Origin of the sequence: Rhodococcus sp. APC 3903 (assembly GCF_030407755.1) — a bacterium.
Taxonomy (GTDB): Bacteria; Actinomycetota; Actinomycetes; order Mycobacteriales; family Mycobacteriaceae; genus Rhodococcus_F; species Rhodococcus_F erythropolis.
The window spans coordinates 1-83,195 of the sequence record NZ_JASDCV010000026.1 but is presented as its reverse complement, the minus strand read 5'-3'; the positions used below and the strand labels follow the sequence as shown (position 1 = coordinate 83,195).

75 protein-coding genes and 1 pseudogene are annotated in these 83,195 nt (G+C 61.4%); 44 read left to right on the top strand and 32 right to left on the bottom strand.

Annotation, left to right across the window (positions count from 1 at the left end; all coding sequences use genetic code 11):
• Nucleotides 1–113: 113 nt before the first annotated feature.
• The 6 genes from QMA15_RS27745 to QMA15_RS27720 all read left to right on the top strand — a co-directional run bounded on the left by QMA15_RS27745 (nt 114) and on the right by QMA15_RS27720 (nt 5,986).
• Nucleotides 114–656 carry a GNAT family protein gene (locus QMA15_RS27745; protein ID WP_279163052.1) on the top strand — a complete coding sequence of 181 codons (543 nt, stop codon included), beginning with the start codon at nt 114–116 and terminating at the stop codon, nt 654–656.
• Between the two features lie 54 nt (nt 657–710).
• A complete protein-coding gene (locus QMA15_RS27740; protein WP_290287540.1) occupies nt 711–1,712 on the top strand; it encodes an AraC family transcriptional regulator in 1,002 nt (333 codons plus the stop codon).
• Between the two features lie 134 nt (nt 1,713–1,846).
• Nucleotides 1,847–2,257 (top strand): VOC family protein, encoded by a 411-nt coding sequence (locus QMA15_RS27735; RefSeq protein ID WP_003945857.1) that lies wholly within the window; start codon nt 1,847–1,849, stop codon nt 2,255–2,257.
• Between the two features lie 180 nt (nt 2,258–2,437).
• The gene (locus tag QMA15_RS27730; RefSeq protein WP_279163210.1) at nt 2,438–3,577 is read left to right on the top strand and encodes a serine hydrolase domain-containing protein; all 1,140 of its coding nucleotides are present in this window, start codon (nt 2,438–2,440) and stop codon (nt 3,575–3,577) included.
• A 103-nt stretch (nt 3,578–3,680) separates the two neighbouring features.
• Nucleotides 3,681–4,529 (top strand): mycofactocin-coupled SDR family oxidoreductase, encoded by an 849-nt coding sequence (locus tag QMA15_RS27725; RefSeq protein ID WP_003945658.1) that lies wholly within the window; start codon nt 3,681–3,683, stop codon nt 4,527–4,529.
• Nucleotides 4,526–5,986 (top strand): MFS transporter, encoded by a 1,461-nt coding sequence (locus QMA15_RS27720; RefSeq protein WP_021342838.1) that lies wholly within the window; start codon nt 4,526–4,528, stop codon nt 5,984–5,986. Before QMA15_RS27725 ends, QMA15_RS27720 begins: the two co-directional genes overlap by 4 nt.
• A gap of 30 nt (nt 5,987–6,016) precedes the next feature.
• On the opposite strand, the gene QMA15_RS27715 is transcribed toward QMA15_RS27720, so the two are convergent.
• Nucleotides 6,017–7,510 (bottom strand): glycoside hydrolase family 71 protein, encoded by a 1,494-nt coding sequence (locus QMA15_RS27715; RefSeq protein ID WP_279163054.1) that lies wholly within the window; start codon nt 7,508–7,510, stop codon nt 6,017–6,019.
• Between the two features lie 326 nt (nt 7,511–7,836).
• Between QMA15_RS27715 and QMA15_RS27710 the strand changes: the two genes are divergently transcribed.
• The 3 genes from QMA15_RS27710 to QMA15_RS27700 are packed head-to-tail and all read left to right on the top strand — an operon-like array spanning nt 7,837 to nt 10,250.
• Nucleotides 7,837–8,793, top strand: coding sequence for a daunorubicin resistance protein DrrA family ABC transporter ATP-binding protein (locus QMA15_RS27710; protein WP_003945489.1), 957 nt, complete (start codon nt 7,837–7,839; stop codon nt 8,791–8,793).
• Nucleotides 8,790–9,590 carry an ABC transporter permease gene (locus QMA15_RS27705; RefSeq protein ID WP_003945537.1) on the top strand — a complete coding sequence of 267 codons (801 nt, stop codon included), beginning with the start codon at nt 8,790–8,792 and terminating at the stop codon, nt 9,588–9,590. The genes QMA15_RS27710 and QMA15_RS27705 overlap by 4 nt, the downstream gene beginning before the upstream one ends.
• A gap of 30 nt (nt 9,591–9,620) precedes the next feature.
• Nucleotides 9,621–10,250, top strand: a complete 630-nt coding sequence (locus tag QMA15_RS27700; RefSeq protein ID WP_279163055.1) for a TetR/AcrR family transcriptional regulator — start codon at nt 9,621–9,623, stop codon at nt 10,248–10,250.
• Here QMA15_RS27700 and QMA15_RS27695 read toward each other — a convergent pair.
• On the bottom strand, nt 10,241–11,035 hold the full coding sequence (locus QMA15_RS27695) for a putative protein N(5)-glutamine methyltransferase (protein WP_097387890.1): 795 nt from the start codon (nt 11,033–11,035) through the stop codon (nt 10,241–10,243). The genes QMA15_RS27700 and QMA15_RS27695 overlap by 10 nt on opposite strands.
• A gap of 207 nt (nt 11,036–11,242) precedes the next feature.
• Here QMA15_RS27695 and QMA15_RS27690 point away from each other — a divergent pair, with 207 nt between their 5' ends.
• Nucleotides 11,243–12,403, top strand: coding sequence for a lipase family protein (locus tag QMA15_RS27690; protein WP_046377918.1), 1,161 nt, complete (start codon nt 11,243–11,245; stop codon nt 12,401–12,403).
• Between the two features lie 10 nt (nt 12,404–12,413).
• On the opposite strand, the gene QMA15_RS27685 is transcribed toward QMA15_RS27690, so the two are convergent.
• Complete coding sequence (locus tag QMA15_RS27685; RefSeq protein WP_279163056.1) at nt 12,414–12,980, bottom strand: TetR family transcriptional regulator; 567 nt, start codon at nt 12,978–12,980, stop codon at nt 12,414–12,416.
• Nucleotides 12,981–13,107: 127 nt separating this feature from the next.
• Between QMA15_RS27685 and zapE the strand changes: the two genes are divergently transcribed.
• A complete protein-coding gene (gene zapE, locus QMA15_RS27680) occupies nt 13,108–14,055 on the top strand; it encodes a cell division protein ZapE (RefSeq protein WP_279163057.1) in 948 nt (315 codons plus the stop codon).
• A gap of 9 nt (nt 14,056–14,064) precedes the next feature.
• Here zapE and QMA15_RS27675 read toward each other — a convergent pair whose 3' ends face one another.
• Nucleotides 14,065–14,814 (bottom strand): AraC family transcriptional regulator, encoded by a 750-nt coding sequence (locus QMA15_RS27675; protein ID WP_279163058.1) that lies wholly within the window; start codon nt 14,812–14,814, stop codon nt 14,065–14,067.
• On the opposite strand from QMA15_RS27675, the gene QMA15_RS27670 reads away from it, so the two are divergent.
• Nucleotides 14,789–15,634, top strand: a complete 846-nt coding sequence (locus tag QMA15_RS27670) for an ABC transporter ATP-binding protein (protein WP_133727713.1) — start codon at nt 14,789–14,791, stop codon at nt 15,632–15,634. The two genes, QMA15_RS27675 and QMA15_RS27670, sit on opposite strands and share 26 nt — an antisense overlap.
• Complete coding sequence (locus QMA15_RS27665) at nt 15,631–16,938, top strand: FtsX-like permease family protein (protein WP_279163059.1); 1,308 nt, start codon at nt 15,631–15,633, stop codon at nt 16,936–16,938. Before QMA15_RS27670 ends, QMA15_RS27665 begins: the two co-directional genes overlap by 4 nt.
• Nucleotides 16,939–16,956: 18 nt before the next feature.
• Here the strand turns inward: QMA15_RS27665 and QMA15_RS27660 are convergent, their stop codons facing one another.
• The 5 genes from QMA15_RS27660 to QMA15_RS27640 all read right to left on the bottom strand — a co-directional run bounded on the left by QMA15_RS27660 (nt 16,957) and on the right by QMA15_RS27640 (nt 23,677).
• Entirely contained in the window at nt 16,957–17,805 is an 849-nt protein-coding gene (locus QMA15_RS27660) for a sterol desaturase family protein (protein WP_290287528.1), read from the bottom strand.
• Between the two features lie 292 nt (nt 17,806–18,097).
• A complete protein-coding gene (locus QMA15_RS27655; protein ID WP_019746876.1) occupies nt 18,098–19,477 on the bottom strand; it encodes a glutamate decarboxylase in 1,380 nt (459 codons plus the stop codon).
• Between the two features lie 90 nt (nt 19,478–19,567).
• Nucleotides 19,568–21,553 carry a YhgE/Pip domain-containing protein gene (locus QMA15_RS27650; RefSeq protein WP_141487785.1) on the bottom strand — a complete coding sequence of 662 codons (1,986 nt, stop codon included), beginning with the start codon at nt 21,551–21,553 and terminating at the stop codon, nt 19,568–19,570.
• Between the two features lie 3 nt (nt 21,554–21,556).
• Nucleotides 21,557–22,294, bottom strand: a complete 738-nt coding sequence (locus QMA15_RS27645) for a hypothetical protein (RefSeq protein ID WP_225989416.1) — start codon at nt 22,292–22,294, stop codon at nt 21,557–21,559.
• Nucleotides 22,295–22,396: 102 nt separating this feature from the next.
• Nucleotides 22,397–23,677: an amidohydrolase family protein gene (locus QMA15_RS27640; RefSeq protein WP_019746879.1), complete on the bottom strand. Its 1,281-nt coding sequence runs from the start codon at nt 23,675–23,677 to the stop codon at nt 22,397–22,399.
• Nucleotides 23,678–23,847: 170 nt separating this feature from the next.
• Here QMA15_RS27640 and QMA15_RS27635 point away from each other — a divergent pair, with 170 nt between their 5' ends.
• From QMA15_RS27635 to QMA15_RS27610, 6 genes and pseudogenes are all read left to right on the top strand, one after another.
• Complete coding sequence (locus QMA15_RS27635; protein WP_019746880.1) at nt 23,848–24,489, top strand: hypothetical protein; 642 nt, start codon at nt 23,848–23,850, stop codon at nt 24,487–24,489.
• 1,112 nt (nt 24,490–25,601) lie between these two features.
• A complete protein-coding gene (locus tag QMA15_RS27630) occupies nt 25,602–25,754 on the top strand; it encodes a DUF1049 domain-containing protein (protein WP_225989417.1) in 153 nt (50 codons plus the stop codon).
• A 17-nt stretch (nt 25,755–25,771) separates the two neighbouring features.
• Nucleotides 25,772–25,882, top strand: a pseudogene (locus tag QMA15_RS27625) (3-hydroxyacyl-CoA dehydrogenase); the annotation flags it as partial.
• A gap of 312 nt (nt 25,883–26,194) precedes the next feature.
• Nucleotides 26,195–27,961 carry an oleate hydratase gene (locus tag QMA15_RS27620; RefSeq protein WP_029537529.1) on the top strand — a complete coding sequence of 589 codons (1,767 nt, stop codon included), beginning with the start codon at nt 26,195–26,197 and terminating at the stop codon, nt 27,959–27,961.
• Nucleotides 27,962–28,120: 159 nt separating this feature from the next.
• On the top strand, nt 28,121–29,110 hold the full coding sequence (locus QMA15_RS27615) for a linear amide C-N hydrolase (protein WP_019746884.1): 990 nt from the start codon (nt 28,121–28,123) through the stop codon (nt 29,108–29,110).
• A gap of 116 nt (nt 29,111–29,226) precedes the next feature.
• Nucleotides 29,227–30,861 (top strand): MFS transporter, encoded by a 1,635-nt coding sequence (locus QMA15_RS27610; protein WP_080572269.1) that lies wholly within the window; start codon nt 29,227–29,229, stop codon nt 30,859–30,861.
• Between the two features lie 230 nt (nt 30,862–31,091).
• On the opposite strand, the gene QMA15_RS27605 is transcribed toward QMA15_RS27610, so the two are convergent.
• The 3 genes from QMA15_RS27605 to QMA15_RS27595 all read right to left on the bottom strand — a co-directional run bounded on the left by QMA15_RS27605 (nt 31,092) and on the right by QMA15_RS27595 (nt 33,709).
• Nucleotides 31,092–31,901 (bottom strand): PE-PPE domain-containing protein, encoded by an 810-nt coding sequence (locus tag QMA15_RS27605; protein ID WP_020968420.1) that lies wholly within the window; start codon nt 31,899–31,901, stop codon nt 31,092–31,094.
• A 188-nt stretch (nt 31,902–32,089) separates the two neighbouring features.
• The gene (locus tag QMA15_RS27600) at nt 32,090–33,277 is read right to left on the bottom strand and encodes a serine hydrolase domain-containing protein (RefSeq protein WP_279163063.1); all 1,188 of its coding nucleotides are present in this window, start codon (nt 33,275–33,277) and stop codon (nt 32,090–32,092) included.
• Between the two features lie 144 nt (nt 33,278–33,421).
• Nucleotides 33,422–33,709, bottom strand: coding sequence for a MerR family transcriptional regulator (locus QMA15_RS27595; protein ID WP_020906139.1), 288 nt, complete (start codon nt 33,707–33,709; stop codon nt 33,422–33,424).
• 484 nt (nt 33,710–34,193) lie between these two features.
• Here QMA15_RS27595 and QMA15_RS27590 point away from each other — a divergent pair, with 484 nt between their 5' ends.
• A complete protein-coding gene (locus QMA15_RS27590) occupies nt 34,194–34,430 on the top strand; it encodes a hypothetical protein (protein ID WP_279163064.1) in 237 nt (78 codons plus the stop codon).
• A 135-nt stretch (nt 34,431–34,565) separates the two neighbouring features.
• Here QMA15_RS27590 and QMA15_RS27585 read toward each other — a convergent pair whose 3' ends face one another.
• From QMA15_RS27585 to kstD, 3 genes are all read right to left on the bottom strand, one after another.
• Nucleotides 34,566–36,329 carry a cholesterol oxidase substrate-binding domain-containing protein gene (locus QMA15_RS27585; RefSeq protein ID WP_020906140.1) on the bottom strand — a complete coding sequence of 588 codons (1,764 nt, stop codon included), beginning with the start codon at nt 36,327–36,329 and terminating at the stop codon, nt 34,566–34,568.
• A 69-nt stretch (nt 36,330–36,398) separates the two neighbouring features.
• Nucleotides 36,399–37,256, bottom strand: a complete 858-nt coding sequence (locus tag QMA15_RS27580) for a MaoC/PaaZ C-terminal domain-containing protein (protein ID WP_003945880.1) — start codon at nt 37,254–37,256, stop codon at nt 36,399–36,401.
• Nucleotides 37,246–38,970 (bottom strand): 3-oxosteroid 1-dehydrogenase, encoded by a 1,725-nt coding sequence (gene kstD, locus QMA15_RS27575; RefSeq protein ID WP_175413857.1) that lies wholly within the window; start codon nt 38,968–38,970, stop codon nt 37,246–37,248. Before kstD ends, QMA15_RS27580 begins: the two co-directional genes overlap by 11 nt.
• 115 nt (nt 38,971–39,085) lie before the next feature.
• Between kstD and QMA15_RS27570 the strand changes: the two genes are divergently transcribed.
• From QMA15_RS27570 to QMA15_RS27545, 6 genes are read left to right on the top strand one after another with little or no spacing between them, the layout of a single operon-like run.
• Complete coding sequence (locus QMA15_RS27570; RefSeq protein WP_042950817.1) at nt 39,086–40,684, top strand: FAD-binding protein; 1,599 nt, start codon at nt 39,086–39,088, stop codon at nt 40,682–40,684.
• 3 nt (nt 40,685–40,687) lie between these two features.
• Nucleotides 40,688–41,473, top strand: a complete 786-nt coding sequence (locus QMA15_RS27565) for a 2-keto-4-pentenoate hydratase (protein WP_003945480.1) — start codon at nt 40,688–40,690, stop codon at nt 41,471–41,473.
• 8 nt (nt 41,474–41,481) lie between these two features.
• Complete coding sequence (locus QMA15_RS27560; protein ID WP_019746894.1) at nt 41,482–42,384, top strand: acetaldehyde dehydrogenase (acetylating); 903 nt, start codon at nt 41,482–41,484, stop codon at nt 42,382–42,384.
• Nucleotides 42,381–43,424 carry a 4-hydroxy-2-oxovalerate aldolase gene (dmpG, locus tag QMA15_RS27555; protein ID WP_020906144.1) on the top strand — a complete coding sequence of 348 codons (1,044 nt, stop codon included), beginning with the start codon at nt 42,381–42,383 and terminating at the stop codon, nt 43,422–43,424. Before QMA15_RS27560 ends, dmpG begins: the two co-directional genes overlap by 4 nt.
• 3 nt (nt 43,425–43,427) lie before the next feature.
• A complete protein-coding gene (locus QMA15_RS27550) occupies nt 43,428–44,180 on the top strand; it encodes an SDR family oxidoreductase (protein ID WP_197941162.1) in 753 nt (250 codons plus the stop codon).
• Complete coding sequence (locus QMA15_RS27545; RefSeq protein WP_020906146.1) at nt 44,177–44,665, top strand: VOC family protein; 489 nt, start codon at nt 44,177–44,179, stop codon at nt 44,663–44,665. Before QMA15_RS27550 ends, QMA15_RS27545 begins: the two co-directional genes overlap by 4 nt.
• Here the strand turns inward: QMA15_RS27545 and QMA15_RS27540 are convergent.
• Nucleotides 44,652–46,259 carry an FAD-dependent monooxygenase gene (locus QMA15_RS27540; RefSeq protein ID WP_041814648.1) on the bottom strand — a complete coding sequence of 536 codons (1,608 nt, stop codon included), beginning with the start codon at nt 46,257–46,259 and terminating at the stop codon, nt 44,652–44,654. The two genes, QMA15_RS27545 and QMA15_RS27540, sit on opposite strands and share 14 nt — an antisense overlap.
• A gap of 140 nt (nt 46,260–46,399) precedes the next feature.
• Nucleotides 46,400–46,690, bottom strand: a complete 291-nt coding sequence (locus tag QMA15_RS27535; RefSeq protein WP_290287509.1) for a hypothetical protein — start codon at nt 46,688–46,690, stop codon at nt 46,400–46,402.
• 383 nt (nt 46,691–47,073) lie between these two features.
• Here QMA15_RS27535 and QMA15_RS27530 point away from each other — a divergent pair, with 383 nt between their 5' ends.
• The 6 genes from QMA15_RS27530 to QMA15_RS27505 all read left to right on the top strand — a co-directional run bounded on the left by QMA15_RS27530 (nt 47,074) and on the right by QMA15_RS27505 (nt 51,623).
• Nucleotides 47,074–48,249, top strand: a complete 1,176-nt coding sequence (locus QMA15_RS27530; protein WP_153213506.1) for an alkane 1-monooxygenase — start codon at nt 47,074–47,076, stop codon at nt 48,247–48,249.
• Entirely contained in the window at nt 48,246–48,416 is a 171-nt protein-coding gene (locus tag QMA15_RS27525) for a rubredoxin (protein ID WP_279163066.1), read from the top strand. Before QMA15_RS27530 ends, QMA15_RS27525 begins: the two co-directional genes overlap by 4 nt.
• A 30-nt stretch (nt 48,417–48,446) precedes the next feature.
• Nucleotides 48,447–48,638, top strand: coding sequence for a rubredoxin (locus QMA15_RS27520; RefSeq protein WP_007734094.1), 192 nt, complete (start codon nt 48,447–48,449; stop codon nt 48,636–48,638).
• The gene (locus QMA15_RS27515) at nt 48,638–49,894 is read left to right on the top strand and encodes an FAD-dependent oxidoreductase (protein WP_030534760.1); all 1,257 of its coding nucleotides are present in this window, start codon (nt 48,638–48,640) and stop codon (nt 49,892–49,894) included. The genes QMA15_RS27520 and QMA15_RS27515 overlap by 1 nt, the downstream gene beginning before the upstream one ends.
• A 74-nt stretch (nt 49,895–49,968) precedes the next feature.
• Complete coding sequence (locus QMA15_RS27510; RefSeq protein ID WP_019746903.1) at nt 49,969–50,595, top strand: TetR/AcrR family transcriptional regulator; 627 nt, start codon at nt 49,969–49,971, stop codon at nt 50,593–50,595.
• A 221-nt stretch (nt 50,596–50,816) separates the two neighbouring features.
• Nucleotides 50,817–51,623 carry a hypothetical protein gene (locus QMA15_RS27505; protein ID WP_241064904.1) on the top strand — a complete coding sequence of 269 codons (807 nt, stop codon included), beginning with the start codon at nt 50,817–50,819 and terminating at the stop codon, nt 51,621–51,623.
• A gap of 73 nt (nt 51,624–51,696) precedes the next feature.
• On the opposite strand, the gene QMA15_RS27500 is transcribed toward QMA15_RS27505, so the two are convergent.
• The gene (locus QMA15_RS27500) at nt 51,697–52,068 is read right to left on the bottom strand and encodes a hypothetical protein (RefSeq protein ID WP_007734099.1); all 372 of its coding nucleotides are present in this window, start codon (nt 52,066–52,068) and stop codon (nt 51,697–51,699) included.
• 2 nt (nt 52,069–52,070) lie between these two features.
• Entirely contained in the window at nt 52,071–53,231 is a 1,161-nt protein-coding gene (locus QMA15_RS27495; protein WP_003945847.1) for a Rieske 2Fe-2S domain-containing protein, read from the bottom strand.
• 195 nt (nt 53,232–53,426) lie between these two features.
• Between QMA15_RS27495 and hsaA the strand changes: the two genes are divergently transcribed.
• From hsaA to hsaB, 4 genes are read left to right on the top strand one after another with little or no spacing between them, the layout of a single operon-like run.
• Nucleotides 53,427–54,602, top strand: coding sequence for a 3-hydroxy-9,10-secoandrosta-1,3,5(10)-triene-9,17-dione monooxygenase oxygenase subunit (gene hsaA / locus QMA15_RS27490; RefSeq protein ID WP_029537542.1), 1,176 nt, complete (start codon nt 53,427–53,429; stop codon nt 54,600–54,602).
• A 10-nt stretch (nt 54,603–54,612) separates the two neighbouring features.
• Entirely contained in the window at nt 54,613–55,491 is an 879-nt protein-coding gene (gene hsaD, locus QMA15_RS27485) for a 4,5:9,10-diseco-3-hydroxy-5,9,17-trioxoandrosta-1(10),2-diene-4-oate hydrolase (protein WP_019746906.1), read from the top strand.
• Nucleotides 55,491–56,393 (top strand): iron-dependent extradiol dioxygenase HsaC, encoded by a 903-nt coding sequence (hsaC, locus tag QMA15_RS27480; protein WP_020906158.1) that lies wholly within the window; start codon nt 55,491–55,493, stop codon nt 56,391–56,393. Before hsaD ends, hsaC begins: the two co-directional genes overlap by 1 nt.
• Entirely contained in the window at nt 56,390–56,974 is a 585-nt protein-coding gene (gene hsaB, locus QMA15_RS27475) for a 3-hydroxy-9,10-secoandrosta-1,3,5(10)-triene-9,17-dione monooxygenase reductase subunit (protein ID WP_003945677.1), read from the top strand. Before hsaC ends, hsaB begins: the two co-directional genes overlap by 4 nt.
• Nucleotides 56,975–57,037: 63 nt before the next feature.
• Here the strand turns inward: hsaB and QMA15_RS27470 are convergent, their stop codons facing one another.
• Nucleotides 57,038–57,862 carry an Abi-alpha family protein gene (locus tag QMA15_RS27470; protein WP_279163067.1) on the bottom strand — a complete coding sequence of 275 codons (825 nt, stop codon included), beginning with the start codon at nt 57,860–57,862 and terminating at the stop codon, nt 57,038–57,040.
• A 14-nt stretch (nt 57,863–57,876) separates the two neighbouring features.
• Nucleotides 57,877–59,151 carry a hypothetical protein gene (locus tag QMA15_RS27465; protein ID WP_019746908.1) on the bottom strand — a complete coding sequence of 425 codons (1,275 nt, stop codon included), beginning with the start codon at nt 59,149–59,151 and terminating at the stop codon, nt 57,877–57,879.
• A 330-nt stretch (nt 59,152–59,481) separates the two neighbouring features.
• On the opposite strand from QMA15_RS27465, the gene thrS reads away from it, so the two are divergent.
• Nucleotides 59,482–60,702, top strand: coding sequence for a threonine--tRNA ligase (gene thrS, locus QMA15_RS27460; protein WP_279163068.1), 1,221 nt, complete (start codon nt 59,482–59,484; stop codon nt 60,700–60,702).
• Here the strand turns inward: thrS and QMA15_RS27455 are convergent.
• The gene (locus QMA15_RS27455; protein ID WP_003945852.1) at nt 60,699–61,145 is read right to left on the bottom strand and encodes a MarR family transcriptional regulator; all 447 of its coding nucleotides are present in this window, start codon (nt 61,143–61,145) and stop codon (nt 60,699–60,701) included. The two genes, thrS and QMA15_RS27455, sit on opposite strands and share 4 nt — an antisense overlap.
• Before the next feature lie 143 nt (nt 61,146–61,288).
• On the opposite strand from QMA15_RS27455, the gene QMA15_RS27450 reads away from it, so the two are divergent.
• On the top strand, nt 61,289–62,485 hold the full coding sequence (locus tag QMA15_RS27450) for an MFS transporter (protein WP_279163069.1): 1,197 nt from the start codon (nt 61,289–61,291) through the stop codon (nt 62,483–62,485).
• Nucleotides 62,486–62,566: 81 nt separating this feature from the next.
• Here QMA15_RS27450 and QMA15_RS27445 read toward each other — a convergent pair whose 3' ends face one another.
• The 3 genes from QMA15_RS27445 to QMA15_RS27435 all read right to left on the bottom strand — a co-directional run bounded on the left by QMA15_RS27445 (nt 62,567) and on the right by QMA15_RS27435 (nt 66,299).
• A complete protein-coding gene (locus QMA15_RS27445) occupies nt 62,567–64,618 on the bottom strand; it encodes a neutral/alkaline ceramidase (protein WP_279163070.1) in 2,052 nt (683 codons plus the stop codon).
• Nucleotides 64,619–64,713: 95 nt separating this feature from the next.
• Nucleotides 64,714–65,442 carry an acetoacetate decarboxylase family protein gene (locus tag QMA15_RS27440; RefSeq protein WP_007734116.1) on the bottom strand — a complete coding sequence of 243 codons (729 nt, stop codon included), beginning with the start codon at nt 65,440–65,442 and terminating at the stop codon, nt 64,714–64,716.
• Nucleotides 65,439–66,299: an SDR family oxidoreductase gene (locus QMA15_RS27435; RefSeq protein ID WP_019746912.1), complete on the bottom strand. Its 861-nt coding sequence runs from the start codon at nt 66,297–66,299 to the stop codon at nt 65,439–65,441. Before QMA15_RS27435 ends, QMA15_RS27440 begins: the two co-directional genes overlap by 4 nt.
• Before the next feature lie 139 nt (nt 66,300–66,438).
• Here QMA15_RS27435 and QMA15_RS27430 point away from each other — a divergent pair, with 139 nt between their 5' ends.
• On the top strand, nt 66,439–67,644 hold the full coding sequence (locus QMA15_RS27430) for a cytochrome P450 (RefSeq protein WP_047890335.1): 1,206 nt from the start codon (nt 66,439–66,441) through the stop codon (nt 67,642–67,644).
• On the opposite strand, the gene QMA15_RS27425 is transcribed toward QMA15_RS27430, so the two are convergent.
• Complete coding sequence (locus QMA15_RS27425; RefSeq protein ID WP_003945598.1) at nt 67,633–68,067, bottom strand: cupin; 435 nt, start codon at nt 68,065–68,067, stop codon at nt 67,633–67,635. The genes QMA15_RS27430 and QMA15_RS27425 overlap by 12 nt on opposite strands.
• 125 nt (nt 68,068–68,192) lie before the next feature.
• Between QMA15_RS27425 and QMA15_RS27420 the strand changes: the two genes are divergently transcribed.
• Nucleotides 68,193–68,549, top strand: coding sequence for a hypothetical protein (locus QMA15_RS27420; RefSeq protein WP_279163071.1), 357 nt, complete (start codon nt 68,193–68,195; stop codon nt 68,547–68,549).
• Between the two features lie 17 nt (nt 68,550–68,566).
• Here the strand turns inward: QMA15_RS27420 and QMA15_RS27415 are convergent, their stop codons facing one another.
• Entirely contained in the window at nt 68,567–69,511 is a 945-nt protein-coding gene (locus tag QMA15_RS27415; RefSeq protein WP_279163072.1) for an alpha/beta fold hydrolase, read from the bottom strand.
• 118 nt (nt 69,512–69,629) lie between these two features.
• On the opposite strand from QMA15_RS27415, the gene QMA15_RS27410 reads away from it, so the two are divergent.
• Nucleotides 69,630–70,229 (top strand): TetR/AcrR family transcriptional regulator, encoded by a 600-nt coding sequence (locus QMA15_RS27410; protein WP_279163073.1) that lies wholly within the window; start codon nt 69,630–69,632, stop codon nt 70,227–70,229.
• 12 nt (nt 70,230–70,241) lie between these two features.
• On the opposite strand, the gene QMA15_RS27405 is transcribed toward QMA15_RS27410, so the two are convergent.
• The 4 genes from QMA15_RS27405 to QMA15_RS27390 form a co-directional block, all read right to left on the bottom strand.
• Nucleotides 70,242–71,324, bottom strand: coding sequence for an ABC transporter substrate-binding protein (locus tag QMA15_RS27405; RefSeq protein WP_020968444.1), 1,083 nt, complete (start codon nt 71,322–71,324; stop codon nt 70,242–70,244).
• 78 nt (nt 71,325–71,402) lie between these two features.
• A complete protein-coding gene (locus QMA15_RS27400; RefSeq protein WP_003945590.1) occupies nt 71,403–72,200 on the bottom strand; it encodes an ABC transporter permease subunit in 798 nt (265 codons plus the stop codon).
• Nucleotides 72,197–73,027, bottom strand: a complete 831-nt coding sequence (locus tag QMA15_RS27395; protein WP_003945560.1) for an ABC transporter permease subunit — start codon at nt 73,025–73,027, stop codon at nt 72,197–72,199. The genes QMA15_RS27400 and QMA15_RS27395 overlap by 4 nt, the downstream gene beginning before the upstream one ends.
• On the bottom strand, nt 73,024–73,857 hold the full coding sequence (locus tag QMA15_RS27390) for an ABC transporter ATP-binding protein (protein WP_020906250.1): 834 nt from the start codon (nt 73,855–73,857) through the stop codon (nt 73,024–73,026). The genes QMA15_RS27395 and QMA15_RS27390 overlap by 4 nt, the downstream gene beginning before the upstream one ends.
• 97 nt (nt 73,858–73,954) lie before the next feature.
• Between QMA15_RS27390 and recC the strand changes: the two genes are divergently transcribed.
• The 3 genes from recC to recD are packed head-to-tail and all read left to right on the top strand — an operon-like array spanning nt 73,955 to nt 82,422.
• Nucleotides 73,955–77,236 (top strand): exodeoxyribonuclease V subunit gamma, encoded by a 3,282-nt coding sequence (recC, locus tag QMA15_RS27385; protein WP_290287479.1) that lies wholly within the window; start codon nt 73,955–73,957, stop codon nt 77,234–77,236.
• 3 nt (nt 77,237–77,239) lie between these two features.
• Entirely contained in the window at nt 77,240–80,557 is a 3,318-nt protein-coding gene (locus QMA15_RS27380) for a UvrD-helicase domain-containing protein (RefSeq protein WP_046377940.1), read from the top strand.
• Entirely contained in the window at nt 80,554–82,422 is a 1,869-nt protein-coding gene (recD, locus tag QMA15_RS27375; protein WP_142006513.1) for an exodeoxyribonuclease V subunit alpha, read from the top strand. The genes QMA15_RS27380 and recD overlap by 4 nt, the downstream gene beginning before the upstream one ends.
• A gap of 26 nt (nt 82,423–82,448) precedes the next feature.
• On the opposite strand, the gene QMA15_RS27370 is transcribed toward recD, so the two are convergent.
• Nucleotides 82,449–82,817 (bottom strand): cupin domain-containing protein, encoded by a 369-nt coding sequence (locus QMA15_RS27370; protein WP_019746921.1) that lies wholly within the window; start codon nt 82,815–82,817, stop codon nt 82,449–82,451.
• Nucleotides 82,818–83,195: the final 378 nt, after the last annotated feature.

Genomic DNA, 83,195 nt, shown 5'->3' with positions numbered 1-83,195 from the left:
ACACCACATCCGACAACAGAACACTCATTGAATCCCCCGATCCCCTCCCCAAATCATACTCGAACATGCGTTCGAGTCAAGAGGTGCTTTCGGGCTCGCTCTAGGATCGCTGGATGTTCACGTTGACTACGGAACGCCTTGTTCTTCGAGATTTCACTGTCGCGGATGAAGATGCCGTCCATCAGTACGCGTCCGACCCTGCCGTCTGTAGATATGTTGATTGGGGGCCGAACACCCCTGCGATGACCAGGGCATTCCTGGCTGACACGGCACTCGAAGCTGCGCTCGTCGAACGTCGCACGTTCACCCTGGCCATCACGTCGAAGGCTGATGGAACGGTCATCGGTTCGGTAGCTGTGTGGGAAGTGTCCGCCGCGCACCGGCGGGCGGAACTCGGTTTTGTCGTGAACCCGAAGTCCCAAGGACGAGGTTATGCATCCGAGGCAGGGAGTGCGGTCCTGGGACTCGCCTTCGCTCGCCTTGGAGCACAGCGGGTGCAGGCAACGTGTCGTCCGGAGAACTCGGCGTCGGCGTCGGTGCTCACCAAAATCGGAATGGTGGAGGAGGGGCGGATGAGGGCACACATGGTGATCCGGGGGACCGCGGTGGATTCACTGCTTTTTGCTGCAACACGATCTGCCGCCGTACAGCCATAGACCGCGTCAGCACACTTTCGTGACCTTCCCGGGCCCTGGTGCGATACTCGAACCATGTTCGAGGATGCCTTGCTCATCGACGCGGCCGGCCGGCCCACTATGCAGCATCACCAGGCCTTTTCTCGGGACTGGGACCGCATCAAGGAATGGTCCGACAACATCTACATGCCGTATACGGTCACGCCGATCGGAAGTCGGTTGAAGCCGGCTTCGGACATGTACTCGGCGGCGGTGGGCAAGATCGACGTCACCCGATTCTGCTACGGCATTCCGGTCTCTGTCGGTGAATGTTCTCCTGAGGCCGGAAACATTCTGGTTCTGACGACGATCAGAGGCAACGGCCGACATGCCCTTGGCCGGGGAGCTGCGGCAAATACTGCCGTGGGGGAGACCTTTGTCGCGGACTGTAGTCGGACCGACTATTTCGTCGAATTCGACGAGGATCATCTGCAGCTGAATCTCACTGTGCCGCATCAGCTTGTCGCCGACCACGCCCGGCAGTGGTACGGGGCGGTTCCCGACGATCGTCTGTGGCGGCACAAGTGCACCATCGGCGGGCGGGGTTCGAGTTGGCTGGCATTGATGGACTATGTCGTTCGCGCAATTGCAGAGTCACCTGACGCGATGTCGGGTGAAAGGCTGGGCGCCAGAGTTCAAGAACTCATCACGGCTCAGCTTCTCGACGAGTGGGCGACGCAGGCCGGGTTGCAACTCGGTGTCGACGTCGCCTCCGCCGAACCGGCCTATGTGCGATCGGCGGAGGAGTACATCGACACGTTTGCGCGCTCGGTGCCGACGGCGTCCGAGATCGCCGCTGCGGTGGGTGTCAGCGTCCGGGCGCTCACTGCGGGATTTCGACGGTACCGAGACACCACGCCGGGGCAACGATTGCGCGCGCGTCGGCTGGAGGGGGTGCGCAGCGAACTGTTGCGTTCCGATGGGAGAACCGTCTCCGAAATCGCCAACGCCTGGGGCTACGTCAATCTGGGCATGTTTGCGGCCGCCTACCGGAAACGGTTCGGAGAGTTGCCTTCCGAGACTCGGAACCCACTCTGAGGACAGTTGTTTGAACGGTCATGACGATCGGTTTACGCACTCGATGAACTGCGATGATCCGTTGTTTCGTGTCGGAGCGTTCTGCAAGGATTGAAATCGAACGTGACAGCAATCCCACGAGCTAGGAGTACGTCATGGCAACTCGACTCAATCCGTACATCAGTTTCAACGGTAACGCGCGTGAAGCGTTGGAGTTCTACAAAGGCATTTTCGGTGGCACGCTGGCGCTGAGCACGTTCGGTGAATTCGGCAATCCCGGCGAAGGCGGGGACAAGATCATGCACGGAATGCTCGAAACCGATCAGGGATACACCCTGATGGGTGCCGACACTCCGCCCGGCATGCCGTACAACCCCGGCGACAACATCACGGTGAGCCTCAGCGGCGACGACGGCGATGTGCTGCGCGGGTACTGGGAGCAACTGTCGGGAACGGGTACGGTCAGCGTTCCGCTCGAGAAGCAGATGTGGGGCGACGAATTCGGCGCCTGTACAGACAAATTCGGCATTTCCTGGCTGGTGAATATCGGAGCGCCCCAGAGCTGACTCCAGACTCTGCCCGGTTCTGCCGAAACGAGACAGTTTTCCTGCCGTTTCGAGGCAGAGCCAGGTGTGTGATCGCCGTTACATTCTGTTCGACAAGACAAGTTGCAAGTCGGATGGAGAAATGCAGTGACGATCGAAGATATTGCGCGGAAGCCCCTTTCGAAGCAGCGCCTCGACGACGTGCTGGCGCGAGCAACTCAGGGGGCTGATCGCGTCCCGGGTGTGGTCGCGATGATCACGGATCGAGAAGGCAACATCTACGAGGGTGCTGCGGGTGAGCGGACTCTCGGTTCCGGCGTTCCGATGACCTTCGATACAACCTTTGCGCTCTTCTCCACCACCAAGGCGATCACCGGTACCGCTGTCTTGCAATGTGTGGAGGAGGGGTTGCTCGATCTCGATGCACCTGCAGCGACCTATGTTCCCGACATCGGTGAGCTGAAGGTCCTGGACGGTTTCGACGCCGGTGGAAACCCCGTTCTTCGGGAACCCAAGCGCGACATCACCACTCGCATGCTGCTCCTTCACACTGCAGGGTTCGGCTACGACTTCTTCAACGAGTCGTACAACCGGCTCTCGCAGGAACATGGGCAGCCCAGCGTGATCACGTGTAGCAAAGCGGCGCTCACGACACCGCTGCTCTTCGACCCGGGTGAGAATTGGGAGTACGGCACCAACATCGACTGGGCCGGACAGGTCGTCGAGTCGATTAGAGGTCAGCGACTCGGCGATGTCATGCGTGAGCGCATCTTCGAACCTCTCGAGATGGCCGATACGGCATTCACGATGAGCCCGTCGATGAAGGATCGACTTGCGCCGATCCATCAGCGTGATAGCGACGGAAGCCTCACTCCGCTCATCGGATTCGAGCTCCCGGCCGAACCCGAGGTGCACATGGGTGGTCACGGTTTGCACGGCACTGTCGGCGACTACATGAAGTTCATTCGTATGTGGCTCAACGACGGCGCGGGCACTTCGGGTCGCGTATTGTCGCCGGAGACGGTAGCTGCAGCCGTTCAGAACGGGCTCGAAGGCCAGCACGTGGGGTTGTTGCCCGGAGTTCTCCCGACGCTGTCCAACGATGCGGAATTCTTCCCCGGTGTACCCAAGGGATGGGCATACTCCTTCATGACAAATGAAGAGGTGGCACCCACCGGTAGGCCGGCCGGATCGCTGGCTTGGGCGGGTCTTGCCAACCTCTATTACTGGATCGACCGGCAGACCGGCGTCGGCGGGTTCTGGGCAACGCAGATTCTGCCGTTCGCGGACGCTGGATCCATCAACGGATACCTGGAATTCGAGACCGCCGTTTACCAGTGATCGGCTGGATTCCCGCTGTCCGGGATCGACTGTTTCTTTCGGGCGGGTTCGGAGTACGCATGCAGTACAGCGCACGCTTGCATACGACGAACTAGGAGACGGCATGAACAGCCTCGAAGGCAGCTTCGAAGGAAAAGTTGCACTGATCACCGGCGCCGCACGCGGTCAGGGGCGCGCCCACGCTGTTGCATTCGCGGAGCGTGGCGCGGACATCGTGATCTGCGACCGGTGCGAGAACAGTGATGTCGTCGCCTACCCCCTCGCAAACGAGGAGGATCTGAAGGAAACTGTTCGTTTGGTGGAAGCCACCGGTCGTCGGTGCATTGCCGTCAAGGCAGACACTGCTGATCGCGACGCAATGGACGCGCTCGTTGCCCGCGCTGAAGCCGAGTTCGGCCGTGTCGACATCGCCGTCGCGAATGCCGGTGTGTCCGTGCCCGCTCCGATCACGTCGATGACGTCGGCACAGTGGAACGAAGTCATCTCGTCGAACCTGACTGGTGTGTTCAACACCGTTGCGGCCGTGTCAGGTGGAATGGCGGAACGTGGTTACGGTCGCATCATCACGATTTCCTCGATGATGGGTCGATCCGGTGGCACCCAGATGGCGGCGTACGGCGCCTCCAAATGGGGCGTCATCGGTTTGACGAAGAGTGTGTCGCTCGAACTGGCCAACTCGGGTGTGACCGTGAATGCTATTGCGCCGGGGAATATCTCGACGCCGATGATTCACAACGACATGATGTACGCAATGATGCGGCCTGACCTCGAATCGCCGACGGCAGACGACGTCGAACCCGTGTACGCGACTCTGCATGCGCAGCCGGTCGGTTGGCTGGATCCCTTCGAGATCACGCGAGTAGTCCTGTTCCTCGCCGCCGACGCGAGTGCCCACATGAGTGGCATCGTGGTTCCTGTCGACGCCGGAGTAGCCGCTCGCTCGAACGCTTGACGGACAAGACTGTTCGCGCGAAAGCGCGGACCGGGTGGGTCGTCGGCGTCCTGAGTCTGAGCGGTGTGGTGGTCGCGCTGCAACAGACCTTGGTGGTGCCGGTCCTGCCTGCGTTCGCGACGGCATCGGGAGTATCGTCGTCCACCGCTTCCTGGCTGGTGACCTCGACGTTGCTGACCGGTGCCGTCGCAACCCCTCTCATCGGCAGACTCGCCGACATGTTCGGCAAGCGCGCGATGATGCTCGTCTGTCTTGCCGTGATGATCGTCGGCTGCATGGTTGCTGCGCTCAGCCAGAGTTTCTGGTTACTGATCCTCGGGCGCTCGTTGCAGGGGTTCGCGACGGCACTTCTGCCCGTCGGAATCAGTATCATGCGCGATGTCCTTCCTCCGGAAAAGCTCAGTGGTGCAGTAGCTCTCATGAGTGCGACGTTGGGGATCGGTGGCATGTTCGGTATGCCGATGGCTGGGGTGATCTCGGCGCACTGGGGACTACCCGCGCTTTTCTGGGTCACCGGTGGATTTGGGGTAGTACTGATAGTCGTCTTGCCGCTGGTGGTGCCGGAATCGGCGGTGAAGAGTCGCGGACGCTTCGACTTTCTGGGGGCCACGGTCCTCACACTCGCTATGACTGCACTGCTGCTGGCCGTTTCGAAAGGAACCGAATGGGGCTGGGCAAGCCCCGAGGTTCTGGTTCTGATCGCGTCCGGCGTGGTCTTGCTCTGTGGATGGATTCCGTGGGAACTGCACACGCCGGCACCGCTGGTCGATCTGCGGACTTCCCTTCGCGCTCCGATTCTGGTTTCGAACGTCTGCGCAGTATTACTCGGTTTTGCCATGTTCATCAGCGCGTTGGCGGCAACGCAGGAACTTCAGTTGCCCCTGGCGTCGGCGGACGGTCTCGGACTCTCGGCTGCCGAAGCCGGACTGGCGATGATGCCGGGCGGAGTCCTGATGATCGGATTGGCGCCGGTGTCGTCGAAAGTGACGAGGCGATGGGGAGCGAAGGCTACGTTGGCGTCGGGTGCGATCGTCATTGCAATCGGATATGTCTTGCGTGTGCTGTTGGCGCCGACGTTGGTCAATATCGTGATCGGCGCTGCCGTGGTATCGGCCGGTGTGGCATTTTCCCTGGCAGCCATGCCGACTCTGATCACCGAATCTGCGCCGATCCATCAGACTGCCTCGGCCAACGGATTCAACAGCCTGCTCCGTTCGGTCGGTACCTCCACCGGAAGCGCCGTTGCGGCAGCGGTATTGGCCAGTTCAACGGTGGTGATCGGTGCGAGCGCTGTGCCGACCCTGCATTCGTTCGCGGTTTTGTACTGGATCGGAGCGGGCGTATCAGCACTGGCCGCCGCGGTGACGTTGGCAGTGAAGGTGGAGCGGACGGGGGCGGTATCGCTGCCCGAGTTACCAATTGCAGCCGAAACCGATGGCGCAACGAAGATCGGGTGAGTTGTCGGACTCACCCGATCTTCGTCACCGTTATCTCCGACTGGAATCAACCAGGTACTCAAGATTCTGGTTGTACGGGGTGGCCGTTACCGCAGCGTGCGAACTCACCCGGGACACCTCGGTAGTGCCGCGAACGACAGAAGCCTTGATGGAACCTACTTTCAACGGGGCGATGCAGCTGCTCATCCCGGCCGGGGCATTGCAGGTGGTTGTCGTGGTTCCCACCGTCACTTTGACGACTGCGGGAGCGGTCAAGAAGGTGAGAACCTCGACGGTGTCGCGAGCGGGGGATGACCATTGGCGCAGTGACATCGGGGGTGTCGAAGGGTTGGCAGGCACTGCGGATACTTTCTGCGTTCGATAACTCAAATAGGCAGTATCGCGGACGATCGTCGGCATTACCCCTGACCGGAACCAGTACAGACCGTAGGCGTTGATGTCCAGCAGGGAGCGTCCGTGCCCGGCGCTGGGAGCGAAGGAAGTCCCCTCGCTGTAATCGTTCCAGGTTGTCAGTTGGACCCATTCGCTGCCTGAATCGAGCGCGATCTGCCAGGTATTGCGAAGATTCTGTGTGTTTTCCGCTTCGTCGTAGATGGCCTGGTTCGGTCTGACGTCTTGGAAGGAGACCGATTGCATCCAGATCTTTCCCAACGCATGAGCCGCGGCAGCCAAATCAAGCGGAGTATTTGGGCTGTTGACCACTGGGTTTCCCGCCGGATTCCGGTTTCCCCAACTCGACATGCCATAGCTGATGGAGGCAAACGCATTGCGGTTTGCCGCTGCGTCTAAAAACACCGGAACTAATGCGACATTTATCCCATAGGACTGACTCATCAGGGTGATGAACTGCGACCACCATGTTGGACTTTTGGCTTCTGCAAGAAATGGGGAAATAACGAGGCGTCCGTCCGCAAGTTTGAATACGGACGGTTTTGTCGCATATGGTGCCATTTCTGCGGCGAGCTCTGCAGGCGTCATGTTATTGAAAGAAGCGCTCATATCGGGCGTGAGCATTACTTTGAAATTCGGATCTACTGTGGCTGCGGCTTGCATGAGCGCGCCGGGAATGATTGAACCCCACCAACTGGTGTCCGTTGCCTTGGCCATGATGTCGACAGAGAACCCGTCGAGCCCAGCAGCGACCGCCTGACGAACTTCAGTTTCGAGATCTCTCTGACGCCACTGGGGATCTGTGATCGGAGGGCGTGAAGCAGGCCGATCGCGGATGAATCCAGCTGAGTTGACGTGTGCATTGTTCTCTCCATGCACTGTCATGTACTGAGTTGTGTAGAAGTCGCTGTTCGGGGTCGCGTTGTCGATAGATACGGGGTACGGCGGAAAATAATGTCCGAATACCTTCCGTCCGTTCAGCGTTGCCCGGTCCGGAATGTCGAAGGGGAGAGCAGCAGATTCCGGATTGGCAGAAAGAGCAGTGGGAGCAAACGTAGGTGATTCTGTGTGCCCTTGCCCCTGATAGGAATAGGCAAATGTGAGCGATAGTGCGATTGCCGTCGAGAGGCACATGAGACGGATTGTTTTCGGTAGGATTGCGTACCGTCGCATAGGGATGAAACGCATGGGAGTTATCCTCCAGGTCAGATTCTTCGGCTGTAGAGAAATTTGTTTGGAGTGCATTCTGAGGCACGAACTTTGCGACGCTAACATGAATTGAAATCCGGGGCACTCTCGTCCACTTGAATACGCGAGCGAGCCGAATCGTGAGGAGTCACGACGGTTGGGTCCTGTCGGGGCCCGTTTGCAGGACTGCTGCGTGAAATCCTGGAATGTGTCGGCCTCCTGGGTCACACTGGGGAACGGACTACCGACGGATTACCGATGCGGGAGGGCTCATGACCGAAGCGATTGTGGCCGAGGGGCTGGTCAAGAAGTACGGCGACGTCACGGCATTGGACGGCATCGACCTGGAAGTGCGCGAGGGTTCGGTGATGGCCCTGTTGGGCCCCAACGGCGCCGGAAAAACCACTGCGGTAAGGATATTCACGACGCTGCTCATTCCGGACGGTGGACGCGCCAAGGTTGCCGGGCTGGACGTGGTCGAGGATGCGCGGGCGTTGCGGTCCAAGATCGGTGCTTCGGGTCAGTATGCCGCGGTCGACGAGTACCTGACGGGCTATGAGAACTTGGACATGGTCGGGAGGCTGTATCACCTCGGCGCCCGAAGCAGTAAGGCACGAGCGCGTGAATTGCTCGAGCAGTTCGATCTCGTCGAGGCTGGCGATCGGCCGGTCAAGGGCTATTCCGGCGGAATGCGCCGCCGTCTCGATCTGGCCGGCGCATTGGTTGCTCGGCCGCAGGTGTTGTTTCTGGACGAGCCGACCACCGGCCTCGATCCTCGTGCGCGACTCGGTCTCTGGGATGTCATCGAAGGGCTGGTGGCGCAGGGGACAACACTGTTGCTCACGACGCAATACATGGAGGAAGCCGAGAGGTTGGCCGACCAGATCGCCGTCATCGACCGCGGCTCGGTCATCGCGCGCGGTACTGCAGATCAGCTGAAGGCGCGGGTCGGGGGTGAGCGCATCGAACTGAGTGTGCACGAGGTCGAACATCTCGACATCGTCCGAGAAGAATTGCGCTCGCTTGCCGTGGGGGACATTCAGGTTCAAGAGAATGTCCGTCGCGTCACCGTTCCTGTCGACGACGGTACCGATGCGTTGGTCGCAGCGCTGAATCTCCTGTCGGCACGAGGCATTCGGGTGTTCGACGTCGGTCTGCGCCGGCCCACTCTCGACGATGTCTTTCTCACACTGACCGGGCACCAGGCTGAACTGGAGGATCAGAAATGACCGTGCAGATGGCGCTCGAAGACGGTTTGACCATCGCCAGGCGAAACTTGATCAAGATCAAGCGCGTTCCGGATCTGCTGGTGTTCACCACTTTGTCGCCGATCATGTTCGTGCTCTTGTTCGCATACGTGTTCGGCAGCGCGATCTCCGTCCCGGGCACGTCGTATCGAGAGTTCCTGATCGCCGGAATCTTCACGCAGACGGTCATATTCGGTGCTACCTGGACTGGTTTGGGGATGGTCGAAGACATTCAGAAAGGAATCATCGACAGATTTCGATCGCTGCCCATGGCTCCGTCTGCCGTGCTGACCGGCCGAACATCGAGTGACGTGTTGATCAACGTCATCAGCTTGGTGGTCATGTCGTTGACCGGTCTTCTGGTGGGGTGGCGCATCCATTCCAGCTTCCTCGAAGCGGTGGCCGGTTATGCGCTGCTTCTGTTCTTCGCGTACGCATTGTCATGGGTCATGGCTGTTGTCGGGCTTTGGATCCGCACGCCGGAGGTGTTCAACAACGCGAGTTTCATCGTCATCTTTCCGCTGTCGTTCATCGCGAACACTTTTGTCGAGACCACCAATCTTCCCGGCCCGCTCAAAGTGATCGCCGAGTGGAATCCTGTGTCGGCGGTGACTCAGGCGGTGCGTGAACTGTTCGGCAATACCAATCCTGCGATGACGGTTCCGGATGCGTGGCCACTGCAGAATCCGGTCATCGCGTCGTTGTTGTGGACTTTCGGTTTGCTGATCGTCTTCGTGCCGTTCGCTATTCGTCGGTATCAGAAGGCAGTCAGCCGCTGACCTGGTGATTCCGGCCGGTAGGGTGGGTATGTGCCGGAGCCCGAACGCATCGACAAACGCAGCCTGAGATACGCCGGGCGGCGTGAGGAGTTGCTCGACGCGCTGACCCGCTATGTCATCGACAACGGTGTCGGGGAACTGACGGTGAGGCAGCTCGCCAAGGCCGTAGGTGTGTCGCATGCGTCGTTGCTCAACCATTTCGAGAGCAAGGAGAACCTGCTCTCCGAGGTCATCGAGAACATGCGTGGTGAGTCCATTCCGATTGCGGTTCCGATGAAACCGGGGGTCGATCCGGCGGCAGTGCTGACCGCGTGGTGGACCGAACGTACGACGCCGGAGGTCCTGCCGCGGTTCCGAGTGATGGTCGAGATTTACGCCCTCGCGCTCGGCGACCGCGAACGCTACGGACGGTTCCTGGACCGTTTTGTAGGCGATTGGATCGAGGCACTGGAAGCCGGTCTACGACAAGCGGGTTGCCCCGAGGACGATGTTGCCTCTGTCGCTACTCTGTTGCTCTCGCAAATGCGGGGTCTGTCGATGGATCTTCTGGCCACTGGGGACCGGGCCCGCGTCGATCGTGCGTTCGGGCTTTTTGTCGACGGCTTTGCCGCCCGCGCTCGGGAGTGGTCCACGCCAGGATCCGATCGCATTCAACACTGACCGATCACCACGGTCGACGCGGTCTCACTGTAGGTTGCCACTCGAGTGAGAAAACCTCCCCGAGTGAATGTTTCAACAGTCATTTCGACCTGCTCCGTACTCGTCTCGACGAGAAGACAGCCACCCGGTCGTAGCCACGGCGCAGCGTCCGCGATGATGCGTCGCTGCAGGTCCAGTCCGTCGGTGCCGCCGTCCAACGAGACCAGCGGTTCGTGAAGACGGGCTTCGGGCGGCATCAGCCTGATCGAATCGGTGGGGACATAAGGTGCATTGGCAACGACGACATCCACGCGACCGAGTAATTCCGTTGGTAGTGGTTCGAAGAGATCGCCTTCGAGTACGCGCTCGGGCGGTGTGATGTTTCGGCGAGCGCACCGCACCGCGGCTGGTTCCACATCTACCGCGTACAAATCGACGGCATCGAGCGTCGACTGCAGGACGGTACCGACAGCTCCTGAGCCACAACACATGTCGACGACGACGCTTCCCGAGACGACGAGTGAGCGGGCCTGCCGGGCGAGGAACTCGGTGCGCCGGCGTGGGACGAAGACTCCAGAGTCGATGTGAATACGCAAGCCGCAGAACTCGACCCATCCGAGGACAGGTTCGAGTGGTTCGCCGGCAACTCGTCGGTCGACCATCGCGTCGAGTTCATCGAGAGAGCGTGCGGTGTGAAGAAGTAGGCGAGCCTCGTCTTCGGCGAATACGCAACCTGCTGCTCGGAGAATCGCGGCCACCGACTTCTGCTGCGAAGCAGGGAAGGTCGGGAGATCAGGTGCTGACATGAGAGAGCCTTTCGGCCTCCTGATCTCGCTGGGACCTGCACGTATCGAACACCGCCACCCTACCCGAGCAGGCGTGTCACGACGGTAGATGCGGAATGGAAATCTAGGTTGACCAATTGGTAAGGCTGTTCTATGGTCTGAACTCGATCGGCTGATGTGGGGCCGATCACCACAGATGCACCGTCACCGCAATCGTAGGAGAAGTACGTGAGTAAGCGACTGGGTAGGACGCTCGTCGGGCTGAGTGCGAGTGCTTTGGTGGCGTTGACAGTTGCGGCGCCGGCCGGAGCGGAACCGAATGATGCTCCGGGTGCTGTCGTGAGTCGGGAGTTACTCGGTCCCGACCGGGTGATCCCGGGTGCCGTGAGCGCAACAAAGGTGACGTACTGGTCGACGGGCCCGAAGGACGCGCCGATGACGAGCACCGGTGTGGTGTATCGCCCAGAGGGAGCTCCGCCCGAGGGTGGTTGGCCGGTCATCTCCTATGCGCACGGAACGGTGGGTGTGGCGGATCAGTGTGCGCCGAGCAGCAGTGTTCCGCTCGAACGGACCGCGACGCATCTGGGTCACTGGCTGGAGCAGGGATACGCGGTGGTGACGACCGACTACGTGGGGCTCGGAACACCTGGTGTTCACCCGTATCTCGACGGTCGTTCCGCTGCACACAGCGTTGTGGACATGGTGCGCGCCGCTCGTGCGGTCGACGACGACCTGTCGAGCGAATGGGTTGCGATGGGACAGTCGCAGGGCGGGCAGGCGACTATGTTCACCGCTTCGCTTGCCACTGATTACGCGCCGGAGCTGGACTACCGCGGCGCTGTCGCCACTGGTGTCCCCTCGAACATCGAAAATCTTCTACCGCTCGGTGGTCCGGCTTTCCCGGCGCTTCCGCTCAAGGGTACGACGGTCTACATCGCGAACGTTCTTGACGGACTGCGTGCTTCGCGGCCGGACATCGACATCGACTCGTATCTGACCCCGCTCGGCAAGACCATCCTCGACGACGTCGAGAACAACATGTGCTACACCGAGGCGCGCACGAAGTACGGAACCGTCACACTCGGGCAGGTGCTGACGAAGTCGCTGGACAATCCAGTATTCATGGAGGCTGCGCGTGAACTGCTCACTGTGCCGACCGCAGGATACGACCGCCCGTTCTTCATCGGTCAGGGGTTGTCGGACATCGATGTTCCGGCACCGCTGACACTGAAGTTCGCGGCTGACCTCGCTGCCAACGGTGTGGACTTTGCATTCCATACCTATCCCACTGATCATCTGGGGACCGTCCCGGCTTCGGTTCCAGACAGCACTCCCTTTGTCGCGGCGCTGTTCTCTGGTCGACAACCTTGTACCGGAAGCCTCTGCTGACCAAGGTTTTTCAGAGGACCCCCACTCCGTGAAGGTGGATGTCGATCGGGATCCGAAGTTGCCGAACGGTTTCGCTGGAGTGAGGGTCCCGGCTACGTGATCCCAGGCAATAGTCGAAGATCAAGCCCTCCAGTAGGCTCAGGAAATTTGCGGCAGAGACATCAGGGTCGTCAACGCCAACGGTTTCGAAGACGGGTCTTGCCTTCTCCAACGAAAACAGACTGCCTTCGAGGAGTTGGTGCAATGCCGAATCGCGGGGAGTTTCCAGGAGCAGTGCATAGCGCGCGATCAATTCGTGTCTGCGGTGCGAGAGAAGATCGTCGAGATACTCGGCCGTCAGGGCAGCAGGATCGCTGGGCCTCTCGCGGAGTTCGTCGAAAGTCGAACGTGACCGGTGCACGATGTGCAATGCGGTTGCTTCGAGAAGTGCCTCGCGAGTGCGGAAATAGTACGACGTCGAACCGGCAGGAAGTTCCAGGGACTGATCAATCGCCCGGTGGGTGAGTGCACGCGGGCCCTGCTCGGCGATGATCGTGACGGCGGACGCCGCAATGAGGGCTCTGCGATCGGGCTTCATGTCGTTCCTTGCTGTCGATGTTGCATGCTGCCGGAGTTGCATGCTGCAGATGGCGCGTCGTGAGGGTCACATTGACTCGATTTGCCTTCGGTCACTAGCCTCGACTCTACAGATGTAGAGGAGCCTCATGTTACTGGACGAAGAGCAGTTGGCGGCACGTGAAGCTCTCGATGCCCTGCGAGCCCGGATATCCGACGGTGAGGTCGGCGGAGGGATCTACCTCTGGGGTAGCGTCGGCCGCGGTAAGACGATGCTCATGGACGAGTTCTACGAGAGCATCCGAGTCGGCAAGCGGCGCATTCACTTTCATCGGTTCTTTGCAGATCTGCACTCTCGGGCGCACGAACTCGGGTCGATGGGCGCGGCACTGGGCCACGTCGTCGACGGAATCCGCGTGCTCTGTTTCGACGAGTTCCACATCGACGACGTCGCCGACGCCATGTTCATGGCAAGGGTTCTCGACACAATCGTCGCGAAAGGTGTGACTGTTGTTGTCACGTCCAATGTCCCGCCGACCGATCTTCTTCCGAATCCGCTTTTTCACGAGCAGTTCGTTCCGTCGATCGAGTTGATCGAGCGGACTCTCGAGGTGATCGAATTGGGTGGCTCCGTCGACTATCGGACGGCGGGTCAGCCAGGTGCCGGGGACTACCGTTTTGCGACAGGGGAATTCCTCGTCGGCTCGGGAATCACGTGGCCTTCGGGCGAAAGTGTCGAATTGGCGATAGGCACGCGCACATTGGAGTGCTCGGCGATTCGAGACGGTGTTGTCTGGTTCGACTTCGAGGTGCTGTGCGCTGGTTCGACCTCGGCTGCCGACTATCTCGAGCTCGCCTCCCGCTTCGACGACTGGGTGATCTTCGGAGTACCGGTGCTCGCCGAAGCTTCGGAATTTGCCCTTCGCCGTTTCGGAAATGTCGTCGATGTTCTCTACGACGTCGATGCGCGACTGACGGTGTATGCCGCTGCCGGTGTGGAGGTAGTAGCAGGCAGCCTCCGGGACGTGCCCGGATTGGCGCGCCTCTACAGTCGTCTGTCGTTACTGGCGAGAACGGCGATGGACAGCGTCAGTTGAGGAGTAGCGTCAATTCCAGGTGAGGCCGCCGGTCGCGGCGCTGGGCGTGAGCCCGAACATACTGTGGCAGATACGGTTGAGATGGGCGCTGTCGGTGAAACCGGCCTCGTGTGCACTGGTTGTCAGAGTTGCGCCACTGCTCATCACTTCCATGGCACATCGTAACCGTAACCAGCGGATGTAGGTCGAAAAGCTCATCTGCAGTTGATCGTTGAAGATTCTTCCCAGCCGTCCGGGCGAGATGGAGACCAGGGCGGCGATGTCCGTCAGTGTGACCTGCCCCGAGATTCTCTCGGGAAGTAGCGTCAGGGCATGCTCGAGGGCCGGGTGAAGAACGCCTAAGTTCGACGCCTTTTCGTGTTCGGATAGTGAATCGATCAGCCTCGCTGCGTATTCCAGATCCGAATCAGCGCCGCGGTCCGTCATCGCTACTGCGGTCTGCCCACGGTCAGACCAGTCGGCCACACCACCGCGGCCCGGCTCCGGTGGCCTGATGCGCAGACCCATCCCGGTGGTGGAGTCAACGTAGATCGCCCGTCCCCACGCACCCTCGGAGGCGGACAACGCGTGGACCGCCCCGGATGGAATGACCACGGACCGCACGACTTCACTGTGGCCGTCCCCGTCCGTGACCGTGACGTCCCCGTCGTCGATGATCATGATCTGAACAGCGGCGTGCGAATGCATGTGCGCGGATCCCACTGCGCCGGTGAACATGAGAATTCCGGGCTGCATGTGGACGGCGCCGGACCAGGTCATGTCGGAAATCATAGTGACGACCCTGACAGAGCTCGGGGTCCGGTCATCCTCCGGTAGGACCGAGCTCAGTCCGAAGATCGTGCGCTGGGCCGATGTGTTCGCGAAGGGTTCACGAGAAGGTGGAATCATGAACAACGCACAAGCACCCGCAGTCCTGTCGGTCCACGCGCTGGGCAAGTCGTACGGCGACGTTCCGGTGCTCCGAGGTGTATCGCTGGAAGTGCGCGCCGGCACTGCCACGGCCATCATGGGTCCTTCAGGATCGGGGAAGTCGACACTGCTGCATTGCATGTCAGGAATCGTCAAGCCCGACTCGGGAGCAATCTTGCTGAGCGGCCGGCATATCGAGAACCTCGGTGAGAACGACCGCAGCCGGCTCCGACGGGAGTCGTACGGGTTCGTTTTTCAATCGGGCCAACTGTTGCCGGAGCTTCCGGCGATCGAGAATGTCGCGCTGCCTCTCGTACTCAACGGGTTGCCCATCGCAGAAGCCAAGCGGACGGCGCACGGCTTCTTCGCGCCCTTGGGGCTGGATGGGCTGCAGGATCGTCGCCCGGGTCAGATGTCGGGTGGGCAGTCGCAACGTGTCGCGATTGCGCGAGCGTTGGTGACCAAACCCGCCGTTCTCTTCGCGGACGAGCCGACCGGTGCCCTCGACGCGCAGACGAGTTGGGAAGTGATGAGGGTGTTGCGTGATTCGGCTCAACAGATCGGTTCTGCGTTGGTCGTCGTCACTCACGATGCCGAAGTCGCTCGGTGGTGTGATCGCACGATGATGATGCAGGCCGGTTCGCTCGTCGGGACACAGGTGGCGGCATGAAGGCCACAGCGCGCGTTGCATTGATGACGGTGCGCGGTGAAGGGCGAAAGGCCTTGAGTACCTTCGCGCTCCCAGTGTCCGCATTTGCCGCCTCGACGACGTTGTTGCTGACGGTGCTCGGCGGCTACGGTGCATTCGCGGGCAGATCGAGCGAACCCGAAGCCGAGGCGTACCTAGCACTCGCAGGGGTTGCTTCGGTGTTGATGATCGTTCCAGCCATCACTCTCGGTCTGGCGGCGGCCCGCTTGGGCGCCCGTCGTCGCGACGAACGACTTGCCTCGCTGCGACTCATCGGATCCACCCCTCGCCAGATCGTTGCGCTGTGCGCTGCGGAATCGGGTATCCAGGGCTTGGCCGGTGCGTTGATCGGTGTGGTGGGATACCTCCTCGCGTTGCCGCTCGTAGCTCTCTTGAGATTTCAAGGTCGGACATTCGAGTGGAGTGAGCTTTGGGTAGGCGCACTTCCGCTGGTGGGCATCGTATTCGGAATGACCATCCTGGCTGCTTTGACGTCGATGCTCGGGATGCGCCAGGTGTTCGTGAGCCCGTTGGGCGTCACGGCGGGCAATCCCAGCGCCGCACCGAAGATGATCTTCGCTGTGGCTGGGGTGGGGGTTCTTGTGGGATGGAGTGCATTCGGGGGCTCCGCGGCAAGCATCGCGGCAATCCTGGTGGGCCTTGGTCTCTGCTTCGGCGTTGTTGCGTTGGTCGGTCCGTTCGTCATTTCGCTGCTTGGACGGATCATGCTCAAATGCGCCAAAGACGGTGCTTCACTGATTGCGGCGCGTCGGGTCCTGGATAATCCGAAGGCTGTGTGGCGCACGGTCAGCGGTGTGACGATGGCCAGCTTCGTTGCCGCAGGCACATCTCTCCTCGCCGCGATAGGCAACGGGGAGGGACAGGATTTGGAACCAGGGCAGGAGTTCCTGTTCGCGGACATGAGAACCGGGGTGTTGTTCACTCTCGGAGCAACATTCACGTTGGCGGCCATCTCGTCTGCGCTCACCCAGGTATCCGGGATCCTCGACAACCGTGAGCTGTATCGGAGTCTCACTTTGGCCGGCACACCTGTCGAGGTGATGGACAGCGCCCGCATGAGGCACGTTCGCACTCCCGTGGTGGTGATGGCACTGGCCGGCGCCGGCGCTGCACTGCTGTTCCTCTTCCCGCTGGCAGGGGCAGCCGTATTGACCACTCCGATGGCGCTGGTTCAGTTGGGCGTCACCCTGGCTGTGGGGATCGCGTTGGTGTTGGCCAGTGCGTTTGCAGCCAAGCCCGTCATGCGACGGGTACTCGCGGGCTGAATCTCCACCGATCGTCCGTCAGTTCTGTTTCCGGAACGGTTCGGCCAACTGGCCGAGGTAGTCGTCCGGGTAGTCGGGTTTGGCCGCCATTCCGAGATCGTCACTGCTGAAGCGCTTTTCCGGATCGAAAGAATAAGTGCGGAAAAGGTGATCCCAGATCAGAGTGAACAAACCGAAATTGACGTCACCGATTCCCGCCCACTTCAGGTGATGGAATCGGTGGCCGGCGGTGAGGGCGAGTATCGGACGCAGGGGGCCGATGCGGTAATCGGCATTCGAATGCTGAAGCAGGAGTTGGACAGCGACACAAACCGCGAGCGCCGAGGCAACCGGGACGGGCATCCCGAGGAGGATCAGTGGCAGGACGCCACCGGCGGTTTCGAAAGTCTGATGCACGGGGTGCTTCATCAGTCCGTTCATACCGTAGAACCGTTCGAGGCTGTGATGAACCGCGTGGAAACGCCACAACCATCCAACCTTGTGGCTGATCAAATGCACCACGGTGATGCCGAAATCGGCAACCAACACTGCGAAGACGACCTGAAGGACAAACGGAAGACCGCTCGGCCACAGCCCGTCGAACGGAATCACCGCGGCCATCAACGGGATTACCGCGACGCTGACCAAGATGAGGGATTCGTTGACAAACGCATGGACAGCGTCGCGAAACCTGTCCGGTCCCGGGGCATTCCACGAAGATTCGTAGGGAAGCGCCCGTTCGGCCGCGAAAGAGCAGGCCACTGCGAAGAGAATCAATGCCACCAGTGACCATTTCGGCGCGCCGGATGCCGCCAGCGCGATTGCGGCTCCATTGATTCCCAAGAGCATGAACGGGACGTACCCGTATCTGACGATGAAGGTGAGCATGTGATCGATGGTGCTTGATAGCGGTTGCTCTCGACTTGTACGAATCGGTCGACTTTCAGTCAGTCGAAACTGCCAGACGTACGTTTGACATGCACATCTGCCGCAGTGCGTTATTCGCGGTGAGCGCACACGCACCGTGGTTCCGGTCGATCCGTACGAACGGCGTGCACTGACCGGGCTAGCAGGCGGAGTCGATCTTTGCCTGTTGCAAAGTGTTCGTTGGTGCAGCTGGTCGTCCAGAATTAGAAGCTTGTTGAGGGGAAGCGGTTCTGAGGCTGCCCCTCAACAGCAGTTAGTGGGCGAAAGCAGTCCTTTGGGGTCGATCGGCGTTGCTCTTACGAAGTTGCTCGACGACTTCGTTGAGGGCGGTGGCGAGTTTGTACGCGAGATCTTGGCTGAAACCTTCTCGTAGCACGATCCGCAGGACGGCGACATCTTCGGCGTCGGCGGGCATGGTGTACGCGGGCACTTGGAATCCGCGTGCCCGGAGTTCGTGGGAGATGTCGAAGACAGTGAAGCCTGGGTCGTCGACGACTTCGAAGGACAAGACCGGTATAGCGGTGCCGTCGGTGATGATCGCCATGTTGTCGATCTTGGAGATTGCGGCGGAAAGCATAAGCGCGGTGTCGCGCAGCGATTCCATGATCTGGGTGTATCCGGCGACGCCGAGGCGGATGAAGTTGTAGTACTGCCCGACGACCTGGTTGCCAGATCGAGAGAAGTTGAGGGTGAAGGTCGGCATGTCGCCGCCGAGATAGTTGACCCGGAACACCAAGTCTTCCGGTAGGTGTTCTTTCGAGCGCCAGACGACGAAACCGATGCCAGGATATGTCATGCCGTACTTGTGGCCACTGACGTTGATCGAGACCACACGCGGAACCTTGAAGTCCCACATCAGCTCGGGGTGCAGGAACGGGACGACGAAACCTCCACTGGCAGCGTCGACGTGGAGGGGGACGTCGGGACCACCGTTTGAGGCGATCTCGTCGAGGGCTTCGGCGATCTCGGCGACGGGTTCGAGCTCGCCGGTGAATGTAGTGCCCAGGATGGCGACCACGCCGATGGTGTTCTCGTCGACGGCGTCACGGACCTGTTCGGGAGTGATGACGTAGCGGCCCCTTTCCATGGGGAGGTATTTTGGTTCGACGTCGAAGTAGCGGCAGAACTTTTCCCAGACGACCTGGACGTTGCTGCCGAGGATGAGATTGGGCTTCGTGGTGTCTTTACCTTCTTGTTCGCGGCGCTGGCGCCAGCGCCATTTGAGTGCGAGGCCGCCGAGCATCACAGCTTCGGAGGACCCTACCGTTGAGACCCCCGTTGCGGACGCAGGGTCGGAGGTCAGCCCTTCTGCGTGGAAGAGGTCGGCAACCATGTTGACGCAACGAGTTTCGATCTCCGCTGTCGCGGGATACTCGTCTTTGTCGATCATGTTCTTGTCGAATGTCTCGGCCATCAGCTTGTCTGCCTGAGGATCCATCCAAGTGGTGACGAAGGTTGCCAGGTTCAGTCGGGAACTGCCGTCGAGCATCAGTTCGTCGTGGATGAATCGGTACGCCGCTTCGGGATCCGACTCGGCCTTGGGCATTTTCAGAGCTGGAATCGGATCGGTGCCGAGCCGTCCTGTGTACGCCGGTGCGAGGGTTTCGGTGGGAGCTGCGAAGCTGTCTGACATTTTTTTCTCCTCCAGTATGCGAGCGTGCGGGGTACGACTTGGACGGTGATTCAAATGTGGTCGACTGTGAAGATGTTGCTGTGCAGTGCTTTACACCTCGATGGACGGGTACAGGCGTTCCATGGTGTAACGCCGGTTGCGGCGCACGGAGAGTGCGCTGATAGTCATCGAGACGAGCAGAATGCCGGTCAGGACGGCGATTGCTGTCCAGAGTCGAGAGTCGACGTGTTCGGCGGTGATGAGTTGCCGGAGGCCATTGACGGTGTATGTCATCGGGTCGAACGGATGAATGTATTGGAAGGGCGTCGCTGTCGTGGGCACTGGGTAGATGCCGCCGGCGGAGACCAGTTGCAGCATCAGGAAGGCCAATGTCACCACTCGGCCGACTGCGACGCCGAAGAGAGCATTGAACATCTGGATCATCGCCAAATACGTCGCCGAGACCAGCATCAGGAACAGGATAGTTCCGGGAACGTGTTTGACGTCCAGGCCGACCCCGATGTGGACCACGGCGTACATCGTGATCACTTGGAGGATGCCGATGAGCAGTGCCGGCCAGTAGGAAGCCAGAACTGTGCGATAGAGGCCGAGGTTACTGACAGTTGCGCGGGATTGTAGCGGGGTCAGCAGCATCCAGGTGATGATGCAGCCGACGAACAGGGCCAAGGAGAGGAAGAACGGCGCGAATCCGGTACCGAATGTGGGTGCCTCGTTGGTGTAGTCCTGCTTGAGTGCGACTGGGGTGGACAGGGTGTCCGCGGTAGCGTTGCGTTGCGCGTCGGTCCAGCTGGGTACTTGCCCAGCGCCCTGTGCGAGTGCGTCTGCCAGTTCGCCTGAGCCTGATTGCAGCTCGACCATCCCCGAAGCTAACTGATCGGCTCCGCTCGCGAGCTGGGTGCTGCCGTCGGTCAACTGGATCAGTCCGGAGTTCAAAGTCGTGGCTCCGGAACTGAGCTGGTCGGCGCCGTCGCGTAGTTGCCGGACGTCGGAGGCGAGCCCGCCGTTTTGCAGCAGCGCGAGTCCGGATTGCAGGGGACTGGATGGATCCGTCAACTGGTATTCGAGCGCGCGCGCATCACCGCTGAGGCGCGCTATCTCCGCTTGTAGTGCAGCAGTGTCACTTTGGGGTTGTGCTGCCACGAGAGGTGTGAGAGCTGCAACGGCCTGTTGTGCGAGCGGATCGGTGCTGGGTCCGAGAAGGTCGAGCACCCGCTGGATTGCCGGGGAGACGGTAACCTGTGGCGGCTTGGGGAGGCGATCCCCGAGGGTGGTGAGGGATTGCCGCAGTTGCGCAGCTTGCGCACCGACGTCGGAGACGGCAGTGGAGTCGAGGGCGTTGAGCAGTGGGTCGGCGACGCCGTCGATGGCTGTGGCGAGTTGCCCGGCGCCGGCTGCGAGCTGCGCGGAACCATCGCGTGCGGTGACCATGTTGGTGGCGAGTTCGCCTGCACCGGAGCTCAGTTGATCGGCCCCACCTTTGGCGGTGTCGATCCCGGCCGCGAGGGTCTTCGCTCCGTCGGCAGCCTGGCCCAGGCCCGAACCGGCGGTCTGTAGGCCCGTCAGGACTTGGCCGACGCCTTGGGCGCCGATGGTCGAGTTGACCTGATTGATGACCTGTTCGGACGCGTCCTGCCCGATGATGGTGGCTAGATAATTATTGGCGTCGTTGAAGGTGAAGGTGAGATCGGCCTTCTCGGGGTTGTCACCGTTGGGTGACTCGACAGCGTCGCTGAAGTTCTCCGGCAAGGTGATGGTGAAATAGTACTTGCCGCTCGAGAGTCCGGCTTGGGCTTCTTGATCCGAGACCTCCGCCAAATCAAGTTGCCCGGAGGCGATGAGCGACTTGACGACCTGATCGCCGGCATCGACTTGTTGGCCTGTCGATGTTCGCCCCGAGTCGTTATTGACAATCGCTGCGGGGATCTTGTTCACCTCGCCGAACGGGTTCCAGAAAGCCCACAAGTACATGGCGCCGTAGAGCAACGGCAACAAGATGATGGTGACGATCGCGATTCGTGGCAGGGTGCCGCGGGAGTAGCGTTTGATATCACTGCCCAGAGATATACCTGCGAGCATCGCTCACCGTCCTTCGGTCATGACGCCGATGTCACCGGCGCCCAGCAGGCCGTGCATGTTCACCACGGCATGGACGCCGCTGTCCGGCGGAAGGTCGTTGACATCGGCGGTGATCACCGACTGGTGCTCTCCCAATGCGACCAGTCGGCGTAACAACATTGTCCGCTCGTCGTCGTCGGCGATCTTGTCGACTCGACCCACCACCAGTAGCGGTGGTCTTTTGGTGTTCGCGACGGCGATCCGCAGCAACAGTTGTTGGATCTCCGGGAGATCGTCGACGAAGGCATTGAGCGGGGGGAGGTCTACGCCGCCAAATGTGTACGCACACATATCTGCTACTTGATCTTCGCTCACCCGGGGCACGAACTTGTACCACGGTGAATTCCATCGCAACTGTTCGGTCACCATGTCCCGCACCGTCACCGATGGGCGAACTTCGTCGAGTTCGTTCAGACATGCGATCGCCGAGACAGCCAGAATTCTCGAGGGTTTCTCGTAGCCCAGCACAGTCAATGACCCGGACGACAATCGCATCCGTCCGCATAGTGCCATCAGCAGGGCTGTGCGCGCGGCACCCGATTGCGCGGCCAGGACGGTCACACCGCCAGCCTCGATGTCGATGTCGAGTGGACCGAACACATGCCCCCACGGCCCGTGGAGCTCGATACCGCGGGCGGACACCAACGACCCTTCGACTCGGTCCTCAGGTAATTCCCAACGCTCGAAACGTGTTTCAACCAACTTGGACTCCCGACTCGGTGGAGCACGAGGACACATCGACCCGCTCAGGTGTTCAGCTTGAATTGGCTGCACGTCAGACGGATCAACGCGATGAAGACGTTGTCACAGTATGTTTTTGACGACCTGACCATTTTTGACAATGACGGAGAGATGTTTGGCCGGATCGGCGAGCAGGCTCAGATCCTCGAGTGGATTGCCGTCGACGAGAAGAACATCTGCCCACGCATCCTTGGCGATCACTCCGAGTGGTGCTTGCCGGTACGGATCGCGTTCGCCGGCAAGACGGAAGAGTTCGGCATTTCCCGACGTGAGCATCCGAAGTGCTTCGGCATTGCTGTAGTGATCACCGAGTCGCGCCGCCATTTCACTCTGCCGCGGCGCAAGCTGCGGCTCGAGCAAAAGATCCGTACCCCACGCTGTTTTGACACCGTGCTTGCGTGCCCAGCTGTACACATCGTCAGTGCCGGTGCAGATTTCGCGATCCTTTTCTGCGCGGCCCGGATCCGGATAGTGGTGATCGCCCAGCGCGAAGGGCTGCATCGAAAGCCAGATGTCCTTCTCAGCCATCAGAGCGATCGTCGCCTCGTCAGCGAGATGACCGTGCTCGATGGATTTCACGCCAGCTTCGATGGCGCGGCGAATGCCGGTGACGTTGTAAACGTGGGTGGCGACGTAGGTGCCGTAGTCGGTGGCCGCGTGCACTGCTGCACGAAGCTCGGGATCGGTGAACTGGACCGTGTAGAGCGGGTCGTACATCGACGCAGCGCCGCCGCCGACCATCATCTTGATCTGAGATGCGCCCTTCTTCAGCTGTTCGCGAACAGCTGCCAGTACCCGGTCAGGGCCATCTGCGACGCGCATGAAACCAATTTCTTCGGCGCGAGACTGCTTGCCTCCCAACGCGGTCGGGCATTCGTAGACAAACCCGAAGTCGCCGTGTCCGCTGGTTTGGGAGATGGCAGCCTGGGAAGGGTAGATGCGCGGCCCCTCGAACAGGCCTCGATCGATCACGGACTTGATGCTGCTTGTGTCACCCGCCATGTCCCGGACCGTGGTGAACCCGCGGTGCAGCATGTTCTTTGCTTCAGCGAGGCCGTTGAGTGCGATGTGCGCTTCACTGCCGGTCACCATGTCGACGTATGAATTCGCGTTACCGACCAGGTGAACGTGGGCATCGCTCATGCCGGGCATGAGTACTCGATTACCACCGTCCACGACAGTGGTCTCGCGGCTCGGATCATCCCCGACAGGCGACTCCGACACCGCGGCGATCGTGGTGCCGTCGATCAGAACGTCCCCGGCAACAAGGGTCGAGGAGGTGCCGTCGAAAACACGGACATTGCGAAACAGCAAACGATTTCCAGCTGGAGGAGTGGCTGTCATAAATCGGACATTAGCACCCAAAGTGGAGTCATGCTTCGGTAAAGTAAAAAACAAGCAGATGGTTTTAATTTGTTTCCGCGTACCCGCGGCGGGCGGATCGAAATCAGTGCCTGATGACCAAGGTCCCGAATGGAGGACTTTTCATATCGAGTCCAAGTACACTGCAGCGCATGCTGATTCACCCGACCATTCGAATGCAGTCGTGGGGATTCGTGATCGGATCCGCACTCTTCGCGCTCGGGTCGGCACCCTTCCTGTCGGTCTTCTTCGGTGCCGCACTCGCCAACAGCTTCTTCTTCGCGGGCTCCTGGTTCTTTACCTGCGCGGCTTTCGTTCAGTTGGTGCTGGCCGGGCCAGCAACCACAACCGACTCGGGGCGTCCCGCGATCCGGGCCGTCTGGCTGTCTGCTGCCGTGCAGTTACTCGGGACGATCTTGTTCAACGTCAGCACCGGGGCTGCGCTGCACGCGCTTACGCTACGAGGCGAGATGCACTTGGTCTGGAATCCGAACGCGGAGGGCTCGATAGCCTTCCTCGTCTCGAGCGGACTGGCTGTCCTCATCCTGCTGAGGGAAGGCGCTTACTGGGCACCGCAATCGAAGGAATGGCAAAGCGTGTGGCTGAATACCTTGGGATCCATCGCATTCGGAGTCTCCGCGATCGGATCGTTCGTCTTGCGAGACGGGAACACGTTGGACCCGAACATGGCCAATATCGGAACCTTTGTCGGCGCAATATTCTTCCTGCTGGCATCCGCAGTATTCCTCGGAAGGAGCAGCCGTCCGGCTACTTCTATGGCCGAAGCAGTCTGAACGCGCCACGTCGCGCCCGCAATATCGAGGAATTCGCTGAGGTGGGGGAGATCGCCGACCTGCGCTGCTACGCCCACTCGATCAAGTTCTCAAACTATTGCGGGATGGTTTCGTAAAAGTTCGGCAACGGTATGGGATGTGTTCACTCTGGGATCGATGTTTTGCTTCCATCCTTCTGTGAAGCGCGCGTAGCCGTCGTGAACAGTTCGTTTTCGAGAGGGAAGCAGACCCGTATTTCAGGACAAGAGCCGAACCGTTCGATGATAGTTTCCCGGCGAGATTATCCTCTGATGAAAGGGTCAACGATCGGATACTAAATTGCTATTTTCACTTGCTTTATCGTATTTGACGAGGTGACAAGCGGTCATTCGCCGCTCTGGGGAGTCCGTGTTTCGAACATGCTGTCGATGCGTCAGGAATCTATTTCGGGCAAGCGTTCGCCGGGAGTCGATTTCACCGGTCGTACGCCGCTTCAACAGCGCGCGAACTGCACCTCATTGACACCACGATCCGAGAGTCAGGAGCAGGGCAACGATGAGCGCGGTAGCCGCCGGCAACTACCAGTCGATCCGCTTTCCATCGCTGACCAGCGCACGGATCTCCCGACCTTCCGTATGGCTCAGGCGATGAGAACGTCGAGTCCATATCCGGTGACGAGGCAGATGCCGGTGTCTACTCTAGGCAGGTTCCGCACGCACAGTAACGCATCTGGACTGAATAGAAAGCCTCAGGTTCAAGCGAAATGCCAGAGAGACAGTGTGTGAAGGCGAATTGCTTACGCAATCTAAAGCCGACATTTCGGCGCCACTCGTGTTATGTTTCGATTAGCCACGTAATCCCAGTTGGTTCCGCTCCAGATTTCAGCCATTACCGGGATCTCGGGTAGGAAACCTCGGCACGCCGAGACACAAAATCTCAGATCCTCGCCGCCAGACGTGAACAGAACTGGATCGGTACGGGAGAGTCCGGTATCTCCTTCGAAAAAGCATTCGATCGATATCACTCGACATAGAATGGGGTACCTCCCATGAGTTCGGAAACCCGGCAGGCATCCGCCCGATCAGTACTCGCATCACGTAACACCCTCGCCTTTGCTGTTGGTGGTGCAGGCGGTGACCTTTATCCTCCAGAACCGGGCCGCGACCACGATCCAACTGTTTTGGGTCTCAGTGCAGTCCCCACTCTGGCTCACCCTCGTCGTGATACTCGTCCTCGGATGGATCGCCGGCTTGCTGACCAACCGCCGTGCGAAAACTGCCGACTGAACCCCGAGGACGAAATAATGATCGCAATCCGGAAAACCAAAGTCCTCGGTACATGCGTTCGGGGATCACCGATCGCGTTCCAGACGGCCTTCAAGGGGTTCGACGTCACGGCGTACGGCATCAGCGAGACGCCATTCGCCGCATGTAGACGGGATTTCGAGTCATCGGAGACGTCCAAACGCGACGTCTCCGAGCGGCTGACAGCTCGGTCGCCGTCGTATCCGAAAGATTCTAGTTTACAGCAGATCTCGCTGTCGCTGTCGCGACGTTCTCCTGTCGTCGAGGCGGCCGCTGTATTCCCTACAACATCTTGGCTCCCGGTGTCGCTGTAATGCAAATACTTTCGGCGTGGCCGAAGGAAAACTACATCACCAAGAGAAAACTCGGCATCCATTCCGTGAAGGGTCCTGTCGCCAAACCTCTAAATGAGATGGGGAACAATGTATTACAGCAGTGGAAACTACGAAGCGTTCGCGCGGCCACGCAAGCCTGACGGGGTGGACGGCAAGACTGCATGGTTCGTCGGTTCGGGGCTTGCATCGCTTGCCGGTGCGGCATTCATGATCCGCGACGGCCAGATGGCAGGAAACAACATCACCGTCCTGGAGCGGTTGAAATTGCCCGGCGGTGCACTCGACGGAATCAAGGAACCGGAGAAGGGCTTCGTCATTCGCGGTGGCCGCGAGATGGAAGATCACTTCGAATGTCTCTGGGACCTGTTCCGCTCTGTCCCCTCGATCGAGGTCGAAGACGCCAGCGTGCTCGACGAATTCTACTGGCTCAACAAAGACGACCCGAACTATTCGCTGCAGCGCGTCACCGAACGTCAGGGTGAGGACGCGCACACAGACTTCAAGTTCAATCTGAACTCGAAGGCGCAGAAGGACATCATGAAGGTCTTTCTCACTCCGCGTAGCGAACTCGAGAACAAGCGCATCAACGAGGTGTTCGGCAAGGAATTCCTCGCAAGCAATTTCTGGCTGTACTGGCGCACAATGTTCGCGTTCGAGGAATGGCACAGTGCTCTCGAAATCAAGCTGTACCTGCATCGATTCATCCATCACATCAAAGGCCTGCCGGACCTGAGTACCCTCAAGTTCACCAAATACAACCAGTACGAGTCTCTCGTGCTGCCGCTGTACACGTGGCTGCTCGATCAGGGAGTGAATTTTCGGTTCGATACCGAAGTCACCGACATTGACTTCGATATCACGGGTGAAGTCAAGCGGGCCAAACGCATTCACTGGAAATCCGAGGGTGTTTTGGGTGGGGTCGACCTCGATGACGGCGACCTGGTGTTGACTACCATCGGCTCGCTCACCGAGAACTCGAACAACGGAGACCATCACACGCCGGCGAAACTCGACGAGGGCCCCGCTCCAGCGTGGGATTTGTGGCGTCGTATAGCAACAAAAGACCCCGCATTCGGACGACCAGACGTCTTCGGTGGGCACGTCGCAGAAACCAAGTGGGAATCAGCGACAGTGACCACGTTGGATGCCCGAATCCCAGAATACATCGAAAAGATATGCAAGCGTGACCCATTCAGTGGACGAGTAGTCACCGGCGGCATCGTGACAGCACGAGATTCGAAGTGGTTGATGAGCTGGACCGTAAACCGGCAACCGCACTTCAAACAACAACCCAAGGATCAGATCGTCGTCTGGGTCTACTCACTATTCGTCGACGTCCCCGGTGACTACGTCGACAAGCCGATGCAGGAATGCACCGGCGAGGAAATCACCCAAGAGTGGCTCTATCACATGGGCGTTCCAGTCGAGGACATCCCGGAACTCGCGGCCAATGCGGCGAAGACCGTTCCAGTGATGATGCCCTATGTCACTTCCTTTTTCATGCCCCGTCAGGCCGGTGACCGGCCTGCGGTTGTACCGGATGGTGCCGTCAACTTCGCCTTCCTCGGCCAGTTCGCGGAAACAACACGCGACTGCATCTTCACGACGGAGTACTCGGTCCGCACCGGGATGGAGGCCGCGTACAGCCTGCTCGGGATCGAACGCGGAGTGCCGGAAGTTTTCGGCTCCACCTACGACATCCGCAAACTTCTCCAAGCAACCTACTTCCTCAATGACAAGAAGGAGGAGAGCGTGCCGTTGCCGAAGCTACTTCGCCGCAGACTGGACAAGAAGCTCGACGAGAACGAGATCGGACAGCTGCTGCACCAATACCACATTCTCCCCCGAGAATGACGCTGGTTTCTGAATGTCTTTGTCAATGAGGGCTTCTGAGAGAAAATGCCCGTTCGGCTGTGGTCGAAGGGGCGTCTCGTAGCTGAATCTCGGTCTGGACCTCGGGGCTGAACATCGGGCAATTATGAAGTTCTCGAAGAACTACGGAAGGCAAAATCAATGTGTACCAGGGTGATGTGGCCTGATGCGGCCGGATCTGTTCTTGTCGGACGAAATATGGATTACCATCGGGACACCGGTACGAACCTGTGGTCGCTTCCGCGTGGGATCAAACGCGACGACGGCGTAGGCGGTTCTCTGAGTTGGACTGCCGAGTACGGCAGTGTCGTGGCCGGCGCTTTCGACATGATGTCGGTCGACGGTATGAACGAAGCGGGATTAGCAGGTCATGTTCTGTGGCTAGCGGAATCGGATTACGGTACTCACGACACGTCGAGACCGGCTCTGAGCATGGCGGTCTGGCTGCAGTACTTCCTGGACAACTTCTCCACCGTTGCCGATGCCGCCGCGTGGATCAGCGACGTCGACGTTCAGGTTGTCCCACTGGGCGATCCGGCGACCGGCGAAGTGCCTGCAGTTCATCTCGCGTTGGACGATGCGACCGGTGATTCGGCGATCATCGAATACCTGGATGGCAAGGCCACCGTCTGGCACAGCCGCGAACACCTAGTGATGACCAATTCCCCGGCCTACGACAAGCAGATCGAACTTCTCAAAGAGGTCGACGGCTTCGGGGGCGCCAATCCTCTGCCCGGCACCACACTCGCAGCCGACCGGTTCGCCCGCGCCGCATACTACGTAGGCCGACTGCCTCAACCTAAGAGTGAAGTCGAGGCTGTCGCGGGAATGTTCAGTGTGATCCGCAATGCGGCGCAACCTTTCCGCATCCCCGACCCGGACAAACCCTATGCATCGCAGACGATCTGGCAGACGGTGGCAGACTTGACCAACAAGCGGTACGTCTTCGACTCGACCACGCGACCTAATGTCGTCTGGGTGGATCTGGACAAGTTGAACTTCGATGAAGGTGCGCCTGCGGGCAAACTCGATCTGATGGGCGATACATCCCTCGAAGGAGGGCTTGCCGGCAACGTCTCTCGCCGATTCGAGAAGACAGCCGCGATGAAATTCCTGACCCTGCCGACCTGATCGAAGCCAGCAGTTCGCAGGGAGGGGGCCACCCAGTCAGGTGGCCGCCCTCGGCGTCGCTGCTCGTGACCGATATGCCACCGTCGAGACAACTCCGATCCTGCTAGGGGCGCATCATGGATACCGCGGACCCGTTGCCTTCCTCTCCCGTTACAAAAGCGCTTACGAGTGACGCCCACCCGAGGGTGAGTTGGCTACCGCTGGTACTAGTGTGTTTCACAGGGTTGGTATCTGTGTTCAACGTGACGGCGCTGCCGATGGCGATCAGCGGCATCGTCGACGGCCTGGACACCACCATCTCGAACGTGCAATTGGCGATCGTCGCTTACGGGGTATTCGTCGCAGCCTTCACGATCACGGGCGGCAAGATCAGCGGCGTGCTCGGTGCCAAGAATGCTCAGCTGCTCGGGCTGGGCATCTATGCGTTCGGTATGCTGTGTTGCTTTCTGGCACAGAATATTTCAATGCTGATTGCCGGCGAGGCGATCGCTGGACTCGGGGGCGCGCTTCTCGTGCCCAACGCGTTGGCGATTCTGGGGCAGGCGTATTCCGGTCCACAACGAACCGTTGCGGTATCGGTCCTGGCGGGTACGACCGGTATCGGTGCCGCGTTTGCTTTGTTGGTTGGTGGTCTGCTCGTCCAAGCCTGGGGATGGAGGGCGCCCTTCGCGCTCTTGCTCGCCATCACGGCAGGAACAATCGTCATCGCATCACGTGTGGCCCTTATCCGGATTCCATTCCGTGGGTCCGTCGACAAGACGAGTATCGCGCTGTCTGCCGTCGGGGTGCTGTTGTTGGTCGCCGCCATCAATCAGATCGGATCATGGGGGCTCGTTCTCGCCGCCGAGTCCGCACCGGTGAGTGTGCTCGGACTCTCGCCTGTGCTCGCATTGCTGGTGATCGGCGGCCTCGTCCTGCACACGTTCGCCGCCCGCCAGCACTTGTTGCTCCGGGGAGAAAGAACACCGCTACTCGAACCTTCGGTGTTCGAGTCTGGTCTCAACCGAGCGTGTTTGAGTGGGTTGGTTGCGATAAACCTGTTGATGGCCGGTGTGAGCTACCTGCTACCGCTGTACACCCAGATGGTATTGGGCAAGAGCCCTCTGGGCACGGCAATGATACTGATACCTATCTCTTTGGCCGCACTCGTCTCCGCGGCTGCAACACCTGCACTGATGCGACTGCTTGCGTGCCGATGGCTCCTGACAGGGGCGCATGTACTGGCCGCCGCGTCGGCGATTCTGTTGGCACTGACCATCTCGAACCAATGGTCCGGTGCATGGACATTGATCAGCGAAGTGTGCTTGGGTCTCGGCATCGGAGTCGGATTGAGTGCGGGCAGTGCGCTTCTCATGGAGACCAACCCTCCTGCTATCGCGGGTGAGATCGGCAGCGCTCGAGGAATGGCGAACTTTCTCGGCCTGTGCACCGGCACCGCCGTTGCCGGGGCGGTCCTGATGTCCGTGCTCGCGCAGTCTGCCTCGGTCCGTATCACGAACAGCCCAGATCTACTGTCCAGCGGCAGTATCGAGGTAACGGCCAGTTCGGTCAGTTTCGTCGCCAACGATGACCTCCGCGCCAGTCTCACTGGGCTGGAACTGACCTCGGCGCAACTCGATCAGGCGGTGGAGATCAACGTCGAATCCAGGCTGATTGCGCTGCGGGCGAGCCTCTCTGTGCTCGGGTTAGCGGCGCTCCTCCCGATCGTGACGTTCCGCCACCTGCCGACTCGCCGCCAGGAAGCGGACTGATGCGACTTCGGCCGCCTGCGGCGCCATGCCGGTGGAGAGCGACTGCGCGTCACGATCTTGAATAGTTTTGTAGAGCAATAGACGTAACGCGGAGTAGTGCATCCTGACCTGCGGCAGGATGCACTCAACTTCTCGACGTCTGCATCGTCGGCGTGTAGAGGGCGTTCCAGCCGGGTGGTTCCTGCGGAGGTGGTGGAGATGAAGCGATGGTGCCCTAGCCAGCCGTCCGGCTACTTCGTTAGTACGGTCGCGAGTGCAGCGCTCAGATACGGAGTGATGTTCTCGACGACCCGCGTCACGATCGCAGTGGCAACGTCGGCGGGTTGCAGTGGCACCGACGGCGTCTGCGGCAGTGCCGGGGGAGCAGGCGGAGCGGGCTCGGACATCATCGGCGTATAGGTGTTGTGCTTCGTGAAGTAGCCGAAGACCGAATCCACGAACACCTCGGGCGCATCACGCGGCTTGGGCATGTTGCAGATGCCGTCACCCTCGATGCAGACTTCCTGCACTGCGATGTCTCCGAATCCGCCCCGTGCTCCGGACATCGTCGCTCCCGGAACGACATTGGGCACTACGGTTTCGATGCCCCCGGCCGAGTTGCGAGGGTCGGCGTAGAGGACGCCTTCGACTTGCGACTGCGGAATGGATCCGTCGCGTGCGATGTCACCGAGAACGTCGCCGGCAATACGCGCTCCCTGTGAGTATCCGGTGACGACGATCTCGCTGCCCGGGCACTGAGCGTGGAAAGCGTTGACTTCAGTGCGAAGCGTCTGGGCGCCGGCGGCAACGCTCTGGTCGTACGTCTGATCGCCGAGCGGCCAGAAGCTGGCGGGGTAGGTCACCGGCTTGGAGGCGTAACCCTGGGCCACGTAGCGATCGGTGACGGGTTGCGTCGTTTGTCCCGTCGGATCCCACGTTCCGCCGACCGCGAATACCGCACCGGCCGGGCACGACCCACTGTCATTCGGGTCCGCTCCGGCAGGCACCGACATCACAAGAGTCACCCCCGCTGTGACTGCAACCGTGCATGCCACTGACATCGCGTATTTCCTCATCGGGCCTGTCCCCATCTATCTACGTTCTCGTTCACTGGCGAGACAACCCGCGGTCCGACGCGTTTCGTTCGGTACTGAAGAGAATGGTGATGGGGCGATAAGTCCTGGAGGTAATCCGTGCGTAAACAGGAAGTTGCCGACCGACGCTGTTTGCTACCAGCGTGTGTGGCGCGTCACGGCGTCGGGACCTGCGGTGGGTGATCCGGTTCGAGGAGGGTTCCGATCGCCTTGCCCATCGGCACGGCGTTGTTGAGGTCCGCGTTGGTTGTCGGCCCGAGCGTGGCGTAGACGACGATCGTCGTCTTCGAGTCGGGGTAATAGAGCGCAAGCCCGTTGTAGCCGCCGTACGACGGGTTCATCACCAGCCAACCGTCGAGGTGCCCGGTCCCGAAGGAAAAGAACTTGTCCGCCGTCATACTTCCCAAGCCCGCAGTCGTCGGCGCCATCTGCTGCTCGAAAGCCTTGTCGGAGAGCAACTCTCCTGTTCCGAGCGCGCGCACCCACTTTCCGACGTCGGCGACAGGCGCGTTCATGTTTCCGCTGTGCAGGAAAGCCGTCGGATTCCAGAAAGTGGAGTCTTCGAATACTCCGCGTTCATTGGTGTAGCCGTGCAGGATCGGCTCGTCCATCTGCGACGTGAGCACAACGCTGCTGTGATCCATCCCGAGTGGATCGAAGACGCGCTGCTGAAGTAGGTCGCCCAGCGGTTTTCCAGTCGCTTTCTCCATGACGTCGCCGAGCAGCGTCAGGTCGCTGTGCGCGTACGCCCAACTGGTGCCGGGTTCGAACAGCGGTGGGCGGGAGTTGGCAAGATTCAGGATCTCCTGAGAAGTCCAGCCTTTCATCGGGTTGTCCGTGAAGAGTTTGAGGAACTGTGGATCGGTCACGTAGTCGGAGATGCCCGACGTGCTGTTGGCCAGCATTCGTGGAGTGATGGTGTCTGCGCGTGGAAAGTTCGGTTCCCACTTCGCGATCGGTTGATCGAGAGGAAGCGTTCCCTCTTCGTCGAGTTGCAGCAGAACTGTCGAGAGCATCGGTTCCATCGGCTGACCGACGCGCAACTGCATGTCGGTTGTCGCCGGAACTCCGATAGGGGACTCTCCGACGGCACCGAGAGCAATCTCGTCGTCGCCCCGCCACACTCCGAACACGGCGGCACTGAGGCCCAAGTCGGCCACCTGACGGCGGACGAGGTCCGCGATCTCGGTGGATTCCTGACTGCTCGCGGTGCTGGGAGATGCGCTGCTCGTGTTTGTTGCCGAGTCCTCGTCGGAACTGCACGCAGCGGTTGCAATGGCAACGGTCAAGGCGATCGACAGAGCAGCTAGCCGCACCCGAGTGCGGTGGTGGGAGGAATTCATGCCTGCGATCCCTTCGATGTGGAAATCGAGCAACCGACGCCTAGCAATGTCCCAATTGACTGAATTTAGCGCAGTTCGAAGGGGGAGGGAACAGATTGACGGTTAGGGGTGACTGCTACTCCCAGTGCCTGATCACGTCAGTCCTCAGTCCGGCGTTGCGTCCGATTCCGCTCGTCGGTCCTGTGCTTGCTGGAGCTCGGCGTTGATGCGACGAGCCTCGGTGAGTTGGTCTTCGAGGATGATGATGCGGCAAGCCGCGTCGAGCGCCGTGCCGTTGGCTACGAGTTCGTGCGCGCGGGCCGCGATGCGCAGCTGGTACCGGGAGTAGCGGCGATGTCCGCCCTCAGAGCGTTGTGGGGTAAGCAGTTTCGCGGCATCGAGGCTACGAAGGAAAGCTTGCCTGACACCGAGGATCTCGGCCGCATGTCCCATGCTGTACGCAGGATAGTTCTCGTCGTCGAATCTGCCGGAGGGGTCCCCCGGTGGTGTATCTGCCGGAATGGCTCGCTTCTTTCGCTGAACGGACGGGGCCCCCGGCGCGAGGTGCGCCGGGGGCCGGATGGGGTTGAACTTACTTACATAACTGCATTCTTTCGAACTTCCGGACTCGCACAAAACATCCGGTAGCCGCTTTGAAGGGGGGTGCCGGGTCCGACTACACACTCACACACGAATTCGGCCCCGGCACGTCCCTGCCCTGCGGTACTGCTTGCGGGTAGTTCATCTCTCCCGCATCTCTTGACTCGTTCCTTGCTACGAGAAAAAAGATACAACACCCTCGTGAGAATGTCTACCCTGACCGCTGTAGATATTTTGTTGCGAACTTTCTAGGTATCGGAGTTCAGGAACGGCCTGGTCACCGGGGGTGAGAGCGCTCCATGTGAGTCATGGGAGATGAATCTGGGACAATGCTCCGATGCGAAATACCCCGAAGTCCGAGTCGTTGTTGCGCGCCCGCGCGGAGAGGGAAGAGCGCTCCGGCTCCTCCGAGCATCCCGCTGGTGGCGCGTCGAACCCCGGAGAGGACTCGTCGTCGTCCGAGCCGGGGGCACGCAGCGACAGCGCCACGATTCGGTCGGCTCGGTCCGAGCTCTCAACTCATGCCAGGGCCGTGGAAAGTATGCACGAGGCGATCCATCCTGATCGCGATTGAGTCAGTTACCTGGTCGGGATGCGGGGGGACTCCTTCATCCCGCTCACTGCAACGCACGACGGCCGCCGCACTCCCGAAAGTAGGGGAGTGGCGACGACCGTCGAGTTGTCAGAGTGCGTGCCTGGTGCTTGGACCTCAGGGCAGCAACTGGTCCAGGAAGGTGTTGCTGAAGACCTTGTGCGGATCCAACGCGTTGTATGCGGCGTTGGCGGTGTCCCAGTTGTCGCTCGATGGGACGCCGTCGCGGTAGGTCTGGGGGAGGCCCTGGGTGATGATGGGGGCGTCGGTGTACGGCTTGTCGGGGCCGAACGCCCAGCCTTTGGACCACTCGGGGCGGAAGGTGGCGTCGTTGTTGTTGTAGTGATTACGCATCCACTGTTCCATTTCGCGGTAGAATGCGAACATGCCGGGGGTTCCGGGGACGCCGAGGACGTTGAGCCAGATGGCGGTGTCCCATTCCGGATGGTCTGGGCGCGGGCGCATGGCCGAGATGGTGGGGGCGCCTGCCGAGTCGACCTCGACGTCCGAGGGTTGATCGAGTCCGCAGCAACGGATTTCGACGGGGCCGTTGAGGGGGAACTGTCCGATAGAGCGGTAGTACTCCATGCGACCGTTGAACCACTGGGTGAAGTCGTGGATGACCTGGCCGATGTTGGCGCGGGAGGTGATGACGGCTCCGCCGCCCTCGGTCAGACGAAGGGTGGTGGCCCGGATGTAGAACTGGACGTCCTTGGACCATCCCCACAGGTCGTTGGAGAAGGTCGCGGCGAGTCCGGCAACGGTGGTGGCGTACATGATCTGCCCGAATGCCGGTGCGATGCCCGGGTTTCCGGCGTTGATCTGCCCGATCATGTCGGTGACCGGCTCCGGGAGGTTGTCGGAGAAGATGTAGTTGTAGGGCCCGGTCACCTCACGCGAGAACGGCGGCTTGGTGGGGGCAAGTGACCACACCTTCATCCACGGGCGTTCGGTGAAGGGGTACCAGATTGCTTCTGCGCGACCGTTTTCGCGGACGAACTTCTCGAAGGTGCGTCCGGACGCTCCGCGGGCACCGAAGAGTTCCTGCCAACCGATGTCGGTGTGGCTGACGCAGCGCATGCGGTAGTTGGGAGCGGCCTGCAAGGTCACGGAGGTGAGGAAGGTGCGTCCGAGGTGAGTCAGCAGCGGCTTGATCGCTGCATCGCTACGCGCGTACGTCTCGAGCGCGTACTCACTGCCGTTCCAGACCACTGCGGTCAGGGAGGTGACGAGGTTGGAGAGTGAGCCGAAAGTCTGTCCGGGAACGTGTGCTTCGCCTTCGGCGGGGAGCGCTGCACCGTGAGCGTCGACGGCGAGGCAGCCGGCGATGGTCAACACACCGGGCGCCGGCAGGTTCGCGAACCCGAGGCCCTGTGCCTGCAGTGCGGTGGTGATGGCGTCGAGGGTCGCGCCGGGTCCTGCGGTGACGGTGGCCGGGCTGCCCCCGGCATTGACGGAGACGCCGGTGAGGTGGACCGTGGTGTCGGCGAGGATGACCTTGTCGACCGGCGCACCGTTGACGATGGTCAGCGGCGTCCAGCCGTGCATGGCACCGCGGGGACGAATGGTGTAGCCGTTGGCATGACCCCAGTTCGCGAGGCGGACTACGTCTTCGGGCGTCTTGGGCGAACAGGTCCAGATCGCGTCGAGCATGATCTCTTTGGACCAGTTCTGATACGCCTGCTGGTACAGCGCGATGCCTTCGGGGAAGGCAGGCGGCGGTGTGAGGGTGGAGACAGGACCACCCGCGGAGCCGGAGGAGCCGGCGGGGACGGCATAGGCCGGCGTCCAGCCGGCGAATGCGGTCGCTGCCACGGCGCCGGCTCCGGCGGCCATGAAACCTCGTCGGGACAGTCGGAACTTTTCGTCTTGTGCCGTCATCTTCGGGCTACTCCATCGGGTTCGAGAACTACGGTGAGTTCTAACAGGTGGGTATCAGACAGGTTGGTATCAGACAAGAGTGAGAACTACGTCAGCCAGGGCAGGAGCTTCGCGCTCCAGTACGGAAGCTGAGATCAGGAGTCGCCCATTGTCTTTCCAGATCTGGATACTCAAGTTCTCGCCGGGAAATACGACCCCGGCAAAGCGGGCCCGAAATCCGGCTACCCGACTGCTGTCGCCGTCGAGCATGGTATCCACTGCGGTCTTGCAGACCATTCCGTAAGTACACAGTCCATGCAGGATAGGCGCTGGAAAGCCTGCCGCGGAGGCGAATTGCGGATCCGAGTGCAACGGATTCCGATCACCACACATCCGGTACAGCAAAGCCTGCTGTGGAAGCACAGGCGTCACCACTGTCTCATCTGCTTCGCGATCCGGAAGCGTAATCGACTCCGACGGACCACGTTCACCCCCGAAACCACCCTCGCCGCGGGCGAAAATGGACGAGCGAGCTGTCCACAGCGGGTTGCCCTCGGCGTCGACCGTGACGGATTCCTGCACGATCACCGCGGCCTTGCCCTTGTCCCAGACCTCGGCGATTCGAGTTGTGGTGCGGCCACTTCCACTTGCCGGGATCGGCTGATGGACAGTGACTTCCTGGCTCCCGTGGACTACCTTCGCCAGATCGATTTCGACGCCGGGGAACGAGACTTTCGGCGCTTCGGTGGCGTGGAAGTTGGCGGCGACGGTGGCAAAGGTAGGTAGTACCTGAGGCTTTTCGTCGTCGAGGTATCGAAGCTCGTTCGGATCGAGCGGCCGAGCACCTGCCCCTAGCGCCAGGTGGTAGTGCTGCACGTCCGACGGGGTCCATGAGAACTCTTGTGGCGCAAGCTCGGCGCCGAGTGCGATCTTCGGATCAATTGGCATGGTCGACCGCCGTCTTTTCAGCTGCCGGTACCTCGGTGGTCTCGGCCTTCTTCGCACGCTCGACGATGTCGAGTACGGCCAGGTAACCGAAAGTCATTGCGGGACCGATGGTCGCGCCTGGTCCGGCGTAGGTGTGGCCCATGACCGGAGCGCTCGCGTTGCCAGCGGCGTAGAGGCCGTCGATGACGCTTCCGTCTTCGCGTAGTGCTCGGCCGTTGACGTCGGTGCAGATACCACCCTTGGTGCCGAGGTCACCCGGAACCATCTTGATGGCGTAGAACGGAGCCTTGCTGATTTCGGCGAGGCTGGGGTTCTTCAGTCGGGGATCGCCGTAGTACGCGTCGTAACCACTGTCACCGCGTCCGAAGTCCTCGTCCTTGCCGTTGCGTGCGAAGCCGTTGAACCGGTCGACGGTTTCGGTCAGCGATGCGACGGGAAGCCCTGTCTTCTCGGCCAATTCGGCGATGGTTCCCGCCTTGACCACGATGCCGGCCTTGAGCCAGCGGCCGGGGAAGGGGGAGCGGGGAGTGATACCGGCAAACGTGTAGCGGTTGCGGTAGCGCTGATCGAGAATCATCCACGTCGGGATGTTCTCGCCGGCGCCTTCGCCCTGACCGTACTCACCGCCGTACATCGCATGGGTTGCCTCGACGTACGGAGCAGCCTCGTTGCCGAAGCGCTTGCCCGACATGTTGACCATCATGCAGCCCGGGAGGGTGCGCTCGGAGAGAGCGAACCACGGTCCGCCGGTCAGCGGAATGGACGGGCCCCACCAGGCGTCGTCCATGAAATCGACTGCAGCGCCCACTTCTTGGCCTGCGCGGATACCGTCGCCGGTGTTTGCCTTCGCGCCGACGGTCCATTCGGTGCCGATGGGTGCGCGCTGGTACTTCTCACGCATTTCCTTGTTGTGCTCGAATCCGCCGGATCCCAACACAACTCCGTGGCGAGCGCGGATGACCTGCTCCTCGCCGTCGACGATGACGTTGACGCCGCGAACTGCGCCGTCTTCGGTGTACAGGGATGTCAGCGGGGTGTTCAGCAGGATGGGTACTCCGGCGGACTGAAGTCCGAGTCGAATACCGGCGACCAGTGCCTGGCCGCGAACCAGCAGATCCTTCTTTGTGGCCTTGGCTGCGAGGAATCGCATGCCGACCTTCATGGCGCGCAGGGGTCCGCGAGGATTGCGCATCAGCAGGTTGAGCCACTTGTAGTCGGCCTGGGTGATGACGAAGTTCTTGGGGGCCTTGACGTAGTCGGGCTCGAGGTTCTTGCGGTCGGCGCCCAACTTGTTGCCGTCGAACGGGGTGGGCTCGACACTGCGGCCACCGAGGCGTCCGCCGGGAGCTTCCGGGTAGTAGTCGGAGTAGCCGGGCACCCACTGCAGTTCGAGAGGGCTGTTCTTCAGCACGAACGAGAGCATCTCGGGACCGCGCTCGAGATAGGTGTCGATGCGTTCGGGAGCGACGACGTCGCCGATGATGCTGTGCAGGTAGGAACGTGCGGCCTCCGGGGTATCGGTGACACCGTCCGCCTGAAGTGCCTCGTTGTTGGGGATCCAGACCCCACCACCGGAACGGGCGGTCGATCCGCCGTAGTGGGCGGCTTTCTCCACGATGACCACACTCAAGCCCTGGTGGGCTGCGGTCAAGGCCGCTGTCATACCTGCGGCACCACTGCCGACGACGACGATGTCGTATTCCTGCTTGCTCATGTAGAACACGTTATAGAATGATGGGGGTGTCAGTCCATGCTTTCTGCCAGGAAGTATTTCCGGACGTTGTCATTGATAACGAAACACGTTGCAGTGAGATTGAGGATGGTGCGGTGTGACCTGGGATACTTCGGTTGACGTCCTTGTGGTCGGGTTCGGTGTGGCGGGCGCCAGTGCGGCGCTCGAAGCGGTAGCGGCCGGTTCGTCGGTTTTGGCGATCGACCGAGCGCTCGGCGGTGGGGCCAGCACGATTTCCGGAGGAATCTACTACGCCGGCGGCGGCACCGTGATTCAAAAGGAAGCCGGTGTCGATGACAGTCCCGAAGCCATGCTCGCCTACCTGAACCGCGAGGTCGGTGACGCGGTGACGCCGCAGACTCTGCGCCGGTTCGTCGACGAGAGCCCGGCGTCGATCGACTGGCTGCGCAGTCACGGTGTCCCGTTCGAGGCCTCACTCTGTCCGTACAAGACGTCGTACCCGAGCAACAAGCACTACCTCTACTTCTCGGGCAGCGAATCTGCCGGCGGGTTCCGTGACATCGCAAAACCTGCTCCGCGCGGCCATCGCGCCAAGGGGCGTGGCACGTCGGGAAAGATGCTCTACGGCCCGCTCGCGAAGTCCGCGGAGGCCAAGGGCGTCCAGTTGCTCGGCCAGACGAGAGCGGACCGGCTGATCATCGAGGACGGCCGGGTGATCGGCGTCGAAGTACTGACTCTTCGTGACGCACCTGCCGGAGTTCGTCGCCGTCACGCGACGCTCGGATCTCTGTCCTCCAAGCCCGGCGTCTACGCGCCGCAGTTGCGCACGATTCTCGACGCACTCATCGCGAAGATCGAGAAGAAGCACGCTAAGCGGATTCGCATCCAGGCACGCGGCGGCGTGATCCTCAGCGCCGGCGGCTTCGTGTCCAATCGCGAGATGATGCGCACCCATGCCCCCGCCTACAAGGGCGGTATCCCGCTCGGCACCTCCGGGGACGACGGCAAAGGCATCAACCTCGGTATCGAAGCCGGGGGAGCCACCGACAAGCTCGGCAATGTTTCCGCCTGGCGATTCATCGTCCCGCCGAGTGCTTTTCTCGGTTCCATCCTGGTGGGTGAATCCGGTGCGCGAATCGTCGACGAGTCACGTTACGGTGCCGCTCTCGGTCAGGCGATGGCAGAGAAGAGCAACGGAATCGGTTGGCTGCTGGCAGATTCCGAACTCGTTCGCGAAGCGAAATCGCAGATCGGTGACCAGTCGATGTGGTTCCAGCGGGTACAGACCACTGGCATGATGCGTACCGCAGTGCGTGGCAACACCATTGCCGAGGTCGCCCGTAAAGCGGGGATAGACGTCGCCGGCCTTCAAGCCACCGTCGACGCGCACAACTCCGCTGCCGCTGCCGGACAACCTGATCCGATGGGCAAACCGTCGGACTTCGTCAGGCCGATACTGTCTGCGCCGTTCACGATGTACGACGTCTCGATCAAGCCCAACATGATGAATCCGTGCCCGATGCTCACGCTCGGTGGATTGGTGGTCGACGAATCGTCCGGCATGGTGAAAAACGAGGCCGGGGAGGGTATCCCTGGCCTGTATGCCGCCGGCCGTACCGCCGTCGGTATCTGTTCCAACTCGTATGTGAGCGGCTTGTCGCTCGCCGACTGCGTGTTCTCCGGACGACGAGCCGGTCAGCATGCAGCCGCATTCTCCACAGTCGGAAAGGCCTGAACGATGCTCTCGACGCAGATCCGCGGCGAACTTGCCGACCATCTTGATTCGGCGGAACGGGATCGCGCTCCGATCAGCCCGCTGATCGCCACGTATCCGGACATCGACGTCGTCGACGCCTACGAGATCCAGCTCATCAACATCAGGCGTCGTGTTGCCGGTGGCGCAAAGGTGGTCGGACACAAGGTCGGGCTCTCGTCACTGGCGATGCAGCAGATGATGGGCGTCGACGAGCCAGATTACGGTCACCTGCTCGCCGAGATGGAAGAGTTCGAGGACCGTCCGGTCGACACGTCGCGCTTCTGCTTCCCACGCGTCGAGGTGGAGGTCGCCTTCATTCTGGGAGCAGATCTGCCGGGCGCCGGGTGCACCGAACAAGACGTCATCGACGCCACTGTCGCCTATGCGCCGTCCATCGAGTTGATCGACAGCCGGATCAAGGACTGGAAGATCGGCCTCTCGGACACCATCGCGGACAACGCGTCCTCCGCCGGGTTCATTCTCGGCAAGGAACGAGTTCGCCCGTCGGACATCGACATCAAGGCGATCGATGCGGTGCTGACCTGCAACGGCGAGCGGATTGCGGAGGGGCGCAGCGATGCGGTTCTCGGTAACCCGGTCACCGCTGTCGCGTGGTTGGCGCAGAAGGTCGACACGTTCGGAGTTCGGCTCAAGGCCGGCGACATCGTTCTGCCGGGTTCGTGCACGCGAGCGATCGACGCTCATCCAGGCGACAACTTCCGAGCCGAGTTCAGCGGCCTCGGTTCCGTCTCTCTTCAGTTCACGTAGGAGTAGTCATGACCAAGGCAAGTGTGGCGATCGTCGGATCGGGAAACATCAGTACCGATCTGTTGTACAAACTGCAGCGTTCCGAGTGGCTCGAACCGCGATGGATGATCGGAATCGATCCCGAGAGTGAAGGATTGGCGCGCGCCCGCAAGATGGGACTCGAGACCTCCGCCGAGGGCGTCGACTGGTTGCTGAACCAGGCGGAGAAACCGGACCTGGTCTTCGAGGCGACGTCGGCATACGTGCACCGCGAGGCAGCACCACGCTACGAGGCCGCCGGTATCCGTGCCATCGACCTGACTCCGGCCGCGGTCGGCCCGGCTGTGGTTCCGCCCGCGAACCTGCGTGAACACCTGGACGCACCCAACGTCAACATGATCACCTGCGGTGGGCAGGCAACCATTCCGATCGTCTACGCGGTATCGCGAGTCGTCGATGTGGCGTACGCCGAGATCGTCGCCTCCGTTGCATCGTTGTCCGCCGGTCCGGGAACTCGCGCGAACATCGACGAGTTCACCAAGACCACCAGCCGCGGTATCGAGACCATCGGCGGCGCACAGCGCGGCAAGGCGATCATCATCCTCAACCCCGCGGACCCGCCGATGATCATGCGCGACACCATCTTCTGCGCTATCCCCGAAGACGCCGATCAGGCCGCGATCACCGACTCCATTCACCGTGTCGTCAAGGACATCCAGCAGTACGTGCCCGGCTACCGGTTGCTCAACGAACCGCAGTTCGACAAACCGAGCGTCGTTTCCGGTGGCTATGCAACGGTCACCACGTTCGTCGAGGTCGAAGGTGCAGGCGATTTCCTGCCGCCGTACGCGGGCAACCTCGACATCATGACGGCAGCAGCCACCAAGGTGGGCGAGGAAATCGCCCAGAAGCTTCTGAGTGTGAAGGCATGAGCGACATGATTCATTTCGATTCGAGCTGGGACATCCGCGTCACCGACACGTCACTGCGCGACGGCTCCCACCACAAGCGTCATCAGTTCACCGTCGAAGAAGTACGAGCCATCGTCGGTGCGCTCGACGGAGCCGGAGTGCCGGTCATCGAGGTCACTCACGGCGACGGCCTCGGCGGGTCCTCCTTCAACTACGGCTTCTCGAAGACTCCCGAGCAGGAACTGATCAAAGCTGCAGTCGAGACGGCGACCAACGCGAAGATCGCCTTCCTGATGCTGCCCGGGTTGGGCATCAAGGACGACATCGTCATCGCACAGGACAACGGTGCGTCCATCTGCCGCATCGCAACTCACTGCACCGAGGCAGACGTATCCATCCAGCACTTCGGCCTCGCGCGTGAGCGTGGACTCGAAACAGTCGGATTCCTCATGATGGCTCACTCGATTCCGCCGGAGAAGCTGGCCAAGCAGGCTCGCATCATGGCCGACGCGGGTTGCCAGTGTGTGTACGTGGTCGACTCGGCCGGCGCGCTGGTACTCGAGCAGGTATCCGATCGCGTCGAGGCGCTGGTTCAGGAACTCGGCAACGACGCTCAGGTCGGCTTCCACGGCCACGAGAACCTGGGCCTGGGCGTCGCCAATTCCATTGCGGCAGTTCGTGCGGGAGCCAAGCAGATCGACGGTAGTACCCGTCGGTTCGGTGCCGGCGCCGGCAACGCCCCGGTCGAGGCCTTCGTCGGTGTTTGCGACAAGATCGGCGTCAAGACCGGTATCGACTTCTTCGCCATCGCCGATGCAGCCGAAGATGTTGTGCGCCCGGCAATGCCGCAGGAATGCCTGCTCGATCGTCAAGCACTGATGATGGGCTACGCCGGCGTGTACTCGAGCTTCCTCAAGCATGCCGAGCGTCAGGCCGAGCGGTACGGAGTGTCGTCCGCGGAACTGTTGGTGCGCGCAGGCAAGCGCAAGTTGGTCGGCGGCCAGGAAGATCAGTTGATCGACATCGCGCTGGAACTCCAGCGCGAAGCAGCGGCTTCCTAGGCCATGGCAGACGTACTGGCCGGAAAAGTGGCCTTGGTGACCGGCGCGTCCTCAGGGTTAGGGCGCGCCGTCACCGAGCTCCTCCACCGCAGGGGCGCAAAGGTTTTCGGTATCGCCCGTGACAAGGAAAAGCTGCGGCAGTCGATGGTCGAGGTGGTCGGCACGGACGGTGAGCGTCGTTACGCAGCGACGGACGTCTCGGATTCTGCTCAGTGTGATGCGGCCGTGCAAGCGTGTGTCGACGCGCTCGGTGGTATCGACATCCTCGTCAACGTGGCGGGATCGCACTCGCTTCGTCACACGGCAGACATTGCGGATTCCGAATGGGCACATGACCTTGCGGTCAATCTGAACGGACCGTTCTTCCTTTCCCGAGCAGCACTGCCGCACTTGCTGGAACGGGGCGGCAACATCGTCAACGTCTCCTCGATCGCGGGGCTGGAAGGGCAGGCGTACTCGGCTGGATACTGCGCTGCCAAGCACGGACTCATCGGACTGACCCGTGCGATGGCGATGGAGTTCACCGGAAAGTCTCTGCGTGTCAACGCAATCTGCCCCGGCGGCATGATGACTCCTCAAGTCACCGGATTCACCTTCCCCGACGGAGTCGACTTCGATCTCGTCATGAAGGTTGCGTCGCCGCGTGGCTTGATGGAAGCCGAGGACGTTGCGAAGATGGTGGCTTTCGTGGCCTCCGACGACGCCTCGGCGATACACGGGGCCGTCTACTCGGTCGACAACGGAAAAATGGCATGAACCCGTTGGTCTCGGGACCGATCTTCCAGATCTGCTGGGTGGTCGAGGACATCGAGGCTGCCGAACAGGAGTTCACTCGGCAGTGGGGAGTGGAGCGGTGGCTGCGTATGCCAGGCATCGTCTTTGGCCCCGAGACCACAACGTATCGCGGGGAGCCCGCGGACTATGTCGTGCACGTATCGATCGGATATGCGGGCAGCCAACAGCTCGAGCTGATCCAACCAGTATCCGGACGCAACCTGTACACGGAATTCCTGGAGACTCACGGCGTCGGAGTTCATCACATGGCTTGGGTTCCAGACGATTACGAGGCGACGTTGCTAGAGGCCGAGCGTCGCGGAATGTCGGTGGTGCAACAAGGTCGGGTAGAGGGCGCCGGCATGGAGTTCTCCTACCTCGATGCCGGGCCATTGGGTGGATACGTCGAGTTGATGAAGCTCTCACCCGAGATCCGGTTGATGTTCGCTTCGCTCATTCCTGATTGACGGCAAACACTTTCGCGAAGTAGTCGGAAACGTTCTCCGGGTGACCGCGGAATCCGAGGTAGCCGTCGGGGCGAATGACCAGCGCCGCCGTACCTTCGACCCCATACGCGGCGCATAGCTGCGAGTCGTTGTCCTCGATGATAGGCACCAACGAATCGACGGTCACGGTTCCCGGTGGCACTATCGCGTAGACGTCCAACATGCCGTGCGCTGATCGAATGGCGGCGTCGGCGACCTTCTCGAGGCTGTTGATGCTCTCTGCGGATCCGTCCGAAGTCAGCAGTAACGTGTGGTCGACTCCGGACAGCAAGTCGAACAACCGAATTGGATACTGCACACCGTCTCGGCGCATTCCGCGTGCATCGGGTGCACGCTCGCCCGGTTGAACGTGTGGACTCGAAGAATCACGCCCGGTGTTCAGCGGACTCTCCGAGTAGTCGATCAACAATTGAGCCTGGCGCCGCATTGCCGTGTCGATGGAAGACTCTCCCGAACCGATTCCTTCTCGAGCATTTCGGACGGTCATCCCGACGACTTCTTCACCGACCGGCCGTCTTTCGGCGTCGTAGGTCTCGAGAAGATCTGCTGTTGCAACGCCTTTGACGGCGAGCGCTACCTTCCATGCGAGATTGTGGGCGTCCTGGATGCCGGTGTTCATGCCCTGCGCTCCAGTCGGGGGATGGATGTGCGCGGCGTCGCCGGCGACAAAAACCCGTCCGCGACCGTAAGCGTCGACGATGCGGTGGCTGATGCGGAAGACCGAGGACCATCGCAGCATCGAGGCGGTTGTCGGTTCTGGGGACAGTCTGTCGAGTACGGCCTGGATGTGATGGAGTTCAGGTGTCTTGCCGGTTGAAAAACCGTGTTGTACAGAGGCTTTGTTCGACGATTCGTCCGGCATCAAATCGTCCGGAACGAGCATCGACATGCGGTACCGCTTGTGTCCGGGAAGCGGGATGCAGACGAGTAGGTCGTCGGTGGTTCCGTCGTCGGTGGTGTGGTTGGCGCGGACGGAGTAGCCGCTGGGTATCGACCAGTCGACCTCGACGTCGCCGAGCATGTAGCTTTCGGCAAACGCGCCGCCCTCGAAGCTCAGTCCCAACCCTTTGCGGACCACGCTGTGAGCGCCGTCGGAACCCACCAGATACTGGACATTCACGGTGCTGCCGTCGCTGAGTGTGCAGTTGACGGCGCCGTCGGATTGTTCGAATGCGGTGAGACCGACTCCGCGTTCAACGGTTGTCCCCAGCTCGGCGAGGCGCTCGGTGAGGATGCGCTCCGTCGAGTATTGGGGGAGGCAGAGAAACCAGTAAGGAACATCCTCGGGGAGCGTGAGGTCGACGCGGGCGACCTCGACGCCGTTCGCGTACATGATCTGACCGCGCATCAGTGTCGAGGCGTCGAGTGCCTGGCGGAGCACCCCCATGTTCTCGAAAAGTTCGAGAGTGCGTGGCTGAATCCCGACGGCTTTCGCGTATTGCCGCGGTTCGTCGAGGGGGTCGACTATTCGGCATGAGATGCCGCGTCTGCGCAGCTCGATCGCGGTGGTCAAACCGATCGGGCCGGCGCCCGCTACCAATACGTCGGTATCCATGAGGACCCACTCACGTCGGGGACAGTCGGTCATTTCAGTATGGGTAAGCGAACTTTTGTTTTGGGGAAATTGACCCAAATCGGACATTGAGTGATTGTGTTTCGCGCTGGACTGTCCGAACGCGCTCCGACTGTTTTGCGCTATTGCCCGGGTTCGAAGCCGAGCGAGATTCGCCTGCATAGGAGCGCGAGTTCTGCCTCGTCGAGGCGTGGCGCCTCGTCCCATGAATCGACGTCGTTCCAGCTCACTGAACTCGGAGCACCGAAGGGCCTGACGAAAACGTGCTGATGAAAGTGGGGGACGCTTCGCCCGGCGATCGCGGAGAACACGAATTCGGGAGTCAATTCCGAGTCGAGGACACGTGAGACGCGCCAGACTGCGCGCGCGATGGCGCGTGCTTCAGGTTCGGATAGCGAGGGCAGCCCGGACACGTGTCGACGGGTCTCGACGAACACATATCCAGGAACCGAACGTCCGTGTGGTGGAGGGGGCCGATGGGAGACAACAACGAAGTCGTCCTCGAATATTCGAGGGCTGACGAGCGGGCCTGTTCCTCGGTGTTTGGCGCATATTGCGCATGTTGACGTCCCCACTTCACTTTTGTACCGAGTGCGGCGCGGTGATGGAAGATTTGCGATCAGCCCGACCGGAGGGTTTACCAACGTGTACAAATCAGCATGTTTGTAAAACTTTTACCTTCAAAATCGTTGACAAAAGACCGCAATTTGTCCACTCTCTATACATAGATGTTGTTCGTGTCGCGGATTACCGCGCAGGACGCACTCACTGATCCGAACGAGAACTGGAGAATTCGATGGCGGCGTTGGTGTACACCGAGCCAGATGGTCGGCTCGCAACATGGAGAGACCGGAAACGCTACTTGTGGCTGTTGGCGCTGATTCCGTCATCGGCAACTTTCATCGCCGTGGGGCTTGTTGCCGCCACCGGATGGAATGTCTTCTGGTGGACCGGCCCACTGATTGCTTTTGCTCTCATTCCCGTCATCGACATTCTGGCGGGTGAGGACGGGAAGAATCCACCCGACGAGGTGATCGACGAACTCGAGAACGACCGCTTCTACCGGTGGTGCACCTACGCCTATCTGCCGCTGCAGTACACGGCCTTCTTCCTGTCCTGCTACATCTGGGCGCGTTGGGATTTGAGTGTTCTCTCCAATATCGGACTCGCAGTGACGATCGGTGTGACGGCCGGAATCGGCATCAACACTGCCCATGAACTCGGGCACAAGAAGGAGAGCGTCGAGCGCTGGTTGTCCAAAATCGTTCTCGCGCAGAGCGCTTACGGCCACTTCTACCTCGAGCACAACCGTGGCCACCATGTTCGAGTGTCGACTCCGGATGATCCGGCGACCTCGCGCTTCGGTGAGACCCTCTACGGTTTCTGGCCGCGCAGCGTCGGCGGGGGATTGAAGTCGGCCTGGCATCTCGAGAAGACCCGTTTCGAGCGTCTGGGCACCACACACTGGAGCATCAAGAACGACGTGCTCAACGCCTGGCTCATGTCGGTAGTCCTGTTCGGTGTCGCGCTTGCAGTGTTCGGGATCGGCATTGCGCCGTACCTCGTGATCCAGGCCTTCATCGGGTTCTCGTTACTCGAAGCGATCAACTACCTCGAGCACTACGGACTCCTGCGTCAGAAAACCGCAAGCGGACGGTACGAGCGGTGCACGCCGGCGCACAGCTGGAACAGTGATCGCATCTGCACCAACGTCTTTCTCTATCACCTGCAGCGGCACAGCGATCATCATGCGAATCCGACACGTCGTTACCAGGCGCTTCGCAGCATGGAAGAGGCCCCTCAACTCCCGAGCGGCTACGCAAGCATGATCATGCTCGCCACCGTTCCACCCCTGTGGCGCAAGGTGATGGACCACCGCGTCCTCGAGCACTACCGAGGCGACATCACCCAGGTCAACATCGCGCCGAAGAAACGCGCCAAGATCCTCGCGGCCTACGGGGTGAACGCATGAACGCCTACATCTGCCCGATCTGCGACTACACGTACGCCGAATCGACAGGTGCTGCGCGAGAAGGCTTTCCGCCCGGCACACCGTGGTCGAGCATTCCGGACGACTGGTGCTGCCCCGACTGCGGCGTCCGCGAGAAGGTCGACTTCACCCTCGTCACGCAATCCTGATCGAAATACCCACCGGTGAAAGGAAAACCGATGTCCGAGACTGCCACTGCTTACAAATTGTTCCGCTGCCTCCAGTGCGGGTTCGAGTACGACGAAGCGATCGGCTGGCCCGACGACGGTATCGAGCCGGGTACTCGCTGGGACGAGATTCCCGAAGACTGGTCCTGCCCTGATTGTGGTGCTGCCAAAGTCGATTTCGAAATGGTGGAGGTGGACCGCTGATGACAGCGGTCAGCGAGCCCGACACACGCACCGTCGTGATCGTGGGCACGGGCATCGCCGGTTCCGGTGCCGCGCAGGCCCTGCGCAAGGAAGGGTTCGGCGGCAGCATCATCCTGATCGGCAGCGAAACGGAGGAGCCGTACCGACGTCCGGCGCTGTCGAAGGAACTACTGTCCGGGAAAGCGTCGATCGATCGGGTTCGGTTGCGACCGCCGACTTTCTGGACCGAGCAGGGTATCGACCTTCGGATCGGCGTGACTGTCACGAGTATCGACACAGATTCCCGCACAGTATGTTTAGTCGACGGGGACAGCATCGACTACGACGTTCTGATTCTTGCCGCGGGTGGACGGTCCCGACGGTTGACCGCGGAAGATTCTGAGCGCGTTCACTATCTTCGGGATATCGCAGACATGCGACGCTTGCAATCCCAGCTGATCGAAGGATCCTCGCTACTGGTGGTCGGCGGTGGCTTGATCGGATCGGAGGTGGCATCAACGGCACGTGACTTGGGTTGCAGTGTGCAGGTTCTCGAAGCGCAACCGGTGCCCCTGTCCAGGCTGCTTCCACCGTCGATAGCGGAGAAGATCGCCGCGCTGCACGCCTCGGCGGGCGTCGCCTTGCAGACGGGGGTCGACCTCGAGACGCTGACGACAGGTGTCGACGGTGTCACCGCACGTGCGCGTGACGGGCGTGAGTGGACTGCGGACTTGGCCGTCGTCGCAATCGGATCCTTGCCCGATACCGATGTGGCTGCTGCTGCGGGTATTGCGGTGGACAACGGGATTTCGGTCGACCGATACCTCCGGACCTCCGTCATTGATGTGTACGCGATCGGCGATGTGGCCAACGTGCCCAACGGTTTTCTCGGCGGCATGCACCGTGGTGAGCACTGGAACACTGCGCAGGACCACGCAGTCGCAGTTGCCAAGACCATCGTCGGGAAGGAAGAACCCTTCGAATCCGTCCCATGGAGTTGGTCGAACCAATTCGGCCGCAACATTCAAGTAGCTGGTTGGCCAGGCGCGGACGACACCGTGATTGTTCGAGGAGACTTGGACTCCTATGACTTCACTGCGATCTGCATGCGCGATGGAAATATCGTCGGTGCTGTGAGCGTGGGCCGGCCGAAGGACATTCGCGCCGTCCGAACCCTTATCGAACGCTCCCCGGACATCAGCGTCGACGTACTCGCCGATTCGAACAGGGATCTGACCGAACTTGCGGCGGGTCTTGTCGCCTCACCGGTGCTCTGAGTGCGCTCGTGACTTCTGTGGCTTGCGTGTCCACCGTTTTGACACCGAGCACGGGCGATGGAAATCTTCCCGATATGTCCACCGCTCGTGCCCGTGTCCCGTACCACGAGGCAGCTCGTCAACTCCTCCGTGCGTCAGCGCTCGACGCCACACGCGAACTCTTGACCGAGAAATCGTGGAACGACATCACGATGGCGCATATCGCGGAAGCTGCGGGTATGAGCCGGCAGACGTTGTACAAGGAGTTCACGTCCCGGCAGGGATTGGCGTCCGGATACCTCATCCGTTTCGTCGACGAGTTCCTCGAAGAGGTGGAACGCGAAGTAGCGCTGCACCATTCGGACCCCCGGGGTGCGGTCTCGGCGGCCTTCCGTGCATTCTTCGACGCCGGTGCCCGGGATCCGATGGTGGTCAGTATTGTCGGTCCTCGTCCGCAACATGACCTGCTGAGCCTGGTCACCACCGACGGGACTCCGCTGCTCGAACATGCGAGCGCGAGGTTGGCCGAGATCTTCATGACCAGTTGGGCGAACGTCGACCGCGTCCATGCCGAGATGTTCGGCAGCACGATAGTGCGTCTGGCGATCAGTCACGTGACGTTGTCCTTCGGTACTCCCGATCAGATCGCCGAGAACCTGGGGGAGATGTTCGGGCCGTTCCTCGATCAAGTCATCGGTTCGGGCACAGTCGAACCGAACTGAGCCGACAGGATCGATACGGTTTCCGAGCTAGGACGGAAGTTTGATCGAGACCGATCGCCGTAGTTCTTTGGTGGGAAGTTTCGCCGATATGTGTGAATCCAAGTCCCGCTTCTCGGTAGCGTGCCGGACGTGCGTCGAGGTGCAGCCCGTGGGCGGCTCTCGTCAGATTCCGTCAACGGTGGAGGGTTTCGAAGATGAAGAGCCGCAATAAGTTTCGAGTTATGTCGACAGTCGCGTTAGTTGCAACATTTGTCATGGCCGGTGCAGGTGCGGCAATTGCCGACGAATCATCGTCAGGGTCTTCCGGCAGCGGATCGCTCGGTTCCTCCGGTGCGGCAGAGGTTGATCCGTTGACCTTCGACGGTTGGGGCACGTGCCCGATCGAGGATCTCGAGGTGACGACGTGCGCCAGCGTCGTAGTTCGCGGAGGGACCATGAAATTGGGCGCACTTTCGGTGCCGATCCCGGACGGAAGTCTCAAGGTTGCGGGCGGCGTGAAATACGCGACTCAGCCGGACAACAGTTTCATCGAGACGTTCGTCGCCAAGCAGGACGGGTCCAACGGGGTCTATTCCAATCCGATTTCGGTACCCGGAGGTGCTCTCGGGATCGATACTCCGCTGGGACTGACTCAGATCAGCGCGACGGTGGAATCGGTGGGAGTCCCGGATCTGAAGGTTCTCGAGCAGGAACTCACCATGCCTGTTCGATTGAAACTGTCGAATCCGTTGCTCGGTGACGATTGCTACATCGGTTCGGTTTCGAATCCGATCAACCTTCACCTGACCACAACCGGAAACCCTCCGTCGGAACCTATCGGTGAGTTCCCCGGTGCAGTGTTCCCGGCAGTCCCACATTCGGATGCTGTGTTTGCGGCGCCGGGAGCTAGCGGATGTGGACCGCTCGGTGCGCTCAACTGGGCGGTGAATCTACGCGGGGGAGTGCCGGCGGCCAGCGGAAAGAACTCTCTCACCACGTCGAGCGACGTCTACGCGGTGGCCGCACGAAAGGTGCGACCGCCTGCCTGACGGACGCGCAGTCGCTGGAACGTAAAACGAGGGCCGACCCGTGGTGAGTCGGCCCTCGTTCTACACAATCAGGTCAGCTGACCTCGGGATCACGCACCGTGATGGTGCCGTCCCTGACTGCGTCGGCGATGCTGTCGTGCAGTTTCGGGCAACCGTCCTTCAACGCCGTCGACTGCCCGGAAGCAATGGCCTCTTTGAAGGTGTGGCAACGCAGCGCCGGGTCGGAAGTCCACTGAACACTGGTGTGCTTGTACGTGTTCTTGCGAACAAGTACGCAGGCACCGCATGCCTTGCAGTCGACTTCCTGCAGACCCGAGTCGAGGTATTCGTGCTTGTCCTCGATCGTCTGGGCCGCGATCGCCTCGAGTCGTTCCGTCTGCCCGGCAAAGTCCGGTGCCTTGGCCCAACGAGCCCACCGTGCGTCGGTTCCGATCGAGGCGCTCACGATTAGACCTCTGCTTCCTTCTTTGCCGCTTCTGCTGCAGCTTCCTTCTCGGCCTTCTGGCGTGCGAGGTTTTCCTCGACCTCGGCGTGCCAGGCCTCGTTTGCCTTGGTGGTGTCCACCTCGAACTCGAAGCGCTGCGTCATCTTCTCGGTGACGTCGGCCTTGTCCACGTAGAACTGCTCGTACCAGCGTCGTAGCTGGTAGACGGGGCCGTCTTCTTCGCAGAGAAGGGGATTCTCGATCTTGGTCTTGTTCTTCCAGATCGCGACGTCCTGCAGGAAGCCCTCGCTGATGCCCTCGGTGAACTTGCCGGCCAACTTGTCGGCCATCTCGTCGGAGACACCCGTCGGCTTCTTGACCGTCACGCCCCACTGCAGCACGAACGAGTCCGGGCTGATCGGGTAGTGGCAGTTGATCAGAACACTCTCGACCTCGTATCCGCTGTAGCTGTTCCACAGGGGATTGACCATGTACGACGGTCCGTAATACGCAGCTTCGGAGCGAAGAAGCGTGTCGCCGCCGTACTGGGAGGCCATTCCGATGTCGGGACGGCCGGTGGTGTTGAGGTACTGAGTGGCGATCTCACCTTCGAAGACGTTCTTGAAGTACGTCGGGAAGGCGTAGTGGATGTAGTAGAAGTGCGCCATGTCGACCACGTTGTCGATGATCTCGCGGCAGTTGGACCCCTCGATGACCATGGAGTTCCAGGTCCAGTCGGTCCATTCGTCGCTGTACGCACCCTCGATACGAGGAATCACGATCTCCTCGGGCGGCGGATTGCCCTCGGGGTCGTTCCAGACGAAGAGCTGACCGTTCTGCTCGAGGGTCGTCCACGCGCGGGTACGTGCGAGCGGGGGCACGCGGCGGGCATAAGGAATGCCGGTGCACTTTCCGTTGCCGCCCCAGCGCCAGTCGTGGAAGGGGCAGGCGATGGAATCACCCTTGACCTCGCCTTGTGTGAGGTCACCGCCCATGTGACGGCAGTATCCGTCGAGAACTTTGATGTCGCCCTTGCTGTCGGCGAACACCACGAGCTTCGTACCGAAAGCCTCGATCGCGTGCGGTTTGCCGTCCTTGAAGGTCTTCAGTAGACCCAGGCAGTGCCAACCGCGGGCGAAACGCGTTTGCACCGTTCCGACGTCGATCTCGCGAATCTGCGCCATTGTGACCTCACATCCCTTCTAGCTGTTAGTAGAACACGTTATAGAACTCGATCCGGTTCCGCCAGATTTTGGGGGCACTTGTTACAGCATTGCGGCCACAAACGGGACCTTTGTCAGCGTCTCGACAGAAAAGAGAACGTGTTCTAGTCTCAAGTGTAAGTGAACCAACCGATCGAGGAAGACGGGAGCGTCGAAGTGGGTAACCATGACAGCCACGAGGTGATGCAGAGGCTCGACGCACTACTGCCGGCACTGCGCGAGCGCGCACAGGAGACCGAGGATCTGCGTCGTATCCCCGACGAGTCCATCAAGGGACTCCAGGAAACAGGCTTCTTCCGCTTGCTGCAGCCGAAGCAGTGGGGCGGATACGAAGCCGATCCGGTGCTGTTCTACTCCGCGGTCAAGAAGATCGCCAGCGCGTGCGGTTCCACAGGGTGGGTCTCCTCGATCATCGGGGTACACAACTGGCACCTCGCCCTCTTCTCTCAGCAGGCGCAGGAAGACGTGTGGGGCAACGACACTGACGTGCGCATCTCGTCCTCTTACGCTCCGATGGGTATGGGTGAAGTAGTCGAGGGCGGATACAAGGTCAACGGTGCGTGGGCGTGGTCCTCGGGTTGTGACCATGCCAGCTGGGCCGTTCTCGGTGGTCCGGTGTTCAAGGACGGCCGCGCAGTCGATTTCGTGAGCTACCTGATTCCTCGCGAGGACTACCAGATCGACGACGTGTGGAATGTGGTCGGCCTGCGTGGAACCGGCTCCAATACCGTTGTGGTCAAGGATGTTTTTGTTCCCACGCATCGCGTGCTGAGCTTCCGGGCGATGAGCGAACTGACCGCCCCCGGCCTCGAAAACAACACCGCGCCGGTCTACAAGATGCCGTGGGGAACCATTCACCCCACCACGATCTCGGCGCCGATCGTCGGAATGGCTTACGGCGCTTACGAAGCGCACGTCGAGCATCAAGGCAAGCGTGTTCGCGCTGCGTTCGCCGGCGAGAAGTCGAAGGACGATCCGTTCGCCAAGGTGCGTATCGCCGAGGCGTCCAGTGACATCGACGCCGCGTGGCGTCAGCTCTCCGGCAACGTCGCCGACGAGTACGCGTTGATCCTTGCAGGCGAAGAGGTTCCGATGGAACTGCGGCTGCGCGCTCGACGCGACCAGGTGCGCGCCACGGGCCGCGCGATCGCCTCGATCGACAAGCTTTTCGAGAACTCCGGTGCCACGGCGCTGCAGAACGGCACTCCGATTCAGCGTTTCTGGCGCGACGCCCACGCTGGTCGCGTCCACGCCGCGAACGATCCCGAACGCGCATACGTCATGTTCGGAACCGGCGAATTCGGTCTGCCGATCACCGACACGATGGTCTAGAGGAGGCTCAGTGACAACCACCGAAGAAGCTCTCACCTACGAGTCCACTTCGCGGTTCGCGCAAGTGCGCCCCGATCTGAAACTGCACTTCCACGAGGCAGGCGTCGGAAACGACAAGACCATCGTGCTGCTGCACGGCGGTGGCCCAGGCGCGTCGTCGTGGTCGAACTTCGCCCGCAACATTCCGGTGTTGGCGAAGAACTTTCACGTCATCGCCGTCGATCAGCCCGGTTACGGGCAGTCCGACAAGCCGACGGAGCATCCGCAGTACTTCGTGCACAGTGCGTCGGCGCTCAATGATCTTCTGGATACGCTCGAGATCACCGGTCGCGTTGATCTGCTGGGTAATTCGCTCGGTGGTGGCGCTGCTGTTCGTTTTGCACTCGACTACCCGGACCGTGCGGGTCGCCTCGTTCTGATGGGCCCCGGCGGTCTGAGTGTCAACCTGTTTGCGCCGGACCCCACCGAGGGCGTCAAGAACCTCGGGAAGTTCAGCTACCAGCCCACACGGGAGAACCTCGAAGCATTCTTGCGGATCATGGTCTTCGATCAGAAGCTGATCACGCCGGAACTCGTCGACGAACGCTTTGCTGCCGCCAGCACTCCCGAGTCGCTGGCTGCGGCCAAGGCGATGGGTAAGTCCTTCTCCAGCGGTGACTTCGAGCTTGGCATGCTCTGGCGCGAGGCGTACAAGCTTCGACAGCGTGTGTTGCTGATCTGGGGCCGTGAGGATCGGGTCAACCCCCTCGACGGCGCACTGGTTGCGCTCAAGATGATCCCGCGCGCGCAACTCCACGTCTTCGGCGGTTGCGGTCACTGGGCGCAGCTCGAGAAGTTCGACGAATTCAACCGGCTCGCAACCGACTTCCTGCTCGACGGAGGTAAATGATGGGTATTCGATCTCTGGCGTACATGCGCATCGGGGCCACCGACATGGCTGCGTGGCGCGAATACGGACTCAAGATCCTCGGAATGATCGAGGGCAAGGGCGTCGACGCGGATTCACTGTATCTGCGTATGGACGACTTCCCGGCGCGTCTTGTCATCGTTCCGAACGACACGGACCGTCTGCTCGTCTCGGGCTGGGAAACCGCGAATGCGGCTGAGCTGCAGGATATCCGTGACAGGTTGTCGGCAGCCGGTGTTCCGTTCAAGGAAGGCACGGCGGAGCAGCTCAAGGACCGTCGCGTCGTCGAGATGATCGCGTTCGAGGACACCTCGGGCAACTCCCTCGAGGTGTTCCACGGAGCTGCTCTCGAACACCGCCGGATCGTGAGCCCGTACGGGCACAGGTTCGTGACGGGCGAGCAGGGCCTCGGCCACGTCGTGCTCACCACCGACGACGACGATGCTTCGCTGCGGTTCTACCGCGACGTACTCGGATTCAAGCTTCGCGACTCGATGCGTCTGCCTCCGCAGATGGTCGGCCGGCCCGCGGACGGCGACCCGGCGTGGCTGAGGTTCCTCGGCTGCAACCCGCGTCACCACAGCTTGGCGTTCCTGCCGTTGCCCAACCCGACGGGCATCGTGCACCTGATGCTCGAGGTGGAGAACTCCGACGACGTCGGACTGTGCCTCGACCGGGCACTGCGCAAGAAGGTCAAGATGTCGGCGACTCTCGGTCGCCACGTCAACGACGAGATGCTCTCGTTCTACATGAAGACTCCGGGCGGGTTCGACATCGAATTCGGTTGTGAGGGGCTAGAGGTCGAGGACGAAAACTGGATCGCGAGGGAAAGCACGGCCGTGAGCCTGTGGGGTCACGACTTCACGGTGGGAATGAAGCCGTGAGTTCGCCCGACGCGTCGGTGAGTGCGGAACAGGCCATCGATCCACGCCAGTTCCGCACGGTTCTCGGGCAATTCTGCACGGGTATCACCATCATCACGACAGTCGACGACGGTGAGCCGGTCGGGTTCGCGTGTCAGTCTTTCGCTGCCCTGTCACTCGACCCACCTTTGGTGTTGTTCTGCCCCACCAAGGGTTCTCGGTCGTGGGCGGCAATCGAGCGGACCGGGAAGTTCGCCGTCAACGTGTTGGCGGAGGAACAGCAGGCGGTGTGTGCTCGTTTCGGGTCGCGTGAGCCGGACAAGTTCGCGGGTATCGATTGGACGCCATCACCGTTGGGGTCACCGATCATCGACAAGTCGCTCGCCCACATCGACTGCACGGTGGAAACCGTCCACGACGGCGGTGATCACTACGTCGTCTTCGGACGTGTGTCGTCGATGAGTGAGATCAAGACCGAACGCCCGCTGCTCTTCTATCGCGGGCAGTACACGGGCATCGAGCCGGACAAGACTGTTCCGGCTACCTGGCGTGACGATCTGGAAGCGTTCCTGACGACCACGACAGAAGATACCTGGCTGTAGTGGCAACCCCGTGAGTGGTTAAGGAGTCCAGGGGCTCCTTAACCACTCACGGGGCCGGAGGCCCTACAGAGAAAAACAGGTATGACAGAAGTCGTCACCGAACGGCGTCAGCAGGATGCTACGACGCACTATCTTGTTGGATCGTCCGGCTCGCTTGACCGCCTCGATCACCGACGGCTGTACCTCGACCACCTGGTACCGGTCGGCCTCGACGGGCTCGCGTGAGAACGCCACCAAACCGAGCCGATGCAGGTTGTTCAGGTACGCGCTGATGCGGTCCAGATGGCGACATCCCGCCAGTTCTCCGATCATCGACAGACCCTCGTCGATCATCTCCGAGCCGACGCCGAACGGCCGCGCCGTACGTACGTCCACGCTCGGTTGCGCACCTGAAGTGGCCAGCAACCGAAGAATTCGAGCTTCGTCCGGCGCGATCTCGTCAAGGATCCGGTCGTAGGCCGGGTGCAGATCGTCGCGATCGGTCACGTCAGCGGAACGGTCCAGCAACCTGTCGCCGCGTGCCCGCAGCGCCGCGAGAGTGGCCTCGACGCTCTGCTTGCGATTGGTACGAGTTGCCATTGCTGCCCGTAGGTTCTCGGTCCGCGAGCCGTCTCCGTTGGAGCTCTCGGCCCGACGTTCGGATTGAACATTGGCCGATTCAGCGGCCTCTGCCGCGGCTTCGGCGGCAGCCTGAACGATCTGCCGCGTCGCCTCCTTCGCCGTTCCGAAAGCCCAACCCGTCAGCTTGATCGACGTGAGCGTCGTCGTGGCAGTCAGCCCGACAAGGCTGCGGATCAGACGCTTTTCCACGGATTCGACCGGCGCGATGTCCGCAGCCCAGTCGTACGATTCCGCTTCGACGATCAGGCGATGGTCGTGCTCACTCATACTCATACTCCGACTCATACTCCGAATATTGCGAGGTGCAGGAAACCGGCAAACGAGCCCAGCACGGCCCCGTGTACGAACAACAGCCACTCGTCCTGTTTGACGGCTGAGCGTAGTAGTTCACTGAAATCTTCCGGTGAAAGGATGCTCATGCGTTCGGTGACGAAGACACGAATCTTCTCCGACTGGCTCTCGGCGAACTCCGCGTCCTCGAAGACCCTTGGGTACAGATCGAGCACTTCGGTGGTGGCCAGGCCGGGCAGACGCTTGTAGCTCTGCGAACCGACGGTCATCTTGACCACCGACTTTGCCCAGCCGGCGGCGTCGTCGACGGATTCGCGCAGTACCTGATCGAGCATCCGCCGCGTTCGGTCCGAGCGGGGACCTTCGAGGAGTTCGGTGCCGATGTTCTCGAGCGTCACGACGTGATCGGCCAGGGTTTTTGCGTACCCGGCGATGATCTCGGTGCGGCGTTTCAGGAAAAGTCCCTGCCGCCACGGCACCCAACGGCTGGGGGTGATCGGTTCGAAGATCATCGTGATTCCGAGGTAGTTCACGATGTACCCGATGATCACGCCACCGATGGGAAGCACCCACCACTGCGGAACCAGATGGAGGATTCCGACGAGCACGAAGCCCATCGGGAACCCGAAGTAGAAGCCGAAGTTCTGCATGAACCTGAGCTCTTTGTTGCCCATCGTGCGGAAGATGTCGTTGAGCAGTTTGGGATGCGAGGAGAGGTAGCGGATCACCATCAGCTTCGCGTCGATGAACTCGTCGATGTCCTCTTCGATGCGGTCGGTGATCATGCGCACGCTGGCAGGCAGATCGTCCTCCACCTTGCGGAAGACGGCTTCCTTCACCGACGTCGGAAGGTTGTGCCAGAGCTGAGGATTCTCGGCCGTCATGATTCTGGTGACCACGCCGCGCACTTCACTGCGGGAGATGTTCACCAAGTGCTCGGCGATGCTGTCCGGGTCCAGGACGCGATAGAAATCGGCGATGCTGCCGACTTTCGCGAGGGATTTGTCGACGGCGATCGACGCCATCTTCTCCGCCCGCGAGGGGACGATGCCTTGCCAACCGAATCTGCCGTCGCTGGTGATCGCGGGGATCACCTGGACGCGTCGGGGGAGGAACGGGAAGAGCAGTTTGAGGCCGGGCACTTTGATCCCGTGGAAGTTGATCGGCGCAAACAGCATCAGGACGCCCGACCAATTGGTGATGTACCCGATGATTCCGGTGAACAAAGGAATGGTGATCAACTGTTCGAGCAAGTGGTCCGGCACCGTCGCACATCCTCCTCATATCCGAGAACCTCACGTTCGGACATGATTGCCGAAACTTCGCTCTTCGTGGGTGTTTCGTTGGCTACTGCTGCGCCTTCCCAGTTGCGTCAGCATAGAGGCCCGACAATTCGGGCTGTAGGTGGGTAGGAAGTTGATGTAACCTCACGTACATGGTCAGTATTGCGCACAACACGACGACGCCGGTTCTCTTCCGGCGCATCGTTTAGCAACTGCTGACCGAACCCTTTCAGCCCCGGGAGTTATCGCCCCGGGGCTTTCCTGTTTCGTCGCTCCGTGTGCGTCTCCCCTTGAACGATTTGGAGAGCTCTCATGAGCGCTGACCACCGCGAACTCGGGCGCGACCTGGAGTTTTTCGCCACCACCCCCATAGTCGGAGCCGGCCTTCCGCTCTGGTTACCGGACGGCGCCGTCATCAGGAACGAACTCGAAAAGTTCGCCGCCGAACAAGCAGCGCGCTCCGGTTGTCAGGGTGTCTATACCCCGGTTATGGCGAAGAAAGAGTTGTACGAGAGATCTGGTCATTGGTCCAAGTTCTCGGAAGACATGTTCCCTGAAATGAAGATAGGCGGAGAGTCATTTCTCCTTCGTCCGGCTAACTGTCCTCATCACGCTCAGGTATTCGCCGCTCGCGGTCGTAGTTATCGCGAGCTACCTTTCCGCGTTCGTGAACTCGGCCCGATGTTCCGTAGCGAACTCTCCGGAGTTCTCAGCGGATTGAGTCGAGTCCGACAGATCAATCTCGACGACGCACATGTCTTCTGTAGTCGTGAACAAGTGCAAGCGGAAGTGATCGTCGCGCTCGACGCGATCGAGCGCTGCTACTCGACTCTGGGGATTGCCGAACGGGGGTACCGACTCTCGATCAGAGGGGGAGAGGGGCAGTACCTCGGCACCGACGAGCAGTGGGCGGACGCCGAGGATCACCTTCGCGGGGCGCTGAATGCACGTTCGATCGAGTACGTGGAAGCGAAGGGGGAGGCAGCGTTCTACGGTCCCAAGATCGACGTCCAGGTGCGAGACGCGCACGGCCGCGAGGAAACACTCTCGACCGTGCAACTCGACTTCAATCAACCGGAGCGGTTCGACCTCGAGTACACCGCTGAGGACGGATCCAAGGCTCGCCCCGTCATGATCCATCGGGGCTTGCTCGGGTCGATGGAACGCATGACTGCGCTTTTGATCGAAAGGTTCGAAGGGCGGATGCCGCCGTGGCTGGCACCCAACCAAGTCTCGATTCTGCCCGTCGGCGACCGGCACCAGGTTGAGGCCGAGCGTTTGCGGGCCGATCTCGAGGCTCGCGATGTTCGAGTGGCGATCGCGCCTGACGGATCGTTGGGACGTCGCATCCGCGAGGCACGCACTCACCGTGACCCGTACATCGCGGTGATCGGGGACAACGAGGTGCACGGCGGCACCGTCGACGTTCTGGTCCCCGCGCGTGGTGGGCGGGCGGTCGTCGATGCGAGTGTGTTTGTCGCTCAGGTGGTCTCGGGAATCGAGGAGCGTGCCCTGCTTCCGGCAGACTTCTAGCCGACGGGTAGTTCGTGGAGCGCGCGCACCAGTGGCGCGAGTTCGGGTGTTTTGCATGCCTCGTCGAGTGCGGCCTCGAGGGTGGCGTCGTGCGTCGGCCGTGCGCTTTCGAGAAGCTCGCGGCCGGCCGGCGTCAGTTCGGTGTAGATGCCTCGACGGTCGTCGGCGCACAGGATGCGCGTCAGTAGTCCTCGATCTTCTAGTCGATTGACCAAGCGCGTCGTGGCGCTGCTGCTCAGTGCGGCAGCGCGAGCCAGCTGGGCCATACGCATGTGCCAGCCGTCCTGGCGGCTCAAAGCGTCGAGCACGGTGTATTCGACGACGGACAGTTTGTGCTCACGCTGGAGCGCGCGTTCCAGTTCGGTGTCGAGGGCGCCGTGCAGTGCTGCGAGCGTGCGCCACCCTTGCGAACGGATTTCGACGGCGTCGTCGGCGATCCCCATGTGATTCTCCTTGTCCGTTTCCTGCGACTCCAGGTTACCAGCTTGCGCATGTAGCGCGCGCGTGCAACTATTTATGGCGCGCCTGCAACTACTGCACACGCCCGCTAACGGCTTACGCGTAAATCTGTGAAAGGAACATCGAGATGCCATTGGGTCTCATTGCCCTCGCTATGGGCGGGTTCGGGATCGGCCTCACCGAATTTGTCATCATGGGCCTCCTGCCCGAGGTCTCGGCTGATTTCGAGGTCACCGAGTCCGTCGCGGGCTACCTGATCTCGGGCTACGCACTGTCGGTGGCGATCGGCGCGATCCTCCTGACCGCTGCCGTCACCCGCTTCGAGCGCAAGAAGGTCCTTCTCTCGCTCATGGGGCTGTTCATCATCGGCAACCTGATGTCCGCGCTCGCGCCCTCCTACGAGGTCATGATGGGCGGACGCATCGTCGCGGCACTGTGCCACGGTGCGTTCTTCGGGATCGGTTCGGTGGTTGCCGCCGACATGGTCGCACCCAACAAGCGCGCCGGCGCCATCGCGATGATGTTCGCGGGCCTGACCATCGCCAACGTTCTCGGCGTTCCGTTCGGCACTCTGCTGGGCCAGCAACTCGGATGGCGCTCGACGTTCTGGGCCATCACCGTCATCGGCGTCATCGCGCTCATCGGAATTGCAGCACTCGTCCCGACGACGCCCGCCAGCACGACCGGTGGCGGATTGCGCGGAGAGTTGGGGGCATTCCGCAACAAGCAGGTATGGCTCTCGATCGTCATCACCATCCTCGGCTACGGCGGAATGTTCGGAGCCTTCACCTACATCGCCTTCACCCTCACCGAGGTCACCGGCTTCGCGACGTCCAGCGTTCCGTGGCTGCTCATCCTCTTCGGCTCGGGCCTGTTCGTCGGTAACTTCCTCGGCGCCAGGGCGGCCGACCGCTCGCTGACGAAGTCGCTGGTCTGGATTCTCGCGATCCTGACCGTCGTTCTGATCGTGTTCGCCGCCACCGCCGAGAGCAAGGTCATGACCGTGATCTCACTGTTCTTCATGGGCGCCTTCGGTTTTGCGACGGTACCCGGGTTGCAGATGCGGATCATGAACTACGCGTCGGCCGCACCGACCATGGCGTCGGGTGCAAATATTGCCGCCTTCAACGTCGGCAACGCGCTCGGTGCATGGCTGGGCGGAATCACCATCGCCGCGGGACTCGGCTTCACCTCCCCGATCTGGATGGGGGCGGCGGTCACCGTCGCCGGTCTGCTGGTCCTGATCGTCGCGGCGAAGATCGACCGCCCGGCAGCGTCAGAGCAGTCGACGTCGAGCACCTCGCTGCACCCGACCGCCGCCTGAACCTGGCAACTGCGCTCTGACCCCATCGCGTGAACGTATCGCTCCCCTTGTCCAACAAGGGGAGCGATACGTTCACGCGGGTCAGGTGAGGCGGAATTCGGCGGTCACCCCGGAGAACGGCGAAATCGCGCCGCTACCCCGAGCCTTCGACGCACCGAAGTGTTGGACTCGATACGTACCCGCCGGAGTATCGGCCGGAACATCCCACGTGATGCGAACGACGGAACCGTTGCTCCCGACCCGGCGCCAGTGCAGTTTGGTGGACCAGTCGTTGTCGTCGGCGACCCGTGTCCAGGATCCGCCGGTATTTCGCTGGATCTCGTAGAAGGTCCCGTTTCGGTGAGTGTCGTTCTTGGGGTGGCCGGTGACGAACTCGACGGCAACCTGCGCACCCGGTGAGCCGTCGCCGGGCTGGACGGTCGCATCGCCGAATTGTGTTCCCGGCAAGGGCTCGTCGAAGTCGACGCCAGGTCCGAAGCTGGGTTGGAACCCGGACAGGTCGGCCGGCGCGGGGCCGCGAGGAGGTTCGGTGCCGTCGCGCATCGCGGCTGCGAGAGCGGCGTACCCCTGTTGATAGGCCGGCAGTGTGTAACGGCCGAACATCGTCGAGCCGCCCTCGTACTGCTGCGAATCGTATTCCTGTGGCGTGGTGCAGTAGCTCGAGTACGAGTTCGCGTAGCCCTGGAAGATGACGTTCTCGAGGGGAACTCCAAGCTCCTCGGCGACGGTTCGACGCACTCGTAATCCGGAGACGATGGTGAATTCCGCAGGGCCACCGACGATGTAGAACTGGCCGATCCGCAGGATCTGGATCTTCAGTACGTTCGGCACCCATCCGCCCGGTGGCAACAGGCCGACCGGAACGACTACGAGCTTGGGGGCCTGTGCATCCTGAAGCCATTGAGGCACAGGAGCATCCATGCCGCCCAAGGCGTCGATCATGGGGTTTCGGGTGCCCTCGGGGAAGATCGGAATTGCAGGCCCGTCCTCGACGCTTCCGGCGCTCATTGCCGCACCGATCGCTGCCGGTGCAGTGCGGTGCTCGCGCCCGTCCGGGGTGAATCTTCCGCTCACCACCTGATTTGCCATGTCCAGGTACATGATCCGACTGTCGACACCACCAGTGACGGTTTCGGAGGCCGAGCCGAAGGCAGTTTGAGCCGCCGCAACCTGGCGCAGCCCGATGATGCGTGCATTCTCGAATTCGTCCTCGGTCGGTCCGCGTCCGGGCTCGAGGAAGAGGTTCGGTGACATGTCGCCGCTGTTGGTCTGCGGAAAAGCGGCAATGAAGCTGGTGTCGCCGTCGAGGTAACGCACACCCCGGTCGTCGTGCTCCCAGAAGTACGCCGCGGCGCCCTTGTTGTCCCCGGAGATGAGATGGTTCTCGTTCGTGAGCGAGGCGCAGTGGGTAGCGAACCAGTTGATCGCCCCGATGTCCTTGCTGCCCCGACTGATCCGCATGACACGCATGTGGTGATCGTTGCCACCGGGGTAGTAGGCCTTGTCCTCTTCGGGATTGAGGTCGAACGCCACTCGCGATCGGTTGACGCTGGCATCGGTGAGGTCGGACCGCCCGAAACGGACGGAGCCCGGCGCCAGGTTCTCGTGGGCAGCGCTGATCGCCTCGACCATGCCGTTGACCTCGGCTTCGAACACCTGCAGTTCGAAGCCGAGAACTGCGAGGTTGTACGCGTAGTTGTGCGAGGCCCCACCACATGCCGCGTGTGAATGGATGGCCGTCAACATGACGTTGCGTTCGGTGTAGATGTCGCCGAATTTCCCAGCCAGCCGGCGTAGGACCTCGTCGTGAACGGACTGGAAGATCATGCAGTTGTCGACGCACACGTAGGCGACCCGTGACCCGCCGGACTCGAAGATGAAGGCGCGTGCGCGCATTCGCTGGTGCAGGCCTTCGGCGCGTTGGTCGAAGCTCGAGTAGCCCATCATGCCGACCTCGGCGACCGGTCCGGTCACATCGGAGATCCCGACGCCCACCTGCAACGACGACTTGTCGGTACGTGCGGGTGAAACGGTGCGTGCCGGCGAAGCTGCGACGGCCTGGTTCGTCGACAGAGCGGCGAGCGCAGGTGCGGCGGCAGCGCCTGCCAGTACGGTGCGTCGGGTGATCTGCACGAGTGTCCTTTCGGGCGGTCTGACGCGAGTTGGTCAACCGTCCAGGAGTGTAGCCCGAGTCACACGTGACCGAAAGGGGTGCCGTCGGCTGACACTCAGATCGTTGTCGCCTCCCCGAACGTCATCGCCAGGTTTTTGATGGTCGTGGTCATCAGGGCCCGGCGGGGGAGTCCCAGTTTCCGAAGCTCCGCCGCCATCGGGTGACTACCCAGCTGAACCTCTGCTCCACCAGGGCGCGATTTGACGCCGGTCGGCGCCATGTCCCACGACGTGCACCTGGTTGCGCCGTCGAGATGCGAGTACGCGGCCAACGACATGTTGGCTCCGCCGCCAGGCACGCTGACGCCGGACTTCACACTCAACTGTGTGATGAGTTTGCCGTCGCGCGAGACGGATCCGCGCTTGACCGAGCCGACGTGCTCGGTGTCGAACTCGGCGAGCACCTTCGGGAATCCCCAGATTTCCCGGCCGGCGGCCTTGGTGAACTCTCCGTCCACCGGCAACTCGTGAATGAGTGCCCCTGCAGTTCCGGCAGCGAGCGAACGTAGATCTCCCAGCACCGAGGTTTCGGGAGGCGCAGTGTGGCTACGCACCATGTACGTCACCCCGAATTCGTTGTACGGCCCCAGATCCCCATCGATGTAGTCGACAAAAACCAGGCCGCACAGCGCCCGGCCGGGACGGTACTGGAGCACGGTCAAGCCGGTGTAATCGATGATCGACTGCGCCGTTGCGCTGGGTACCGAGTACAACGCCATGAAGGCCGACGCGGTGCGAACTTCGACGGGCATCTCGACCTTCTTGCCCAGAATCGTGTAGCTCATGGCGCGACCACCCCGCGGAGTCCGTCGGATCCGTAGACGGGTTCGAGCATCGAGCGGAAATCCGGTCCGCGGCGCAGCATTTGGCCTCCGTCGACGTTGATGATCTGCCCGGTGATCCAGGTGGATTGCGGTCCGAGTAGGAAGGAAGCGAGTCCGGCGACGTCCTCGACCTCGCCGACGCGTTCGAGCGGCGTGTTGGCCAGGTAGTCGTCCAGGATCGGGCCACCGTCGGTGATGAGCGCGACCAGATCCGTTCGGGTCAGCCCTGGGCGGATCGCGTTGACACGAATGTTGCTGGCGCCCAGTTCGTCTGCCGCCAATTGCACCAGGTGGTCGACGCCGGATTTCGAGACGCCGTACGCGCCGAACCAGCGATGTGTGTTGCTGCTGGCGATCGACGAGATCGCGACGATGGATCCACCGCCTCCTGCCACCAGCGCCCGGGCGCCGTGCTTGATCGTCAGCATGGTCCCCGTGACGTTGAGGTCGACGGTGCGGCGCCACGCGTCGACGTCGAGTTGCGTGACCGGTGCGATGGTTTCGTTCCCGCCGGCGCAGGCCACGACTCCGTCGAGCTTTCCGGTGACGGAGACCGCCGCGGCAACAGCGGCGACGACGTCTGCCTCGATCGTGACGTCGGTAGGGGAGACGCTGACCGATCCTTCCGGGCTCGACTGCCGGATCGATTCGGCGGCAGCTTCGAGTTTCTCCTTGTTGCGTCCGCAGATCGTGACGTGAGCGCCAGACGCAACCAGCGAACGAGCGATGCCCAGACCGATGCCACTACCGCCGCCGGTCACCAGTATCGATGTGCCGGTGAAAGTGGGTATGCCCGCTGAGGCGGTGTCGTCGTCCATGTGTGTCTCCTGGTCGTTGCTCCGGCGGGCTCGCGTGCTGATTCTGGAGGTTTTCCGGTTCGGCTTCGGTGAAAACGCCCCACGCTATATAGGAACAGGTTCTACTTATTGTGGCAAGGGTTGTGCGAGAGGTGGAGTGATGGCTACCAGACCGACCTTCGATTTGATCGACGGACGCTTCTACAGCGGAGACCTCGGGAATGTGCGCGACGCATACGCCTGGATGCGTGATCACGAGCCCGTGTACCGAGACGACGCCAACGGAATCACCGCGGCCGCGAGCTACGACGCCGTCGTCGCAGCCGAGCGGGATCCCGAACTGTTCTCCAACGCCGGCGGCATCCGCCCCGAAACGGGTCCGTTGCCGCAGATGATCGACATGGACGACCCGCAGCACCTCACGCGTCGACGCTTGGTCAACGCGGGTTTCACACGTAAGAAGGTCGAAGCCAAGGCCGGCCGTATCCGGGAGATCTGCGATCAACTGATCGACGCCGTCTGTGAGAAAGGAGAAGCCGACTTCGTCGCAGACCTGGCGGCACCGCTTCCCATGGCCGTCATCGGCGACATGTTGGGTGTCCGTCCCGAGGAACGCGCGTTGTTTCTGCGGTGGTCGGATGATCTGGTGAAGGCATTGGGAAGCAACGCTTCCCAGGAGCAACTGCAGGCCATGATGGCTGCGTATGTCGACTTCACCGCGTACATGATGCGAACCATTGCCGAGCGGAGGAGCGAGCCGGCCGACGATTTGGTGAGCACATTGATTCACAGTGCGGTCGACGGCGAGGCCCTCTCCGATCAGGAAATCGTCAACGAGTCCCTACTGATACTCATCGGCGGTGACGAGACCACACGGCACGTCCTGAGCGGCGGCATGGAGCAGCTGCTGCGCCATCCGGACCAGCATCGAGCGCTGGCCGACGATCCAGATGCCATTCCCTTGGCAATGGAGGAGATGTTGCGGTGGTCCTCGCCGATCAAGAACATGGCTCGAACCCTGACCCGTGATACCGATTTCTTCGGTGCGCAGTTGAAGGCAGGTGAGAAGATGCTGCTGCTCTTCGAATCGGCGAATTTCGACGAGTCCGTGTTCCTGAACGCCGAACGGTTCGATATCGGCCGCACACCGAATCCACACGTGGCCTTCGGCTTCGGAACGCATTTCTGTCTGGGTAATCAGCTGGCCAGGCTCGAGGGACGGATCATGTTCGAGCAACTCTTCGCCAGGCTGCCGGGAATGGCACTTGCCACCGACGCGCCGTTGCAGCGGCGTGCCGCCAACTTCGTGTCCGGTCTCGAATCGATGCCGGTGCGGTTTACCGCTTCGGCGCCGTCAGCCGGGTAGTTGGCAGTTGGGAGGCGCAGCATCTTCGGAGAGGGGGCTGCCCGCCGGATTGACGTAGACGACCTCGAGTACCAATGGTGTTGTCTGCGAGTTGTTTCCGATGTGCACATGATCTGAACCGCTCGGTTCGATCAAAGTATTTCCGGCGCTGTAGATCCCGTCGACGGAGCAATCGGATCGGTAGTGGCTCAACGTGCCCTGCGCGATCAGTGCGTAGAGCGTCCCGTCGTGGAAGTGCCAACCGGTGGAACCGCCGGGGTCGATGGTGATCTGACGCAGGATGTAGTCCTTGCCGTCGAAAGTCACCTGCCCGAGAATTTCACCGTGTACTCCCGTGCTCGGTGTTGCCGACGCATTGATCGGCGTCAGAGACAGCCCGATCGCTGCGGACACTGCAAGCAGAACCTGATGGCGTTTACGCATGAGCGGCCCTCCCAGACGGATGTGCTCCTGAGTGTCCTCCGTCGATGCCCGGTTTATCCCAGTTTTCGTGGATCCAGCACTGCGAAGGCAGAGGTATGCCCTTGAGAGGCGGTTACGCTCGTGCCATGCGGCAAGTCGCGACGAGGCGCCGGAGCCAGCCGCCGCCTGCGCGCTTCATGTTCGAGGCATTGATCGATCCGTACCGCCAGCCCGCCCGGCACTGGCTGGAACTTCTCGAGAGCGAGATCGCACCGGAGATCGTCAGGGCTGAAGAACCGGGGCTGGTGATCTGGTCGTCGATCTGGCCGGACCGCCCCGACGCCGTCATCCGATTCGACATCGAGGCGGTCGGAAACGGCACGATGCTGCGTTGGACGCTTTTCCTCGAAGATCCGATACCGTCGGAGGCGGAGGTCGTGCGGATGCGAAAGCGGCTCAACACCTTGATAAATGCGAATCTCAGGTTCAACTTCGGCCAATAAGTTGGATCACTGCCGCATTACTTGGTGTCGACTCGGCCGATCGGGTCGGCGTTGTCGCTGAACGCGGCCCGGGCCGCTGGCCAGCTGGTCTCATCGATGCGCAACGCGGTCCGAAGGTAGGCAGTACTCATCCGTTGGATGGCGGCGACCCGCTCTGGGTTCTCGTCAGTGGTCTCGGCGACTTCGTATCCGACGATTCCGCCGAGTGCGTGCTCGGCACCGTAGAAGGTCAGGAGGTCGGTGGCTCCGGGGCTGTGCGTGTAGGCGTCGGTGAACCAGTCAGGTCCGCGGCTGGACATCTTGGACTGGTCGTGGTCGCCCGCGACGACGAGTGTCGGCGTCGTCAGTTCCTGGAACGAGGGGCGCATGAACGGGAAGTTCGCCTGCGCGAAGGGATGCAGTTTCTCGCCGCCGAGACCGGTTGCTGCGAACAGGATTCCCGCGGTGACGCGGCTGTCGGACATGTCCTGGCCGACCTGGCCGGCCTCGTCGAAGATCCTTGCTCCGAGGAGCGACTGAGCGGTTTGCCCGCCCCAGGAGTGACCAGTGGCGGCAACTCGACTGCGGTCGATGCGGCCGGCAAGCCCGGGCACGGCAAATTCGATGGTGTCGAGCTGATCAAGGATGCGTGTGAGATCCGCGATCCTCTCGGTCCAGATCGTCGGGAAAACCGGGTGGTCGAACCCGAAACCGTTCCGGCGCGAGTCCAGATGTGTCGGCTGGATCACCACGAATCCGTGGGATGCCCAGAATGCCGTGAGTGGCGAGTATCCATCGAGGTTCCAGCCGTTGCCGTGGGAGAACACCACAACGGGGAGGTTCGTACCTGCTGCCGGAGCAGACACACGTACTTCCAGCGGGACAGGTCGATCGGGGGCGAACAACTCGACGGGGGCAACGGAGACGACCGGGGTGCCGGCGCCGATGATGCCGTTCAGAGTGTCGATCATTGATGAGGTCATGGCAAGTTCCTTGCTGAGGCTGCACCCTGCGATACTGTTTATCGGAGCGTCGTTCCGCAACATTACGGAGCGGTGTTCCGTAATGCAAACATATGTTGTGAGTCAGCGAGGAGTGCACATGGCTGATGCCCAGGACGAGCAGTCGCGCGTCGCCTCTCCCAAGCAAGTCGGTCGCCCACGTCGAAGCGAGCAGGTGCTGCTCGACGCGGCGGCAGCAGTGTTCGTAGAGTCCGGAGTCGACGCTCCGGTGCGGGAGATTGCGGCGAAGGCCGGCGTCGGCATGGGGACGATCTACCGCCACTTCCCGACGCGCCCCGAGTTGGTGGTCGCCGTATACCGACACCAAGTCGAGGCGTGTGCGGACGCGGGCCCACAGATGCTCGTGGAGAGTGCAACGCCGGAGGCGGCTTTGCGGGCATGGGTGGCTTTGTTCGTGGAGTTCCTGGTCACCAAGCACGGGCTCGCCGGCGCACTGCAAGGAGACAGCGCCGGGTCCGACGCTCTGCACGCCTACTTCGTCGACCGCCTCGTCCCGGTATGTGGCTCCCTCCTGGAGGCAGCGCTCGAGTCTGTTGGCACTGCTTCACGGGTCGATGCGTACAACGTGCTCAAAGGCATCGGGAACCTTTGTATCGGTGCTGGGTCCGATGCCCGGTACAAGGCCGAGGTCCTTGTACAACTATTCATCTCGGGCGTACTCGCGCGAGAGGTTCGTTGACGCTCGGCTCGGTCAGATCAACTCCGGATTCTCGGCGTACACCTCTTCGAGGATCGACATGTCGAACAGTTGGTCCGCCGTAATCTCCAGCCCCGCTTTCGACAGTGCTGCGATGTTCTGTTCGATCAGTTGGGGTGTCATCGTGAACAACCCGTTTGCTTTGGTATCTGCCGACACCACAAGATCGTTCTGTGCGGTGGCTTCCTTGATCTGCTCTTCGAGTTCCAGGTTCTGGTCCTTGCCGTAGACCTCGACGGCAAGCCGTGCCGACTCTGCCGGATCAGCGACCGCGTCCTTCCAGCCCTGGATCTCGGCCTTCAGGAATGCCTTGAGCTTGTCCCTCTCGTTGTCGATGGTGGACTGGAGAACCGTGAACGATTCGGCGACCAACGGCAGGTTGTAGTCCGCGAAGAGGAAGTGGGCGTTGGGGAAACCTTTGGCGGCCAGTGTGATCGGCTCGTTGGTCACGTAGGAGACCCAGCCGTCCACCTCGCCGTTCGCCAAGGGGCTCGGATCGAACTGCGCGGGCACGATCGTCATCTGGCTTTCAGTCAGGCCGTTGGCTGCCAGGAGCGCTCCGAAGACGAGCTGATTGGAATCCTGGACGCCGATCTTCTTGCCGATCATGTCCTGCGGTGAGTTGATCGGTGCCGCAGCGGAACTGACAATCGCAAACGGATTCTTCTGGAACGTCGCCCCGACGATCTTTGCCTCCAGTCCGTCGAGTACGGCGGGTGCTGTGAGCTGCGGTGCGGACATTCCGATCCACACCTTGCCGGTGTCCAAGCCGGCTTCGACGCCGGTACCGGCTGCGCCACCTGCCACCAGGTCTACATTCCCGAACCCGGCATCCTTGTAGTACCCCTTGTCGAGAGCGAAGTACTCACCGGCGAACTCGATGTTCTTGATCCAGGACAACTGCACTGCAACTGTTCCGAATTCGGAACCGTCGTCCGTGGTTCCGCCACTCGAACTGCTGGAGTCACTGCTACACGCGAGCAATGACGCACTACCGGCGACTGCGATGCCGGTCAGCGCGGAGTAGCGGAAGAAGGCCCTGCGGTCCAGCTGGCGGACGGGCTTGAATGGCGTCATGAATCGGAACACTAGGGCCAGTCGGTTTCGTTCAGTTTGCTTGGGAGAGAGAGTTTGTTGAGGTCGTGTTAACAGATGTCACGACTTGCCCGCCGAAGGACCGAAACGAGACAGAGCGATGCTTTCGAAGATCCCGACCACGGCGTAGAGGACGATCGACACCACGGTGATCACCACGATAGATGCCCACAATTCGTTGTACTGGTAGCGCGGAATGGCTTTGATCATGCTCGAACCCAAGCCTTGACCGCTACCGAGCCATTCGCCGATCAGTGCTCCGATCAAAGCGCCGGGCACTGACACCCTAGCGGCGGCGAACACCGCCGGAAGTGCGGACGGTACGGACACCATTCGCAATGCGGTCCAACGACTCCCGCCGTACGCAGCTATGAGGTCTTGTGCCTGAGCCGGAGCGGCACGTAGACCGACCATGATCATGACGAGGGCTGGGAAGAACACCACTATCGCAACCATGACCGTCACACCCACGATTCCGCGGCCGAATATCAGGACGATGATCGGGGTCATCGCAACGAGAGGAACAGATCGTAGAAGCATTGCAACGGGCATGAAAGTCTGTTCGACAGTGCGGGAAACGACGAAGATCGACGCCACCACGAGCGCGGCAGTCATTCCGACGGCAAAGCCGACACCGGCGTCGCGCAGAGTGATGAACAGGTTGTCGATGATGCCCGAACGAGCGTCGGCGGACTTAGGACCGGAGAACAGGTACTCCCAGACGTCGGCCGGCGTCTTTCCCACACGCGGGCCGACCTGGGGGAAGGCGTTGAGGAAGACCACCCAGATGACAAGCAGCAGTGCCGAGGCGATGGCAATCGGAGCGAGGAATCTCAATGTTCCTCGTACCGCGGTCATTTCTGTGCTCCCGGAGCGCTCGTCCACGGGGTGACGAGCCGGGCGATCGCTGCGACGACGGCGTATCCCAGGCCGGCGAGCAAGGCGGCGGCGATGGCCATTCCCCACGTTCGCGGGACGTTGTACGACGTCTGAGCGGCCGTGAGTGCGACGCCGATCCCGCTGTCCACCCCGCCGAGATACTCTCCGAGGATGGCACCGAGTACAGCCGAGGGTGCAGCAATCTTGAGGGCGGCAAAGGTGCTCGGAAGTGCGCTCACCAGTTGAACTTTGGTGAACTTCTGCCAACGCCCACCGCCGTAGGCGGCAACGAGATCGAGGCTCGTCTTGTCTGCCGATCTCAGGCCTGCGAGTGTGCCGACCATCGTGGTGAAGAAGCAGTACATCGCGGCGAGAAAGATCGTGGGGGTCCGGCCGCCGAAGACGACCAGGATGATTGGGCCAAGCGCCAACAGCGGTGTGCAGTAGCTCAGGATCGCCAATTGTGTGGCCAATCCCTCGATGGGCGGAATGAGGACGACAAGCACGGCAAGCGTGATCGCCAGCAGATTTCCCCAGAGAAAGCCCTGCAGCGCACCGGAAGCCGTGACGGTGAAATTGGGTCCGTAGAGCGACCAACCGTCGTCGAACATCGTCGAGACAACCACCCACGGCGTCGGAATCGTACCTCCCGCAACACCGGCCGCCGCCAGAATCCACCAGAGAGCGATCAGTCCGCAGATGCCGACTGCACCGCCGAACCACGTTGGACGCTTCAATCGGATCCGGCGCGGCACAGATGGCTGCGCCGCCGCGGTCGCGACGTTCTCGATATCGGTAATTGTCATGCGACGCCTGCTTTTCCGAAGAGCAGTCCGGAGAGGTAGTCGTGGATCTCGTGGAACTCGGGTGTACGCATCATCTCGGGAGTACGCGGGCGCGGCAGGTCGATCGGCACGACTTCGAGGACGCGTCCGGGCCTCGGCGTCATGACGGCAACGACGTCGGAGAGGAACACGGCTTCGGCGATTCCGTGAGTCACCATCAACGTGGTCGCCGGTTTCTCGGTCCAGATCCTGAGCAATTCGATGTTGAGCCGTTGGCGGGTCATGTCGTCCAGTGCGCCGAAGGGTTCGTCGAGTAGCAGGACACTCGGCTTGACCACGAGCGATCGTGCGATCGACACACGCTGACGCATACCGCCGGACAATTGAGCGGGCTTGGCCTTCTCGAATCCTTCGAGGCCGACGAGAGCGATCAGGTCGGCGATCTGGTCGGGGTCGGGATCGATGCCGGCAACCTGAAGCGGCAGTTTGATGTTGGAGGTCACCGTCCGCCACGGCAGCAAAGCCGAATCCTGGAAGGCGATTCCGAGTTCGCGGCGCTTGCGTAACTCGGCGGGCGACTGTCCGTTGACAAGTGCTGTTCCCGACGTCGGAGTGTCGAGGCCCGCAAGGATGCGGAGAACGGTGGACTTCCCGCATCCGGACGGCCCGAGCAGAGACAGAAAGGAGCCTTCGCTGGTTTGAAGGGACACGTCGGTCAACGCGGTCACCGACCGACGACCCATCTCGAAGGTCTTGCCGAGGCCGGAGATGTCGAGACCGGTTCCAGCGGGGCGAGGTGTGGTGACGGGACTGGTCATTCCCGCACAGTACGAACGTCCGGTTGCGGTCATGTTGCCTGCGCGTCACCGCTGCGTGAGGCTGGTTCGGCGTCTCCTGTCACAGCGCCGTGGTGAGATGGACGTCTGGACGGAGTGAGGGGAGCGAAGATTGCTGAAGTTGTACCGGGCCGAGCGTTCGGACACCTTGGTCTCGGCGTTGGCCACGCTCCTCCGTACACCGCTGTCGGATCCATTCGCCCGGGAAACTGTTGCGGTGCCGGCCAAGGGCGTCGAGCGTTGGCTCAATCAGCGGCTGTCCTCCCAGCTAGGCACGTCCGGACCGTCAGCAGTGGACGGAATTTCTGCGAACATCGCGTTTCCTTCACCCGCGCGCCTGGTCGCGGAGTCCGTGGCCGCGGTCAGTGGAATCACGGCTGACGACGACCCATGGTCGCCGACGCGATTGGTGTGGACGGTTCTCGACGTGATCGACGAGTCCCTCGGCGAGCCCTGGTGCGGAGTCCTGGCGAAGCATCTCGAAGGCCATCGTGAAGGTCGACGGTTTGCCTCCGCCACACATGTCACCGAACTCTTCCGCAGCTATGCCGCGCAACGCCCGCAGATGCTGATCGACTGGGCCGCCGGGCGGTTGACCGACGGACACGGATTGGCGCTGTCGGAGGATTTCGAATGGCAGGCACGTCTGTGGTGCATCGTCGCGGACAAGATCGACGTTCCGGGGCCCGCAGAGCGACTGGGGCAAGTGAGCCGCGCGCTGGTCGAGGACCCGGCCTTGGTCGACCTACCGGAACGCCTGTCGGTCTTCGGGCCGACCCGGCTGCCGGTCGATCAGCGAATGATCTTGAGCGCACTCAGTGCGAATCGGGACGTGCACATCTGGCTCCCGCATCCCAGCCCCGCGCTGTGGACCAAGATGAGCTCGCGCATACCGCCTCGAAGTGAGAGCACGATTCGACGTTCGGAAGACGGGTCAGCGCTGATATCCGCCAATCCGTTGCTGTCGAGTCTTGCTCGCGACGTTCGTGAACTTCAGATCAGCCTCGGTGCCGCCGAGTTCGAGTCGGTGCATCTTCCCGAACCAGCCGGCCCGAAATCCCTCCTGGCGACGGTCAAGGCCGATGTCATCGCAGATCGTGCTCCCAGCGTTGCAGCGGAACCGGATGGGACAGTTCAGGTCCACGCTTGCCACGGGCCGGCACGGCAGGTCGAGGTGCTCCGCGAATGCCTGCTCCGATTGTTCGAGGACGACCCGACATTGCAGCCGCGCGACGTACTCGTGATGTGCCCGGACGTCGAAACGTACGCACCTTTGGTTCGTGCTGCATTCGGGCAAGGCGTCCATGGCCACCCGGGGCATCTCCTTCGAGTAAGGCTGGCAGACCGCGGATTACGTCAGACCAATCCTGTCCTGGCCGTTCTCGGCTCTCTCCTCGAATTGGCCGACGGCCGGGCTACAGCCAGTGAGGTTCTCGACCTGGCAGCGGCTGAGCCCGTCCGCACACGTTTTTCGTGGGGCGACGACGAATTGGAAAGACTGCGGGAATGGACGACGGAAGCGGGTGCTCGCTGGGGAATCGGTAGTCGGCAGCGTGCCACATTCGGTCTCGATGCATTTCCGCAGAACACCTTCAACACCGCCATGGACCGAATCTTGTTGGGGGTCAGCGCGGACGAATCGGAAAATGCCTGGTTGGATCTCGCGCTGCCACTCGATGACGTGGACGGCACAGACATCGATCTGAGTGGACGTTTCGCAGAGTTCGTAGATCGCCTGGCAGTCTCGCTTCGCGATCTTGCCGGTCCACATTCGCCGGCCGAATGGCTTCGTGTGCTGATGCGGGCCCTGGATCTGCTGACCGACACTGCGCCCGCCGATTCCTGGCAGAGTGCGGGGGCCCACCGCGAACTGGTAGCTGCTGTCGAATTCGGCGGAGAGACGGTGTTACGTCTGGCCGATGTTCGCGCGATGCTCTCGCGCAGCCTCGCGGGCAGACCTACGCGTGCCAACTTCCGAACCGGCGAACTGACGGTGTGCACGATGGTTCCGATGCGTTCGGTGCCGCATCGCGTGGTCGTGCTGATCGGACTCGACGACGAGGTGTTCCCTCGAACCGGTGGAGTCGACGGCGACGACATCTTGTCCCGTGATCCCGTTGTGGGGGAGCGCGATCTGCGCAGTGAAGACCGGCAACTGCTTCTCGATGCCGTGATGTCTGCGGGCGAGCATCTGATTCTGTTGTATACCGGTGCCGATCCGGTCACCGGTGTCGTCAGACCACCGGCGATCCCCCTCAGTGGCCTTCTCGATGTACTCAGTGCGACGGTGGGCCCGGAAGCGATCAACGGGGTGCTGACTCGACACCCGTTGCAATCGTTCGACAATCGAAACTTCTCGCCGGATCAGCCGTTCAGCTTCGACACGGCAGCGCTGGCCGGTGCCAGGGCTGCTGCCGGAACGCCGATCGAATTGCCGACAGTCTTGTCGGCCAAGCTACTCGAGGTGCATCCGAAGGAAGTGAACCTTGCCGACCTGGTGAACTTCCTCGTACACCCCGCCCGTGGTTTTCTGCGCCAACGCCTCGGCGTCCGGGTACCGGAACTCGACGACGACATCGCGGATTCGCTGGCAACCGAGCTCGATCCACTGTCCACCTGGGCTCTGGGTGACCGGATGCTTCTCTCGCGCTTGGCTGGACGCAGCTCGGCGGATTTCCGTGCAGCCGAGTGGCGCCGCGGTACTTTGCCGCCCTACAACCTGGGCGCCTCGGTTCTGGGCAACGTCGAGTGGGTGGTAGACCAACTTGCCGGTCTTGCATTGCCACACCTCGAGGGCGACTCCGAGGCTGTCGACGTCGACATCGACCTCGGTGACGGGCATCGTCTCACCGGAACGGTAACCGGTGTGCACGGCAATTCAGTGGTGCGAGCGTCGTATTCCTCACTGGCGCCTAAACATCGAATGACGGCCTGGATAAACCTGCTCGCCTTGAAAGCGCACGGACGACCCGGTGCGCTCGATGCAGTCTCCATCGGACGGGGTCGGGGAAAGATAGCAGCGGCACGGTCGGTGCTCGATGCGCCAGGCAATGCGGTCGAGATCCTGCAGCAACTGGTGGACCTACGCGAGCGGGGGCTGCAGCGTCCGTTGCCGATGTGGGCCGCTACTTCAGCCGAATATGCGCGCCGACGCTTTGGTGGCGAGTCGGTCGACGATGCGACAAACGGTGCGGACACCCAGTGGACCGGGCAGTACGGCGAGATGATCGATCCGAGCAACGCTTACGTTTTCGGAGAAGCTCGAACACTGGCGGAGTTGGCTGCGGATCCGCCGTCGGACGACGAATTCGTCTGGGCCGAGGAACCGACTCGATTCGGAGTTCTCGCCCGACGACTGTGGGATCCGTTGCTGACCAACGAAAGAGCGGAGTAACCCGTGGACTTCGACCTTTTGGGGCCGCTACCGACCGGCACCACGGTGTTGGAAGCGAGCGCCGGAACTGGCAAGACCTACGCGATCGTCGGACTCGCAACCCGTTGTGTTGCCGAAGGTCTCGCTGACATTTCGCAAGTTCTGCTGGTGACATTCAGCCGGGCCGCCACTCAGGAACTTCGTGAGCGTGCCAGGGAGAGGTTCGCCGGAGTGTCCGCCGCTCTGGTCGACCCGGAGGCGGCGAGGCGGTCGGATGATGATCTGGTGTCGTACCTCGCCACAGCTGACGACGAGGAGATCGGCGTGCGGCGTCGTCGACTCCTGCGCGCTCTCGCGGAGTTCGACGCCGGCACCATCACGACCACCCACAGTTTCTGTCAGAGGATGCTCGACGGACTCGGCATCGCCGGGGAACGCGAACCCGACACAACTTTTGTGGAGTCGGTCGACGACCTGATCAGTGAGGTCGTCTCGGATTTGTACCTCAGCCGCTACAGCCGGACGGACTCGTCTCCACCGTTCTCCACGAAGGACGCGCTGGCCATTGCCCGAAGCGCAGTCGGCGATGGCCAGGCAATTCTCGAACCCGACGGCGAGGAGGAGACCGCTCCCGGTCAGCGAGTCCTGTTCGCGGCGGCTGCTCGTCTCGAGGTTGAACGACGTAAGCGGACCAAAGGAATTCGCGACTTCAACGATCTCCTGACGCTGCTGCACGGCGTGTTGACGGATCCGGAATACGGCCCCGTCGCGTGCCGTCGGGTGCGCGAGAAGTTCAAGGTCGTGCTGATCGACGAGTTCCAGGACACCGATCCGTTGCAGTGGGACATTCTGCGGTTGGCCTTCCACGGTCACACCACCCTGGTCCTGGTCGGTGATCCCAAACAAGCCATCTATGCGTTCCGCGGGGCAGAAGTCCTGAGTTATCTCGATGCGGTCAATCAGGCGGATGCGCACCAGGAGTTGACCACCAATTGGCGCAGCGATCCAGGGTTGTTGGCGGCACTCGAACACCTCTACGGCGGCGCCGCACTGGGTAACGAGGGCATCGTCGCGCATCCAGTAGAGGCTTCGCACAAGAAGTCTCGGTTGTCCGGCCCGGTGCCGATGCGTGTACGCCATCTGCCGCGTACCGGAGCCGGACCGCTCAATCGTTCGGGATTTCCGGCCGTCGGCAGACTTCGCAGTCGCGTCGCCGACGACGTCGCAGCAGACGTGGTCGGACTGCTGGGCAGCGATGCCCGCTTGGCAGTCGACGGTGATCCGCGCCCGGTCGAGCCGGGAGACGTCGCGGTATTGGTGCGCACCCACAAGCAGGTGGCGATGATTCGCGATGCCCTCGATGCCGTAGGTGTACCGTCCGTATTGACCGGCGGTTCCAGTGTTTTCGCGACACCCAGCGCAACACAGTGGCTGTGGCTGCTGCAGGCGATCGAGCAGCCACACCGGTCTGATCGCGTCCGGTTGACCGCCCTCTCTCCGATTTTCGGGCGCACCGCCGAAGAATTGGACGTCGATGGCGACAACGTCGTCGCGGAACTCGCGGGTCAACTGCGCTCGTACTCCGGGTTGTTCGCACGCGTCGGGTTCGCGGCCGTGTTCGAAAGGATCTCCGCCGAAACGAATCTGGAGAAGCGTGTACTCGCGGCCTCGTCCGGCGAACGAGATTTCACCGATCTGCGGCACGTCGCACAACTTCTCGGCCGCGTCGCCACCGAGGAAGCGTTCGGGTTGAGCGCATTGGTTCGCTGGCTCTCCGATCGGATCAAGGACCCGACGTCCGGGAGTGCCACCGACAGAAGCCGTCGCCTCGACAGCGATGCTGCCGCTGTACAAATCGCAACCGTGCACGCCACCAAAGGGCTCGAATTCCCGATCGTCTACGTCCCGTTCAGTTGGGAGAGCGTGGGCGGCTTCAACTCTCCGACGCAGTTGTTGCACGATCCGGATGGGCGCCGCATCCTCGACGTCGGTGGGCAGGAAGGCCCGGGGCACAACGCCAGAAAGACTGTTGCGGAGGCTGAAGAAGCGGGCGAAGAACTGCGGCTGCTGTACGTGGCGCTGACCCGGGCGCAGTGCCAACTAGTGCTCTGGTGGGCGCCCAGCTACGGGACCTCACGCTCGCCACTGCACCGGTTGATGCTCGGACGTACACCCGGCATCGCCGAACCTGCTCGGGTAGTGAAGGTGCTCGACGACGGTACAACCGCAGCACGACTCGCGACGTGGCCAGCAGCAGCTTCCGATGTGATCTCGGTGGAACCAGTAGGTCCACATCCACCGTCGCCCGTCCAGTGGTCCGGTGCAGCCGCGAACGTGACCGAACTGGCCGCGGCGCGTTTCGATCGAGACCTGGACACTCTCTGGCGTCGTACGTCGTACTCGGCACTGACCGCCGGAGCGCACCACGCGGTCACGAGCACCGACAGTGAGGTAGAGGATCCCGAAAAGGACGACGAGCCGGAGGATTCCGTAGACGTCGGGACCGTCACCCCCTCACCGCTGGAGGCGTTGCCTTCACCGATGAACGGTCTTCCGGCGGGCGCCGCATTCGGCACGCTGGTGCATGAAGTGCTCGAGGTGGTGGACACTGCTGCTTCAGACCTGAGAGCGGAACTCCGTATACGCTGCGCGGAGGCGGTCTCGGTTCGGGCGGCCGAGGTCGACTCCGAAGCACTCGCGGATGCGTTGTTGCTGGTGATGCAGACTCCACTGGGATTCGGAACCTTGGCCACGATCGCGCCGAAAGATCGTCTTCCCGAACTCGATTTCGAACTCCCACTGGCCGGTGGCGACGATCCGGTGTCGATGAGTGTCACACTTCGCGGAGTGTCGGAACTGTTGAGGCGACACCTTCCCCCGGACGACATTCTGGCGTCTTACGCCGACCATCTTGAGCGTGTCGAGACGTCACCGATGCGCGGGTTCCTGACGGGCAGTATCGACGCCGTCTTGCGGATCCCGGGCCCGTCGTTCGTGATCGTCGACTACAAGACAAATCGGCTGGGCCGCGGCGATCTGACGGCTGCCAACTACACGCGCGAACTCATGGCGACGGAGATGATGCGCTCGCACTATCCCTTGCAGGCACTGCTGTATTCGGTTGCGCTGCATCGGTATCTGCGGTGGCGACTGCCCGACTACGATCCGCATCGCCATCTCGGGGGTGCGCAGTATCAATTCGTGCGTGGGATGCTCGGCCCGGACAGTCCGCCGGAATGTGGTGTATTCGAATGGAAACCGCCTGCTCAGCTGACGGTTGAACTATCGGATCTGCTGGCCGGTCTTGATGCGTCCCACACAGTAGGGGAGAAGATTCGATGACCGAGGCGCAATTGGCGCAGCGCGCCAAAGGGATCGTGCGAATCTTCAACGAAGCCGGGGTTCTGGTTGCCGCCGATGTTCATGTCGCGACGAGAGTGTGCAGCCTGGGCGGTGAAACTTCCGAAGAAGTGATGCTGGCCGCAGCGTTGGCAGTTCGGGCCGTGCGATCAGGTTCGGTGTGCCTCGATCTACGACGGATGCGCGACGTGAGCGTCGACAATGCGACGGAAGACGAACTCACGTCGTTGCCGTGGCCCGAACCGTCGGAGATCGTTGCCGCCCTTCGGCTGAGCCCTCTGGTGACCGGCGGCAACGCCGGACCGCTCAGGCCCCTCCGGTTGGTCGACACGGACGACGGTGAGCTTCTCTACCTCGATCGGTACTTTCTGCAGGAGCAGACGATTCGGCGAGTGCTCGACGAGCGTGCGTCCACGTGGCCGCCCGCCGACCTGAAAGCGGTCCGAACGCGCCTGGATTCGCTGTTCGTAGACGAGAAGGGGCCGACCACCAGCCCTGATCGTCAACGGATAGCCGCTGCTCTCGCCGCGACACAGTGGACGACGGTCATCGCCGGTGGGCCCGGAACCGGCAAAACCCATACGGTTGCACGTATTCTCGCTCTCCTGTCGGAGGAACTGGGTTCGAATGCCCGCATCGGGCTGGCCGCACCGACGGGCAAAGCCGCAGCACGTCTGCAAGAGTCCGTACGTGAGCAGACCGCGAGCCTTGGCCTTCCCGAAGAACTAGCGGCCATGACCCTGCACCGGCTACTCGGTTGGCAGCGGGGGAGTTCGAGCCGTTTCAAATACAATGCGACCAACAGACTTCCCTACGACGTGGTCGTCGTCGACGAGACGTCGATGGTCTCCCTCACCTTGATGGCGCGCCTGCTCGAAGCGGTTCGCCCCGATGCCCGGCTACTGCTCGTCGGCGATCCCGATCAGTTGACCTCAGTCGACGCCGGCGCTGTTCTTGCTGACCTTGTCGCCCGCCCGGTAGAAGTCAGTAGAAATCCGGCGCTGACACAGTTGGTGGGTGACGATCTCACGGCCACTGGTTCCGAAGAGGCGCTGAGTGCGGATGAGCAGGATCGTCTGCGGGGCGGGATCATTCAACTCTCACGTGGGCGCCGCTTCGACGGAACCATCGCGTCGTTGGCCAGGGCAGTTCGAGCGGGAGATTCCGCTGAGGTTCTGCGCATCCTGCGTAGTGGCGATCCCGCAGTCTCCTTCCATTCTCCCGAGGATGTTGACGCATTGCGCGCCGATATCGTTGCGAGTTCAGAGGTGGTGACGAGGTCGGCCGAGGAGGGTGATGCGATCGGCGCCCTGAAAGGCCTGGAATCGCACCGCCTTCTGTGCGCGCACCGTGACGGACCGTACGGTGTCGGGCGGTGGGCGCAACAGGCGATGGAGTGGGTCGGCACGGCATCAGGGCAATTTCTGGATCCGACGAGGTGGTATCCGGGCCAACCCCTGTTGGTGACGGCCAACGACTACGAGGCCAAGATCTACAACGGGGATGCCGGGGTGATCGTGCAGCGTGAGGATGGCGTTCCTATTGCCGCATTCCAGCGGGGGAGTGATGCGTTTCTGATTCACCCGAGCCAACTCTCGTCGGTGCAGACCGTTTACGCGATGACGATTCACCGGAGCCAGGGCAGCCAGTACGACACGGTATCGGTGATGCTGCCGGCCGAGGCGTCGTCACTACTGACCCGGGAGTTGTTGTACACGGCGATCACTCGCGCCAGAAACCATGTGAGGGTAATCGGCACGGAGGATTCCGTGAGGGCGGGAGTTCAGCGACAGGTGCTCAGGGCAAGTGGGCTGCGTCGGGAGATCCGTCCGTACGACGGGCCGTGAAAGTCGGATGTTGCGGATTCTCTTGGTCATTCGTTGTATACGACGAACACCTTGCGCACGGTCTCGGTGACCGTCCACGTACCCTTCCATCCGATTGGGAAGATTGCACTCGTCCCGGCAATGAGATGTACGGGATCGCCGTCGTCCTCCTCGACGGTCATGGCGCCGGAGACGATAGTGATGATCTCGCCGCGGGTGAGGAACTCCCACCGCGACTTTCCCGGTTCGCTCTCCCAGACTCCGGATTGAATGCGGCCGTCGTCACTGGTGAACTCGACATCTGCACGAGTGATGATGTCTCCGGCGAGTGGCTCTGCACTGGGTTGGCCGAGCAGTGCTTGCTGGAAGATCCCACTTGCGCTGTTCAACTCTGCGGCACGGAAGGTAATGGTCACAATTCAATCCTGACTTTCGAAACTCATGTGAATCATCGGACTTGTCGATGATGTCGTGTGTCTGCTGGGTCGGGATAGGTTCACTTGTCGCATCTTTCGGCACTTCGCTCGTACAGATGTTGAAAGTGCGATCACCCACCACTTGGCCGGGGTTGAGGGACCCAGCTGACGCCGAAACAGGCCCGAGCCCATGACAAAACCGCCCCCGTCCGTGATTTCGAACGAGGGTGATCGGTTGTGCGGCCTTACGTGGTGGACGCTGTCAACGAGGTGATGAAGCGCTCGGCTGCCGCGTCGACCTCGGCGTCGGGGGTGAGCAATTTCTGCAGCAACAGTCCTCGCAGACATGCGGTTGCGATGATGCTCTGCTGCTTTGCA

Coding starts and splice junctions, on each gene's coding strand:
- QMA15_RS27430 (WP_047890335.1), top strand. CDS start 66,439: ATGGCTACCAGACCGACCTTCGATTTGATCGACGGACGCTTCTACAGC.
- QMA15_RS27635 (WP_019746880.1), top strand. CDS start 23,848: ATGCTGATTCACCCGACCATTCGAATGCAGTCGTGGGGATTCGTGATC.
- recD (WP_142006513.1), top strand. CDS start 80,554: ATGACCGAGGCGCAATTGGCGCAGCGCGCCAAAGGGATCGTGCGAATC.
- zapE (WP_279163057.1), top strand. CDS start 13,108: ATGTTACTGGACGAAGAGCAGTTGGCGGCACGTGAAGCTCTCGATGCC.
- QMA15_RS27710 (WP_003945489.1), top strand. CDS start 7,837: ATGACCGAAGCGATTGTGGCCGAGGGGCTGGTCAAGAAGTACGGCGAC.
- QMA15_RS27695 (WP_097387890.1), bottom strand. CDS start 11,035: ATGTCAGCACCTGATCTCCCGACCTTCCCTGCTTCGCAGCAGAAGTCG.
- QMA15_RS27560 (WP_019746894.1), top strand. CDS start 41,482: ATGACCAAGGCAAGTGTGGCGATCGTCGGATCGGGAAACATCAGTACC.
- hsaC (WP_020906158.1), top strand. CDS start 55,491: ATGGGTATTCGATCTCTGGCGTACATGCGCATCGGGGCCACCGACATG.
- QMA15_RS27660 (WP_290287528.1), bottom strand. CDS start 17,805: ATGCTCACCTTCATCGTCAGATACGGGTACGTCCCGTTCATGCTCTTG.
- QMA15_RS27525 (WP_279163066.1), top strand. CDS start 48,246: ATGAACGCCTACATCTGCCCGATCTGCGACTACACGTACGCCGAATCG.
- QMA15_RS27455 (WP_003945852.1), bottom strand. CDS start 61,145: ATGGGGATCGCCGACGACGCCGTCGAAATCCGTTCGCAAGGGTGGCGC.
- QMA15_RS27505 (WP_241064904.1), top strand. CDS start 50,817: ATGTCGACAGTCGCGTTAGTTGCAACATTTGTCATGGCCGGTGCAGGT.
- QMA15_RS27390 (WP_020906250.1), bottom strand. CDS start 73,857: ATGACCGCAACCGGACGTTCGTACTGTGCGGGAATGACCAGTCCCGTC.
- QMA15_RS27725 (WP_003945658.1), top strand. CDS start 3,681: ATGAACAGCCTCGAAGGCAGCTTCGAAGGAAAAGTTGCACTGATCACC.
- dmpG (WP_020906144.1), top strand. CDS start 42,381: ATGAGCGACATGATTCATTTCGATTCGAGCTGGGACATCCGCGTCACC.
- QMA15_RS27605 (WP_020968420.1), bottom strand. CDS start 31,901: ATGTCAGTGGCATGCACGGTTGCAGTCACAGCGGGGGTGACTCTTGTG.
- kstD (WP_175413857.1), bottom strand. CDS start 38,970: ATGAGCAAGCAGGAATACGACATCGTCGTCGTCGGCAGTGGTGCCGCA.
- QMA15_RS27670 (WP_133727713.1), top strand. CDS start 14,789: ATGTGGACGGCGCCGGACCAGGTCATGTCGGAAATCATAGTGACGACC.
- QMA15_RS27450 (WP_279163069.1), top strand. CDS start 61,289: ATGCCATTGGGTCTCATTGCCCTCGCTATGGGCGGGTTCGGGATCGGC.
- QMA15_RS27675 (WP_279163058.1), bottom strand. CDS start 14,814: ATGACCTGGTCCGGCGCCGTCCACATGCAGCCCGGAATTCTCATGTTC.
- QMA15_RS27405 (WP_020968444.1), bottom strand. CDS start 71,324: ATGACGCCATTCAAGCCCGTCCGCCAGCTGGACCGCAGGGCCTTCTTC.
- QMA15_RS27510 (WP_019746903.1), top strand. CDS start 49,969: ATGTCCACCGCTCGTGCCCGTGTCCCGTACCACGAGGCAGCTCGTCAA.
- QMA15_RS27705 (WP_003945537.1), top strand. CDS start 8,790: ATGACCGTGCAGATGGCGCTCGAAGACGGTTTGACCATCGCCAGGCGA.
- QMA15_RS27580 (WP_003945880.1), bottom strand. CDS start 37,256: ATGCCAATTGATCCGAAGATCGCACTCGGCGCCGAGCTTGCGCCACAA.
- QMA15_RS27470 (WP_279163067.1), bottom strand. CDS start 57,862: ATGAGTGAGCACGACCATCGCCTGATCGTCGAAGCGGAATCGTACGAC.
- QMA15_RS27590 (WP_279163064.1), top strand. CDS start 34,194: ATGCGAAATACCCCGAAGTCCGAGTCGTTGTTGCGCGCCCGCGCGGAG.
- QMA15_RS27565 (WP_003945480.1), top strand. CDS start 40,688: ATGCTCTCGACGCAGATCCGCGGCGAACTTGCCGACCATCTTGATTCG.
- QMA15_RS27435 (WP_019746912.1), bottom strand. CDS start 66,299: ATGGACGACGACACCGCCTCAGCGGGCATACCCACTTTCACCGGCACA.
- QMA15_RS27415 (WP_279163072.1), bottom strand. CDS start 69,511: ATGACCTCATCAATGATCGACACTCTGAACGGCATCATCGGCGCCGGC.
- QMA15_RS27655 (WP_019746876.1), bottom strand. CDS start 19,477: ATGTCAGACAGCTTCGCAGCTCCCACCGAAACCCTCGCACCGGCGTAC.
- QMA15_RS27410 (WP_279163073.1), top strand. CDS start 69,630: ATGGCTGATGCCCAGGACGAGCAGTCGCGCGTCGCCTCTCCCAAGCAA.
- QMA15_RS27515 (WP_030534760.1), top strand. CDS start 48,638: ATGACAGCGGTCAGCGAGCCCGACACACGCACCGTCGTGATCGTGGGC.
- QMA15_RS27665 (WP_279163059.1), top strand. CDS start 15,631: ATGAAGGCCACAGCGCGCGTTGCATTGATGACGGTGCGCGGTGAAGGG.
- QMA15_RS27585 (WP_020906140.1), bottom strand. CDS start 36,329: ATGACGGCACAAGACGAAAAGTTCCGACTGTCCCGACGAGGTTTCATG.
- QMA15_RS27540 (WP_041814648.1), bottom strand. CDS start 46,259: ATGGATACCGACGTATTGGTAGCGGGCGCCGGCCCGATCGGTTTGACC.
- QMA15_RS27425 (WP_003945598.1), bottom strand. CDS start 68,067: ATGCGTAAACGCCATCAGGTTCTGCTTGCAGTGTCCGCAGCGATCGGG.
- QMA15_RS27640 (WP_019746879.1), bottom strand. CDS start 23,677: ATGACAGCCACTCCTCCAGCTGGAAATCGTTTGCTGTTTCGCAATGTC.
- QMA15_RS27650 (WP_141487785.1), bottom strand. CDS start 21,553: ATGCTCGCAGGTATATCTCTGGGCAGTGATATCAAACGCTACTCCCGC.
- QMA15_RS27740 (WP_290287540.1), top strand. CDS start 711: ATGTTCGAGGATGCCTTGCTCATCGACGCGGCCGGCCGGCCCACTATG.
- QMA15_RS27685 (WP_279163056.1), bottom strand. CDS start 12,980: ATGAAGCCCGATCGCAGAGCCCTCATTGCGGCGTCCGCCGTCACGATC.
- QMA15_RS27395 (WP_003945560.1), bottom strand. CDS start 73,027: ATGACAATTACCGATATCGAGAACGTCGCGACCGCGGCGGCGCAGCCA.
- QMA15_RS27545 (WP_020906146.1), top strand. CDS start 44,177: ATGAACCCGTTGGTCTCGGGACCGATCTTCCAGATCTGCTGGGTGGTC.
- QMA15_RS27600 (WP_279163063.1), bottom strand. CDS start 33,277: ATGAATTCCTCCCACCACCGCACTCGGGTGCGGCTAGCTGCTCTGTCG.
- thrS (WP_279163068.1), top strand. CDS start 59,482: ATGAGCGCTGACCACCGCGAACTCGGGCGCGACCTGGAGTTTTTCGCC.
- QMA15_RS27420 (WP_279163071.1), top strand. CDS start 68,193: ATGCGGCAAGTCGCGACGAGGCGCCGGAGCCAGCCGCCGCCTGCGCGC.
- QMA15_RS27715 (WP_279163054.1), bottom strand. CDS start 7,510: ATGTGCCTCTCGACGGCAATCGCACTATCGCTCACATTTGCCTATTCC.
- QMA15_RS27745 (WP_279163052.1), top strand. CDS start 114: ATGTTCACGTTGACTACGGAACGCCTTGTTCTTCGAGATTTCACTGTC.
- QMA15_RS27520 (WP_007734094.1), top strand. CDS start 48,447: ATGTCCGAGACTGCCACTGCTTACAAATTGTTCCGCTGCCTCCAGTGC.
- QMA15_RS27530 (WP_153213506.1), top strand. CDS start 47,074: ATGGCGGCGTTGGTGTACACCGAGCCAGATGGTCGGCTCGCAACATGG.
- QMA15_RS27735 (WP_003945857.1), top strand. CDS start 1,847: ATGGCAACTCGACTCAATCCGTACATCAGTTTCAACGGTAACGCGCGT.
- QMA15_RS27550 (WP_197941162.1), top strand. CDS start 43,428: ATGGCAGACGTACTGGCCGGAAAAGTGGCCTTGGTGACCGGCGCGTCC.
- QMA15_RS27595 (WP_020906139.1), bottom strand. CDS start 33,709: ATGGGACATGCGGCCGAGATCCTCGGTGTCAGGCAAGCTTTCCTTCGT.
- QMA15_RS27620 (WP_029537529.1), top strand. CDS start 26,195: ATGTATTACAGCAGTGGAAACTACGAAGCGTTCGCGCGGCCACGCAAG.
- QMA15_RS27615 (WP_019746884.1), top strand. CDS start 28,121: ATGTGTACCAGGGTGATGTGGCCTGATGCGGCCGGATCTGTTCTTGTC.
- QMA15_RS27400 (WP_003945590.1), bottom strand. CDS start 72,200: ATGACCGCGGTACGAGGAACATTGAGATTCCTCGCTCCGATTGCCATC.
- QMA15_RS27440 (WP_007734116.1), bottom strand. CDS start 65,442: ATGAGCTACACGATTCTGGGCAAGAAGGTCGAGATGCCCGTCGAAGTT.
- QMA15_RS27495 (WP_003945847.1), bottom strand. CDS start 53,231: ATGGCGCAGATTCGCGAGATCGACGTCGGAACGGTGCAAACGCGTTTC.
- QMA15_RS27610 (WP_080572269.1), top strand. CDS start 29,227: ATGGATACCGCGGACCCGTTGCCTTCCTCTCCCGTTACAAAAGCGCTT.